Annotated in this window: 102 protein-coding genes, 2 tRNA genes and 1 riboswitch (1 of these 105 running past the window's edge); of the genes, 50 read left to right on the plus strand and 54 right to left on the minus strand. The window is 69.6% G+C overall.

Translation table 11 applies throughout. The annotated features are described in order from the left end of the window. Positions 1–201 precede the first annotated feature (201 nt). From ACQGNW_RS03115 to ttcA, 4 genes are all read right to left on the minus strand, one after another. Positions 202–972: a M48 family metallopeptidase gene (locus ACQGNW_RS03115; RefSeq protein WP_426661616.1), complete on the minus strand. Its 771-nt coding sequence runs from the start codon at positions 970–972 to the stop codon at positions 202–204. A 130-nt stretch (positions 973–1,102) separates the two neighbouring features. Further along, a complete protein-coding gene (locus ACQGNW_RS03120; protein ID WP_426661617.1) occupies positions 1,103–2,020 on the minus strand; it encodes a recombination-associated protein RdgC in 918 nt (305 codons plus the stop codon). 66 nt (positions 2,021–2,086) lie between these two features. Continuing rightward, on the minus strand, positions 2,087–3,289 hold the full coding sequence (locus tag ACQGNW_RS03125) for an amino acid aminotransferase (RefSeq protein WP_426661618.1): 1,203 nt from the start codon (positions 3,287–3,289) through the stop codon (positions 2,087–2,089). A 62-nt stretch (positions 3,290–3,351) separates the two neighbouring features. After that, positions 3,352–4,182 (minus strand): tRNA 2-thiocytidine(32) synthetase TtcA, encoded by an 831-nt coding sequence (gene ttcA, locus ACQGNW_RS03130; protein ID WP_426661619.1) that lies wholly within the window; start codon positions 4,180–4,182, stop codon positions 3,352–3,354. Between the two features lie 101 nt (positions 4,183–4,283). On the opposite strand from ttcA, the gene ACQGNW_RS03135 reads away from it, so the two are divergent. Further along, entirely contained in the window at positions 4,284–4,490 is a 207-nt protein-coding gene (locus tag ACQGNW_RS03135; RefSeq protein ID WP_426661620.1) for a YdcH family protein, read from the plus strand. Between the two features lie 98 nt (positions 4,491–4,588). Here ACQGNW_RS03135 and pssA read toward each other — a convergent pair whose 3' ends face one another. The 3 genes from pssA to ACQGNW_RS03150 form a co-directional block, all read right to left on the minus strand. Continuing rightward, on the minus strand, positions 4,589–5,983 hold the full coding sequence (gene pssA / locus ACQGNW_RS03140) for a CDP-diacylglycerol--serine O-phosphatidyltransferase (protein WP_426661621.1): 1,395 nt from the start codon (positions 5,981–5,983) through the stop codon (positions 4,589–4,591). Positions 5,984–6,207: 224 nt separating this feature from the next. After that, positions 6,208–6,612: a DUF4156 domain-containing protein gene (locus ACQGNW_RS03145; RefSeq protein ID WP_426661622.1), complete on the minus strand. Its 405-nt coding sequence runs from the start codon at positions 6,610–6,612 to the stop codon at positions 6,208–6,210. 370 nt (positions 6,613–6,982) lie between these two features. Then, on the minus strand, positions 6,983–9,853 hold the full coding sequence (locus ACQGNW_RS03150) for a M16 family metallopeptidase (RefSeq protein ID WP_426661623.1): 2,871 nt from the start codon (positions 9,851–9,853) through the stop codon (positions 6,983–6,985). Positions 9,854–10,114: 261 nt separating this feature from the next. On the opposite strand from ACQGNW_RS03150, the gene ACQGNW_RS03155 reads away from it, so the two are divergent. The 9 genes from ACQGNW_RS03155 (at position 10,115) to ACQGNW_RS03195 (ending at position 16,288) form a co-directional block, all read left to right on the plus strand. Then, on the plus strand, positions 10,115–10,318 hold the full coding sequence (locus tag ACQGNW_RS03155) for a hypothetical protein (RefSeq protein WP_426661624.1): 204 nt from the start codon (positions 10,115–10,117) through the stop codon (positions 10,316–10,318). A 30-nt stretch (positions 10,319–10,348) separates the two neighbouring features. Continuing rightward, a complete protein-coding gene (locus ACQGNW_RS03160; protein WP_426661625.1) occupies positions 10,349–10,537 on the plus strand; it encodes a hypothetical protein in 189 nt (62 codons plus the stop codon). 48 nt (positions 10,538–10,585) lie between these two features. Further along, entirely contained in the window at positions 10,586–11,053 is a 468-nt protein-coding gene (locus ACQGNW_RS03165; RefSeq protein WP_426661626.1) for a tRNA (cytidine(34)-2'-O)-methyltransferase, read from the plus strand. A 62-nt stretch (positions 11,054–11,115) separates the two neighbouring features. Continuing rightward, entirely contained in the window at positions 11,116–11,778 is a 663-nt protein-coding gene (locus tag ACQGNW_RS03170; RefSeq protein WP_426661627.1) for a ubiquinone biosynthesis accessory factor UbiJ, read from the plus strand. Further along, on the plus strand, positions 11,775–13,430 hold the full coding sequence (gene ubiB / locus ACQGNW_RS03175) for a ubiquinone biosynthesis regulatory protein kinase UbiB (protein WP_426661628.1): 1,656 nt from the start codon (positions 11,775–11,777) through the stop codon (positions 13,428–13,430). Before ACQGNW_RS03170 ends, ubiB begins: the two co-directional genes overlap by 4 nt. Positions 13,431–13,505: 75 nt before the next feature. Further along, positions 13,506–14,240, plus strand: coding sequence for a pseudouridine synthase (locus ACQGNW_RS03180; RefSeq protein WP_426661629.1), 735 nt, complete (start codon positions 13,506–13,508; stop codon positions 14,238–14,240). 137 nt (positions 14,241–14,377) lie between these two features. Then, on the plus strand, positions 14,378–14,800 hold the full coding sequence (arfB, locus tag ACQGNW_RS03185; RefSeq protein ID WP_426661630.1) for an alternative ribosome rescue aminoacyl-tRNA hydrolase ArfB: 423 nt from the start codon (positions 14,378–14,380) through the stop codon (positions 14,798–14,800). Continuing rightward, positions 14,797–15,390, plus strand: coding sequence for a 1-acyl-sn-glycerol-3-phosphate acyltransferase (locus ACQGNW_RS03190; RefSeq protein WP_426661632.1), 594 nt, complete (start codon positions 14,797–14,799; stop codon positions 15,388–15,390). The genes arfB and ACQGNW_RS03190 overlap by 4 nt, the downstream gene beginning before the upstream one ends. A gap of 268 nt (positions 15,391–15,658) precedes the next feature. Next, complete coding sequence (locus ACQGNW_RS03195; protein WP_426661633.1) at positions 15,659–16,288, plus strand: LysE family translocator; 630 nt, start codon at positions 15,659–15,661, stop codon at positions 16,286–16,288. Positions 16,289–16,292: 4 nt separating this feature from the next. Here the strand turns inward: ACQGNW_RS03195 and ACQGNW_RS03200 are convergent, their stop codons facing one another. Beyond that, positions 16,293–17,342 carry a LysR family transcriptional regulator gene (locus tag ACQGNW_RS03200; protein ID WP_426661634.1) on the minus strand — a complete coding sequence of 350 codons (1,050 nt, stop codon included), beginning with the start codon at positions 17,340–17,342 and terminating at the stop codon, positions 16,293–16,295. 114 nt (positions 17,343–17,456) lie between these two features. On the opposite strand from ACQGNW_RS03200, the gene aceB reads away from it, so the two are divergent. Both aceB and aceA read left to right on the plus strand, forming a co-directional pair. Then, entirely contained in the window at positions 17,457–19,055 is a 1,599-nt protein-coding gene (aceB, locus tag ACQGNW_RS03205) for a malate synthase A (RefSeq protein WP_426661635.1), read from the plus strand. Positions 19,056–19,077: 22 nt separating this feature from the next. Further along, complete coding sequence (aceA, locus tag ACQGNW_RS03210) at positions 19,078–20,373, plus strand: isocitrate lyase (RefSeq protein ID WP_426661636.1); 1,296 nt, start codon at positions 19,078–19,080, stop codon at positions 20,371–20,373. A 122-nt stretch (positions 20,374–20,495) separates the two neighbouring features. Here aceA and ACQGNW_RS03215 read toward each other — a convergent pair whose 3' ends face one another. Together ACQGNW_RS03215 and ACQGNW_RS03220 are read right to left on the minus strand one after the other, a co-directional pair. Continuing rightward, positions 20,496–21,995 carry a YifB family Mg chelatase-like AAA ATPase gene (locus ACQGNW_RS03215; RefSeq protein WP_426661637.1) on the minus strand — a complete coding sequence of 500 codons (1,500 nt, stop codon included), beginning with the start codon at positions 21,993–21,995 and terminating at the stop codon, positions 20,496–20,498. Between the two features lie 154 nt (positions 21,996–22,149). Next, the gene (locus tag ACQGNW_RS03220) at positions 22,150–22,407 is read right to left on the minus strand and encodes an accessory factor UbiK family protein (RefSeq protein WP_426662020.1); all 258 of its coding nucleotides are present in this window, start codon (positions 22,405–22,407) and stop codon (positions 22,150–22,152) included. Between the two features lie 180 nt (positions 22,408–22,587). Between ACQGNW_RS03220 and glnK the strand changes: the two genes are divergently transcribed. After that, positions 22,588–22,926, plus strand: coding sequence for a P-II family nitrogen regulator (glnK, locus tag ACQGNW_RS03225; RefSeq protein WP_367853909.1), 339 nt, complete (start codon positions 22,588–22,590; stop codon positions 22,924–22,926). A gap of 93 nt (positions 22,927–23,019) precedes the next feature. Here the strand turns inward: glnK and ACQGNW_RS03230 are convergent, their stop codons facing one another. Then, positions 23,020–23,940: a bifunctional helix-turn-helix transcriptional regulator/GNAT family N-acetyltransferase gene (locus tag ACQGNW_RS03230; protein ID WP_426661639.1), complete on the minus strand. Its 921-nt coding sequence runs from the start codon at positions 23,938–23,940 to the stop codon at positions 23,020–23,022. A gap of 265 nt (positions 23,941–24,205) precedes the next feature. After that, positions 24,206–24,420, plus strand: a riboswitch (cobalamin riboswitch). Positions 24,421–24,677: 257 nt separating this feature from the next. On the opposite strand from ACQGNW_RS03230, the gene ACQGNW_RS03235 reads away from it, so the two are divergent. The 7 genes from ACQGNW_RS03235 to ACQGNW_RS03265 all read left to right on the plus strand — a co-directional run bounded on the left by ACQGNW_RS03235 (position 24,678) and on the right by ACQGNW_RS03265 (position 35,493). Beyond that, on the plus strand, positions 24,678–27,095 hold the full coding sequence (locus ACQGNW_RS03235) for a ribonucleoside-diphosphate reductase subunit alpha (RefSeq protein WP_426661640.1): 2,418 nt from the start codon (positions 24,678–24,680) through the stop codon (positions 27,093–27,095). Between the two features lie 155 nt (positions 27,096–27,250). Then, the gene (locus ACQGNW_RS03240; protein ID WP_426661641.1) at positions 27,251–28,276 is read left to right on the plus strand and encodes a ribonucleotide-diphosphate reductase subunit beta; all 1,026 of its coding nucleotides are present in this window, start codon (positions 27,251–27,253) and stop codon (positions 28,274–28,276) included. A gap of 159 nt (positions 28,277–28,435) precedes the next feature. Continuing rightward, positions 28,436–31,681 carry a TonB-dependent receptor gene (locus tag ACQGNW_RS03245; RefSeq protein ID WP_426661642.1) on the plus strand — a complete coding sequence of 1,082 codons (3,246 nt, stop codon included), beginning with the start codon at positions 28,436–28,438 and terminating at the stop codon, positions 31,679–31,681. Between the two features lie 112 nt (positions 31,682–31,793). Continuing rightward, the gene (locus ACQGNW_RS03250; RefSeq protein ID WP_426661643.1) at positions 31,794–32,360 is read left to right on the plus strand and encodes a TetR family transcriptional regulator; all 567 of its coding nucleotides are present in this window, start codon (positions 31,794–31,796) and stop codon (positions 32,358–32,360) included. A gap of 38 nt (positions 32,361–32,398) precedes the next feature. Next, complete coding sequence (locus tag ACQGNW_RS03255) at positions 32,399–33,076, plus strand: CPBP family intramembrane glutamic endopeptidase (RefSeq protein WP_426661644.1); 678 nt, start codon at positions 32,399–32,401, stop codon at positions 33,074–33,076. A 76-nt stretch (positions 33,077–33,152) separates the two neighbouring features. Then, positions 33,153–33,539 (plus strand): BlaI/MecI/CopY family transcriptional regulator, encoded by a 387-nt coding sequence (locus ACQGNW_RS03260; protein ID WP_426661646.1) that lies wholly within the window; start codon positions 33,153–33,155, stop codon positions 33,537–33,539. A gap of 1 nt (position 33,540) precedes the next feature. Then, positions 33,541–35,493, plus strand: a complete 1,953-nt coding sequence (locus tag ACQGNW_RS03265) for a M56 family metallopeptidase (RefSeq protein ID WP_426661647.1) — start codon at positions 33,541–33,543, stop codon at positions 35,491–35,493. Positions 35,494–35,569: 76 nt separating this feature from the next. Here ACQGNW_RS03265 and ACQGNW_RS03270 read toward each other — a convergent pair whose 3' ends face one another. After that, positions 35,570–37,912 (minus strand): S9 family peptidase, encoded by a 2,343-nt coding sequence (locus ACQGNW_RS03270; RefSeq protein WP_426661648.1) that lies wholly within the window; start codon positions 37,910–37,912, stop codon positions 35,570–35,572. A 168-nt stretch (positions 37,913–38,080) separates the two neighbouring features. After that, on the minus strand, positions 38,081–39,040 hold the full coding sequence (locus tag ACQGNW_RS03275; RefSeq protein WP_426661649.1) for a FecR family protein: 960 nt from the start codon (positions 39,038–39,040) through the stop codon (positions 38,081–38,083). Between the two features lie 319 nt (positions 39,041–39,359). On the opposite strand from ACQGNW_RS03275, the gene ACQGNW_RS03280 reads away from it, so the two are divergent. Together ACQGNW_RS03280 and ACQGNW_RS03285 are read left to right on the plus strand one after the other, a co-directional pair. Beyond that, positions 39,360–40,112, plus strand: coding sequence for a glutathione S-transferase family protein (locus ACQGNW_RS03280; protein ID WP_426661650.1), 753 nt, complete (start codon positions 39,360–39,362; stop codon positions 40,110–40,112). 141 nt (positions 40,113–40,253) lie between these two features. Then, a complete protein-coding gene (locus ACQGNW_RS03285; RefSeq protein ID WP_426661651.1) occupies positions 40,254–40,760 on the plus strand; it encodes a hypothetical protein in 507 nt (168 codons plus the stop codon). A 15-nt stretch (positions 40,761–40,775) separates the two neighbouring features. Here the strand turns inward: ACQGNW_RS03285 and ACQGNW_RS03290 are convergent, their stop codons facing one another. Then, positions 40,776–41,678: a LysR family transcriptional regulator gene (locus tag ACQGNW_RS03290; RefSeq protein WP_426661652.1), complete on the minus strand. Its 903-nt coding sequence runs from the start codon at positions 41,676–41,678 to the stop codon at positions 40,776–40,778. Between the two features lie 105 nt (positions 41,679–41,783). Between ACQGNW_RS03290 and ACQGNW_RS03295 the strand changes: the two genes are divergently transcribed. Continuing rightward, positions 41,784–42,776 carry an aldo/keto reductase gene (locus ACQGNW_RS03295; protein WP_426661653.1) on the plus strand — a complete coding sequence of 331 codons (993 nt, stop codon included), beginning with the start codon at positions 41,784–41,786 and terminating at the stop codon, positions 42,774–42,776. A 47-nt stretch (positions 42,777–42,823) separates the two neighbouring features. Here the strand turns inward: ACQGNW_RS03295 and ACQGNW_RS03300 are convergent, their stop codons facing one another. Continuing rightward, positions 42,824–44,797 carry a M1 family metallopeptidase gene (locus tag ACQGNW_RS03300; RefSeq protein ID WP_426661654.1) on the minus strand — a complete coding sequence of 658 codons (1,974 nt, stop codon included), beginning with the start codon at positions 44,795–44,797 and terminating at the stop codon, positions 42,824–42,826. Positions 44,798–44,899: 102 nt separating this feature from the next. Between ACQGNW_RS03300 and queF the strand changes: the two genes are divergently transcribed. Then, positions 44,900–45,736, plus strand: coding sequence for an NADPH-dependent 7-cyano-7-deazaguanine reductase QueF (gene queF / locus ACQGNW_RS03305; protein WP_426661655.1), 837 nt, complete (start codon positions 44,900–44,902; stop codon positions 45,734–45,736). Between the two features lie 92 nt (positions 45,737–45,828). Continuing rightward, positions 45,829–46,416 (plus strand): hypothetical protein, encoded by a 588-nt coding sequence (locus ACQGNW_RS03310; protein WP_426661656.1) that lies wholly within the window; start codon positions 45,829–45,831, stop codon positions 46,414–46,416. A 260-nt stretch (positions 46,417–46,676) separates the two neighbouring features. On the opposite strand, the gene ACQGNW_RS03315 is transcribed toward ACQGNW_RS03310, so the two are convergent. The 3 genes from ACQGNW_RS03315 to ACQGNW_RS03325 form a co-directional block, all read right to left on the minus strand. Further along, positions 46,677–46,753: transfer RNA gene (locus ACQGNW_RS03315), tRNA-Arg, on the minus strand. A gap of 169 nt (positions 46,754–46,922) precedes the next feature. Next, a complete protein-coding gene (locus ACQGNW_RS03320; RefSeq protein WP_426661657.1) occupies positions 46,923–48,821 on the minus strand; it encodes a M61 family metallopeptidase in 1,899 nt (632 codons plus the stop codon). A 227-nt stretch (positions 48,822–49,048) separates the two neighbouring features. Then, positions 49,049–50,974 (minus strand): M61 family metallopeptidase, encoded by a 1,926-nt coding sequence (locus ACQGNW_RS03325; RefSeq protein ID WP_426661658.1) that lies wholly within the window; start codon positions 50,972–50,974, stop codon positions 49,049–49,051. A 232-nt stretch (positions 50,975–51,206) separates the two neighbouring features. Here ACQGNW_RS03325 and ACQGNW_RS03330 point away from each other — a divergent pair, with 232 nt between their 5' ends. Continuing rightward, positions 51,207–51,686 (plus strand): GNAT family N-acetyltransferase, encoded by a 480-nt coding sequence (locus ACQGNW_RS03330; RefSeq protein WP_426661659.1) that lies wholly within the window; start codon positions 51,207–51,209, stop codon positions 51,684–51,686. Here ACQGNW_RS03330 and ACQGNW_RS03335 read toward each other — a convergent pair. From ACQGNW_RS03335 to ACQGNW_RS03370, 8 genes are all read right to left on the minus strand, one after another. Beyond that, on the minus strand, positions 51,683–53,230 hold the full coding sequence (locus ACQGNW_RS03335) for an amino acid permease (protein WP_426661660.1): 1,548 nt from the start codon (positions 53,228–53,230) through the stop codon (positions 51,683–51,685). The genes ACQGNW_RS03330 and ACQGNW_RS03335 overlap by 4 nt on opposite strands. A gap of 65 nt (positions 53,231–53,295) precedes the next feature. Further along, positions 53,296–54,552 carry a sterol desaturase family protein gene (locus tag ACQGNW_RS03340; RefSeq protein WP_426661661.1) on the minus strand — a complete coding sequence of 419 codons (1,257 nt, stop codon included), beginning with the start codon at positions 54,550–54,552 and terminating at the stop codon, positions 53,296–53,298. Then, a complete protein-coding gene (locus ACQGNW_RS03345; RefSeq protein ID WP_426661662.1) occupies positions 54,549–55,253 on the minus strand; it encodes a lysoplasmalogenase in 705 nt (234 codons plus the stop codon). The genes ACQGNW_RS03340 and ACQGNW_RS03345 overlap by 4 nt, the downstream gene beginning before the upstream one ends. Before the next feature lie 9 nt (positions 55,254–55,262). After that, a complete protein-coding gene (locus ACQGNW_RS03350; protein ID WP_426661663.1) occupies positions 55,263–56,981 on the minus strand; it encodes a sulfatase-like hydrolase/transferase in 1,719 nt (572 codons plus the stop codon). Between the two features lie 390 nt (positions 56,982–57,371). Further along, the gene (locus ACQGNW_RS03355) at positions 57,372–57,680 is read right to left on the minus strand and encodes a hypothetical protein (protein ID WP_426661665.1); all 309 of its coding nucleotides are present in this window, start codon (positions 57,678–57,680) and stop codon (positions 57,372–57,374) included. Between the two features lie 354 nt (positions 57,681–58,034). Beyond that, positions 58,035–61,157 (minus strand): efflux RND transporter permease subunit, encoded by a 3,123-nt coding sequence (locus ACQGNW_RS03360; RefSeq protein WP_426661666.1) that lies wholly within the window; start codon positions 61,155–61,157, stop codon positions 58,035–58,037. 132 nt (positions 61,158–61,289) lie between these two features. Continuing rightward, complete coding sequence (locus ACQGNW_RS03365) at positions 61,290–64,532, minus strand: efflux RND transporter permease subunit (RefSeq protein ID WP_426661667.1); 3,243 nt, start codon at positions 64,530–64,532, stop codon at positions 61,290–61,292. Positions 64,533–64,629: 97 nt separating this feature from the next. Continuing rightward, the gene (locus ACQGNW_RS03370) at positions 64,630–65,838 is read right to left on the minus strand and encodes an efflux RND transporter periplasmic adaptor subunit (RefSeq protein ID WP_426661669.1); all 1,209 of its coding nucleotides are present in this window, start codon (positions 65,836–65,838) and stop codon (positions 64,630–64,632) included. A 403-nt stretch (positions 65,839–66,241) separates the two neighbouring features. Here ACQGNW_RS03370 and ACQGNW_RS03375 point away from each other — a divergent pair, with 403 nt between their 5' ends. The 5 genes from ACQGNW_RS03375 (at position 66,242) to ACQGNW_RS03395 (ending at position 71,144) form a co-directional block, all read left to right on the plus strand. After that, positions 66,242–66,763, plus strand: a complete 522-nt coding sequence (locus ACQGNW_RS03375) for a c-type cytochrome (RefSeq protein ID WP_426661671.1) — start codon at positions 66,242–66,244, stop codon at positions 66,761–66,763. A 108-nt stretch (positions 66,764–66,871) separates the two neighbouring features. After that, positions 66,872–67,555, plus strand: a complete 684-nt coding sequence (locus ACQGNW_RS03380; protein WP_426661672.1) for an alpha/beta hydrolase — start codon at positions 66,872–66,874, stop codon at positions 67,553–67,555. 7 nt (positions 67,556–67,562) lie between these two features. Then, on the plus strand, positions 67,563–68,681 hold the full coding sequence (zapE, locus tag ACQGNW_RS03385) for a cell division protein ZapE (protein ID WP_426661673.1): 1,119 nt from the start codon (positions 67,563–67,565) through the stop codon (positions 68,679–68,681). A gap of 213 nt (positions 68,682–68,894) precedes the next feature. Further along, a complete protein-coding gene (locus ACQGNW_RS03390) occupies positions 68,895–70,724 on the plus strand; it encodes an EAL domain-containing protein (RefSeq protein WP_426661675.1) in 1,830 nt (609 codons plus the stop codon). 33 nt (positions 70,725–70,757) lie between these two features. Further along, positions 70,758–71,144, plus strand: coding sequence for a peptidase C13 (locus tag ACQGNW_RS03395; RefSeq protein WP_426661676.1), 387 nt, complete (start codon positions 70,758–70,760; stop codon positions 71,142–71,144). A gap of 126 nt (positions 71,145–71,270) precedes the next feature. Here ACQGNW_RS03395 and ACQGNW_RS03400 read toward each other — a convergent pair whose 3' ends face one another. Then, positions 71,271–71,828 (minus strand): CcdC protein domain-containing protein, encoded by a 558-nt coding sequence (locus ACQGNW_RS03400; protein ID WP_426661677.1) that lies wholly within the window; start codon positions 71,826–71,828, stop codon positions 71,271–71,273. Between the two features lie 124 nt (positions 71,829–71,952). Next, the gene (gene gpmA, locus ACQGNW_RS03405; RefSeq protein WP_426661678.1) at positions 71,953–72,699 is read right to left on the minus strand and encodes a 2,3-diphosphoglycerate-dependent phosphoglycerate mutase; all 747 of its coding nucleotides are present in this window, start codon (positions 72,697–72,699) and stop codon (positions 71,953–71,955) included. Between the two features lie 127 nt (positions 72,700–72,826). Here gpmA and ACQGNW_RS03410 point away from each other — a divergent pair, with 127 nt between their 5' ends. After that, positions 72,827–73,477, plus strand: a complete 651-nt coding sequence (locus ACQGNW_RS03410) for a DUF4097 family beta strand repeat-containing protein (protein ID WP_426661679.1) — start codon at positions 72,827–72,829, stop codon at positions 73,475–73,477. Between the two features lie 85 nt (positions 73,478–73,562). After that, positions 73,563–73,784: a hypothetical protein gene (locus ACQGNW_RS03415; protein ID WP_426661681.1), complete on the plus strand. Its 222-nt coding sequence runs from the start codon at positions 73,563–73,565 to the stop codon at positions 73,782–73,784. 12 nt (positions 73,785–73,796) lie between these two features. On the opposite strand, the gene hemF is transcribed toward ACQGNW_RS03415, so the two are convergent. Further along, positions 73,797–74,699 carry an oxygen-dependent coproporphyrinogen oxidase gene (hemF, locus tag ACQGNW_RS03420; RefSeq protein WP_426661682.1) on the minus strand — a complete coding sequence of 301 codons (903 nt, stop codon included), beginning with the start codon at positions 74,697–74,699 and terminating at the stop codon, positions 73,797–73,799. A 163-nt stretch (positions 74,700–74,862) separates the two neighbouring features. On the opposite strand from hemF, the gene ACQGNW_RS03425 reads away from it, so the two are divergent. From ACQGNW_RS03425 to ACQGNW_RS03435, 3 genes are read left to right on the plus strand one after another with little or no spacing between them, the layout of a single operon-like run. Next, positions 74,863–76,059: a beta-ketoacyl-ACP synthase gene (locus tag ACQGNW_RS03425; RefSeq protein WP_426661683.1), complete on the plus strand. Its 1,197-nt coding sequence runs from the start codon at positions 74,863–74,865 to the stop codon at positions 76,057–76,059. Then, complete coding sequence (locus tag ACQGNW_RS03430) at positions 76,056–76,847, plus strand: beta-ketoacyl synthase chain length factor (protein WP_426661684.1); 792 nt, start codon at positions 76,056–76,058, stop codon at positions 76,845–76,847. Before ACQGNW_RS03425 ends, ACQGNW_RS03430 begins: the two co-directional genes overlap by 4 nt. Continuing rightward, entirely contained in the window at positions 76,844–77,635 is a 792-nt protein-coding gene (locus ACQGNW_RS03435; protein WP_426661685.1) for a glycosyltransferase family 2 protein, read from the plus strand. Before ACQGNW_RS03430 ends, ACQGNW_RS03435 begins: the two co-directional genes overlap by 4 nt. Before the next feature lie 12 nt (positions 77,636–77,647). Here the strand turns inward: ACQGNW_RS03435 and ACQGNW_RS03440 are convergent, their stop codons facing one another. Together ACQGNW_RS03440 and ACQGNW_RS03445 are read right to left on the minus strand one after the other, a co-directional pair. Then, on the minus strand, positions 77,648–78,571 hold the full coding sequence (locus ACQGNW_RS03440; RefSeq protein ID WP_426661686.1) for a lysophospholipid acyltransferase family protein: 924 nt from the start codon (positions 78,569–78,571) through the stop codon (positions 77,648–77,650). A gap of 14 nt (positions 78,572–78,585) precedes the next feature. Beyond that, the gene (locus ACQGNW_RS03445) at positions 78,586–78,858 is read right to left on the minus strand and encodes a phosphopantetheine-binding protein (RefSeq protein WP_426661687.1); all 273 of its coding nucleotides are present in this window, start codon (positions 78,856–78,858) and stop codon (positions 78,586–78,588) included. A gap of 358 nt (positions 78,859–79,216) precedes the next feature. On the opposite strand from ACQGNW_RS03445, the gene ACQGNW_RS03450 reads away from it, so the two are divergent. Both ACQGNW_RS03450 and ACQGNW_RS03455 read left to right on the plus strand, forming a co-directional pair. Continuing rightward, complete coding sequence (locus ACQGNW_RS03450) at positions 79,217–80,209, plus strand: chorismate transformation FkbO/Hyg5 family protein (RefSeq protein ID WP_426661688.1); 993 nt, start codon at positions 79,217–79,219, stop codon at positions 80,207–80,209. Positions 80,210–80,336: 127 nt separating this feature from the next. Then, positions 80,337–80,939, plus strand: coding sequence for a hypothetical protein (locus tag ACQGNW_RS03455; protein WP_426661689.1), 603 nt, complete (start codon positions 80,337–80,339; stop codon positions 80,937–80,939). A gap of 90 nt (positions 80,940–81,029) precedes the next feature. Here the strand turns inward: ACQGNW_RS03455 and glmU are convergent, their stop codons facing one another. From glmU to ACQGNW_RS03525, 14 genes are all read right to left on the minus strand, one after another. Then, complete coding sequence (gene glmU / locus ACQGNW_RS03460) at positions 81,030–82,397, minus strand: bifunctional UDP-N-acetylglucosamine diphosphorylase/glucosamine-1-phosphate N-acetyltransferase GlmU (protein ID WP_426661690.1); 1,368 nt, start codon at positions 82,395–82,397, stop codon at positions 81,030–81,032. Between the two features lie 100 nt (positions 82,398–82,497). Next, positions 82,498–83,037, minus strand: coding sequence for a hypothetical protein (locus ACQGNW_RS03465; RefSeq protein ID WP_426661691.1), 540 nt, complete (start codon positions 83,035–83,037; stop codon positions 82,498–82,500). A gap of 143 nt (positions 83,038–83,180) precedes the next feature. Then, positions 83,181–83,603 carry a F0F1 ATP synthase subunit epsilon gene (locus ACQGNW_RS03470; RefSeq protein WP_426661692.1) on the minus strand — a complete coding sequence of 141 codons (423 nt, stop codon included), beginning with the start codon at positions 83,601–83,603 and terminating at the stop codon, positions 83,181–83,183. Between the two features lie 101 nt (positions 83,604–83,704). Beyond that, the gene (gene atpD / locus ACQGNW_RS03475; protein WP_426661693.1) at positions 83,705–85,138 is read right to left on the minus strand and encodes a F0F1 ATP synthase subunit beta; all 1,434 of its coding nucleotides are present in this window, start codon (positions 85,136–85,138) and stop codon (positions 83,705–83,707) included. Between the two features lie 141 nt (positions 85,139–85,279). Continuing rightward, entirely contained in the window at positions 85,280–86,197 is a 918-nt protein-coding gene (gene atpG / locus ACQGNW_RS03480; protein ID WP_426661694.1) for a F0F1 ATP synthase subunit gamma, read from the minus strand. A gap of 62 nt (positions 86,198–86,259) precedes the next feature. Beyond that, the gene (gene atpA / locus ACQGNW_RS03485; RefSeq protein WP_426661695.1) at positions 86,260–87,810 is read right to left on the minus strand and encodes a F0F1 ATP synthase subunit alpha; all 1,551 of its coding nucleotides are present in this window, start codon (positions 87,808–87,810) and stop codon (positions 86,260–86,262) included. Positions 87,811–88,024: 214 nt separating this feature from the next. Beyond that, positions 88,025–88,558 carry a F0F1 ATP synthase subunit delta gene (locus ACQGNW_RS03490; RefSeq protein WP_426661696.1) on the minus strand — a complete coding sequence of 178 codons (534 nt, stop codon included), beginning with the start codon at positions 88,556–88,558 and terminating at the stop codon, positions 88,025–88,027. Between the two features lie 3 nt (positions 88,559–88,561). Beyond that, a complete protein-coding gene (locus ACQGNW_RS03495) occupies positions 88,562–89,032 on the minus strand; it encodes a F0F1 ATP synthase subunit B (protein ID WP_426661697.1) in 471 nt (156 codons plus the stop codon). Positions 89,033–89,125: 93 nt separating this feature from the next. Beyond that, a complete protein-coding gene (gene atpE / locus ACQGNW_RS03500; RefSeq protein ID WP_426662021.1) occupies positions 89,126–89,410 on the minus strand; it encodes a F0F1 ATP synthase subunit C in 285 nt (94 codons plus the stop codon). A 42-nt stretch (positions 89,411–89,452) separates the two neighbouring features. Continuing rightward, positions 89,453–90,271 (minus strand): F0F1 ATP synthase subunit A, encoded by an 819-nt coding sequence (atpB, locus tag ACQGNW_RS03505; protein WP_426661698.1) that lies wholly within the window; start codon positions 90,269–90,271, stop codon positions 89,453–89,455. A 3-nt stretch (positions 90,272–90,274) separates the two neighbouring features. Beyond that, positions 90,275–90,640: a hypothetical protein gene (locus tag ACQGNW_RS03510; RefSeq protein WP_426661699.1), complete on the minus strand. Its 366-nt coding sequence runs from the start codon at positions 90,638–90,640 to the stop codon at positions 90,275–90,277. Positions 90,641–90,912: 272 nt separating this feature from the next. Further along, on the minus strand, positions 90,913–91,293 hold the full coding sequence (locus ACQGNW_RS03515) for a phasin family protein (protein WP_426661700.1): 381 nt from the start codon (positions 91,291–91,293) through the stop codon (positions 90,913–90,915). Between the two features lie 153 nt (positions 91,294–91,446). After that, positions 91,447–91,809, minus strand: coding sequence for a 6-carboxytetrahydropterin synthase QueD (queD, locus tag ACQGNW_RS03520; RefSeq protein ID WP_426661701.1), 363 nt, complete (start codon positions 91,807–91,809; stop codon positions 91,447–91,449). 56 nt (positions 91,810–91,865) lie between these two features. Then, a tRNA-Met gene (locus ACQGNW_RS03525) sits at positions 91,866–91,942 on the minus strand. Between the two features lie 183 nt (positions 91,943–92,125). On the opposite strand from ACQGNW_RS03525, the gene ACQGNW_RS03530 reads away from it, so the two are divergent. The 6 genes from ACQGNW_RS03530 to ampE all read left to right on the plus strand — a co-directional run bounded on the left by ACQGNW_RS03530 (position 92,126) and on the right by ampE (position 95,907). Further along, positions 92,126–92,686 (plus strand): RNA pyrophosphohydrolase, encoded by a 561-nt coding sequence (locus ACQGNW_RS03530; RefSeq protein WP_426661703.1) that lies wholly within the window; start codon positions 92,126–92,128, stop codon positions 92,684–92,686. A gap of 56 nt (positions 92,687–92,742) precedes the next feature. Beyond that, entirely contained in the window at positions 92,743–92,961 is a 219-nt protein-coding gene (locus ACQGNW_RS03535; protein WP_426661704.1) for a (2Fe-2S)-binding protein, read from the plus strand. A gap of 101 nt (positions 92,962–93,062) precedes the next feature. Next, a complete protein-coding gene (gene bfr, locus ACQGNW_RS03540) occupies positions 93,063–93,533 on the plus strand; it encodes a bacterioferritin (RefSeq protein WP_426661706.1) in 471 nt (156 codons plus the stop codon). A 76-nt stretch (positions 93,534–93,609) separates the two neighbouring features. After that, on the plus strand, positions 93,610–93,987 hold the full coding sequence (gene erpA, locus ACQGNW_RS03545; protein WP_426661707.1) for an iron-sulfur cluster insertion protein ErpA: 378 nt from the start codon (positions 93,610–93,612) through the stop codon (positions 93,985–93,987). A 5-nt stretch (positions 93,988–93,992) separates the two neighbouring features. Continuing rightward, the gene (gene nudC, locus ACQGNW_RS03550; RefSeq protein WP_426661709.1) at positions 93,993–94,964 is read left to right on the plus strand and encodes an NAD(+) diphosphatase; all 972 of its coding nucleotides are present in this window, start codon (positions 93,993–93,995) and stop codon (positions 94,962–94,964) included. Between the two features lie 73 nt (positions 94,965–95,037). Further along, entirely contained in the window at positions 95,038–95,907 is an 870-nt protein-coding gene (gene ampE / locus ACQGNW_RS03555) for a regulatory signaling modulator protein AmpE (protein WP_426661710.1), read from the plus strand. Positions 95,908–95,932: 25 nt separating this feature from the next. On the opposite strand, the gene ACQGNW_RS03560 is transcribed toward ampE, so the two are convergent. Next, entirely contained in the window at positions 95,933–97,807 is a 1,875-nt protein-coding gene (locus tag ACQGNW_RS03560; protein ID WP_426661711.1) for an MFS transporter, read from the minus strand. A gap of 97 nt (positions 97,808–97,904) precedes the next feature. Continuing rightward, on the minus strand, positions 97,905–98,660 hold the full coding sequence (locus ACQGNW_RS03565) for a Bax inhibitor-1/YccA family protein (protein WP_426661713.1): 756 nt from the start codon (positions 98,658–98,660) through the stop codon (positions 97,905–97,907). Positions 98,661–98,784: 124 nt separating this feature from the next. Here ACQGNW_RS03565 and ACQGNW_RS03570 point away from each other — a divergent pair, with 124 nt between their 5' ends. Both ACQGNW_RS03570 and ACQGNW_RS03575 read left to right on the plus strand, forming a co-directional pair. Then, positions 98,785–98,997 (plus strand): hypervirulence associated TUDOR domain-containing protein, encoded by a 213-nt coding sequence (locus ACQGNW_RS03570; protein ID WP_426661714.1) that lies wholly within the window; start codon positions 98,785–98,787, stop codon positions 98,995–98,997. Then, positions 98,994–99,542 carry a DUF488 domain-containing protein gene (locus tag ACQGNW_RS03575; RefSeq protein WP_426661716.1) on the plus strand — a complete coding sequence of 183 codons (549 nt, stop codon included), beginning with the start codon at positions 98,994–98,996 and terminating at the stop codon, positions 99,540–99,542. Before ACQGNW_RS03570 ends, ACQGNW_RS03575 begins: the two co-directional genes overlap by 4 nt. Before the next feature lie 67 nt (positions 99,543–99,609). On the opposite strand, the gene ACQGNW_RS03580 is transcribed toward ACQGNW_RS03575, so the two are convergent. Further along, entirely contained in the window at positions 99,610–100,593 is a 984-nt protein-coding gene (locus ACQGNW_RS03580) for a helix-turn-helix transcriptional regulator (RefSeq protein WP_426661718.1), read from the minus strand. 154 nt (positions 100,594–100,747) lie between these two features. Between ACQGNW_RS03580 and ACQGNW_RS03585 the strand changes: the two genes are divergently transcribed. Then, positions 100,748–101,677, plus strand: coding sequence for a hypothetical protein (locus ACQGNW_RS03585; RefSeq protein ID WP_426661720.1), 930 nt, complete (start codon positions 100,748–100,750; stop codon positions 101,675–101,677). Between the two features lie 64 nt (positions 101,678–101,741). Further along, complete coding sequence (locus tag ACQGNW_RS03590; protein WP_426661722.1) at positions 101,742–102,548, plus strand: DUF481 domain-containing protein; 807 nt, start codon at positions 101,742–101,744, stop codon at positions 102,546–102,548. A gap of 150 nt (positions 102,549–102,698) precedes the next feature. On the opposite strand, the gene hemC is transcribed toward ACQGNW_RS03590, so the two are convergent. From hemC to ACQGNW_RS03615, 5 genes are all read right to left on the minus strand, one after another. After that, a complete protein-coding gene (hemC, locus tag ACQGNW_RS03595; protein WP_426661724.1) occupies positions 102,699–103,610 on the minus strand; it encodes a hydroxymethylbilane synthase in 912 nt (303 codons plus the stop codon). Positions 103,611–103,690: 80 nt separating this feature from the next. Beyond that, positions 103,691–104,395 carry a LytR/AlgR family response regulator transcription factor gene (locus ACQGNW_RS03600; protein ID WP_426661725.1) on the minus strand — a complete coding sequence of 235 codons (705 nt, stop codon included), beginning with the start codon at positions 104,393–104,395 and terminating at the stop codon, positions 103,691–103,693. Next, on the minus strand, positions 104,373–105,458 hold the full coding sequence (locus tag ACQGNW_RS03605) for a sensor histidine kinase (RefSeq protein ID WP_426661727.1): 1,086 nt from the start codon (positions 105,456–105,458) through the stop codon (positions 104,373–104,375). The genes ACQGNW_RS03600 and ACQGNW_RS03605 overlap by 23 nt, the downstream gene beginning before the upstream one ends. Positions 105,459–105,488: 30 nt before the next feature. Then, complete coding sequence (locus ACQGNW_RS03610) at positions 105,489–106,157, minus strand: alpha/beta hydrolase (RefSeq protein WP_426661728.1); 669 nt, start codon at positions 106,155–106,157, stop codon at positions 105,489–105,491. A gap of 73 nt (positions 106,158–106,230) precedes the next feature. Beyond that, positions 106,231–106,875 (minus strand): cysteine hydrolase family protein, encoded by a 645-nt coding sequence (locus ACQGNW_RS03615; protein WP_426661730.1) that lies wholly within the window; start codon positions 106,873–106,875, stop codon positions 106,231–106,233. A 131-nt stretch (positions 106,876–107,006) separates the two neighbouring features. Here ACQGNW_RS03615 and ACQGNW_RS03620 point away from each other — a divergent pair, with 131 nt between their 5' ends. After that, entirely contained in the window at positions 107,007–107,960 is a 954-nt protein-coding gene (locus ACQGNW_RS03620) for a GlxA family transcriptional regulator (RefSeq protein ID WP_426661732.1), read from the plus strand. A 58-nt stretch (positions 107,961–108,018) separates the two neighbouring features. Here the strand turns inward: ACQGNW_RS03620 and ACQGNW_RS03625 are convergent, their stop codons facing one another. Then, positions 108,019–110,163, minus strand: a complete 2,145-nt coding sequence (locus tag ACQGNW_RS03625) for a prolyl oligopeptidase family serine peptidase (protein ID WP_426661733.1) — start codon at positions 110,161–110,163, stop codon at positions 108,019–108,021. Between the two features lie 134 nt (positions 110,164–110,297). Between ACQGNW_RS03625 and ACQGNW_RS03630 the strand changes: the two genes are divergently transcribed. Continuing rightward, positions 110,298–111,566: the 5' portion of a S9 family peptidase gene (locus ACQGNW_RS03630; protein ID WP_426661734.1), read on the plus strand. It continues 1,152 nt past the right edge of the window; 1,269 of the gene's 2,421 nt are visible here — the first part of the coding sequence; it begins with the start codon at positions 110,298–110,300; the stop codon falls past the right edge of the window.

Below are 111,566 nucleotides of genomic sequence, written 5' to 3' on the forward strand. Positions count from 1 at the left end.
GGTGGCTAACACCACCCCCCTGGAACGCGCGGCCGGGGCCCCCGGGGGGGGGGGGTTGCCTAACGTTTTCATCTGGGTGTATGCGTGGGGGGGGTATGTGTGAAGGTGGGGGTTTGCGGGTGCTAGGCCCAAATTGGCTCATCGCACCTGAATACGCGGGGTGCGACAGCGACTAATTGCGCTGTCCCACCGGCGATCGCTTCAATCCGCCACGTCCGCCACCAGCCTATCCAGCTCCGCCTTCAGCGTGGCGCCGTTGACGCGCAGCCAATCGCGCTGCTCGCGCCAGTCGGGCAGCAGGCCCTCGACCTGTGCCCAGAAGCGCGGCGCGTGGCTGCGCACGCGGAGGTGGCAGAGCTCGTGCACCAGCACGTAGCGCAGCGCGGCGGGTGGCGCCAGCGCCAGCGCGAGGTCGAGGTTGATGCGGTCGCGGGTGTCGAGGCTGCCCCACAAGCTCTTCATCGGCCGCACCTTGAGCGCGGTGGGCGCTAGGCCCAGTTGCGGCACGTAGAACGCGAGCCAGCGCGACACGTCGCGGCGGATCAGCGATTCGAAGTGCGAGGCCAGCAGGCCGCGCGCCACCGGCAGGGCCCGGGTGTGCGGGCGCGGGATCACCAGGGTGAGGCCGTCGGCGTGCGCCTCGATCTTCGGATAGGCGCCCTCGGTCCAGTCCAGCGTTGCCGTCTCGCCGCGCAGCGGCAACGTCGTGGCATGGCCCACGCGCAGCGGCGGCAGCGGCTTCACGATCAGGTTCAGCTCGTCGAGCTTCTGTTCCAGCCAGTCGGCGTGGTGGCGCAGGAAGGCGCTGACCTGGGCCGGGTGGGTGCCGTCGGGATAGGTCACCCGCGCGCCCTTGGGCGTGACGGTGAGGCGCAGGCGCCGCGCACGCGGATGCGCGGCCTTGAGCACGCGGATGGTGTTGCCGCCTGCGGTCGCCAGTTCCAGCCAGTCGCCTTCGAGATGCTGCGCCATGATCCTGCTGCCTGCACATCCGGGGCGGCGCAAGGATCGGCGCGCCCGGACGGACAGTATGTGGGGAGAACCGCGTCCCGGCGCAAGGGCCGCGGGTCATGGGCCCGCCAGGCCACGCCTGGCGCCAATCTCAACCGTCGCTGGGACGTGGCAGGCCGAACCATTCCTCCAGTTTGGCCAGCAGGCGCTCCAGTTCCAGGGTGAGCAGGGCGAAGCCGGCGTCGGCCTCGGCCTGGGCGTCCTCGTGGCTGTCGCCCATCTCGTCCATCACCACGTCGAGGAACTTCAGCTTGCGCACGATCAGGTCCTCGCCCAGCACGAAGCTCATGCGGTCGTCGAACACCAGGCCGAGCTGGAACACCTGCTTGCCGTTGCGCAGGTGCTCCTTCACCTCTTCCGCATCGAGATCCTGACGGCGGCACTTGGCGATCGCGCCGGTGGCGGTGGCGGGGTCGCGCAGTTCCACCTCGTCGCCGAACGCGAGGCCGGCGGGCAGCGTGCCGTTGGCGAGCCAGTCGGTCATCAGCACGCGCGGACCCTCCTCCGGCGCCAGCGGCACGGCGGGGAAGCTGCCCAGCGCCTCGCGGATCTGGCTGAGCGCGTTCTCGGCCGACTTGCGGCTGGAGGTGTCCAGCACCAGCCAGCCGTGTTTCGTGTCCACGTAGGCGGACATCCGCGAGCTGCGCACGAACGCACGCGGCAGCAACTCGGTGAGCAGATCCTCCTTGAGGCGCTTGCGCTCGCGCCCGCCCACCTTGCGGCCTTCCTCCTCGGCGATCTTGCGCACCTTGCGCTGCAGCTCGTCGTTGACCACCGCTGCAGGCAGCAGCTTGTCCTCGCCGCCCACGGTGAGCCAGGTGCAGTGCTTCACCGCGTGGGTGAGCGGCGCCTCGTCACCGCGGCCCACCGGCGGCACGAAGCCCTTGGTGAACATCTCCAGCGGGCCGCAGGGGCGCAGCCGGTGTTCGCCGAGCGCTTCATCGAGGCGCTTGAGGTCGTCGGCGACGGCGGGGGAAAAGCGGAACAGGGTGAGGTTGCGGAAGAACATTGGATATCCATGCAGATGCGAAGGCCGCCCAGCGGCGGCCTTCGCGGGAACGACGAGGCGACGGGATCAGGCGCAGACGGCGGCGACGGCGCGCGTCACGTAGTCGATATTGCCGGTGTTGAGCGCAGCCACGCAAATGCGCCCGCTGGAGAGCGCATAGATCGCGAACTCCTCGCGCAGGCGATCCACCTGCGCCTTGCTCAGGCCCGAGTAGGAGAACATGCCGGCCTGCCTGTTGATGAAGCCGAAGTCCGGCGCGCCCAGCGCGGCGAGCTTGTCCACGAAGGCCGCACGCATCGCATGGATGCGGCCGCGCATCTCGCCCAGCTCCCGCTCCCACAGCGCGCGCAGCTTGGCGCTCTCCAGCACGCCGGCCACCAGCTTGCCGCCGTGCGTGGCGGGGCTGGAATAGTTGGCGCGGATGGTGGTCTTGATGTTCGACAGCAGGCGCGCGGCCTCGTCGCGGTCGGCGCCGACGAAGCTCAGCGCGCCCACGCGCTCGCCGTACAGCGAGAACGACTTGGAATACGAGTTCGCCACCACGAAGGCGGGGATGCCCGAGTTCGCCAGCAGACGCACCGCGAGGGCGTCGTCGACGGGATTCTTGTCGAAGCCCTGGTAGGCCATGTCCACGAAGGGCAGCAGGCCGCGGTCCTTCAGCAGCGTCACCACCTGCGCCCACTGCGCGGCGTCCAGGTCCACGCCGGTGGGGTTGTGGCAGCAGGCGTGCAGCAGCACCACGGTGCCCGGCTCCAGCCGGCCGAGGTCTTCCAGCATGCCGGCGAAGTCGAGGCCGTGGCTGGCGTCGTCGTAGTAGCGGTAGTCGACCAGCTGGAAGCCGGCGGTGCGGAACACCACGTGGTGGTTGCCCCAGCTGGGGTTGCTGATCGCCAGCTTCGCGTCCGCACCCAGCACCTTCCTGAGCAGGTCCGCGCCCACGCGCAGCGCGCCGCTGCCGCCGATGGTCTGCGCGGTGGCCACGCGGCCTGCTTCGAGGATGGCCGCGCCTTCGCCGAACAGCAGGTTCTGCGTGGCACGGTTGTACGCGGGCAGGCCGTCGATCGGCAGGTAGCTGCGCGGCTGGTCGTCGCGCGCAAGCGCCTGCTCCACCTGGCGCACCGCATGCAGCACCGGCACCTTGCCCTGCTCGTCCACGTAGATGCCCACGCCAAGGTTCACCTTCTCCTTGCGCGGATCGGCGAGGTAGGCCTCGGTGAGGCCGAGGATCGGGTCGCCCGGAGCCATTTCAACGGAAGCAAAGATGGACACGTAATTCCTCGCTCATCTACCTATGGAAGTATGGACGTCCAAACGGACGGACGCCCATGATCTCAGATTTCGCCGCCGGCCGCCCGCCCGGGCGCATCCAACCCTTCGAAATCGAACAGCCTGCGGTCGGCCAGCTGCGACGGCGCCACGTTGCCCAGCGCGCGGAACATCGTCTCGCTGCGGCCGGGGTGCTCGCGCTCCCACTCGTCCAGCATGCGGCGCACCTGCCTGCGCTGCAGGTTCTCCTGCGAGCCGCACAGGTTGCACGGAATGATCGGAAATTCCCTCAGAGCAGCGTATGCAGCGATCTCGCTCTCGCGGCAGTAGGCCAGCGGGCGGATCACCACATGGCGGCCGTCGTCCGAGCGCAGCTTGGGCGGCATCGCCTTCAGGCTGGCCTGGTGGAACAGGTTGAGGAAGAACGTGGCGAGGATGTCGTCGCGGTGGTGGCCCAGCGCGATCTTGGTGATGCCGTTCGACGCCGCCCAGGTGTACAGCGCGCCGCGGCGCAGTCGTGAACACAGGCTGCACATGGTCTTGCCCGCGGGGATCACCCGGGTGACCGTGCTGTAGGTGTCCTGCTCGATGATGTGGAACGGCACGCCGCGCGATTTCAGGTACTCCGGCAGCACATGCTCGGGGAAGCCCGGCTGCTTCTGGTCCAGGTTCACCGCGATCAGCTCGAAGCGTACCGGCGCCTTGGCCTGCAGTTGCAGCAGGACGTCCAGCAGCGTGTAGGAATCCTTGCCGCCGGACAGGCACACCATCACCTTGTCGCCCTCCTCGACCATGCGGAAATCCGTGATCGCCCTGCCGACCTGGTGGCGCAGGCGCGCTCCGAGGCGCTCGACCTCGGCGGCAGGCGTGGAAACGGCTTCGGGCAGCGCGGACATGGCGGAAGTCGGGACGGCGGGGCGGCCATTGTACCCGTCCGCTCCGCCCGCTTCCGGCAGCGCTACACTACGGGGCACCGTCCGCACCGCCGCGCACCGCCATGCAGGTTCAGGATCACGCCGAAACCGCCCAGCTGCTCGCCGAGCTGCGGCAGGAGCATCGCGACCTCGACGCCGCGATCAACCAGCTGGCCAGCGCGATCGGCCGCGACGAGCTGCAGCTCACCCGGCTGAAGAAGCGCAAGCTGCTGCTGAAGGACCACATCGCACGGTTGGAAAGCAAGCTGATCCCGGATCTCGACGCCTAGGATGCCCCGGGCGGCCCCGGCGCCAACGCACGCAGGCCACGGAACCGTCGTCGACGGTCGGGCCGGCTGCCTGTCGATGCGGCGGGCCGACGACGGGCCTACAGCAGCCGGTTGACCAGCCGGTCCAGCCGCACCCGGCTCAGCCTGCGCAGCAAGCGCCGCACTTCGGCCGGGTAGCGCCGGGGGCTTTCCAGCGCGTGGTAGTCGGCCAGCCGCGTGGCGTGCCGGCGCAGCGCCGCCCACTCCGCCTCGTGCATCGCGTGCAGGCAGTGCGCGGGATCGCGCAGCAGCAGTCCGTTCTCCAGATCCAGCGCCCACGCTCGCGGGTTGAGGTTGTGGCCGGTGAGCAAGGCTGCATCGTCGTCCACGAGCAGGCCCTTCAAGTGGTAGCTGTTGTCGCCGTCGCGCCACAGCCACAGGTTCAGCTGGCCGCTGGCAAGCTGGCGCGCGTGCGCGCGGGCGAAGCGGCGCAGGTTGTTCTCGTACAGGTAGGGCAGCAGGCCGATCGTGGTGAACGGCTGCTCCGGCGGGATATAGAAATCGTTGGCGGTCTTGTCGCCCACCATGATGTCGATGCGGCAACCGCGCCGCAGCGCCATGCCGACCGCCACGCGCACCGAACGCGGCAGGTTGAAGTACGGCGTGAGCAGGATCACCCGCTCGCGCGCCTGCTGCAGTAGCGCCAGTAGGGCGTCGTTGAGCGCGTTGTCGTTGCGGCCGAGGCCCAGCAGCGGCGTCACCGCCACTTCGCCGGCCTGCGGCGTCTCGTGCGGCACCGCGTAGGCGGCGGATTGCAGCGCCTGGCGCAGCTCGCGGATCGCCGGCAGCAGCGCGCGGGTGGCCGGCGCCCCGGGCGTGTCCAGCCTCGGCACGGCGGCGTTGTCGGCGAAATGCCGCTCGACGAAGCCGGCCAGCGCATCGGCGAGGCCGCGATGGCGCAGCAGATGGTAGCGGTCCAGCCGGTAGCGGCCATGCCGCGCGAGATAGACGTCATTGAGGCTGGCGCCGGTGTACAGCACCGTGTCGTCGATCACCCAGCCCTTCAGGTGCAGCACGCCCAGCAGTTCGCGGCCCTGCACCGGCACGCCGCGGATCTCCACGCCGTCGCCCAGCCGGCGCGCGAACTCGCGGTACATGGCCGCGTTGCCTTCGCTGTGCTGCCGGCCGATCAGGCCGCGGCGGGCACGGTGCCAGTCCACGTACACCGTGACGCGCAACGCCGGATGCCGCGCCTTCGCCGCGTACAAAGCGTCGAGCACCTCGCGACCGCTGTCATCGTCCTGCAGGTACAGCGCCACGATCACGATGCGCTGCCGGGCTTCGCCGACCAGTTGCAGCAGGGTCCGGCGGAATTCGTCCGGCCCGGAGAGCGCCGTGATCGCCCCGGCCGGCACGGCGAAGGCGGTTTGCCGATTCGCAGGTGCCACGGCGCCACGGTGCCGCGGCAGGAGGCGGCGGGCGAGGCGACCCGGGGCGTTCATCAGGCGATTCATGGCCGCGCATGATGGCAAACCCGGTGCGCGCTTGCCTACCGCCGTACGGCGGCGCGGCGCCTCACCCGGCGTGCGGCCGGCGGCAGCCGTGTGCACGGCCGGCCGGCACACGGCCCGGCCGGCCCCGATGGGCCGCGGGACATCCGCGAGCCCGCCGCCTTGCACACAGACGCGAAGGGCGCCGCGCGGCGCCCTTCGTGCCTCGTGCGACTGCGTGCCGAGACTCAGCCGCCCTTGATCGGGAAGGTCTGCGTGGCGCCGCTGGACGCGGGTGCGGCGGGATTGCCCCGCGTGACACCGGGCGTCGCCGGGCGCGAGCCGCACTGGTAGGCGCCCCAGGGCTGCGCGCCGTCCTTGGGTTCAGCCAGCGGCTTGATGGTGTCGGCGTGCATGGTGGCGGCCTCGTTGCGCGCCATCACCTGCAGTTCGTCGCGCACCTTGATGTCGTTGCGGTTCACCGGACCCACGTGGTCCATCACCGAGACGGTGATCTTGCCCAGGTCGCGGCAACCGGAGACGTCGCCGTTCCACGCCGTGCGCACGTTCTGCGACGCCGGGGTGGGATTGATGCCCCACGTGCAGGCGCCCAGCAGCAGGGTGGGGACGAGCAGCAGCACGGTCTTGCGCATGGACGACTCCGGATCGCGTGGGGAACGGCCGGGCGGCAGGGCGCCCTGCCGCCATGCTAACGCGCGGCGCGCGGTCGCGTCCCGCATGGCGCGGCGCCCGTTCATGATCCTGGCAGCGGCGCGCCGGGAACCGTTTGCAAGCCGGCCAGGGAGGCACCCGGAAACGGACGTCCATCCACGACCGGCTGATGGCGCGCGGATGCGGGCAGGCAAGCCCGCCCCCGGGAATCTGACGGCGCAGGGGTTGCCGTGCCGCAGCCGCCATGCGGCAACGCGCGGCCTGGCCGGCCAAGCAGGCCCTGTGCGGTGCGCCGCCTGCCGACGACCACCGCGAGGCGACGCGGGCCAGACGGAGAACGCGGGCCGGCTCCTACTTCGCCACCGGCTTGCCGTCGGCGTCGAGCACCTGCACCTCGCCGAGGTTCAGCGCGCGCACCGGCGCCTCGATCTGCTTGAGGTCGCCCACGATCACCCACGTCATCGCGGCGGGCCGCACGATCTGCCTGATCGCCGCCTCGGCCTCGGCCGGAGTGACCGCCTCCAGCCTCGGCTTCAGCGTCTGCACGTAGTCGTCGGGGCGGCCGTACTCGACGATGCCGTTCATCGCGCCCAGCACCGCGGAGGTGGTCTCGTAGCTGCCCGGCAGCGCGCGGATGCGCTGGTCCTTGATCTTGGCGATCTCGGCGGCGGTCAGCGGCCTGTCGCCGATCACCGCGCGTGCCTCCTTCAGCACTTCCGCGGCGGACGGTGCGGTCTTGTCGGTCTGCACCGGCGCGTAGAACAGCATCGGGCGCTGGCCCTGGGCATCCATCAGGAAGCTCTGCGCGCCGTAGGCCCAGCGCTTGTTCTCGCGCAGGTTCATGTTGAGGCGCGAGGTGAAGGTGCCGCCGAACGCGCCGTTCGCCACCTGGATGGCGAGGTTGTCCGGCGCGCGCGTGGACGGCGCGAGCAGGCCCGCCATGATCAGCGATTGCGGCGCGTCGGGCCGGTCGATCAGGAACACGCGCGGCCTGGCCTGCGCAGCCACCGTGGCGATGTTCTTGTGCGGGATCGCCCCGGCCGGCGCCCGCCAGTCGCCGAACACGGCGTTCAGCTCGGGGATGATCCGGTCCAGCGTGGTGTCGCCGGCCACGAGGATCTTCACGTTGTCCGGGCGCAGCCAATCGTGCTGGAACGCGCGCAGGTCGGCGGCGGTGAGCGCCTTGATGCTGGCCTCGGTACCGCTGCCGGTGAACGGAATGCCGTAGGCGTGATCCGCGCCGTACAGCAGTGGCGGCAGGGTGCGCAGCGCGAGGCCCACCGGCTGCGTCTTCTCCTGCGCGATGTCGGCCAGCCACTGGCCGCGCACGCGCTCGATGTCCGCTGGCTTGAACGCCGGATCGCGCACGATGTCGGCGAACAGCGCCAGCGAGGGCTGCAGGCGGTCGTTCAGCGCGTTGAGCGAGGCGCTGCAGCTGTCCAGCCCGCAGCCGACGCTGGTGATCGCCCCCAGCCGCTGGCGCGCCTCGGCCACGGCCACCGAATCCATCCGGGTGGTGCTCTCGTTCATCAGCCGTGCGGTGAAGTTCGCGGTGCCGAGCTTGCGGCCCTGGTCGGCGGCGTAGCCTGCATCGAACAGCAGCTGCACCTGGGTCACCGGAATGGTGTGGCGCCGGGCGAGGATCACCTCGATGCCGTTGCCGAGCCTGCCGCGCTCGAGCTTCGGGAAGCTCAGCGGCGGGAACGCGTCGACCTGCGGCACGCCCTGGTCGCGATCCACCGTGCTCCTGGTGACGGCGTATTGGTGTGCCGTCGGCAGCTTCGGCTGCGGGCGACCGGCGGCGGCGCCCAGCGGCTTCACCGCCTTGTCCTCGGCCGCGGGGTCGAAGCCCTTGCCGGCGGGCAGCACGGTGAGCAGGTAGTCGCCCCTGCTCAGCCAGTGGTCGGCCGCGGCCTTGACGCTGGCCGGCGTGGCCGCGTCGGCGCGCGCGAGGTCGAGCCTGTAGGCGCCGGGGTTGCCGCGATAGACCTGCCCCTCGGCGAGGATCACGGCCTTGCCGCCGAAGCCGCCCACCTTCTCCAGCCCGCGCACGAACTGGGCGCGGTTGCCGATCCTGGCGCGATCGAGCTCGTCGGCGGTGGGGCCGCCGGCGAGGAACTTCTTCAGCTCGTCGGCGATGGCCGCTTCCACCTTGGCCGGCTCCACGCCCTGCTTCACGTCGGCCTGGATCTGGAACTGGCTGGCCAGCGCGAACGGCGCGATGCTGGCGGAGACATCGTCCGCCAGCTTGTCCTGGTACACGAGGCGCTGGTACAGCCGCGAGGTCTTGCCGCCGCCCAGTACCGTCGAGGCGAGGTCGAGCTGGATCGCGGCGTCGCTGCCCAGCTGCGGCACCACCCAGGTGCGGTAGATGCGCGGCTGTGCCACGTGGTCATGCTGCACGCCGCGCGTGGACTTCGCCAGCGGAGTGATCCACGGCTGCTGGTGCGCCACCGGCTTGCCGGCGGGGATGTCGCCGAAGTACTTCCGCGCCTTCGCGCGCGCCTCGGCCACCGTGATGTCGCCGGCCAGCACCAGGGTGGTGTTGGCGGCGCCGTAGTTGGCGTGGAACCAGTGCTTCACGTCGTCCAGCGAGGCCGCGTTCAAGTCGGCCATCGAGCCGATGGTGTCGTGCTGGTAGGGGTGGTTGGCGGGGTAGGTGTTGGCGAGGATGTTCTCGTCCACACGGCCGTAGGGGCGGTTCTCGCCCTGGCGCTTCTCGTTCTGCACCACGCCGCGCTGGGTGTCGAGCTCCTTCTGGCCGATCGCGCCGAGCAGGTGGCCCATGCGGTCGGATTCCATCCACAGCGCCATGTCCAGCGCGGTGGTGGGTACCGTCTCGAAATAGTTGGTGCGGTCGAACCAGGTGGTGCCGTTCATGTCGGTGGCGCCGGCCAGTTCGAACGGCTGGAAGTAGGTGCCCTTGTGGTGCTCCGAGCCGGAGAACATCAGGTGCTCGAACAGGTGGGCGAAGCCGGTCTTGCCCTTCGGCTCGTCGGCCGAACCGATGTGGTACCAGATGCTCACCGCCACCACCGGCGCCTTGTGGTCCTCGTGCACGATCACGGTGAGGCCGTTCGGCAGGGTGAAGCGGGTGTAGGCGATCTCCGGCACGCCTTGCGCGGCCGGCGCACTCTTCGCGGCCATGGCCACGTCCGGCGCCGTGCCGCCGGCGACGCTCATCAGGCCCGCGATCAGCAGGGCGAGTGGCTTGCTTCCCATCGTGTTGCTCCTTTTCGGCTCGGGTGCCGCCCGAGGCTAGAGGAGATCGCAAGTTCTTGACAGTGACGAACGGCAGGACCCCGCCAGTCGTCCGGGCAGCTGTCCGATTGGCCTGTCCGGCTGTCCGCGGACAACCGGGCGGCCCGGGCGCCCTGCCAAAAAATTCTATATATGTCAGTGTCTTGAAACGATTCTGCGACTTGGCACACGGATTGCTCTGCAATACGTGCAGGAACTACCCACCCTTGTCGGAGACACCCCATGAAATACGAGAACCTGATGCTGAGCGGCCTGTTCGTCGTCTGCCTGCTGGTCTGCACCCTGGTACTGGGCGCGATGCTGAAGGCCGCCCCGTCCTCGGTGCAGCTGGCCGCCACCGGCAGCGTCGGCAATGCCCTGCTGGCCGCGCCCGTGCAGTGCGCCCTGCCGGCCGACGGCGTGATCTGCCCGCGCCTGCCGGGCTGATCCTCCCGACCCGCTCAACGGAGTATCGCCATGAAACACGAAACCCTGATGCTGAGCGGCCTGTTCGCCGCCTGCCTGCTGGTCTGCACCCTGGTGCTGGGCTCGATGCTGAGCACCAGCCCGGCCCCGTCGCAGACGGCCGCCTCCCGTACACTGGCGGTTTCGACCAGCCTGTGCGCGGTGCCGGGTGGCGTGCGCTGCCCGCTGCCGCGCGGCTGATCGCAGGCAAGTTGGCTCGTGCGCCATTGCGCACGCGATAATCGCCGGATGCTGCACGTCATCCTGTTCCGCCCCGAAATTCCGCCGAACACCGGCAACGTCATCCGCCTGTGCGCCAACACCGGCGCCGCGCTGCACCTGATCCGCCCGCTCGGCTTCGCGCTCGATGACGCGCGCCTGCGCCGTGCGGGCCTGGACTACCACGAGTACGCCAGCGTGCAGGTACACGACGACCTCGACGACTGTCTCGCAACCATCGGCCGGCCGCGCGTGTATGCGTTCACCACCCGCGGCCGCACGCGCCACGTCGATGCCCGCTACGCCCACGGCGACGCGCTGCTGTTCGGCTGCGAAACCGCCGGCCTGCCCGCCGAGGTCGTGAACGCCATTCCCGATGCGCAGCGCATGCGCCTGCCGATGCGGCCTGACAGCCGCAGCCTCAATCTTTCCAACGCCGTCGCGGTGGCCGTGTACGAAGCCTGGCGGCAACTCGGCTTCGACGGCGCGATCACCTGAGTCTTGCACGCCGCGCGCCGCCTTGCACGCGTCCGCACGCATCCGCCCGTTACAATCGCGGCATGACCGCCCCCACACCCAACGCCTGGCTGCCCACGCCACTGCGCAAGCTGGCCGGACGCGCGCTGGAAGCCGCGCTGAACCACACGCTGTCGCTCGATCCCGACACGCAGCACAAGCTCGCCGCCCTGAACGGCCGCCGCGTGCTGCTGCACCTGCGCGGACCGGAGCTGGCGCTGGCCGTACAGGTGGTCGACGCGCACCTCAAGGTCGGCCCACCCGATCCGGGCGAAGCCGGCAGCAGCTCGCTGCACGTGGCCGCCACGCCCGGCAGCCTGCTGGCGATGGCGCTGCGCCGCGGCGACGACGGCGTGGCGCCCGGCAAGGTGGAGATCGCCGGCGATGCCGAGCTCGCGCGGCGGCTGGAAAAGCTCGCCACGCAATTCGCGCCGGACTTCGAGGAGGCGTTCGCGCGCAGCTTCGGCGACGTGCTGGGCGTGCCGATCGCGCGCGCCGTGCGCAAGGCGCTCGCGCACGCGAAGGAAACCGCCGGCCATCTCGCCGAGGACGGTGCCGCCTGGCTGCGCGACGAGTCGCGGCTCGCACTGGCGCCCGGCGAGGCGGAAGCCTTCCTCGACGGCGTGGACGCGCTGCGCGAACGCGGCGAGCGGCTGGAAGCGCGCCTCGCGCGGCTGGAAGCACGCCTGAAAGGAAAGTCCGCGTGACCCCGCTTGCCGTCGTACCGCGCCTGCTGCGCGTGGCCGTGGTGCTGCTGCGTTACCGGCTCGACGAGCTGGTCGACGCTGCCCACCTGTTCCGCCCGCTGAAGCTGCTGCGCCCGCTGCTGGGCCGGCCCGTCGTCGACGTGCGCCCGCTGGCGCGCGGCGTGCGGCTGCGCCTCGCGCTCACCGAGCTGGGTCCCATCTTCGTCAAGGCCGGCCAGGTGCTCTCCACGCGCCGCGACCTGGTGCCCGCGGACATCGCCGACGAATTGGCGCTGCTGCAGGACCAGGTGCCGCCCTTTCCCGGCATCGAGGCCAAGGCCATCGTGGAGGCCGAGCTGAAGGCGCCGGTGAACCGGCTCTATGCCCATTTCGACGAGACGCCGCTGGCCTCCGCCTCGATCGCCCAAGTGCACGCTGCGGAACTCCCCGACGGCCGCGCCGTGGTGGTGAAGGTGCTGCGCCCCGGCATCGACGCCAAGATCGCGCGCGACGTCCGCCTGCTGCATTCGCTGGGCCTGCTCGCGCAGCGCTGGCATCCGAACGCCGACAAGATCCGCCCGCTCGACGTGGTCGCCGAGGTGGAGAAGATGCTAGAGCATGAGCTGGACCTGCAGCGCGAAGGCGCCAGCGCCAGCCTGCTGCGGCGCAATTTCGCCAGCGGCGTGGATCTCTACGTGCCCGAGGTGCACTGGGACCTGACTTCGCAACGCGTGTTGACGCTGGAACGCGTGCACGGCATCAGCAGCGACGACATCGCCGCGATCGACGCCGCCGGCATCGATCGCAAGGCGCTGGCCGCGAAGGGCGTGCGGGTGTTCTACGAGCAGGTGTTCCGCGACAACTTCTTCCACGCCGACGCCCACCCCGGCAACATCTGGGTCGACCCCACGCGCCCCACCGAACCGCGCTTCATCGCGCTGGACTTCGGCATCATGGGCTCGCTGCCCGAGGCCGACCAGTACTGGCTGGCGCAGAATTTCATCGCGCTGTTCGAGCGCGACTACGCGCGCATCGCCAGGCTGCACGTGGATGCGGGCTGGATGCCGTCAACCGTGCGGCTGGACGAGCTGGAGGCGGCCGTGCGCACGGTGTGCGAACCCTACTTCACCCGCCCGCTGTCGCAGATCTCGCTGGCCGAACTGGTGGTGAAGCTGTTCCAGACCGCACGCCGCTTCGAGCTGACCCTGCAGCCGCAGCTGATCCTGCTGCAGAAGACCCTGCTCAACATCGAAGGCGTGGGCCGGCTGCTCGATCCGGACATCGACATCTGGGCGGTGGCGCATCCGGTGCTGAAGCGCATCCTGCGCGAGCGCTACAGCCCGCTGCGCACGCTGCGCGAGGTGCGCAGGCGCCTTCCCGAATGGTTCCACCTCGCCCCGCGCCTGCCTGAACTGGTGCACGACTCGCTCGAGCGCATCGCCCACGGCGAGCACCGCCTGCTCGCCGACGTGGATACGCTCAGCCATCAGCGCCAGCTGCTGCGCCGGCTGCTGCGCATGATCGCGGGCAGCATGCTTGGCGCCACCCTGATGCTCTGCGCCACCCTGCTGTGGGCGCTGGCGCCCCAGCACGGACCATGGCTGCCGCTGGGCATGGCCGTGGCGGGGTTGCTCGGCTTCGCCTGGGGTTGGTCGCAAAGCAGCCGGTCGTAGGAGCACCCTGTGCGCGAGCGCTCTGCGCCCTGATCCCGGCACAAGACCACCTCGCACAGGCTGCGGTCCTACCCCATGCCCATCGACATCCTCTACCAGGACGACGCCCTGATCGCGGTGAACAAACCCGCGGGCCTGCCCGTGCACCGCTCGGCGATGGTGAACGACGCCGAACGCTATCTGGTGGACGTGCTGCGCGAGCAAGTGGGCGGCAATGTCCATCCCGCGCACCGGCTCGACCGCGCCACCAGCGGCGTGCTGCTGGTGGCGCGCAGCGGCGAGATCGCCGCCGCACTGGGCGAGCAGTTCATGGGGCGCGACGTGCACAAGCAGTATCTCGTGGTGGTGCGCGGCTGGCCGGAACCGGCCGGGGGCACGATCGACTACCCGCTGCCCGGTGCGCGCGAGACCGGCCCTCGCCGCGAGGCACGCACCCGCTACCGCCGTCTCGCCACGACGGAGGTGCCGATCGCGCTGGGCCGCTATCCACAGCAGCGCTATGCGCTGCTGCTGGCCGAACCGGAGAGCGGCCGCTTCCGCCAGATCCGCAAGCATCTCGCACACATCCACCACCCGGTGATCGGCGACTGCCAGCACGGTCGCGGCGACCACAACCGCCTCTACAAGCAGCATTTCGCCTGCCATCGCATGCTGCTGCACGCATGGCGGCTGGATTTCCGGCATCCTGCAACGGGCGAGGCGATGACGCTGCAGGCGCCGCTGGATGGCGAGTACACCGCGCTGCTGGAACGCTTCGGCTGGACGCTGCCGGGGGATGAGCCGGACGGCCCTCCGCGCTGTCAGCGCTGAACCCGGCTACGCGGCCGCAATGCAGGTAGCGGCCGGGACGGCCGCATGACGGGCCCCGGCTCCGCTCCGGCGGCGCTGCGTCCGGCCCGGACGCATACCTGCAGCCTCCCGCCCGTGCCATCCCCTAAACTTCCCGCATGCTGACCATCGGCCGCACCCTTGTCCTGCCCGAGACCGAACTGATCGAGCGCTTCCTGCGCGCCGACGGACCCGGCGGGCAGCACGTGAACCGCACCGAGAGCGCGGTGGAACTGCGCTTCGACGTGGCGCACTCGCCCACATTGCCGCAGGCCGTGCGCGAACGGCTGCTGGCGCGACGCGACCGCCGGCTCACCGACGAGGGCGTGCTGGTGATCCAGGCGCGTCGCTTCCGCGACCAGGGCCGCAACCGCGACGATGCGCGCGAGCGGCTGGCCGAGATCATCCGCGCCGCACAAGCGGCGCCGAAGGAGCGCGTGGCGACCAAGCCCACGCGCGCGTCGCGGGAGCGCCGCCTCGTCGGCAAGCAGCAGCGCGGCAAGCTGAAGCAGACGCGTTCGCGCGACTGGAGCCGCGAATGAGCGCGGCCATCCTTCCCCCTGTGCCGCCGCAGGCCCCGCGTCGGCGCAGCCGGTTCTGGTCGTGGCTGATGCGCCGCGTGCTGCGCCTGTCCGGCTGGCGACTGGTGGGCGAACTGCCCAACCTGCCCCGGCTGGTGGTGATCGGCGCCCCGCACTCCTCGTACTGGGATGGCGTGTGGGGGCTGATGATGAAGGTCGCGCTCAACCTCGACATCAACATCATGATCAAGCGCGAGGTGATGGACAGCCCGCTGGGCATCGTCCTGCGTCCGCTGGGCCTGATTCCGATCAACCGCAAGGCGGCGCTCAACGTGGTGGGCCAGATGGCACAGCGTTTCGCCACGCACGAGAAGATGTGGCTGGGCATCACCCCCGAGGGTACGCGCAAGGCGGTGAAGCAGTGGAAGAGCGGCTTCCTGCGTATCGCGCGCGAAGCGAACGTGCCGGTGCTGCCGGTGTTCATCGACTACCCCACGAAGACCTTCACGCTGGGTGCGCCGCAATACTCCACCGGCGACGACGACGCCGACATGGTGCGCATCCGCGCGCTGTTCCGCGGCTACCGGGGCAAGCATCGCGACACCGAGTAGCGCGCTCTTGGTCTCCAGGCACTCCGCGCTGTCGTCGAGCGGCCGTCGGCTGGCGGCCCGGGGCACAGCGCACGACCGGTCGCCAAGTCGCGCCGCGTGCTGCCGCAGGGCGACCGGCCGACGGCAGGCCGCAGGGCTGGACCGGGTTTGCCGGCATTCCGGCGCCGTCGCCCAGCCGCGGACGGCCGTCCACTCCTTTGCTTCTCCCTGGCCCGCGCGCAAACGGTTCCCGGCGCGGGACGCTTGAACACCACCAACGGACGCTGCCATGCCCGGTATCCAGCACTACGACGCATTCCTGCTCGCCTGCATCGCGCTGAACCTCACACCAGGTCTGGACACGTTCTACATCCTCGCGCGCAGCGGTCGCGAAGGCCATGCCGTGGGGCTGGGCGCTGCGCTGGGCATCAACGCCGGCTGCGTGGTGCACACACTGGCCGCGGTGCTCGGTCTGTCGGCGCTGCTGATGACCTCGGCGCTGGCCTTCGCGGTGCTGAAATACCTCGGCGCGGCCTACCTGGTGTGGATCGGCCTGCGCATGCTGCTCAGCCGGCAGCACGAACACAGGCCGACGCAGACGCGCGGTGCCGGTTTCGCCGCCGCGTTCCGCCAGGGCATGCTCACCAACGTGCTGAACCCCAAGGTGGCGCTGTTCTACCTCGCCTTCCTGCCCCAGTTCGTGACGTTGCATGCCGCCCATCCGCAATTCGGCCTGCTCGTGCTTGGCGCCAGCTTCATCGGCACCGGGCTCACCTGGTCGCTGGTGCTGGCCCTGGCGGGCGGTCACATCCATCGCCTGCTGCAGTGCAAGCCGCAGGTCGGCCGGTGGATGGACCGGATCTGCGGCACGGTGCTGCTTGGTTTCGGATTGAAACTGGCGTCGCAGCGGTACGGCTGACGCACTACCGCCCCGAGTGCCCCGGCTCGTCGTAGTCGCGGTACGTCAGCAAGCCCGGGCGGATCAGGTCGATGAAGGCGCGCGCTTCGGCGTTGAGGAACTTGCCCTTGCGCATCACCACGCCGTAGCTGCGCTGCGGGAACCAGCGCGACATGTTGCGCACGGCGAGTCGCTCGCGGTCGGCGTCGGTGATGCAGATGCCGGTGACGATGGAGATGCCGAGGCCCATCGCCACGTATTCCTTGATGACATCCCAGCCGCCCACTTCGATGGCCACCTGGTATGGCACCTGGTTCTGCTGGAACACCAGGTCCACCAGGCGGTAGGTGGACAGCCGCTGCGGCGGCAGGATCAGGCCGTAGGGCGAGAGATCCGCCAGCGCCACCTCGGTCCTGGCCGCCAGCGGATGGTCGGGCGGCAGGATCAGCATGGGGTCGTAATGGCGCACCGGCGCCCAGGCGATGTCATGCGGTACGTCGAGCATCGACCCCACGGCAAAATCGGCCTTGTCCTCGCGCAGCATCGCCAGGCCGTCCCTGCCGGTGACATTGGCGAGCTGCAGGTGCACGGCGGGGTAGCGCTCGCGGTAGCGACGCACCAGCTCCGGCAACAGATACTGAATGGTGGAAGTGCCGGCCGCGATGGTGAGCTTGCCGGCCTGCAGCCCCTGCACCTTGGCCTGGAAGTCGCGGTCGAGGTTGTCCCAGCCCTCCACCAGCGGCCGCGCCAGTTCGTACAGCGCCTCGCCCGCGTCGGTGAGGTTGATGCGACGGCGGCGGCGTTCCAGCAGCGCCATGCCCAGCTCGCGCTCCAGCGCCTGCAACTGCAGGCTCACCGACGGCTGGGAAAGATACAGCGCCTCGGCGGCACGGCTCAGCGTGCCCAGTTTCACCGTAGCCACGAAGGCACGCAGCTGCTTGTGGCGGTTGCCCTTGTAGTAGAAGCGGGCGGCTTCGCCGGCCGTACCATGCGCAGACGTACGTTTTTTTGCTGCGCTGCGGGTCGACTTTCCGGGCGGTTTCGACGTCTTCGATGGAACTTTGCGCTCTTTCATCTCAAAGGCTTGCATATGACATTGATGTAAGCAATATCAAAGATTGAAACATTTGCTTTGTCAAACTGTAAATCCATGACCTAGCTTCGAGTCGTCCAACGACCGGAGCCTCCCATGGCCTTGCCCCGCGAACGCCTGGCTGCCGAAACCGTGCAGCTGCACACCCAGCCCACCCACGCCCAGCAGGCGATCCTCAGCCCGCAGGCGCTGGCCTTCCTTGCCGGCCTGCATCGCCGTTTCGATGGCCGCCGCCGCGAGTTGCTGGCCGCGCGCCGCGCGCGGCAGGCGCGCTGGGACGCCGGCGAGCTGCCGGATTTCCGCGCCGACACCGCCGCGATGCGCGAGTCGGAATGGACGGTGGGCCCGATCCCGCCCGCGCTGCGCGACCGCCGCGTGGAGATCACCGGGCCGGTGGAGCGCAAGATGATCATCAACGCGCTGAACTCGGGCGCGAAGGTGTTCATGGCGGACTTCGAGGATTCCTCGGCGCCCAGCTTTGCGAACCAGCTCGACGGCCAGGTCAACCTGCGCGATGCGGTGGCCGGCACGCTCGACTACACCTCGCCCGAGGGCAAGCACTACCGGGTCAACGCGAACCCCGCCGTGCTGGTGGTGCGCCCGCGCGGCTGGCACCTGCCGGAACGCCATATCACGGTGGACGGCGAAACCATGGCCGGCGCGCTGGTGGACTTCGGCTTGTTCGCCTTCCACAACGCACGCGCCCTGCATCGCCGCGACCTCGGCCCGTACTTCTACCTGCCCAAGCTGGAATGCATGGAAGAGGCCGCGCTGTGGGACGACGTGATGGCATGCGCGGAAACCGAACTGGACCTCCCGCCCGGCAGCATGAAGGTCACCGTGCTGATCGAGACGCTGCCCGCTGCATTCCAGATGCACGAGATCCTGCACGCACTGCAGTCGCGCTGCGTCGGACTCAACTGTGGGCGCTGGGATTACATCTTCTCCTACCTGAAGACCCTGCGCGGCCACCGCGACCGCCTGCTGCCGGAGCGCGGCCAGGTGCAGATGACGGTGCCGTTCCTGAAGGCTTACTCGGAGCTGCTGATCCAGACCTGCCACAGGCGCGGCGCCTTTGCGATGGGCGGCATGGCCGCGCAGATCCCGATCAAGGGTGACGCGGCCGCCAACGAGGCCGCGCTGGCCAAGGTGCGTGCCGACAAGCTGCGCGAGGTGCAGGCCGGCCACGACGGCACCTGGGTGGCGCATCCCGCGCTGGTGCCGGTGGCGCAGGCGGTGTTCGACGCGTACATGCCCGAGCCGAACCAGCGCGACGTGGAGCGCGCCGACGTGCGCGTCAGCCGCGAGCAGTTGCTGGCCCCTTGTCCCGGGACGATCACCCGCGCCGGTTTCGACAACAACGTCGAGGTGTGCCTGCGCTACACCGCGGCCTGGCTGGAGGGGCTGGGTTGCGTGCCGATCCACCACCTGATGGAGGACGCCGCCACCGCCGAGATCGCGCGCGCGCAGCTGTGGCAATGGCTGCACCACGGTGGCCTTGCCTTCTCCGACGGCGCGCCGATCGATTTCGCGCTGTTCGACCACGCGCTGGCAATGCATGGCCACCGGCTGCGCGACAGCGCGCACCCCGGCGCCGCACGTGCCGATGACGCCGTCGCGTTGATCCGCACCCTGATCCACGCCGAGACGCTCGCCGACTTCCTCACCCTGCCCGCCTACGAGCAGCTCGCCTGACCGCCCGCCACGGAGCCATCCCATGAAGACCACGCTGCCCACCGCCGAACAGATCACCCTGGACTGGAACAATAGCCCGCGCTGGAGCGGCATCCGGCGCAACTACACGGCCGAGGACGTGGTGCGCCTGCGCGGCACCGTGGCCGTCGAGCACTCGCTGGCCAGGCGCGGCGCCGAACGGCTGTGGAAGAGCCTGCACGAGGAGGACTTCGTCAACGCGCTGGGCGCGCTCACCGGCAACCAGGCGATGCAGCAGGTGAAAGCGGGCCTCAAGGCCATCTATCTCAGCGGCTGGCAGGTCGCCGCCGACGCGAACCTCGCCGGCGAGATGTACCCCGACCAGTCGCTCTACCCCGCGAATTCGGTGCCGCAGGTGGTGAAGCGCATCAACAACACCCTGCTGCGCGCCGACCAGCTGCACCACGCCGAAGGCGACGACGGCATCGACTGGCTGGCGCCCATCGTGGCCGATGCCGAGGCCGGCTTCGGCGGCGTGCTCAACGCGTTCGAGCTGATGAAGGCGATGATCGAGGCCGGCGCCGCCGGCGTGCACTTCGAGGACCAGCTCGCCAGCGTGAAGAAGTGCGGCCACATGGGCGGCAAGGTGCTGGTGCCCACCCGCGAGGCCGTCGACAAGCTGAACGCCGCGCGCCTCGCCGCCGACGTGCTCGGCGTGCCCACCCTGATCGTGGCACGCACCGATGCCGATGCGGCCGACCTGCTCACCTCCGACATCGACGACAACGACAAGCCGTTCGTCACCGGCGAACGCACCGTGGAAGGCTTCTTCCGCGTGCGCCCCGGCCTGGAGCAGGCGATCAGCCGCGGCCTCGCCTACGCGCCTTACGCCGACCTGGTCTGGTGCGAAACCAGCAAGCCGAACCTGGAGGATGCGCGCCGCTTCGCCGACGCCATCCGCGCGAAGTTCCCAGGCAAGCTGCTCGCCTACAACTGCTCGCCGAGCTTCAACTGGAGGAAGAACCTGGACGACGCCACCATCGCGAAGTTCCAGCACGAGCTGGGCGCAATGGGCTACAAGTTCCAGTTCATCACCCTGGCCGGCTTCCACAGCCTCAACTACGGCATGTTCGACCTCGCCCATGGCTATGCGCGCCGCCAGATGAGCGCCTTCGTCGAACTGCAGGAAAGGGAATTCGCCGCCGCGGGGCGTGGCTTCACCGCGGTCAAGCACCAGCGCGAAGTGGGCACCGGCTATTTCGACGCGGTGACCCAGGCGATCCAGCAGGGCCAGTCGTCGACCACGGCGCTGAAGGGCTCGACGGAGGAGGCGCAGTTCGCCCGCCACGCCGTGGGGTAAAGCGGGGAACAGGGCAATAAATGCCGGGGTGACAGCGCGGCGTGGGCGCCCCGTCGTTCCTCTCGTGTTTCCTCGCGCCGCAACCCGGCGGCGCGGGCGCCAGCACTACCCCGCTTGGCCATTCAGAAGCGGCGGTACTGCAGCGCCTCGGCCAGATGCTCGCGTTCGAGCAGCGCGGCGCCACCGTCGAGATCGGCGATCGTACGCGCCACGCGCAGGACGCGATGGTAGGCACGGGCGGACAGGCCCAGCCGCTCCAGCGCCTGTTCGTACCAGCGACGCTCGGCCGGGCCCAGCGCGCAGTCGCGCTCCAGTTCGCGATGGCTGATCTCCGCGTTCGGCCGCCCTGCGCGCACCAGTGCGTGCCGCCGCGCGCGCAGCACGCGGGCACGCACCGTGGCGGAATCCTCGTCGCGCGCGCTGCGCGCCGCGTCCATTTCGTGCAGCGGCAACGGCGGCACCTCGACCGCGAGGTCGATGCGGTCCAGCAGCGGCCCGGAAATGCGCGCGCGATAGCGCTGGACCTGCTCGGGCGTGCAGCGGCACTGCCGCCGCGGGTCGCCGGCATGCCCGCAGGGACAGGGATTCATCGCCGCCACCAGCTGGAACTGGGCGGGAAAGGTGGATTGCCGCGCCGCGCGCGACACCACGATGCAACCCGACTCCAACGGCTCGCGCAGCACTTCGAGCACGTGCCGGCTGAATTCCGGCAGTTCGTCGAGGAACAGCACGCCGTTGTGCGCCAGCGAGATTTCGCCCGGCCGCGGCTGCGAGCCGCCTCCCACCAGCGCCACCGCCGAGGCGGTGTGGTGTGGTGCGCGGAACGGCCTGCGCCGCCAGCGCGCGGGATCGGTGGGCTGGCCGGCGACTGACAATACCGCGCAGGTCTCCAGCGCCTCGGACTCGGAGAGTGGCGGCAGGATGCCGGGCAGGCGCTCGGCCAACATGGTCTTGCCGGTGCCCGGCGGTCCCACCATCAGCAGATGGTGACCACCCACGGCAGCAATCTCCAGCGCACGCCGCGCCTGCAGCTGGCCGCGCACGTCGCGCAGGTCGGGTCCGTCGTGGATACCGCCGTCGACGTTGACGGCTGCCGGCGTCGCCAGCTCCTGCGCCCCGCGCAGCCAGCCGCAGACTTCGGCCAGGGTGTCGGCCACGCGGACATCCACTTCCGACACCAGCGCCGCCTCGGCGGCGTTCGCACGCGGTACCACCACCTTGCGTCCGCGCGCCCGCGCGCGCAGCAATGCGGGCAGCACGCCGGACACGCTGCGCAGCGAGCCGCTGAGCGCCAGCTCGCCGAGGAATTCGCAATCGTCCAGCTTCTCGCGCGGCACCTGGCCGCTGGCGGCGAGGATGCCCAGCGCGATCGGCAGGTCGAAGCGCCCGCCGTCCTTGGGCAGCTCGGCCGGCGCCAGGTTCACGGTGACCTTGCGGCCGGGGTATTCGAACGCGGTGTTCTGGATCGCCACCCGCACGCGATCGCGCGCCTCGCGCACGGCAGCTTCAGGCAGGCCTACGATGCTGGTGGCCGGCAGGCCTCCGGAGAGATGCACCTCGACCATCACCTGGGGTGCGGCAATGCCTTCCTGGGCGCGACTGAGGGTGACGGCGAGGCTCATGCGGCCGCCCGTCGCCGGCTCGCGCGGAAGCCGCTGTCACACACCCGCATCGAGCGACTCCATTGCGGCGTCAGGTCAGAAACAACCGCCCCCGACCAGTTAGCTCGGGGTGAGGGTGACAGATCGGGGGCGGCTCCCGGGAGGCTTGGTCGTGCTAGTCCCCGCGGGTGGCGACGGCGGCCTCGAGTTCGGCCACGCGGCGCTCCAACTCCTCGACCTTGACCCGTGTGCGCGCAAGCACCTGGCTCTGTACGTCGAATTCCTCGCGGGTGACCAGATCGAGGCGGCGCAATCCCTGCGCCAGGACATCGTGGAAATTGGCCCGCAAATCCTGCTGCGCCTGCGCCACTCCGGGCGGAACCAACGATGCAAGGCGCCGTGCTATCTGATCGACATCCAGCCTATCCGTCATGGATGGCGCCTCGAACTCGTCGGGAAAAAGTATCGGTGAACGAAAGGTGGACACACCATCGGCGGACTCCGTGACTTGGTGTAGGAATTGTCCTACACGCACGGGTCAGGCGACAGCGGAAGGCCGTGAAGGCAAAATGACCCTCCGCGTCGCCCCCGACGCCCCTGCCGAGGACATCCCATGAAGCTGGTCGTGGCGATCATCAAGCCGTTCAAGCTCGACGACGTGCGCGAGGCGCTGGCCGAGGTCGGCGTGCAGGGCATCACGGTGACCGAGGTAAAGGGCTTCGGTCGCCAGAAGGGCCACACCGAGCTTTACCGCGGCGCCGAGTACGTGGTCGACTTCCTGCCCAAGATCAAGCTGGAGGCGGCGGTGGCCGACGAACAGCTGGAACGCGTGCTGGAAGCCATCCAGAACTCCGCCCGTACCGGCAAGATCGGCGACGGCAAGATCTTCGTCAGCTCCCTGGAACAGGTGATCCGCATCCGCACCGGCGAGCTGGACCAGGACGCGCTGTAGCCCGCCGCCGTCGCGATCCCCGCTGCCGAGCGCTCAAGAGCCAGTGCCGCGCCGGAAGCCGGTACGCCGATGCCGGAAGTTGCGCTTGAGGCGTTACAGCATCAGCTCCCAGTACTGCCCCACCAGGTCCTTACCGAAGGACCGGTGCGGCTCCTCGCTGACCAAAGTGAAGCCGGCGGCCTGGTAAATGCGCCGCGCCGAGACCAGGCAGTCGTTGGTCCACAGCACCATCTTCCGGTAGCCCTTGGCCTTGGCGAAGCGGAGGCATTCATCGACCAGGCGGCGGCCGAGGCCGAGCCCGCGCGCCGAAGGCTCCACGTACAGCAGTCGCAGCTTCGCCGTGTCTTCGTCGCTCCGGACGACGAAGACGGAGCCCACGACCTCGCCTTCCGATTCGGCGACCCAGCAGCGCTCCTTCTCGCGATCGAAGTTCTTGACGAACTGTCCCACGATCTCCGCCACCAGCCCTTCATAGGTCCAGTCCCAGCCGTACTCGTCGGCGTACAGGCGGGCCTGCCGGGAGATGATGCAGCCGAGGTCGCCGGGTTCCGGATCGCGCAGTACGAAGGCCGCCTGATGCGGCAGGTCGCCCAGCATGCGGCGGATCCGCCGCATGCTGCCCGTCAGCATTCGCCGGTCAGCGGGGGCGAGCGGTTCGAGCAGCCCGGTGACTTCCCTGGACGACGCATCGTTCAACCGGGCGAAGGCTTTTCGGCCACGGGCCGTCAGGGAGAGCGTCAGCCGCTTGGCGTTCTCGGGCGAGGGTGCGCGCACGATCAGGCCCTCCGACTCCAGTCCGGCAACCAGGCGGCTTACGTAGCCGGCATCCAGGTGCAGCCGACTGGCCAGCTCGCTGGCGGAACAAGGTTTGTCGCGGGGCGCCTGCGCCACCTCGTAGAGCACACGCACCTGCGGCAGTGCGTAGTCGGACTCGAGCAGGTGCTCGCTCAGCGCGCCCACCAGGCGCGTGTGGAAGCGGTTGAATGCGCGAACCTCTTCGACGTCGCCGTTCATTTATTGCCTCAGGCATTCTTATATTGCTTTTAGCAATATATGCGCGGAGCGCAGGCGCCGCAAGCATCATGTGCCCCTCCGATTCGCGGCGCGCCAGCCGCTCCCCCGCTCCCGGAACAGGCCTCTGCGCCGGACTGTGCGTTCAATCAACTCGTGCCTGGAACGACGCGCCTGCTGTGGATGCGCAAGCCAGCCGCGATGCGGGCTGCACGCACTTATCCACGGCTTGTACACAATTTGTTGTGTTGACCCATCCATATCAACCCGATATGTTGTGTCCGTCGGTGCCCCGCCAGACGCGATCGTCGGCAGGGCTCAAAAGGGAATCCGGTGCGAATCCGGAACTGCCCCGCAGCGGTAAGCGGAAACGAACGTCTCATCAGCGCACTGATCCACAGCGATCGGGAAGCGGAGACCAATAGGCGGGTCGCAAGACCCACGTCCGCAAGTCCGAAGACCTGCCGACACGGCCTGGCCGGAGCGCCATGCCGAGTGGTGACGGCTTCCGCGGGGAGGCGCGTCGTCGCATCGGGCCCAGCCGCCCGATCGCGCGGCCGTCCGCGAGCAACCGCCACTTCAGCCCTGCGCGCGGGAGCAGGCGGTTGATCACACCGGTTGGAGTCACCGACATGCAGCCTCTCGATACCCCCACCCGTGAGCGTTCCGGCGCCCGCGTGGAGTCGTCCGCATTTGCCGCCGGGGCCGTCGCGGCCACGGCATCCATCAGCGAAGCCCCGATGTCCGCACTGCCAGAACAACTGCACACCGAACCCTTTGCCCTCACCCCGCCGCACAACCCCGGCCAGATGCGCGTGACCAAGCGCAACGGCGGCCAGGAAGCGGTGGACGTCAACAAGATCGTGCGCGCAGTGACGCGCAGCGCCGACGGCCTGCACTCAGTCGATCCACTGCGCGTGGCGCTGAAGACCATCGGCGGCCTGTACGACGGCGCCACCACGCAGGAGCTGGACCAGCTCTCGATCCGCACCGCCGCCGCGCTCACTGCGGAGGAACCCGAGTACGGCCAGCTCGCCGCACGCCTGCTCGGCGCCTACATCGACAAGGAAGTGAGCGGCCAGGAAATCCAGAGCTTCTCGCAGTCGATCGCGCGTGGCGCGGAGCTCGGCATCCTCAACCAGCGCCTGCGCGACTTCGTCGCCGCCAACGCGCGCAAGCTCAACGATGCGATCGACCCGCTGGCTACCCGCCGCTTCGAATACTTCGGCCTGCGCACCGTGTACGACCGCTACCTGCTGCGCCATCCGCAGCGGCGGCTGGTGATCGAGACGCCGCAATATTTCTTCATGCGCATCGCCTGCGCGCTGGGCGGCAGCGAGATCGGCGAGACGCTGGAGCTGTACCGCCTGCTCTCAGCGCTGGAATACATCGCCAGCTCGCCCACCCTGTTCAACGCCGGCACCGCGCACGAGCAGCTCAGCTCGTGCTTCCTGCTCGACTCGCCGATCGATTCGCTGGAGTCGATCTACGACAAGTACGCCGACGTGGCCAAGCTCAGCAAGTTCGCCGGCGGCATCGGCCTGGCCTGGTCGCGGGTGCGCTCGCGCGGCTCGCTGATCCGCGGCACCAACGGCCACTCCAACGGCCTGGTGCCGTGGCTGAAGACGCTGGACGCCTCCGTCGCGGCGGTGAATCAGGGCGGCAAGCGCAAGGGCGCCGCCTGCGTGTACCTGGAACCGTGGCACGCCGACGTCGAGGAGTTCCTGGAGCTGCGCGACAACACCGGCGACGAGGCGCGGCGCACGCACAACCTCAACCTCGCCAACTGGATCCCCGACGAATTCATGCGCCGCGTGGAGAGCGACGGTGACTGGTCGCTGTTCGATCCCAAGGTGGTGCCGCACCTGGTCGACAGCTGGGGCGAGACGTTCGAGAAGGCCTACCGCGAGGCGGAAGTCGCCGGCCTGGCCGTGAAGACGGTGAAGGCGCGCGAGCTGTACGCGCGCATGCTGCGCACGCTGGCGCAGACCGGCAACGGCTGGATGACCTTCAAGGACCGCTGCAACGCCACCAGCAACCAGACCGCCAGGGCCGGGAATGTCATCCACCTGTCGAACCTGTGCACCGAGATCCTGGAGGTCACCTCGGCCTCCGAAACGGCGGTCTGCAACCTGGGCTCGGTCAATCTGTCGCGCCATGTGGTCGACGACGCCTTCGATTTCGACAAGCTCGCCGCCACGGTGCGCACCGCCGTGCGCCAGCTCGACCGCGTGATCGACCTCAACTTCTACCCGATCGCCACCGCCAAGGTCGCCAACAGCAAGTGGCGCCCGGTCGGCCTGGGCGTGATGGGCCTGCAGGACGTGTTCTTCAAGCTGCGCCTGCCGTTCGACTCGGCCGAGGCGCTGGCGCTGTCCACGCGCATCGCCGAGGAGATCTATTTCCACGCGCTGTCGCAGTCGAACGAGTTGGCTGCCGAGCACGGTCCGCACCCGGGTTTTGCCGAGAGCCGCGCGGCCAGCGGCGAACTGCAGTTCGACCATTGGACCAGCGCCGCGCCGCACGACCAGGTGCGCTGGGATGCGCTGCGCGAATCGATCAGGGCCAAGGGCCTGCGCAACTCGCTGCTGATCGCGATCGCCCCCACGGCCACCATCGCCTCCATCGCCGGCTGCTACGAGTGCATCGAGCCGCAGGTAAGCAACCTGTTCAAGCGCGAGACGCTGTCGGGAGATTTCCTGGTGGTCAACCGCTACCTGGTGGAAGAGCTGAAGACGCTGGGCCTGTGGACCGGCGAAATCCGCGACGCGATCAAGCTGGCGGAGGGCTCCATCCAGGGCATCAACGCGATCCCGGAACGCCTGCGCACGATCTACCGCACGGTGTGGGAGCTGCCGCAGAAGGCGCTGATCGATCTGGCGGCGTCCCGTGGCGCCTACATCGACCAGAGCCAGTCGCTGAACCTGTTCATGGAGAACCCGAACATCGGCCAGCTCAGCTCCATGTACATGTACGCATGGAAGTCCGGCATCAAGACCACCTACTACCTGCGCTCGCGCCCGGCAACGAAGATCGCCAAGACCACGGTGTCAGCCACTCCAACGGCAAAACCGGTGGCAGTGACGGACCAGGAGCAGGCCACGGCCGCCGTGTTCTGCTCGCTGGAGAACCCGGAGTATTGCGAGGCTTGTCAGTAAATCTCGGGGCCACCCCCGCGTAGGCGGGGATCCAGAGCCTTTTACCGACACGTTTCGGCGAAGTAGCGGAAGTCACTGGATTCCCGCCTTCGCGGGAATGACGAGCCAAAAGACAAGCGCCCGCCTGACCGGCACGACACCGACGAGGAACCACCATGTCCGTCCAACCCGAACGCGCACAGCGCATTCTTGATCCCGGCTTCGAGCTCACCCTGCGCCCCATGCGCTACCCGGCCTTCTACGAGATGTACAAGAACGCCATCCGGAACACCTGGACGGTGGACGAGGTGGACTTCTCGCTGGACACCGCCGACCTCAACGCCAAGATGTCGGCGGCCGACCGCCACCTGATCCATCGCCTGATCGCGTTCTTCGCCACCGGCGACACCATCGTGTCGAACAACCTGGTGCTGAACCTGTACCAGCACGTCAACGCGCCCGAAGCACGCATGTACCTGTCGCGCCAGCTCTACGAGGAGGCGCTGCACGTGCAGTTCTACCTCACCCTGCTGGACACCTACATTCCCGACCCCGCCGAGCGCGCCAAGGCGTTCGCGGCGATCGAGAACATCCCCTCGATCCGCGCGAAGGGCGAATTCTGTTTCAGGTGGATCGACTCGATCCACGACCTGCAGCGCCTGGAGACGCGCGAGCAGCGCCGCCAGTTCCTGCTCAACCTGATCTGCTTCGCCGCCTGCATCGAGGGGCTGTTCTTCTTCGCCGCCTTCGCGTACGTGTACTACTTCCGTTCGCGCGGGCTGCTGCACGGCCTCGCCTCCGGCACCAACTGGGTGTTCCGCGACGAGAGCTGCCACATGGCGTTCGCCTTCGAGGTGGTGCGCGTCGTGCGTGCGGAGGAGCCGGACCTGTTCGACGAGGGCATGCGCGCGCAGGTCGAGGAGATGCTGGAAGACGCCATCGCCTGCGAGACGCAGTTCGCCGAGGACGTGCTCTCCGGCGGCGTGGTGGGCCTGTCGGTGAAGGACGTGCGCCAGTACCTGGAGTACTGCGCCGACCAGCGCCTGGCCCAGCTGGATCTTCCCAGGAAGTATGGCGCGACGAACCCGTTCGACTTCATGGACCTGCAGGACGTGCAGGAAGTCACCAATTTCTTCGAGCGCCGCGTGTCGGCCTACCAGGTGGGCGTGGAAGGCGAGGTGGCGTTCGACATGGCGTTCTGAACTCCGCGCAGGTGCGCGACGCCGCCACCGCGCGCACCTGTCACATTTTTTGCCCTAAGATGCGCCACGCCGCTGGCGGCAACCAGCGCATCGTCGTCGACCGCCTCCCCTCGGGGAGGCGTTGTCGTTCCGGGACACACCAAAAACCACGAGGAACCCATGGCTGCCACGATCCGCGCCCGTACGCTTCCGCTTGCCATCGCCGCACTGCTGGCGGCCGCTCCCGCCTTCGCCCAGAACATCACCACGTCCGGCGCCATCGGCCGCGTGCTGGACGCGCAGGGCCACCCGGTGGCCGGCGCCACCGTCACCATCCTGCACGTGCCCTCCGGCACCACCAAGTCGGTGACCACCGACGCCGACGGCCGCTACGCGGCGCAGGGCCTGCGCACGGGCGGTCCGTTCACCATCACCGCGGCGAAGTCCGGGCTGGCCGGCGCGGAGCAGGACAACGTCTACCTGCAGCTGGGCCAGCCTTCCGCGATCAACCTCACCCTGGGCGCGGGCGCCGAATCGGCGCGCACGCTGGGCGCGGTGACGGTGAGCGCGTCGTCGCTGGCGCAGACCTTCAGCTCCGAGAACAAGGGCCTGTCCACCACCATCTCGCAGCGTGAACTGCAGGCCACGCCGCAGGGCAACCGCTCGATCGACGACGTGGCGCGGCTGGACCCGCGCATCACCGTGACCGACCAGGGCACCGGCGCGATTTCCGCCGCGGGCATGAACAACCGCTACAACAACATCGCGGTGGACGGCGTGACGCAGGGCGATCCGTTCGGCCTCAACGCGAACGGCCTGCCCTACCAGAAGTCGCCGATCTCGCCGGAGACGATCGCCGAGTACAACATCTCCACCGCCAACTACGACGTCTCCTCCGACGTGGTCGGCGCCGACGTCAACGCGGTGACCAAGTCCGGCACCAACCGCTTCCACGGCGCGGTCTACTACAGCTACCGCAACGCCAACCACCTGGTGGGCGATGCCGGCTGGCTGCCCAGCAGCAACCCGGGCTACCACTACAAGGGCTACCAGAAGGACGCCACCTACGGCTTCAACGTCGGTGGCCCCATCGTCAAGGACAAGCTGTTCTTCTTCGTTTCGGCGGAACACGAGAAGACCACCGGCATCGGCGCCGACTCGGCCAACGGCCTGGACGCCTCGCTGGGCAACGGCCCCTCCACCAGCAACAAGGTGTCGCCGGGCGACCTGCAGAAGATCATCGACGCCGCCACCAAGCTGGGCCTCACTCCCGGCAACTTCGGCGGCCCCACCGGCCTGACCTACGACGACAAGCGCTATCTCGGCAAGATCGACTGGAACATTTCCAACAATCACCGCGCCAGCTTCACCTACCAGTACACCAAGGAGCTGCTGCCCGCGGTGGGCGGCAACAGCCCGAGCAGTGTGGGCCTGACCAGCTACACCTACACCAAGGCCATCACCACCAACAACTACGTGCTGCACCTGTACGACGACTGGAGCGACAGCTTCTCCTCCGAGGCGAAGGTCGGCTATCAGAAGTACGTGCAGGACACCACCGCGCCGTTCCAGCAGCCGTCGGTGAACGTGAATCTGTCGCCCACCGGCAAGGGGCCGTCGGTGAACCTGGGCGAGGAGCAGTATCGCCACTACAACCACATCGACACCAAGAAGCTCAGCGTCTTCCTGGCCGGCACCTGGTACCTCGGCGACCACGCGGTCAAGGGCGGCATCGACTACCAGCGCAACCAGATCAACAACCTGTTCGGCCAGTCCGAGTTCGGCGTCTACACGTTCTGGGGCATCGACAACTTCCTGGCCGGCAACTACAACAAGTACTCGCTGTACCACCCGGCGCCGGGCTACGCGCTGGCCGACATCGCCGGCCAGTGGACGTACAGCCAGTTCAGCCCGTTCCTGCAGGACACCTGGCAGGTCAACGACGCGCTGTCGGTGCAGTATGGCGTGCGCATGGACGTGCCGCATTCCAACCGGCAGCCGGTGTACAACGCGGCGTTCGCCCGGGCGTTCGGCTACGCGAACAACTACACCGTTGGTTCCGCGAACCGCATCGTGGAGCCGCGCCTGTCGTTCAACTACAGCTTCGACACCACCTACAAGACCCAGCTGCGCGGCGGCGCGGGCCTGTTCCAGACCAACCCGCCCACGGTGTGGATGACCAACCCGTTCCAGAACAACGGCGTCACCCTGCTCAACTACACCTCGTACGACCCGGCCAGCGCACCGTTCAGCCCGGATCCGTTCGCGCAGAACATCCCGGCCGGCGGCGGTGCAGGCTCGATCGACACCATCGCCCGCGACTTCCGCCTGCCCAGCGTGTGGAAGATGAGCCTGGCACTGGATCGCGAGCTGCCGTGGTGGGGAATGGTGGCCTCGGCCGAGTACCAGCACATCCAGGTGCGCGACGGCATCCTGTATGAGGCGGTGAACTTCGGCGCGCCCACCGGCACGCTGCCGGACGGCCGCGAGCAGTTCTGGAAGGTGCCGGGCGAGGCGCCGAAGACCGCCGACACGCTGGCCAACCACAACCCGGCCTTCAGCACCGCCTCCACCCTGCTCACCAACACCCACCGCGGCAAGTCGGACAGCCTCACGCTGGCACTGAGCAAGCCGTTCTCGGACAGCTGGTCCGGCAACGTCAGCCTCACCTTCAACCACGCCACCGACGTCGACCCCGGCACCGACACCATCGCCTATAACGGCTACCAGCGCGTGGCGCGGCTGAACCCCAACTCCGATGTGCTGGCCACTTCCAACTACAACGTGGCCAAGACACTCAAGGCCTCGCTGACCTGGCAGCACGCGTTCTTCGGCGACTACAACACGCAGGTGTCGCTGTTCTACAGCGGCCACACCGGCCTGCCCTACACCTGGGTGTTCGGCAACGATGCCAACGGCGACAGCGTCGGCGGCTGGGATCCGGTGTACATCCCGGCGGCGAACGATCCGAAGGTGGCCTACGCCGCCGGCACCAGCGCGCAGGTGATCCAGCAGTTCCAGGCCTTCCTCGCCAGCGACGGCTACCTGCGCGACCACCGTGGCCAGATCGCCAACCGCAACGGCGACCGCACCGCCTGGGTGAACGAGCTGGACATGAGCTTCTCGCAGGAAGTGCCCGGCCTGTTCAAGGGCAACAAGGGCGTGCTGCGGCTGGATGTCTACAACGTGCTGAACCTGCTGAACAGCGACTGGGGCCAGCAACGCAACACCGGCATCTACCCCACGCGCATCCTCGCCAACTACGCCGGCGTGAACGCGCAGGGCCAGTACGTGTACTCGCTGCCCACGGACAAGAACGGCAACTACCAGGCGCAGCCGCTGCAGACCTACGACGGCGGCTTCTACGATCCCAGCCGCGTGGTTTCGCGCTGGTCGGCCATGCTGACCCTGCGCTACACGTTCTGACCGGCCGTTCCGGCCATGCTGAAACACGGGCGCCTGCGGGCGCCCGTGTCGTTTCCGGCGCCGTCAGCGCCACGCTTGACGTGTAACGAACGTTACATGTAACGTTCGTTACATGCAAAGCCGGAAAGACGCGCTGATCGAACCCATCGTCGGCTACCTGCTGGAACACGGGCTGGCCGACCTGTCGCTGCGCCCGCTCGCCGCAGCCGTCGGCACCAGCGCGCGCCTGCTCGTCTACCACTTCGAATCGAAGGAGCGCCTGCTCGGCGAAGTGCTGGAAGCCATGCAGACACGGCTGCGCCAATCCATGGGGGAGCTGCTGGAACGGCAATCCACCAGGCGTCCGGAGCAACCGCTGAAGCTGCTCTGGCGCTGGGCCATCGCCGACGCCAACTACCCTTACCTCAAGCTGATCTACGAGCTGCAGATCCTCGCGGTGCAGAACCCGGGCACCTATGCGCAATACGTGCAGCGCAACGCCGCGCACTGGATGGACTTCATCCTCTCGATGTTCCCCGCCTCGCGGCGCGACCCCGCCTTCGCCACCCTCTGCGGCGCCGTGTTCGACGGCCTGTTCATCGAACTGATGTGCACCGGCGACCGCAAGCGTACGACCCGGGCCATCGACCGCTTCGTACAGATCGTTCTCGACGCGCGCAGGCACCAGGCCGACGCCTGACGCGTCCGCATTCCTTCGACATCCAGGAGACAACGTCCATGAGCAACGTGACCGCCCATCCGAGGGCCGTCGGCAAGCGCCGCTGGTTCACCATCGCCGCGGGCCTGCTGCTCGCGCTCGGCCCGGTGAGCCTGCCCTTCAGCACCTGGGATCACGAGTTCGCCGACGTCGGGCACCTGGTCGGCAACGAGGCGATCTGGTGGGTCTACATCGCCGCGATGCTGCTGTACGTGCGGCGGATCGAGCGGCTTCCGTTGTCGTCGATCGGCTTCCGCCGCCTGGGGGGCGCGAACGCCGTCATCGGCGTACTGGCTGGCGTGGCGGTGCTCGTGGTGCTGGGCACGATGTACTACCTCGTGCTCCCCGCGCTGCACCTGAGCGATTCGGTGGCCGCCACGGCGAATGGCAGCGCCCTGATGGCGACGCCGTTCTGGTGGCGCCTGATCTCGACGGTGCGCGCCGCCGTGTCCGAGGAGGTGCTGTTCCGCGGCTACGCGATGGAACGCATCGAGGAACTCACCGGCAGCCGGGCCATCGCGACCGTTTTCTCGCTTGCCGTGTTCACGCTCGACCACGTGACCTACTGGGGCTGGAGCCACGAGCTGATCGTCGCCGTCGGCGGCCTGGCGTTCTCGCTGCTGTACCTGTGGCGTCGCAACCTGTGGGTCAACATCATCGCGCACTTCATCGTGGATGCCGCCTCCGTCCTCGGATAGCTCCCGGGCGGCACTTGACTACACGTGTCGTCACACGTAACGTGGCGACACGTGTAGTCAACCAAGGTGTGCCCGCATGACCCGACCCTCCATCGGTGACCAGGAACTGGCCCTGCTGCATTACCTGGCCGAGCACGAACCCGCCTCGGTGGGCGAGGTGGCTGCCGGCTTCGGCGAGGCGCATGGCCTTGCCCGCTCCACCGTGCTGACGATGATGGAGCGGCTGCGCGCCAAGGGTTATCTCAAGCGCCGCCAGGCGCAGGGCGTGTACCGCTACAGCGCCGCCACCGGTCCCGGCGAGGCGATGCGCAGCGCGGTGGGCAGCTTCGTCGAGAACACGCTGCGCGGCTCGGTGTCGCCGTTCGTGGCGTGGATGGCGGAGCGCGGCGAAGTCAGCGACGACGAACTCGCCGAACTGCAGGCGCTGGTGAAGCGGCTGAAAGGCACGCGCAAGGAGAAGTGAGATGACGACGCTCGATCATCTGGCCTCCGTCCTGCTTGAACGCCTGGCCTGGACGTCGCTGCAGGCGGCGCTGCTGGTCGCGGCGGTGGCATTGCTCATACGCGTCCTGCCGCGCCTGTCCGCCGCCGCGCGCTGCGCATTGTGGTGGCTGGTCGGCCTGCAGGTGGTGCTGGGGCTCTGCTGGCAGGCGCCGATCCGCCTGCCGCTGCTGGCGCCGCCGCCGGCGGTTGCCGAGGCGCCCGTCGCTGCGGTGCGCATTCGCGCGGACGGCGGCGCCGCCGCCATCGATCAGGCTGCCGCCGTACGGCCTCCGGCTGGACAAGCCGCGGTGCCGGCGCTGGCCAGCACGCAGCGGGACGCCGCACCCGGCTGGCTGTCCACCCATGGGTGCGCGGTGCTGGCCGCCGCCTGGCTGCTCCTGCTGCTGGCGCAGTTGCCCGTGCTGATCCGCGAGTACCGGAACGGGCGCCGTCAGCGCCGGGATGCGCGGGCGACCACGGATGCGGCCCTGCTGATGCGTTGCGCGCGGCAGGCGCGCACGCTTGGGCTGCGTCGCGCGCCCGCCGTGCTTGCCTCGCCCGCAATCGCCTCCCCGCAGGTCAGCGGCGGCTGGCGCCCGGTGGTGCTGTGGCCGGCGCACGACGCGTTGAGCGCGGACGAGGCCGCACTGGCGCTGGCCCATGAACTCGCGCACCTGAGGCGCGGCGACCTGCTGCTCGGCTGGGTCCCTGCGCTGGCTGCACGCCTGTTCTTCTTCCACCCGCTGCTGCGCTGGGCGATGCGCGAATACGCGCTCAACCGCGAAGCCGCCTGCGATGCACTGGCCGTCGAACAGCAGTGCGTCGCGCCGCAGGACTACGGCCGGTTGCTGCTGCGCCTCGGCGTGGCCCCTCCGATGCACGCGGCGCTGGCCGGCGCATCCCCCACCTTCCACAACCTGAAAAGGCGACTGACCATGCTGCAACAGACCACCACCGCCATGCCGCGCGTGCGCGGCTGGCTGCTCGTCGCGCTCGTCGCGCTGATCGGCGTGCTGCCGTACCGCGTGGTGGCGTACGGCCACGCCGCCGCGGCGGCGGCCAGTTCCACCGCCCTGCCCCCGCCGCCGCCGGCACCTCCGGCACCGCCCGCGGTGATGTCCGCCGCGCCACCCGCGCCCCCGCCGCCCGGCATGGCGCCGCCTCCTCCGCCACCGCCCGCACCGCCATCTCCCCCGGCGCCGCCGCTCGATTACGGTCATGCGGCACACCACGTTTTCATCAGCACACGGGAGAACAGCGATCACGGCTTCGCCCTGATCGACGGCGACTCGGTCACCATCGACGGCAGCGACGGCGACGCCAGGGCCGTGCAACAGCTGCGCAAGCAGGGCCAGCCCTTGCTCTGGTTCCGTCGCGGCGACCGCTCCTGGGCCATACGCGACCGGGAATACATCAAGCGCGCCGAGGCCATCTATGCGCCGGTCAAGGCACTCGCCAGGCAGCAAGGCGAACTTGGCGGGCAACAGGGAGTCCTGGGAGCGCGACAAGGCGAATTGGGTGCGCGGCAAGGCGCGCTCGGTGGCCGGCAAGGCCAGTTCGATGCACGCGTGGCCGCACTGGCGGAACAGCAGGCGCGCATCGCCAGCCGCATCGCGATGATGGACGGCCAGTCCGCCGCGGGCGGCAGCAGCCAGGCCGGCGCCGAGGGACGCAAGGCGCTGGCCGCCGAATCCGCAAAGATCGACGCCGAACGCCAGTCCATGCGCGCCCAGCAAGCCGCCTTCGAGAAGCAGCAGGCCGAACTGGGCGAGCAGCAGGCGGCTTTGGGCAGGCAGCAGGAAGCCCTGGGCAGGCAACAGCAGGCCCTTGGCGAGCAACAGCGCGTGGCGTCGGCGAACGCGAACCGGCAGATGGACCAGCTGCTGACCGAAGCGCTCGCCAAAGGCATCGCGCAGCCGGTCGCCCATCGCTGAGACGGCACAGCCAGGAACGCAAAAGGCCGGGGCTTTCGCCCCGGCCTTTTCGTTGGCACCGGTCAGACAACCGCGATCAGAACCACGGCCACTTCTTCAGCTCGTACTCCTTCGGCGGTGTGTCGCCGGCGAGGTGCTGCACGAAGTAGTCCCAGCGACGGCGCGTGGCGTACGGCGTGGCGGCGGCGTAGCCGTGGTGCACGTTCGGGATGATGAGCATGTCGAAGTCCTTGTTGGCCTTGATCAGCGCATCGGCCACCAGGAAGGTCTCGCCCACCGGCACGTTGTCGTCGATCGTGCCGTGCACCAGCATCAGTCGGCCCTTGAGGTTCTTCGCCATGTCCTGGTTGGCCTGGTTGTCGTAGCTGGTGGTGCCGTCCTTGTTCGTCACCAGCAGGCCCTGGTACTTCTCGCCCCAGTCGTTCTCGTAGTTGCGGTTGTCGTGGTTGCCGCTCTCGGCCCAGCCGACCTTGAAGAAGTCGGGATAGCGGAACATCGCGTCGGCGGTGGTGTTGCCGCCACCGGAATGGCCCCAGATGCCGACGCGGTTGACGTCGATCCACGGGTAGCGCTGCGCCAGTTCCTGGATGCCCTTGACCTGGTCGGGCAGGGTGTTGTCGCCCATGTCGCCGTACCAGGTGTGGTGGAAGGTGGCGGAACGCCACGGCGTGCCCATGCCGTCGAGCGCGACCACGATGAAGCCCAGTTCGGCCAGCGCCTGGTTGTCGCCGCGCGACGGCAGGAAGCTGCGTCCGCGCACCGAGCCGGTCTGCGGCCCCGGGTAGACGTAGTCGATGACCGGGTACTTCTTGTGCGGGTCGAAATTGGTCGGCTTGAACATCAGGCCGTACAGATCCGTCTTGCCGTCGCGCGCCTTCACCGTGAACGGGACCGGCGGCACCCAGCCGGCGGCCTTGAGGCGCGTGATGTCGGCCTTCGCCACGTTGGCGATGACGTGGCCGTCGGCGGCCGAGCGCAGCACGGTCACCGGCGGCGTGGTGGGCGTGGACCAGCTGTCCACGAAGGTCTTGCCGTCGGGCGACATGCTGATGGTGTGGTCGGCGTCCTCCGGCGTGAGCAGCACCGGCTTGCCGCCGTCCAGGCCCACCTTCCAGAACTGCCTGTAGTAGGGGTTCACGCCCGGCACGCGGCCGGTGCCGGTGAACCACAACTCGCGCGCCCTGCGGTCGAGGTGCAGCACGTCGATGACGTTGCCGTCGCCGGTGGTGATCGGGTGCAGCTCCTTGCCGGTGTTCGTGTCGTACAGGTAGAGGTTCTGCCAGTCGTTGCGTTCGGACGGCCAGACGGCTTCATGCGACTCCGGCAGGTAGCGCCAGTTGGCGTGTTCCATGCCGCTTTCGTAGTAGGTCGCCACCTTCTCGTCGAACGCGGTGCGCACGGCGCCGGTGTCGGCGTCGGCCACGCGGTACCAGACCTGCTTGCGGTCGCGCGAGCTGTTGACCATGGCGAGGGTCTTGCCGTCGGGCGCCCACTTCAGGTCGTCCCAGTGGCCGTCGCTGCTGCAGCTGATGTCGTCGCACAGGCTGGACAGGCGCTGCTGCGGCGGCAGCTTGAGGCGCACCACCTTGCGCGAGGCCACGTCGATCACCACCGGCTCGATCATGAACACCTTCTTGTCGCCCGGCAGCGGGTACTTCCAGGCATCCAGCTTCGGGTGGCCGACCTGGGTGCTCACGGTGTACATCTCGCCCACGCCGCGCTGGTCCTGCTGATAGGTGGCGATCCGCTTCGAGTCGGGCGACCAGTTCAGCACGGCGCGCTTGGTGTGGATCCAGCCGGCGTTGTCGGTGGCGTAGCCGAAGTCCTTCACGCCATCGGTGGTGAGCCGGGTCTCCTTGCCGGTGGCGAGGTCGCGCACCCACAGGTTCCAGTCGCGGATGAACGCTTCCTTGGTCTTGTCGGGCGAGACGATGCCGGGCTCGTCGCCGGTCTTCGCCTTGGCCTTGGCGGTGCATTCGCCGGCGCCCTTGAGGTCGCACAGGTAATGCTTGCCCCTCAGGTCGATGTCGTAGCGGCCGTCCTTCTGCACGCTGAAGTCGAAGCCGCGCGCCGGCACCTTGTTCGCCGGCACCGGCTTGCCGGTGGCCTTGGCCAGCGCAGCGGCCAGCTTGGCCTGGTCGAAGGCCGGCGCGGCCTTGCCGGTGGCGGCGTCCATTTCCATCGCGTGGTCGCCGCTGGCGTCGTGGTCGACGTACCAGAAGTGGGTGCCGTCCAGCCACTTCACCCGCTGCACGTCGTGATCGACCAGCGGCGCGGTGTTGTAGATCATGAAACGCTCCGCGCGCGCATAGTCCTGCGCGGTGAGCGTGCGTCCCTGCGCCATCGCGCCGCTGGCACACACCAGCAGCCCTGCTGCCAGCGCGCCAGCTAGGCGCCTCTTGCCGATCGTCGAATGCATGTCGTGTTCCCCTCGGGATGCCGGATGTTCTGGTGGAGCGGGCTTCGCGCAGCCGCGCGAACGCCCGATGCTAGCGCGCCATGACCTTCGGCACCCCTGCCAAAGGTTGAGGGGAGGCAACCGCCATGCGTGATGCGCCCGGCATGCGGGCGGCGGGGCCGCTGCGGATCAGCGTGCCGCGGACTGCAGCACGATCTCGTCCGGCGCTGCGCGGACGGCCTGCAGGAGGCGGCTGCGCCGCAGCGCATTCACCAGCGCCAGCGGATCGCCCGCGTCGAACACGCCGCTGACCGGCAGGTTGCGCAGGGCGGCATCGCCGATGACCAGCCGGGTGTCCGAATAGCGGTTCATCGCCGCCACCAGCTCGGCCAGGCTGCGGTGGTGGAACACCAGCTCGCCACGGGGCCAGCCGCGCGCGGCGGCAAGGTCCGCCGGCCGCACGCCGCCCAGGCGGCCGTAGCCGTAATCGACCTGCTCGCCGGGCCGTAGCGTCAGCTGCTCGCTGCTGGCAGGAAGGCTCACCGACACCCTGCCGGCGAGCGCGACCACATGGACGAGCCCGGCCCAGCGGCTGACCTGGAAGCGGCCGCCGGCCGCGCTGACGACGCCATCGCCGGCATGCACCGCGAATCGCGGCACGGCGGATGTCGACGCGAACTGCGCGCGGCCTCGTTCCAGCGTGACCAGCGGCCGGGCATCGGCGCTCACGCTGGCCGCGGTATCCGTGTCCAGCAAAGCCGTGCCGTCCGGCAGGGACAGCACGCGTTGCCCGCCGGTGGCGGTGGCGTAGTGCTGCAGCGAGGCCTGCCGGACCACTGCTCGCCAGGTGCCAACGGCAACCGGCAGCACGCATGCCGCCGCCAGCACCAGCACCTGCAGCAGCGGGGCGCGCCGGGCCGGCACGCCGGTGTGCTGCCGGCTTCCGCTGCCGGTCGCCGGCCGGGGCGCCACGGTATGGCTGTAACCCGGCTGAGCATGCGCGTCGACCGTCGCGGCCGCGAAGCGGCGGGCCGCAGCGGTTTCATCGGGCGACGATGCACGCCGGTCCGGTGCGCGCTCGACGCGCCGCCGCGCCGCCTCGCCCGGGCGCATCAGAAACACGACGTTGTCGGCGTAGATGCGAGCCATGACGATGACGCCAGACCTCCGCTGCCGTTCCCCGACGGTACGGCCGGACGCCAGTTAACCCGTGCCTGCGACAATCTGTCATCTGGCGGCGCAGCATCGCGGCGGTCCCGGTCATGCAGCCTTCGGGCCGGTGGCTGACCCGGTCAGCGCGCGGAGCTTGCTGGAGTGCTGCCGCTGCGATCGCGGGCGATCCGCCGGAAGACGTGCTGGCGGGCGCCGGTGCGCCTCCGGGAATGCCCGGAAACCGCGGTACCGAAGGGGAAAAGCCGCTGCATTCGTGTAGGATTTTTCCCAGCGTGCCTGCCGTGAGAACCGCACCATGCCCACGCAACGCAGAGTGATCGGCAGCTACCTCTCGCCGTACGTGCGCAAGGTGCTCGCATTCCTCGAACTGAAGGGGCTGGATTACGAGATCGACCCGATGCCGCCGTTCATCGGCAACGACGCGTTCGCGCGGCTGAGCCCGCTCCGGCGCGTGCCGGTGCTGCTCGACGAGGGGCTGGTGCTGAACGACTCGTCGGTGATCTGCCAGTACCTGGAGGACCGCCACCCGGCGCCCGCGCTCTATCCGCGCGACATCGGCGACCGCGCCCGCGCACGCTGGCTCGAGGAATACGCCGACACGCGGCTGGCCGACGGCCTGGTCTGGCGGCTGTTCTACGAGCGCTCGATCCGCCGCCGCGTGTTCTGCGAGCCGCCGGACGAGGCGGTGGTGACGCGGGCGCTGGAGGTGGAGATACCCGCTGCGCTCGACTATCTGGAAACCCAGCTGCCGGACGACGGCTTCATCTTCGGCGCGCTGTCGATCGCCGACCTCGCCATCGCCAGCTTTTTCCGCACCGCCGCCTTCGTGCGCTACGCGGTCGACGCCGCACGCTGGCCGCGCACCGCCGCGCTGGTGGGGCAGGTGCTGGAATTGCCCGCGCTGCAGAAGCTGGCCCGCTACGAGGACTGCATGCTGCGCCTGCCGCTGGCCGAGCAGCGCGCCGCCCTGCTCGCCGCGGGCGCTCCGCTCACCAGCGAGACGATGGGCACCTGCCCGCCGCGCCCCGTGCTGCCGCGCATCTCCTGAGCAGGTTTTTCAGCCGTAGCTTTTCCGTCCACGCCCGGGATCCGGCCGCTCGTCACCGCGATCCCGTCGGCCATCACGGGGCCAAGGCAGCCTGGCGCACGGGCGATAGCCTGACGACAGCTCACCACCGGGACGATGCCCGTGAAACGTCATGCCGACCTGCGCCTGCATCTGCCGCACTGGCCCGCGCGGGCGCTGGCGGCCGGCATGGCAGCCCTGGCGTGCCTGCCTGCCCACGCGCAGGCCACGGCATGCGATCGCCCCGGACTGCATGGCCAGAAGCGGGACGCGGCCACCATCCGGCGGCTCGAACGGGCCTGGTCCGTCGCCTTCCTCACCGGCGACACGCAACTGGAGTCGTGCCTGCTGCTGCCGGCATTCACCGAGATCCTCGGCGACGGCCGCCTGCAGCACCTCGGCGACGAGCTCGCCCTAGCCCGGGCCAACCGCGGGAAGCGCCTGCCGATACCGGATTTTCCCGACGAGGGTGTCCTGCTGCGCGGCGACGCGGCTGTCGCCTACGGCGTCAGCACGTCGAAGGGAGCCGACGGGCAGATCCGGCGGCAATGGTTTGCCGACTTCTACGTCTGGGACCGCGGTGCATGGCGGGTGTACTTTGCGCAGCAGACGCCGATCGGGCCGCGCTGAACCACCGCCCGGTGGTCACTGCTGTCGCCCCATCAGTTCCACCAGCCAGTCCACGAACACGCGCAGGCGCGCCGGCAGCTGCCGCTGCGGCGCGTACAGCACGTGCACGGGCAATGATGGCGGCGGCAAGCCGGGCAGCAGCTCGCGCAGCGCGCCGGCCGCCAGCGCGGCGGCGACGCGGTAGCGGGGGAACTGCGCGATGCCCAGTCCCGCCTCGCAACAGGCGAGGTAGGCGTCCACGCCGCTGACGGTGACGCGCGCAGGCAGGCTCAGCGCGCGGCGGCGACGCTTCACCAGGAACTCCAGCGAGGGCTCGGGCCGGCGCGTGGTGGGCGAGGCCCAGTTCACCGCGAAGTGTCCCTGCTGCAGCTCGGCCAGCGTGGCGGGCCTGCCGTGGCGGCGCAGGTAGGCAGCGCTGGCCACGGTGACCTGGGACAGCGTGGCCACGCGCCGTCCCACCAGGCCCGAATCGGGCAGTTCGCCCACGCGCAGCACGCAGTCCACGCCTTCGCGCAGCAGGTCCACGAAACGGTCGCTGGTGCCGATGTCCAGCTCGATCTGCGGAAAGCGCGCGCAGAACTCCGGCAGTGCGGGTACCACCAGTTGCCGCGCCAGCGTGGCCGGCAGGTCGATGCGCAGGCGACCCTGCGGCTTCAGCGCGGCATCGCGGAAGCCGGCTTCCACCTCGTCCAGGTCGGCCAGCAGACGCACGCAATGCGCGTACCAGGCATGACCGTCGCGGGTGACGCGCTGGCAGCGCGTGGTCCGCTGCAGCAGTTGCGTGCCCAGCCGGGCCTCCAGCCGCTTGATGGCGTTCGTGACGGTGGCGCGCGGCAGGCCGAGGTCGTTGGCCGCGGCGGTGAAGCTGCCCAGCTCGACGATCCGCGCGTACAGCCGCATGGTGTCCAGGCGATCCATGAATTGTTTTTGCTTTTGGAATAGTCATGGCGATTATTGTGTATTTATTCCACAACCGCCACGGCGCAGCATGGCGCCACCTTCAACCAAGAGAGAGCATCCCGCATGCAAACCCGCACGCTCGGCAAGAACGGTCCCCAGGTTTCCGCCCTCGGCCTCGGCTGCATGGGCATGAGCGACTTCTACGGCCACCGCGACGACGCCGAATCGATCGCCACCATCCGCCACGCGCTGGACCGCGGCGTCAGCCTGCTCGACACCGCCGACATGTACGGGCCGCACGTCAACGAGGAACTGGTGGGCAGGGCGATCAGGGGACGTCGCGACGACGCCTTCGTCGCCACCAAGTTCGGCATCGTGCGCGACCCGGCCAACCCCGTCGCACGCGGCGTCAACGGCCGTCCGGAATACGTGCGCGCCGCCTGCGAAGGCAGCCTGAAGCGGCTCGGCATCGAGACCATCGACCTGTACTACCAGCACCGCGTGGACCCGAACGTGCCGATCGAGGAGACCGTGGGTGCGATGGCCGAACTGGTGCAGGCGGGCAAGGTGCGCCACCTCGGGCTATCCGAGGCCTCCGCCGCCACGCTGGAGCGCGCCGGCAAGGTGCATCCCATCGCCGCGCTGCAGAGCGAGTTCTCGCTGTGGACGCGCGACCCGCAGCAGAACGGCGTGCTCGACGCCTGCCGCCGGCTGGGCATCGCCTTCGTGGCCTATTCGCCGCTGGGGCGCGGCTTTCTCACCGGCGCGATCCGCTCGCCCGACGACTTCGAGGCCGACGACTACCGCCGCAGCAGCCCACGCTTCCAGGGCGGAAACTTCGCGCGCAACCTGGCGCTGGTGGACAAGGTGCATGGCATCGCCGCCGACAAGGGCTGTTCGCCCGCGCAACTGGCGCTGGCCTGGGTGCTGGCGCAGGGCGAGGACGTGCTGGCGATCCCCGGCACCAAAAAACGTTCGCGGCTGGACGAGAACCTGGGCGCGCTGGACGTGGCACTGTCGAAGGACGAACTGGCCGCCATCGACGCGGTGTTCCCGCCCGACGCGGTGGCCGGCGAGCGCTATGCCGCGGCGAGCATGGCGCACGTCAACCGCTGAGCCGGCGACCGCCCCTCTCCCGCACGCAGGAGAGGGGCTTCCAAGGATCAGTGCATCGCGTAGCTGTTGTTGGAGCGGTCCGCGTCGGGCAGCTTGTGCCCGGGATCGAGCTCCAGCCTGGCGATGGGCTTGGTGGTGTCCAGCGTCACCTTGGGCGTACCGCCGAAGCGCCAGGCCTCCACCGGCAGGCGGACGTCGCGATGCGTGCCGTCGGCGAAGTCCACGCGCAGCGTGGCGGGCATCACCAGCTTCTGCCGGCTGACGAGGTTCACCACCACGCCCTTGGCCGGGTCGTTGTCCACGTAGCTGGCGCCGCTGACGCCCATGTCGAGCTGCCAGTTGTGGAAGTACCAGCCGCGCCACCACCACGACAGATCCTCGCCCGCCGCGCTGTCCATGAAGCGGAAGAAGTCCGAGGGCGTGGGATGGTGGTAGGCCCAGGTCCGGATGTAGGCGCGGAACGCGGGGTCGAAGCGGTCGGGGCCGAGGATCTGCTCGCGCAGCAGCACCAGGCCCAGCGCGCCCTTGAAGTAGCTCACCGCGTGGCGGTACTTCTCGCTGACGGAATCGGCGTGGGCCATCAGCGTGGGCGCGTCCGGGTCGGCCAGCACGGGCAGGATCTCGTCCACCGGATTGCCGCCCTTGGGCGCGTACTCGCTGTCGCGCTTGGGCCCGTATTCGCCGTGGTTGAAGGCATCCGACGCGTAGACGTCGATGAAGGTGTTGAAGCCCTCGTCCATGAACGCGTGGCGGCGCTCGTTCGAGCCCACGACCATCGGGAACCAGTCATGGCCGATCTCGTGCGCGGAGATCCAGAACAGCGGCTTGCCGCCGTCGGTGTAGCCGTCGAACACGATGCCCGGATATTCCATGCCGGCGCCGTGGCCGCCGAGGTTCACCGCCACCGGCCACGGGTATGGATACCACTTCGAGGAGAAGTGCTCGATCGCGCCCTTCACGTATTCGGTGGAGCGGTTCCACTTGTCGGCGCCCACACCCTCCACCGGGTAGATCGACATCGCCAGCGCGTGCTTGCCGTCGGGCAGGTTGATGCGCGCGGCGTCCCACACGAAGGCGGGCGAGGCGGCGAAGGCCACGTCGCGGGTGTGCTCCATGTGGAAGCGCCAGGTGAGCGTGCCGCTGCGCGTGGGGCGGCTGGCGGGATCGTTCACCTCGTCCGGCTTGCGGATGTACACGGTGCGGTCGCTGTTCGCGGCCTCGGCCAGGCGCGCCCGCTCGGTGGCGGTGAGCACCTGCTCGGGATTCGTCAGCTGGCCGGAGCCCTCCACGATCCAGTTCCACGGCACGGTCACCGCGTAGTCGATGGTGCCGTATTCGAGATAGAACTCCTGACCGAGGTAGGGCAGCGTGTCCCAGCCGCGCAGATCGTCGTACACCGCCATGCGCGGGAACCACTGCGCGATCTCGTAGATGTCGCCGTTCTTCGTCGGGGTCACCGCAGTGCGGCCGCCCCACACGCCGGGCACGGTGTAGTGGTAGCGGATGTGCAGCTTGAGCTGGCCGCCCCTGGCCTTCAGCGGCGCGGGCAGGTCCACGCGCATGCGGGTGTCGTCCACCAGGTAATGAACTGGCCGGCCGTCCACTTCCACCGCGTCGAGCCGGTAGCCATCGGTGGACTCGCCGCGCTTGCTCGGCCACGGCGAGGTGAGCGCGCCGCGCGAATCGCGTTTGTAGATGTTCTGGTCGAGCTGCACCCACACCGCGTCCAGCGCGTCGGGGCTGTGGTTGGTGTAGGTGATGGTCTCGTCGCCAGACAGGCCGTGCGTGGCCGGGTCGATCGTGGCCTTGATGTCGTAGTCGGCGCGGTTCTGCCAGAACGCCGGGCCGGGCCTGCCGGCGCCGTCGCGGAACGCGTTGGCCGGCTGCGGCAGCGACAGCGGTGCGAACAGCGCCTGCGGATCGAAGGCAGCGCTCTTGTCCTGGGCAAAGGCCGGCGCGCACAAGGCGGCGGCCACGGCGAACAGGGCGGCGGCGCGGCGGGCCGTGGTCGGATGGTTCATCGGGGTCTTCGGCATGGGGAGGCCCGCCCACTATAGGAACGACGCCGTGCGGGCGGATAGGCCAGAAGTACTGGTTGGACCACCCCCCGCTAGAATGAGCGCATGAGCACGCCCGACCACTCCCCGCTCGGCAAGTCCACCGCCTACGCCGACCGCTACGACCCCAGGCTGCTGTTCCCGATTCCCCGTGCCGCGAAGCGCGCCGAGATCGGCGTGGGCACGCCGTTGCCGTTCCACGGCATGGACATCTGGAACGCCTACGAGCTGAGCTGGCTGGACCCGCGCGGCAAGCCGCAGGTCGCGGTGGCCGAGTTCCGCATCCCGGCCACGACGCCGAACATCATCGAATCGAAGTCGTTCAAGCTGTACCTCAACGGTTTCGCGCAGGAAGCGCTGGCGGACACGGCCGCGCTGCGCGCCCTGCTGCAACAGGACCTCACTGCCGCCGCCGGCGACGCGGTGGAGGTGATCCTGCATCCCGCGCGCTGCGCCGGGCATCCCTGTGCCGACCTGGCAGGCGAATCCATCGACGGGCTGCCGGTCGCCATCGACGACTACGGCCCGCCCAAGGCCGGCTACCTGCGCGCCGATGCGAATGCCGCGGCCGTCGAGGAGACCCTCGTCAGCGACCTGCTGCGCTCCAACTGCCCGGTCACCGGCCAGCCCGACTGGGCCAGCGTGCAGATCCGCTACCGCGGCGCGCCGATCGACCGCGAGGGCCTGTTGCGCTACCTCGTCTCCTTCCGCACCCACAGCGAATTCCACGAGCAGTGCGTGGAGCGCATCTACATGGACGTGATGGCGCACTGTGCGCCCGCGCGGCTCGACGTGTACGCGCGCTACACCCGCCGCGGCGGACTGGACATCAACCCGTTCCGCAGCAGCGTGCCGGCCGCGCCGGGCAACATCCCCGAGAACCGGCGCGGCGCCCGGCAGTAATCGGCGCTTCAGAGCACGGGCGCTAGCCTCGACGTCGCCTGCCCGCAACGTCATCGCTTCCGCTGCCGGACCGCGACCACGGGAACACCGCCATGCGCCGTCTCGCCCAACCGCTCGTCCTGTGCTGCGCCGTCGCCCTGCTCTGCGGCTGCCACCGGCACGAGGGCACGCCGGCCGAACCCGCGGCCGCCGTGTCCGGCGCGGCACCGGCGGCGACGCGTGGCGGCCAGCCGGCTTCCGCCAGCCATGCCGCACCGGCGACAGCCGCCACCACGCCGGCGCCCGCCGCCAGCGCAGCCAGGGACACCACCACGAATGGCAATGCCTTTCGCGTCGCCACCCTCACGCTGGGCAGCGCGATCGACGCCGGCTACGCGGTGACCGCGCCCGCCACCCGCTTCGCCCCCGACACGCCGGTGATCTACGCCAGCGTCTCCACCAGCGGCCGTACCGCCGGTGCCACGCTGGGCGTCCGCTGGCGCTACCTGGAAGGCCGCGGCGTACTGGTCAACGAGCTGAGCCAGGCCGTTGCCACGGACGGCCCCGCCGTCACCACGTTCAAGGTGCAGAACCCCAACCTCTGGCCCGCCGGCAGATACAGCGTGGAGATCTCGCTCGACGGCAAGCCGGTGGCGCAACGCGATTTCGAAGTGACCGACGGCGCCGCGAAGCGGGAGTGAGGCGGCGCGCGGTGGCCGGTCCGCCGCATGCGCGCCACGCGGCGCGCCCGCGGGTGGATGCACCCGCCTCCGGCGTGGCGGCGGAGCGCAGCATCGGTCACGACAGGCGGCTACATCCCCGGCGGCGCGATGGCCGGGCATGGGGATGAGACGAGAGCCCCGCCTCGCGCGGAACCGGAGGCGATCATGAACCTTACTCGATCCGCCAAGCGACCAGAAAAAACTTGGCGCAGCCAAGGCACAGATTTGTCACAGGGGATTGGCGCGCCCGGAGGGATTCGAACCCCCGACCAATGGCTTCGGAAGCCACTACTCTATCCGGCTGAGCTACGGGCGCGTGATGGTCGCGGCGCGCATGGATGCTTCGATCCGGGGCGCGGCGGAGGGGCAGTATAGCGGAGATGGCCGGGATCGCCCATGCGGGCGACCCGGGTCCGCGAGGGGGGCCGTCGCCAGCCCCCTCATCCTGGCCCTCTCCCCGGCGGGGAGAGGGCGGCAACGCGGGATCAGCGGGCCTTGAACAGCGTGGTCAGCGTGTCGGGCTTGCTGGTGTCGCGCACGATGTGCGGGTACTTCAGGCCGCCGTGGTAGTCGATGCGCAGCGTCTTGTACTCGTCGAAGTTCTTCACCAGCAGCTCGATCGGCTGGCTCTTGTCCTTCGCGGCGGCGGCGACGGCGTCCTTCAGCGCGTCGGGATCGTAGTCGCGGCCGTTGACGGCGACGATGGTCATGCCCGGCGAGAGGCCGGCCTTGAACGCGGGGCCGTCCCACAGCACGTCGGCGATCGCGCCGCCCTTGCCCACCGCCACGCCCAGCGAGAAGGTGAGGTCGGCGAAGTGGCGGCGCGCCTCGAACGCCTTCAACGCGGCGTTCGGCTTGTCGGTGTAGACGAGCTTCCAGCCGTGCGACTCGAAGCCGCCGGTGAGCGGGCCGTGGCCGTCGAGCCGGCTGCGCAGGTACGTCGCCCAGTCGTACGGGGCGATGCCGTTGAGCGTCTTCACCACGTCGTCGAAGGTGTAGGTGTTGGTGACGAAGCTGCCGTTGTCCATGCCGAAGAAGGACTTGGCGAAGTCGTCGATGCTCTTCTTGCCGTGGCTGAGCTCACGCAGCTTGCCGTCCACGTCCAGCCAGATCAGCTGGCCGGCCGAGTAGTAGTCCTCGCTGCTCTGGTAGTTGCGGTACGGCAGCGGCGCGCGCTGGGCGATGATCGGGTCGTTGGTGGTGTCCTGAACGTTGCGCCAGCTGGCAAGGCCGGGGCGGCCCTTGTCGTAGGTGGCAGCCACGAAGGCCCACATGTCGTGCGCCTGCTCGGTGTTCCACAGGCCCGAGCGCGAGGCCATCACCTGGCCCCAGAACTGGGTCTGGCCCTCGTACACCCACAGCAGCGAGTCCTGCATGGGCACGTTGAAGTTCGGCGTCCACAGGTCGGCCGGGCGGCGGTACTTGCCGTCCCAGGAGTGGTTGAACTCGTGCGAGAACAGGTCGCGGCCCAGCGCGTTCTTGTCCCACTCGGTGAAGAAGTCGGCGGAGGTGCCGTCCTCGCTGGACTGGTGGTGCTCCAGGCCGTTGCCGCTCATCTTGTCGCTGAGCGAGACGAGGAAGTCGTAGTGGCTGTAGTGGTGCGCGCCGTACAGCTTGTACATCTGCTGCACCAGCTCGCGGAACGGCTTGACCTGCTCGGGCTTGATCTCGAGGTATTTCGGCGCGTCGGCCACGATGTCCATGTGCACCGCGGTCTTGGCGCCTGGATCGAGATCCAACCGCTTGAAGTACTTGCCGGCGTAGATCGGCGAGTCCACCAGGGTGTTGAAGGTGGTGGGCTTGAAGTGCACGGTGTCGCCGTCGCGCGAGGCCACTTCCAGCGCGCTGCCGAACTGCCAGCCGGCGGGGAACGTCACGCTGGCCTCGGCCTTGATCTGGCGGGTGTAGTAGCCGGCCGGGTACAGCGTGTTGGCGTTCCACTGCAGGTTCAGCATTTCCGGCGTCATCACCACGCGGCCCTGGCGGGTGTTCTGCGGCGTCAGGTACTGGAAGTCCACCTCCACGTTGCCGGCGCCCTGCGGCACCTCGACGTGGAACGCGTAGACGTTGAGCGGATCGCGCGTCCACGGCAGCACCTTGCCGTTCGCCTTCACCACCAGGCCGGCGAACTTGTCGATCGGGCCGCTGGGCGAGTGGTTGCCCGGCAGCCACTGCGGGTACAGCAGGGTCAGCGGGCCGGGCTGCGCGGGCACCACCTCATGCACGCGGAACACGCGGTGCGCGATGTCGGTGGCGTCCACGCTGATCTGCAACGTGCCCGGGTACGCCACATCCTGCGGCGGCGGCACATCGGCAAGGGCGTTGAGGCTGACCAGGCCGAAGACGCTGGCGGCGATGGCGGAGGCGAGGCGGGTGGCTTTCATGGGTTCTCCCTGGGGCAACGACCCGCGCGGGACGGATGGCGCAGGCACGAGCTTTCGATGCTAGAGCGGCCGCGGGGCGGACTCCCCTGCCAGAGGTCATGCGTGCAGGCAATGCGGCGACGCATGGCGGAAGGGGCCCGCTCCGGTCCGGCGGACAGCCTCTCCCGCTCCCGGGGCCGAAGCCGTCCATGGCGTCTCCCCGCATGCCGGAGAGGCAGCAAGGCCGGCTACTTGCGCGGCGCGGCGATCGCGTCGAGCAGGTCCTTGCCGCCGGCGCGCACCAGGTGCGGGTAGCGCAGGCCGCCGTGGTAGTCGATCTTCACCGTGCTGTAGACGTCGACGTTCTTCACCAGCAGCTCGATCGGCGCATTGCCACCCTTCGCCGCGGTGATCGCGTCCTTCAGCGCATCGGGCGAATAATCCTTGCCGTCCACCGCGACGATGACGAGGCCCGGCACCAGGCCGGCCTTGAACGCAGGGCCGTTCCACTGCACATCGTAGATGTGCCCGCTCTTGGACGCCGACAGGCCGATCGAGGCGGCGAGGTCGACGCCGTGGCGGACGCCCTCCATCGCCTTGGTCTGCGCGTTGGGCTTGTCGGTGTAGACCAGCTTCCAGCCGCTGCGCGCGATGCCGTGCTCGGGAAGCGTAGTGCCGGTGTAGTCCAGTCGCGCGCGCAGGAACTTCGCCCAGTCGAACGGCTGCACCTGGTTCAGCGTGTTCACCACGTCGTCGAAGGTGTAGGTCTTGGTGACGTAGCTGCCGTTGTCCATGCCGTAGAAGGCGCGGGCGAAGTCGTCCAGCGAGTGCTTGCCGCCGGAGAGCTCGCGGATCTTGGTGTCCACGTCCAGCCACAGCATCTGGCCTTCCGGGTAGAAGTCGGTGCCGCGGCGCCAGTTGGCCCAACCGCCGCCGCCGTAGTAGGTGAGCGGCGCGGCGTCGGCAGTGTCCTGCAGCGAGCGCCAGGCACGGCCGGTGCGCTCGCTCATCGAGGCATCGATGTTGGCCATCGTGTCGCGGAACTGCTCGGGCGACCACAGGCCGGAACGCGCGGTGAGCACGCTGCACCAGTAGTCGGTGAGGCCCTCGTACACCCACAGCAGGTCGTCCTGCATCTTCACGTTGAAGTTCGGCGTCCACAGGTCGGCCGGGCGGCGGAACTTGCCGTTCCACGAATGCACGAACTCGTGCGGCATCAGGCTGGCCGCCAGCGCATGCATGTCGTCGTTGGTGAAGAAGTCGGCCGGCAGGCGGTCGTCGCTGGACTGGTGGTGCTCCAGCCCGAAGTGGCCGGTGTGGTCGGACAGCGTCAGCAGGAAGTCGTAATGGTCGTAATGGTGCGCGCCGAACAGCAGGTTGGTCTGCTTCACCACCGCGCGCTGCTGCTCCAGCTGCTTGGCGGTGAGCTTGACGTCCTTCGCGCCGTCGCCCACCACGTTGAGGTGCACCGGCACCTTGGCGCCCGGCGCCAGGTCCACGCGGTCGAAGTGCTCGCCGGCGATCAGCGGCGAATCCACGAAGTTGTTGAAGCTCACCGGCTTGAACTGCACGGTGTTGCCGCTCTGGCTGGCCACCTGCAGCGCGGTGCCGAACTTCCAGCCGGCGGGCAGCTGCACGGTGGGCTGGATCTGGATCTGCCGCGAGTAGTAGCCGGCCGGGTAGAACGCCACCTGGTTGAACTCCACGTCCACCAGGTTCGGCGTGGACGAGGCGCTGGCGCCGAACAGGCTGCCCTCGCCGTCGCCCGGCGAGAGGAACTGGAACGAGAGGTCGAGCTGGCTCGCGTCCGCCGGCACCTCGAGGTGGATCGCGTACATGTCGCGCAGGTCGCGGCGCCATGCCAGCTGCTTGCCGTTCGCGGTGACGACCAGCCCCGCCACGTTCTGGATCGGGCCGGACGGCGCGTGCTCGCCGGGGATCCATTCCGGATACAGCAGCGTCATCTCGCCCGGCTTCACCGGGATCGTCTCGTGCACGCGGAACATCCGCTTCGCCGCGTCGGTGAGATCCACGTTCGCGGTGAGCATGCCGGCATACGGCTGGTCGACCGGCGCGGCGCGGCGGGCATCCTGTGCGGTGGCGGCGACGGGCAGCGAAAGGGCTGCGACCACCGCGGCGGCGATCAGGCTGGAACGGAAGGCATGCTGTTTCACGGGTGGCTCCGGGCTGGCGCCGGCCCGCGCGGGAACCGCGCTGCCGGCAGGAACGCGTCGTCCGTCGTGGCGACGGGCGGCGGGTGACCGAGCGATGGTAGATCGCGCATTGCGCGACTCACCCTGCCAGAGGTCATGCGCGGATGCCTGAAAATTCTTGCGCTGCGATTGCGCAAGCAGACGGTCCCGCACGACACTGGCGAGGTACGTCGTCATCCCGGTGCACCGAAGCATGGACATCCGACCCGACCCGCTGGAAAGCCCGCAAGTCCTGGCGCTGCTCCGCGAGCACCTGGATTCCCTCGCCCCCACAGCCCCTGCAGAAAGCCGCCACGCGCTGGATCTCGGCGGGCTGCGCCGGGCCGACGTCACGTTCTGGTGCGTCTGGGACGGCACGGCGCTGGCCGGCTTCGGTGCGCTGCGGCAGCTCGACCCGCGGCATGGCGAGATCAAGTCCATGCGCACCGCATCCACCCATCTGCGCCGGGGCGTCGCGTCGCGGATGCTGCAGCACCTGATCGACGAAGCGACTGTCCGCGGCTATGCGCGATTGAGCCTGGAAACCGGCTCGATGGCGTTCTTCGAGCCGGCGCGACGGCTGTATGCCACGTTCGGCTTCGTTCCCTGCGCCCCGTTCGGCGACTACCGCACCGACCCCAACAGCGTGTTCATGACGAAGTGGCTCGGCGGGAATCCCCGCCGCCGCGGCTAGTCGCCGCCCCGTTCCAGCTTGCTGTGCCGCATGCCGTAGCCGAAGTAGATCAGGCAGCCCAGCGCCATCCAGGCCACGAAGCGCTCGAACGTGATCGCGGGCAAGCCGCCGATGCGCTGCCAGCCGTGCGCGTCCGGCCACGGCAGACCGAAGATCAACAGCAGCGAGAACGCCACGCCCAGCGGCGCCAGCAGCGCGATCCAGGGCATGCGGAAACTGCGCGGCAGCTGCGGCTTGCGGATGCGCAGCACCAGCACCGCCGAGCAGATGATGATGAAGGCACTCAGCGTGCCGATGTTGACCAGCTCGGCCACCTCGCCGATCGGCAGCAGGCCCGCCACGATGGCGGTGAACACGCCGAGGATCAGCGTCGGGCGCGCCGGCGTACCGAAGCGCGGGCTCACCCGGGCGAACCAGGCGGGCAGCAGGCCGTCGCGCGCCAGCGCGAACCAGATGCGCGCCGCGCCCAGCATGAAGGCGAACAGCACGCTGGTGACGCCCACCACCGCGGCCACCGCGATGGCGATGGACACCCAGTGCAGCCCGATCGCCTCGAAGGCCTGCGACACCGAGGCGTCGCCGCCGAGGTTGCTGTAGTGGGTGATGCCGGTAAGCACCAGCGACACCGCGATGTACAGCGCCATCGCCACCGCCAGCGACAGCAGCACCGCACGTGGCAGATCGCGCTGCGGATGCCGCGCCTCCTCCGCTGCCGTGGTCAGCGTGTCGTAGCCGAACACCGCGAAGAACACCACGCTGGCGCCGGTCAGCACGCCGGCCCAGCCGAAGTGGCCCGTGCCCTGCGCGTCGAACACGCGCGGCGGGATGAACGGGTGCCAGTTCGCGGCGTGGATGAAGAACGCGCCGACGCCGATCACCAGCAGCACGCCGAGCACCTTGATCGCCACGATCGCGGTGTTGAAGCGTGCGCCCCACTCCATGCGCACGGTGAGCAGCAGTGCCACCGCCAGCGACACGCCGGCGGCGATCACGTTGAAGCGGTGGCCGTCGCTGGGCGCCACAACGGCGTGGCCGCCGTGCACGCCGAAGGCCTGCTGCAGGTAGTAGTGCATGGTCTGCGCGCTCATGCTCTGCTGCGCCCACTCCGGCAAGTGCACGCCGGCCGAGGCCAGCAGCACCTGCACGTAGCCCGACCAGCCGATCGCCACCACGGCAACGACCAGCGCGTACTCCAGCAGCAGGTCCCAGCCGATGACCCACGCCACGAATTCGCCCAGCACCGCGTAGCCGTAGGTGTACGCGCTGCCGGTGACCGGGATCAGCCCGGCGAACTCGGCGTAGCACAGCGCGGCGCAGGCGCTGCCCGCACCGGCGATCAGGAAGGACAGCGCCACCGCGGGCCCGGCGTTCGCCGCCGCCTGCTGGCCGGCCAGCACGAAGATGCCCACGCCGATGATGCCGCCGATGCCGATGGCGGTGAGCTGCCACAGGCCCAGCACGCGGCGGAAGTCGCCGCGCTGCCCCGCCTCGCTCTGCAGCTGTTCGACGGACTTGTGGCGGAGCATTCGGCTCAGGAAACGCATGGGCTCATTCCGGCGGGCAACCGGCGGATCATAGCGAATCGCCGCCGATGGTCATGGGCCAACGGTCACGCGAGCCGCGCCCGTGCGGGCCTGGCGCTGCCGCGCAGCCACGCCAGCGCCAGCGCGCTGAGGCCGAACACCAGCGCGAACGCCAGCGCGATGCGGCCGTCCAGGTGGACGACGCCGAACCAGCGCCCGCTGGCCGGCGGCAGCACGGCGAGAACGACCACGCGCAGGCCCTCCGCCCACCACGCCCAGCGCCGGCCTTCCATCAGCGCGCCGAGCACGCTGATGCCGAGCACCAGCCAGATCGCGTAAAGCAGCAGGGTCGGCAGGCCCGCGCCCGCCGTGATGCCCAGGAAATGGGTGACCATGCCCAGCAGCAGCGCGAACTGCAGCAGCACGTAGAACTTCAGCGGCGCAGGCAGCGGCGGGTCGTAGCGTTCGCCGGGCATCGCGAAGGGCGGCCTGGGGAACCGCGCCGCCACGTCGGCGGGCCGCCATCCCGGCGGCTTGATCCACACCAGCAGCTTGTCGCGCCAGCGCCGTGCGTGCCACGCATCCTGCGCGGTGCGCCAGTACACCTCGGCGTTCGCCCACAGGGGATTCCAGCTGCGCAGCGGCGAGCGCGTGCCGTACACCGGCGGGTCGGCGTCGTCCTCCTCCACGAAGCTGCCGAACAGGCGGTCCCACAGGATCAGGATGCCGCCGTAGTTGCGGTCGAGGTAGCGGTCGTTCACCGCGTGGTGCGCGCGATGGTTGGACGGCGAGCAGAACACGCGGTCGAACCAGCCGAGCCGGCCGATCTGCTCGGTGTGTACCCAGAACTGGTACAGCAGGTCGATCAGCGCCACCGCCACGAACACCCCGACCGGCACGCCGAGGATCGCCAGCGGCAGGTAGAAGACCCAGCCGAGCAGCGCGCCGCTGCCGGTCTGGCGCAGCGCGGTGGACAGGTTGTAGCGCTCGCTCTGGTGGTGCACCACGTGGGCGGCCCACAGGATGTTCACCTCGTGGCCCATGCGGTGCAGCCAGTAGTAGCAGAAGTCGTAGCCAAGCAGGGCGCCCACCCACACCGCCACGCTGTCGGCCGGCAGGCGGAACAACGCGAGATGTTCGGCGCACCACGCGTAGATGCCGATGCTGAGCAGCTTGGTGAACACCGCCACCAGCTGCGAGATCGCGCCCAGCCCGATGCTGTTGATCGCGTCGTTGCTGGCGTAGGCGTCGCGCCCGCGCAGTTTCGCCACCACGAGCTCGATGCCGATCAACAGGAAGAACACCGGCGTGGCCCAGGTGATGATGAGTTCCTGCGTGTTCATGCCGCCTCGTCTTCGACAGGGACGCCCTGCACCGAGCGGGCGATCCACCACAGCGCCAGATAGTACGCCGCCAGCACCCACAGGCTCGCCAGCGGCAGCGGGCCGCGGAAGCGGTCCCAGGCCAGCACGCTGTCGCTCAGCATGAACATCAGGGCGCCGCGCGCCGCCAGCCGCGCCGACGCGTCGCCCCGCCGCGTCCACGCGCGCGCCACCGCCTGCCCGCCCATCGTGGCCAGCACCATCACGTAGACGATCACCGGCACGCGCAACGACGCGTCGATCGCCCCCCACAACAGCGCGAGATTCGCCGCGCCGTAGCCGAGGCAGGCCGCCAGCGGCCACGCCGGCCGCGCGAAGCGGCTGTCGCCGAGGAAGGCCGCGATGAAGCAGGCATGGGCGATCAGGAACGCCAGCAGCCCCGGCACGAACAGGTCGCCCGGCAGCATCAGCAGCACGTCGCCCGCCAGCGAACAGGCGATGCCGGCCAGCACCCGGCGCCGGTAGCGCGGCGACACCGCCGGCCGCGCGCGCCACGCCAGCGCGAGGATCAGCATGGTGGCGAGCGGCTTGGCCAGCCAGTGCAGCCAGAGCCAGCCGGGAGCCTGTCGCGCCAGCAGGGCGCCCGCGATCGCGGCGACCGCCGCCACAAGCGTCGCCGCGGCGAGTCCGCGTGACTGTGATGCGACGGCGTGGTCCGGCATGCGGGGCGCTTACTCGTACACGTGCAGCCGCCGGAAGATCCAGGCGTAGTAGGACGCCAGCAGCGCCTTGTCCGGGCAGTCGTCGTAGCGTCCCTGGCAGCGGTCGCGCAGCGCGGTGGCGGCGGAGAAGTAGGGATCGGCGGGCAAGCCCGCGGCCTGCAGCACCATGGTCGGCAGGAAGGCGATGTCGAGCGCAGGGTAGTTCGGCAGCGGTGGACCGGCGAAGTTGCTCTTGACCATGTAGTAGGTGAGGAAATCGCGCTCGGGCACCAGTGCGGGCGGCAGCGTGCGCGCCAGCGGACGGATCAGGCTGTCGAAGGACGGCTGGTGGTCGCCGAAGTGCACCAGCACGGTGGGCTGGTCGCGGTCGAGGAAGTCGCGCTCCAGGCCCTGCATCGCCACGTCGGAATCATGCAGGCGCCACAGGTAGGTGTCGAAATCCAGCGCGCTCTCGCCCCTGCCGGTCAGGCCCTGCACCAGGTTGCGCCAGGGCGGCGGCAGCTTCGCCATCGGGTTGTCGTCGTGCGGGCCGTGCTGGTTGATCGTGAGGATCATCACGAACACCGGCTGGCCCGGCTTCTTCACCTTGTCGTACACGCGCTTGGCCGCGGCGAACATCTGCGCATCCGTCTCCTCCCACTCGTCCAGGCCCAGTTCGCCCGCGCCGTAGAGATGGTCGAAGCCGTAGGCGCGGTACGCGTCGCGGCCGTTGAGGAAGGCGCCATTGGTGGGATAGATCGCGATGGTGAGGTAACCCAGCCGGCGCAGCAGGTCGGGCAGCGTGTCGTGCAGGTGCGGCGCCAGCACGAACGGGGCGTACATGCCGCCGGGGCCGAAGATGTCCTGCGGCATACCGGTATGCACGGCGAACTCGCTCACCCAGGTGCCGCCGCCGAAGGTGTGCGTGCGCAGCAGGCCGGTGCCGCGCGTGCGCGCGTCGGGCTGGAACATCGCGAACTTGCAGGCCGGCGCGTCGCAGGCGGTGAAGATCGAAGGGTCGAAGGTGCTCTCCTCCAGCACCTGCACGATGTCCGGGTACGGCGACGGCGGCGTGCCGGGCGCGACCTGCGCCGTGGCGCCCCAGTCGCGTTCGGCGCTGGCCTCGTCCGCCATCGCCGGCAGCGTCACGCCGGCATCGTTGAGGTTGACGAAGAAGTTGGTGAGCTGGGCGTCGTCGGAGAGCTTGTCCCACACGTTGCGGTTGTGCAGGCTGGCGAACGGCCCCGCCGGCAACAGGCATACGCGGAACGCCAGCGCACACAGCAGCACGCCGGCCATGCGCCACGCCGCCCTGCCCCGGCCGCGTCGCTGCGCCAGCAGCGGCCGGTCCAGCTTCCACGCCAACACCAGCAGCAGCGGCACCAGCAGCAGCACGCCCACCGTCAGCAGGTAGAGATGCGGGTAATGGCGCAGCGTGGCGATCAGGCTGGAACGCGCGTAATAGACGAAATCCGCCGGCATCAGCGCCGTTTCGAGGTAGCTCTCCTTGAGCCCGGAGATGAAGCGCAGTGCGAAGAACAGGCCGCCGCCCAGCAGCAGCGAAAGCGCGAGGCGCAAGGTGGCGCACAGCAGCGCACCGGCGACGCACAGCACCAGCACCAGCACGAACAGCTTCTGCAACGGCTCCGGCTCCGGCCACGCCGTCGCCCAGGCGCAGGCCGCGAAGGCCAGCACGGCACAAACCCGCACCACGTCGCTGCGCGTGAAACGCGACGGAAACCGAACCATGCCGCATGCCCCCTGATGGCAACCCGACGGACGCCGGACTGTCATCTTAAGGGGAGCAGCGCGCCTGCGCGCGGGGATGGCTGCCGCGTGTTCAGCCGGGCAGCGTGTCGGTGCTGCACGCCCGGGTTCTGGCAGCTGACGTTTGACTTCGCAACCGGCGAAGCGGTTTTGCATGTCTGCCGCGAGGAACAAGGAGGGTTCGGGCGTCTGCTGCGAGCGACAGGGCGCCTTTGTGCGCCTATCGCAAGGGACAGAGCGGTTTCGGTCGCCTGCCGGCGCCCGAGCTACCTCTCTTTGCTGGCCCAAAGAGAGGTAGCCCAGAGAAATGGCCTGGTTCGATCCGCCGACACTACAAGCAGGACGTGTCGAGGATTTTGGACCAATTCCCGCCTACACGATTGACGGGGCGGCCACCCCGCGACGTATCTGGGAACTGAGGGGACAAAGCCTCGCGGCGCGTAGCGCCGCTTTGGCTTTGGCTTTGGCTTTGGCTTTGGCTTTGGCTTTGGCTTTGGCTTTGGCTTTGGCTTTGGCTTTGGCTTTGGCTTTGGCTTTGGCTTTGGCTTTGGCTTTGGCTTTGGCTTTGGCTTTGGCGTTGCTCTGGTTGTTGCCTCTGCGCGCTGGGAGTGCGCTGCTTCTCCGGGGCCCCTGGGCGGCGGTGAGGCGGGGACGACAAGGCCGCGCAGCGGGCATCGCCATGGAAGGCGATGCCTTTTCGCGCGGGCAGGAGCCCGCTCGAAAAGCCCGGCCCCGCCTCACGGACTCGGAGGGCAGGATGCCCGCAGAGCGCCGCCCCGGGGTGGCCTTTCTCTTTGGTGACTTTCTCTTTGGCCACGCAAAGAGAAAGTCACTCGGCCACCGGCAGGTGGACGAAACCGCCTTGTTCCTGGCGGCAGGTGGACGAAACCGCCTTGTCACCGGCGAAGACGCACGAGCAAGTGCCCCTCTTCCCCCGCCAGCTCTCGCGCAAAAGGGAGAGGAAAAACCGAGGCGACCGCGAGCACCCACCCCTCGCCCCAACCCTCTCTCCAAAGGGGAGAGGGAGAAAGGCGTTCAGCCCGGCAACCGCATCGGCGCCACCTGCCGCCGCCCGGCGCGGCGCGCGCGCCATGCCTTCCAGCGCGCGCCGAGGCAGGAGAACACCACGTACAGCGCCGGCGTCGAGAGCAGCGTCAGGCTCTGCGAGATCAGCAGGCCGCCGATCAGCGCGATACCGAGCGGTCGGCGCAGCTCGCTGCCCTCGCCCAGGCCGATCGCGATCGGCAGCGCGGCGAGGATCGCCACCATCGTGGTCATCATGATCGGGCGGAAGCGCACCAGGCAGGCTTCGTGCACGGCCTCCAGCGGGCTCTTGCCGTGCTCGCGCTCGGCCACCAGGGCAAAGTCGATCATCATGATCGCGTTCTTCTTCACGATGCCGATCAAGAGCACCAGCGCGATCTGCGCCACCACCGAGAGTTCCGTGCCGGTGAGCCACAGCGCCAGCAGCGCGCCCACGCCGGCCGCCGGCAGCGTGGACAGGATCGTCACCGGGTGGATCAGGTTCTCGTACAGCATGCCGAGCACGATGTAGACGGTGAGCACCGCCGCCAGCACCAGCCACAGCATGCCGCTCTGCATGTCGCGGAAGCGCCGGAAATCGCCGCCGAGGTTGAGCCGGATGTCGCCCGGCATGCGCATGTTCTTCACCGTGGCCTGGATGATCGCCATCGCCTCGCCCATGCTGGTGCCCGGGGCGAGATTGAAGCTCAGGTCCATCGTGGTGTACTGGTTCTCGTGGGTGATCGACGAGGGCGCCAGTCCGGGCACCTGGTGCGCGAGCGCGGTGAGCGGCACCATCTTGCCCGCGCCGGAACGCACGTACACCTGGTTCAGCGCCTCCGGCGTGGCGGTCTGGTTCGGCAGCGCGTTCACCACCACCTTGTACTGGTTGATGTCCGAGTAGATGGTGGACACCTGGCGCTGGCCGAACGCGTCGTACAGCGCGCCGTCGATCGCGCCGATCGACACGCCGAGGCGCGCCGCGGTGGCGCGGTCGACCACGATGTTCTGGCGCAGGCCGCCCTCGTCGACGTCGCTGCCCACGTCCTGCAGCTTGGGGTTCTTCTTCAGCTCGGCCACCAGCCTCGGCAGCCAGGTTTCCAGCTCGGCCAGGTCATTGCCCTGCAGGCCGATCTGGTACTGCGCGCCCTGGCTGGTGCCGCCGCCGCTGGCGCTGGGCAGGTCCTGCAGCGGGCGCAGGCGCAGGTTGAGGTCGGGATACTTCGCCGCCTTGGCGCTGAGCCGCGCCAGCACCGCGAAGGTGTCGTCCCTGCGGCCCTGGGCACGGGTCTTCAGGTCGATGTTGAACGAACCGCTGGCGCCCTGCCGGCTGGTGCCGAGGCGGGTGCCCACGGTGGCCACGTCCGGGTCGGCCATCAGCATCCGGGTGAGCCGCTGCAGGCGCTGCTCGCTCTGCCCGAAGGAGACCGTGGCGCCGGAGCTGGCACGGCCCCAGATCAGGCCGGTGTCCTGCGGCGGGAACAGGCCGCTCTTCACCACCCCGAACAGGAAGAACGTGGCGACGATCAACACCAGCGGCGTCAGCGAGAACACCAGCGCGTGGCGCAGCGAGAAGTTCAGCGCGCGGCTGTACACGGCCAGCATGCCGGCGTGGAAGCGGTCCAGCGCGCGGCCCAGCCGCGACGGCGCGGCGCGGTCGTCGTGGCCGTTGAGGAAGCGCCCGCACAGCGCCGGGGTCAGCGTCAGCGACACCAGCGCCGACATCACGATCGCCGCCACCAGGGTCACCGCGAAGTCGTGCATGAACATGCCGGTGTAACCGCCTGCGAACAGCAGCGGGATGAACACCGCAATGAGGGAAGCGGTGATCGAGACGATCGTGAAGCCGATCTCCCTCGCGCCCGCCAGCGTCGCCTCCATGCGCGTCATGCCCGCATCGATGTGGCGGATGATGTTCTCGATCACCACGATCGCGTCGTCCACCACGAAACCGATCGCGATCACCAGCGCCAGCAGGGTGAGGTTGTTCAGCGTGTAGCCGAGGATGTACATCGCCACGAAGCCGCCGGCCAGCGACAGCGGCACCGTCAGCGCGGCGATCAGGGTGGGCGCGAGCCGGCGCAGGAACAGCGCCATCGTCAGCACCACCATCGCCAGCGAGATCAGCAGCGTGGCCTGCACTTCGTGCAGCGAGGCGCGGATCGTCGGCGTGTCGTCGAAGAACGGCGTCATCACCGTGCCGGGCTGCAGGTAGTTGCGCAGCGCCGGCAGCTGGGCGCGCACCTCGTCCACCGTGGCGATCACGTTGGCGTCGGACTTCTTGAACACGTACATCAGGATCGCCGGCCGGCCCTGGAACCAGGCCGCCTGGTAGGCGTCCTGGGTGCCGGCGTAGACCTGCGCCACGTCGGACAGGCGCACCGGCGTGCCGTTCTTCATCGCGATGACCAGCCTGGCGAAGTCGTCGGCGGTATGCAGCTGGGCGGTGGCGCTGATCGCCATGGTGGTCCTGCCGTTGGACAGGAAGCCTTCCGGCGAGGTGACGTTGGCGGCGGTGAGCGCATTGCGCAGTTCGTCCGGCGAGATGCCCATCGCGTTCAGCGCACGCAGGTTCACGTCGACGCGGATCGCCGGCGTGGCGGCGCCGGCGATGTCCACCGAGGAGACGCCCTTCAGCTGGCGCAGCCGCTGCGCCAGCAGGGTATCGGCCACGTTGTACAGCGCCGCCGGCGACTGCGTGGCCGAGGTCAGCGCGATCGCGATGATGGGGTCGTCGTTCGGGTTCGCCTTCTGGTAGCTCGGCGTCACCCCGGGGGGCAGGTCCGGTGTCGCGGCATTGATCGCGGCCTGCACGTCGCGCGCGGCGGCATCCAGGTTCACGCCGGTGTTGAACATCATGAAGACGAAGGTGCTGCCTTCGGAGCTGTGCGAATTCATGATCTGGATGCCGGGCACCTGGCCCAGGTGGCGCTCCAGTGGCGCGGCCACGGTGCTGGCCATGGTCGAGGCATCCGCGCCGGCCTGGCTGGCCTGCACGAAGATCGCCGGGAACTGCATGTTCGGCAACGCCGACACGCCCAAGAGGAGGTAGCAGATCACGCCTGCCACGAACACGCCCATCGCCAGCAGCGAGGTGCCGATCGGGCGACGGATGAAGGCGCCGGAGATGTTCATGCCGGGCGCCCAGGGCAAGACGCGGCGGCGCGGCGGGGGGAGATGTTGCAATTCATGTCCTGCTCAACGTGCACGCGGCGAAACGGTTGATCGTTTTGCCGCGCCGGATGCGACGCTGCCGCCCCGCCTTTCTCAATGCGCCGCGCCCCCTGCCTGCGCGTGCGCCAGCGCGCGCCGCTCGCGGCGTGCGCGCAGCCAGTCCTGGAAACGCTCCATGTACAGGTAGATCACCGGGGTGGTGTACAGCGTCACCAGCTGCGACAGCAGCAGACCGCCCACGATCGACACGCCCAGCGGCCGGCGCAGCTCCGCGCCGATGCCGTTGCCCAGCGCCAGCGGCAGCGCGCCCAGCATGGCCGCGGCGGTGGTCATCATGATCGGGCGGAAGCGCAGCAGGCAGGCGCGGCGGATCGCCTCGCGCGCGCCCATGCCCTTGCGCTGCGCCTCGATCGCGAAGTCGATCATCATGATCGCGTTCTTCTTCACGATGCCGATCAGGAGCACGATGCCGACGATGCCGTCCACCGACAGGTCCATGCCGAACAGGATCAGCGCCAGCAGCGCGCCCACGCCGGCCGGCGGCAGGGTGGAGATGATCGTCAGCGGGTGGATGTAGCTCTCGTAGAGCACGCCCAGCACGATGTAGATCACCACGATCGCGGCGAGCAGCAGCAGCACCTCGTCGCCGAGGCTGTTGGAGAACTCTGCCGCCTTGCCGATGAACTCGCCGCGCACCTGCGGCGGGAACTTCAGCTGCGCCTCGACCTGGTGGATCGCCGACACCGCGTCGGACAGCGAGTAGCCCGGCGCCACGTTGAACGACAGCGTCACCGCCGGCAGCTGCTGCTGGTGGCTGATCACCAGCGGCGCGCTGGCGACCTTGGCGCTGACCAGCGAGGACAGCGGGATGGTGCCGCCGGCGCCGATCGTGAAGCCCACGTTGCCGGTGTTGCCGATGCCGGACGGCGTGGCCGAGTTGCTGGACTTCAGCTGGCCGAAGCTGGTGGCGTTGCTGCCGGTGAGCGCACCGTTGCCGTTGCCGCGCACGGTGAGCTGGTCGAGCAGGGCCGTGGTGGTGCGGAACTGCGGCGCCACCTCCAGCACCACGCGGTACTGGTTGATCTGCGTGAAGATGGTGGAGATCTGGCGCTGGCCGAACGCGTCGTACAGCGTGTCGTCGATGGTCTGCACCGGCACGCCGAGGCGGCTGGCCTTCTCGCGGTCGATGGTGAGCTTGAGCGCGTTGCCCTGGTCGGCGAGGTTGTTGTCCACGTCGGACAGCTCGGGCCGCTGGCGCAGCGCGTGGGTCATCTGGGTGGCGTATTTCGCCAGCTCGCCGGCATTGGTGTCGGACAGCGCGTACTGGTACTCGGTGGCGGAGACGCGGCTGTCCAGCGTCACGTCCTGCACCGGCTTGAGGTACAGCGCCACCCCGGGGATGCCCGCCACCGCCTGCTGCAGCCGCGGCAGGATCGCGTCGAGGCCGTCGCGCTTGCCGCGGTCCTTCAGCACGATCGAGAGCTGGCCCTGGTTCAGCGTGGGATTGATCGTGCCCGCGCCGATGAACGCGGCCACGCCGGCCACCGCCGGATCCCTGCGCAGCGCCTCGGCCACCGCGCGGGTGCGCTGCTCCATCGCGGGGAACGCCACGTTCTGGTCGGCCTGCACCACGCCGGTGATCAGACCGGTGTCCTGCTCGGGCAGCAGGCCCTTGGGGATCGCGATGTAGAGGAACACGGTGACCGCCACCGTGGCCGCCGCCACCACGATCATCAGCCGCCGGTGGTCGAGCACCCAGTCCAGCGAACGCTCGTACAGGCCCACGGTGCGCGCCCACACGGTGCGCCTGCCGGCGGCGAGGTGGCGCTCGTGAGCGTCCTCGCCCTCGGGCAGCTGGTCGGGGCGCAACAGGTAGGCGCACATCATCGGCGTCAACGTCAGCGACACCAGCATCGAGATCGCCACCGCGATGGTCAGCACCCAGGCGAACTCGTGGAACAGCCGGCCGGTGACGCCGGGCATCAGCAGCAGCGGCAGGAACACCGCGATCAGCGACACCGTCAGCGACAGCACGGTGAAGCCGATCTCCTTCGCGCCCAGCTCGGCCGCCTCCTTGCCGTCCTTGCCCTGCTCGATGTAGCGCACGATGTTCTCGATCATCACGATCGCGTCGTCCACCACGAAGCCGGTGGCCACGGTGAGCGCCATCAGCGAGAGGTTGTCCAGCGACATGCTGGTGAAGCTCATCACGCCGAAGGTGCCGAGCAGCGACAGCGGCACCGCCACCGAGGGGATCACGGTGGCCCACAGCCGGCGCAGGAACACGAAGATCACCGCCACCACCAGGAAGATGGTCAGCAGCAGGGTGAACTCCACGTCGTGCACCGAGGCGCGGATGGTGATGGTGCGGTCGGCGAACACGTCCAGGTGCACGTCGGCCGGCAGCGCGGCACGCAGCTCGGGCAGGATCTGGCGGATCTGCTGCACGGTCTGCACGATGTTCGCGCCGGGCTGGCGGCGGATGTCCAGCAACACGGCGGGCTTGCCGTTCGCCCACGCGGCGAGCTGGTCGTTCTCCACGCCGTCGACCACCCGGGCCACGTCGGAGAGCATCACCGGCGCGCCGTTCTTGTAGCTGACGATGGTGTTCTTGTATTCGGCGGCGCTGGCGAGCTGGTCGTTGGTGCCGATCGAGTAGCTCTGCGTCTTGCCGTTCAGCGTGCCCTTGGGCGCGTTGACGTTGGCCTGGGTGAGCGCGCTGCGCACGTCCTCCAGCGTGAGGCCGAGGTTCGACAGCTGCGCCGGGTTTACCTGCACGCGCACCGCGGGACGCACGTTGCCGGCGATCGAGACCAGGCCCACGCCCGGCACCTGCGACAGCTTCTGCGCGAGGATCGAGTCGGCGAAGTCGTTGACGTCGCGCAGCGGCCGGCTGTCCGACTGCAGCGACAGCGTGAGGATCGGCGCGTCCGCCGGATTCACCCGGTTGTACACCGGCGGGTACGGCAGGTTGTTCGGCAGCACGCCGCGCGCCTGGTTGATCGCCGCCTGCACGTCCTGCGCGGCCACGTCGATGTCGCGGTTCATCGAGAACTGCAGGATGATCGTGGACAGGCCCGCCGAGGAATCCGAACTCATCATGGTGAGGCCGGAGATCTGGCCCAGCTGGCGCTCCAGCGGCGTGGTGACCAGCACCGCCATGGTGCTGGCGCTGGCGCCCGGGTACTGTGTGGTCACCACCAGGCTGGGCGCCTCGATCTCGGGCAGCGCCGACACCGGCAGCTGGCGGTAGCCCAGGATGCCGAGCAGCAGGATCGCCACCATCAGCAGCGAGGTGGCGATCGGGCGGCGGATGAAGAGCGTCGAGAATCCCATGGGTGTCCGTGCTGCCGTCTGGATGGCGTCCTGCTCGCGGCGCCGCGGCGCCGGGAGGTGTTGCGGGCCCGCCGCACGGAGCGGCGGGAGTCCGGGCTCAGTGGCGGCGGCCGCCCCTGCCCTGCTGCTTGGCCTTCTGCAGGTCCGCCGCGGTGGGTGCCGGCGGCACTTCGCCGGGCTTCAGCGGGTTGACCTTGCTGCCGGGCTTCAGGCGGAACTGGCCCTCGGTGACCACCTGCTCGCCCGCCTTGAGGCCGCTGCCGATCATCACGTGGCTGTCGCCCACCTCGCCGGCCACGACCACCGGCTGCATCTTCACCGTGTTGTCGCCCTGCACCTGGTAGACGTAGTCGCCGTCGGGGCCGCGCTGCACCGCCTCGGCGGGGATCACCAGCGCACCGCTGTCCGTGCGCACCTGCAGGCGCACGTTGACGAACTGGCCCGGCCACAGCTCGTTCTTCTCGTTCGGGAACTCCGACTTCAGGCGGAACGTGCCGGTAGTGGTGTCGATCTGGTTGTCGATCACCTTGAGCACGCCGCCGGTGGCCACCGGATGCGCGTCCACCCGGTCGAGCGCGGTGACCTGCAGCGGCGCCTCCTGCTGCGCCCTGCGCACCATGTCCAGGTTCTGCTCGGGCAGGGTGAACATCACGTTGATCGGGTGCAGCTGGGTCAGCGTGACGATGGTGCTGCCGGTGGTCACCACGTTGCCCGGGTCCACGCTGCGGATGCCGGCGAGGCCGTCGATCGGCGAACGGATCTGGGTGTAGTCGAGCTGCACCTTGGCGTCGCGGATCGCCGCGTCGTCGGCCGCCACCGCCGCCTCGTACTGCATCACGGTGTTGTGCTGGGTGACCAGGTCGCTCTTCGCCACGTACTGGCTGTACTTCGGATCCTTCGAGCGCTCGTAGTTGCTGCGCGCGGTGGCCAGCAGCGACTCGTCCTGGCTGCGCTTGCTCAGCTGCTGGTCGTAGCTGGCCTGGTAGGTGCGCGGATCGATCTGCGCGAGCACCTGGCCCTTCTTCACCGGCTGGCCCTCGGTGAAGTCGAGGCTGAGCAGCTGGCCGCCCACCTGCGGGTTCACCGCGATGGTGTTGAGCGCCTGCACAGTGCCCAGCGCGGTGAGGTAGACCGGCACGTTCTCCCTCGCCACCGGCACCACGGTGACCGGTACCGGGGCGTTGTCCTTGCCGTCCATCCCGCCTGGCCGCCCCGCGCCGCCGGGCTTGTGCAACAGGCGCACGGCGACGATGGCCAGCACGACCACCGCGACGACGATCAGCGCGATCTTCCAAAAACGCGACATTGCGGAAAACTCCCGATAGGAAAACTGCGTCAGCGTGGAATCCGTGCCGACGCGGTCCACGGTCGGCGGATTGGGGCCCAGCATAGGTGCAGTGCAACGAAATGGAACAATGCCAGTTGACAGGGGTGAGGCATGACCGATGGCAGGGATGCGCTGCCGCCGCACTGCGGCGCTTGGACAGGCGCCTGCCTGTCGCGGTTCCGCAGCGCGACAGATCGCCGCTGCCCCGGGCTGAAAACTTGTCGATGGCTTCGTCTATACTCCGGGCCTTGTGCCTGCCCGACCCGCCGCGTTGCGTCGCGGCCAGGACCGGCGCGGGCATTCGGCAGCCAGTCGGCCAGCCGCGTGCCGCAGGGGCCTTCCGGACGATCCACCGACCTGGAGTACATACGTGAGCGGTTCCATGAACGATTCCGACCGGGTTTTCGTGCACCAGTTCGCCAAGCTGATCGGCGGGCTGGGCGTGCTGACCGTGGTGCTGATCCTGGTCGCCCTGGCGATCTACCGCGGCGAACCCAAGGAAACCGACCCGAACGTGCAGGCGCAGGTCGCCGCGCGGCTCGCGCCCGCCGGTGCCGTGTATGCCGGCAACACCGGCCGCGCCGCCATGCAGGCCGCCGCCGCCGACGCCGCCAAGGCGGCCGCCGCGCAGGTTGCCTACGGCGGCACCACCGACGGCAAGACCATCTACGACAACCTGTGCACCAGCTGCCACACCGCCGGCGTCGCCGGCGCGCCGAAGCTGGGCAACAAGGCGATGTGGGCGCCGCGCATCGCGCAGGGCCTCGATACCCTGATCAAGCACGCCACCGAGGGCTACCACGGCCCCGACGGCAACTTCATGCCGCCCAAGGGCGGCAACCCCGCGCTCACCGACGCGCAGGTGAAGGCCGCGGTCACCTGGATCGTCAGCCAGGCCAAGTAACCCACCCGCTCAAGCAGGCCAACGCAGACGCCGCCTCCGGGCGGCGTTTCGTTTGCCCTCCCGCTGCGCAGGGGCAAGGCGCCGAGGCCTGTCGGCTATCATTGGCGCATGGATCTCCCCGAACTCCCCCCCGACCCCGCAGGCTTTCCCGCGGAAGCATCCGCCTTTGCCCTCACTGGCCCCGCCGGCGCGCTGGAGTGCATCGGCGACGTCGCCGAGCGCGCCGATGCGCGCCGCGGCGTGGCCGTGATCTGCCACCCCAACCCCGTGCAGGGCGGCACCATGCACAACAAGGTGGTGACGATGGTGGAGCGCGCGCTGCGCGAGTCGGGGCTGGACACCGTGCGCTTCAACTTCCGCGGCACCGGCGCCTCGGCGGGCAGCTACGACGACGGCGACGGCGAAAGCGAGGACCTCGCCGCAGTGGTCGCCTGGCTCCGCCGCGTGCGCCCCGGCGACGCGCTGTGGCTGGCCGGCTTCTCGTTCGGCAGCTACGTGACCATCCGCAATGCCGCGCGGCTCGAGGCCGACGCGCTGGTCAGCATCGCGCCGCCGGTGGGGCGCTGGACCATGGCCGACGTGCTGCCCGGCTGCCCCTGGCTGGTGGTGATGGGCGAGGCCGACGAGGTGGTGGAACCGCAGGCGGTGTTCGACTGGGTGGCCGGCATGGACCATCCGCCCGAACTGATCCGCATGCCCGACACCGGCCACTTCTTCCACCGCCGGCTGATGGACCTGCGCGGCGCAGTGAAGCACGCGATCGCCGACTGGCTGCCCGCGCGGCGCGATTGAACCCGCCATGAGCGAACCCCTCTCGCCCGCACCCAGCGTGCGTTACCAGGAAGGCGTGGCCGCGCACCGCTGGGAATCCGACCCCGCGCAGCTCGCGGTGATGCCCGAGTTCGACCGCCTGCACGCCGCGCTGTGCGCAACGGCGAACGGCAACGGCGGCCTGTTCGGACGGCTGAAGTCGCTGCTCGCCAGCGAGCCGGGCGCGCCGCCGCCGGGCCTGTACCTGTGGGGCACAGTGGGCCGCGGCAAGACCTTCCTGATGGACCTGTTCGCCGCCAGCCTGCCGCACGGCGTGGCGCTGCGCCGGCACTTTCACCGCTTCATGGGCGAGGTGCACGAACGGCTGCGCGAGCTGGGCGAACGGCAGGACCCGCTGGACGAGGTGGCCGCCGGCCTCGCCGCGCGTTGCCGCGTGCTGTGCCTGGACGAGTTCCTGGTCAACGACATCGGCGACGCGATGATCCTCGCGCGGCTGCTGGAAGGCCTGTTCGCGCGCGGCGTGGCGCTGGTCACCACCTCCAACACCGCGCCGGGAAACCTGTACAGGGACGGTCTGCAGCGCGCGCGCTTCCTGCCCGCCATCGCATTGCTGGAACGCCATTGCCGCGTGGTCGAGATGGCCTCCTCGCACGACTGGCGCCTGCGCGCGCTCTCCCAGGCCGCGGTGTACCACACCCCGCCCGGCGCCGAGGCGCACCGCGCGCTGGAGCGCCTCTTCCAAGACCATGCGCAGGGCACGGTCGGTGAGGGCGGCATGCTGCACGTGAACGGCCGCGACATCCCGTTGCGCAGGCGCGCCGACAACATCCTGTGGTTCGACTTCGCCGCGCTGTGCGAGGGCCCGCGCGCGGTGGCCGACTACATCGCGCTGGCCAAGGCCGGACCCGTGGTCATCGTGTCCAGCGTGCCGCAGTTCACCCTCTACAGCGAGGACGCCGCCAAGCGTTTCGTGCAGCTGGTGGACGAGTTCTACGACCGCCGCGTGAAGCTGGTGCTCTCCGCCGCCGCGCCGATCACCGAGCTGTACGACGGCGAGCGCCACCGCGCCGAATTCGGCCGCACCGAGTCGCGCCTGATCGAGATGCAGAGCGAGGACTACCTGGCGCTGCCGCACCGCGCCGACTGAGCGGCGGCGGATTCCCGCCTTCCGGCCCGGTCCACCGGCGGCCGGGCACGCCAGCGGCCGGTGCGCGGAGGCGCGCCGGGCGCGCGGATGGGGAAGCCCGCGGAACGCGGCATTTTCCGCCAGTGCCGGGCCGCGCCCCGCGATTGCCACCCCATCGCCGCCGCAGTAGCCTGCGACGGCTGGCACTGCGCTGCCGCACTGGGGGATGGCACGATGGACATCTGGCAGGGGCCGCTCCCTGGCGGGCGGCCCGGCACCGACCACACACCGGCAACCACCCAGGTGACCGAGCAGCACGCGCTGCCCGGCTTCGAGGCCGTGGCGCGGCTGGCATCCGGCGCACTGGACGTGTCGCTCGTCGCCTTGCTGCTCGCCGACGGCAGCGCCTTCTGGTACATCCCGCCCGGCCAGCCGGATGCCCCGCCGCTCGACGGCGCGCTGCTGGCCGCCTGCCGGGTGGCCGCGCGCCGCGGCCAGGCGGAGGTGGTGCCCGACGCACGAGCGGATGCCCGCTTCCTGCCCGCCGGCACCGACCCCGCGCAGGACGGGATCGGCTTCTTCGCCTGCGAACCGGTGTTCGGCCTCGGCGGGCAGTTGCTGGGCGCCCTGTTCGCCGTGGATCGCCAGCCGCACCCGGCGCTGCGCGCCGGCGCCCAGGCCGCCCTGCGCGACGCGGCCTCGCTGGCCGGTACCGGCGCGGCGCTGCGCAGCTACCTCGACCGCACCGATCCGGCCACCGGACTGCCGCATCGCAACGCCTTCTTCGCCGACCTGCACACGCACCTGCCGAGCGGCGCCGACACCGCCTGGATCGTCGCCATCGAGGCGGCGCCGGTGGCGCGCTTCAACGCCCTCGTGCGCGCCATGGGCCACGTCTACGCCGACGCGCTGATGCGGGCGATGGCGGCACGGACGCAGGCCTGGATGACGCCGGACATGCAGCTCTACCAGGTCGGCACCTCGCGCCTCGCGGTGCTGCTGGCCGGTCTGCACGACGCCCTGCCGCCCGCGCAGCTGGATGCCCTGGTGGCCACGCTGCGGGCGCCGATCGACTGCCTCGGCGTGCCGCTCACCCTGCAGCCCGGCGTGGGCCTGCTCAAGGTCGAGGCACGGGAGCTGCGCGGCGGCGATCCGCTCCGGCGCGTGATGAACGCCGCGCATGTCGCGCAGAACAGCGTGCGCGGCTGGGCCGTGTACGACCAGCGGCAGGACGAGCGCCAGCGGCAGGAGTTCTTCCTGGTCACCGAACTGGCCGCCGCGCTCTCCGAGCGCACCGAGCTGGAGCTGCATTACCAGCCGCGCGTGGACCTGGCCAGCGGCCGCTGCGTGGCGCTGGAGGCGCTGGCGCGCTGGCGCCACCCCACGCTGGGCGCGGTTTCGCCCGCCACTTTCGTGCCGCTGGCCGAGCAGGCGGGCCTGATGCGCTCGCTGACCGACTGGGTGCTCGACCACGGGCTGGCGCAGCTGGCGGAGTGGCTGCGCGGCGGGCTCGACGTGCGGCTGTCGCTGAACGTCTCCAGCATCGACCTGGACGCGACGCTGCAGCAACGCCTCGCGGCGGCAGCGGCGCGCCACGGCGTGCCGCTGGCCCGGCTGGAGCTGGAGTTCACCGAGAGCGTCGCGATCCACCACAACGAACTCACCCGCGACGTGCTCGACGCGCTGCGGCGGGCCGGCGTGGGCATCGCCATCGACGACTTCGGCATCGGCTACAGCAACCTCGACGCGTTGCGCCGGATGCCGGCCACCAGCCTGAAGATCGACCAGTCGCTGGTGCGCAACCTGGACGCCCGCCCGCACGACGCCGCGATCGTGCACGCGATGGCGGCGCTGGGCCACGACCTGGGCTTCCGCGTGGTGATGGAGGGCGTGGAGACGGCCAGCGTCCTCGCCGCCGTGCGCGATGCGGGTTGCGACGAGGTGCAGGGCCACCATATCGCCGTGCCGCTGCCGGCCGCCGCGGTGGCCGGCTGGCTGCGCGAGCATGCGGCACCCGCGGCTGCGGCCGGCGCGGGCCATGCGGAGCGCGCGCACAGGTTCTAGGATTCCGGCAGCGCACCACCGCCGGAGCCCGCCATGCCTGTCGTACTCGCCTTCGCCCTGTGGCTCGGCGCCGCACCCGCAAACCCGAACGGCGATTTCGATGCGCGCGTGCACCAGGCGAAGATGGCCGAGGCCGCAACCACCGGGCCGGCCTATCAGAAGGCGCTGTGGGACAGGATCGGCAACCCCACCACCGACGCCTACAAGGGCTGCCTCGCCGGCGACCGGCCGCCGGACAAGTCGCCGTTCACCCTGGTGCTGGACCTGGATGCGCAGGGCAAGCCGCAGCGCATCGCGGTGCGCCCGGCCACTCGCGTCGCCACCTGCATGGCAGGCCGCTTCGCCGGCTGGACGTTCCCCGTGCCGCCCGCCTCGCCGGTGCCGTATCCGCTGGAGATCGACTTCAGCGTGACACCCTGACCCGGATGGCGGGAAGGTGCCCTCCCGCAGCTCCCCGGCTCCACCGGTCACGCACCCGGGTGCCGGGCCGCTGCGCGGTCCATCCGCGGATCGGACTGGCGGGCTGTCCGGCGACCGGCCATCGCCTTATGTGGTGGCCGCGAGGCGCGACTGCTGGTAGCGCCGGTGATGCACCAGCAGGCCGGCGTAATACGCGATGTAGTAGCCCACCAGCAGGCCGATCACCAGCATGGTGAGCGGGCTGGACTGGTAGCCCATCGGTACGACCGTGGCGCCGGGCGGCGCGCTCGCCGCCAGCGCCTGGGCTTGCTGCATCTGCGGCCACAGCACCATGAAGCGCCAGGCCAGCCGCCCCAGCAGCAGCGCGGTGAGCAGGGCGCCGATCCACGGGTTCGGCAGGTAGCAGTCGCCCTTCACCGGGTCGGTCTCGAATCGGGTCAGGCGCAGGCCGAGCAGGCCCAGTGCCGCGCCGGCGACCGCGCCGCCCAGCACACCCTCGGCGAGCCGCACGTCGTGCAGGCCGCCCAGCAACAGCAGGGCGCCGACCGCGGCGAAGATCACGATGCGAGCGACCATCCGCCTGCGGCGGATCGGCTGGCGGCCGAACTGGCGACTGATCCGGCGCCAGATCATCAGCACCACCAGCGGGGCGGCGATGGCGTAGCTCATCAGATGGGCGGGCATGGCGGAAGCTCCGTGGCTTGGATGCCCGCAGGCTAACCGCCCGGCGCGGTTCGTTCGACTGACCGGTTGCAGGCATCGCGCATGACGGCTGTCATGCGCCTGCGCGGAACAGCCCGGCCGGCGCCTACTTCGCCTTGCCCTGGTTCGCCACCGCGGCCATCTTCGCCGCGATCGCGTCGGCGTCGCCGAGGTAGTAGCGCTTCAGCGGCCTGAGGGTTTCTTCGTCGAACTCGTACACCAGCGGCACGCCGTTCGGGATGTTCATCTCCACGATGTCGGCATCGGAGATGCCGTCCAGGTACTTCACCAGCGCGCGCAGCGAATTGCCGTGCGCGGCCACCACCACGCGCCGGCCGGCCTTGATCGCCGGCGCCAGCACCTCGTGCCAGTACGGCAGCACGCGGGCCACGGTGTCCTTGAGGCATTCGGTGTCCGGGATCTGCTCCGGCGCCAGCGCGGCGTAGCGCGGATCGTGCACCGCCGCGTTCTCGCCACGCACCAGCGGCGGCGGCGGGATGTCGTAGCTGCGCCGCCAGATCTTCACCTGCGCCTCGCCGTACTTCGCCGCGGTCTCGGCCTTGTTGAGGCCGGTGAGCGCGCCGTAGTGGCGCTCGTTGAGGCGCCAGTCGGTATGCACCGGCAGCCACATCAGGTCCATCGCGTCGAGCACGCCCCACAGCGTGCGCACCGCGCGCTTCAGCACCGAGGTGTGCGCCACGTCGAACGCGTAACCCTCGCGCTTCAGCAGCTCGCCGGCCTCGCGCGCCTCGTCCATGCCCTGCGTGGTGAGGTCCACGTCGGCCCAGCCGCTGAAGCGGTTGTCGAGGTTCCACTGCGACTGGCCGTGGCGGATCAGGACGAGCTTGTGCATGGCGGGAATTCTCGGCGGGGAAGGGCGGAATGGTAGCGGCAGCCGTCTCCCCTGCCAAAGGTCACGCCAACCGTTTTCCGCCGGCACGCATCCCAGAGCCATGTCCCCCACCGAACGGAGCCCAGCCATGCGCCGCATCCTGCTTTCCCTCGCGCTCTTCCTGCCGCTGGCGGCCGTCGCCGCGGACAACGACATCGAGAAGGTCAACGGCAGCGTGTGGGTGGACGCCGGCCAGCATGCCGGCGATGTCGGCTCGGTGAACGGCAGCGTGCACGTCGGCGAGCGCGCCGTGGTGCAGAAGGTCAGCACCGTCAACGGCTCGGTGGATCTCGGCGCGCAGGCCCATGCCGGCGAACTGGGCACGGTGAACGGCGCGATCCGGCTCGCCGCCGGCAGCCAGGTGGCCGGCAAGGTCGAGGCCGTCAACGGTGCGATCACGCTCGCGCAAGGCGCCCAGGTGGACGGCCACCTCTCCAACGTCAACGGCGCCATCACCCTCGATGCCGCGCACGTCGCCGGCGGCCTGGAGACCGTATCCGGCGACATCACCGTGGGCGCCGGCTCGCACGTCGAGGGCGGCATCCTGGTCGACAAGCCGAACAACGGCTGGTTCCGCTGGGGCAGCGAGCGCAAGCCGGTGGTCGTGATCGGCCCGCACACGGTGGTGCAGGGCACCCTCGAGTTCCGCCGCGACGTGGTGCTGAAGGTCAGCGACAGCGCGCAGATCGGGACAGTGAAGGGTGCCGCCGTGGAGCGCTTCCACGGGGACGCGCCGTAACCCGCAATTCCACCTCCGTCGCCACGACGGAACATCCGAACCACTGCAACGGGCCATCGTCCGGATGGCTCGCCAGGAGACTGCCATGAACACCCGAATCTTCGTCGCGGCCATCGTCGCCGCGGCGCTGGCCGGCTGCGCCCGCACACCCGTGAACCACGACGCGCTTCGCCAGCGTGCCGAACGCAGCTGCCGCGTCCAGGCCTCCGTATCGAAGGCCTATGCGGTCGATGGCACCGGCGTGGGCATGCGCAGCGTCGCCTATGTCCGCTGCCTGCGCACGGCAGGCTTCAGGGACGAGGCGTGAGGCGGGTGGGCACTACACCCAGTCGCGCGGCTTCAGGTATTCCGCCAGCCGCGCCTCGGCGGACCCGGCCTCCGGCTGGTACGCGTACTCGAAGCGTACCCGCGGCGGCAGGCTCATCAGGATCGATTCCGTGCGGCCGCCCGACTGCAGGCCGAACAGCGTGCCGCGGTCGTAGACCAGGTTGAACTCCACGTAGCGCCCGCGCCGGTACAGCTGGAACTCGCGTTCGCGCTCGCCGTACGGCGTGTCGCGCCGGCGCGCGGCGATCGGCAGGTAGGCGTCGAGGAAGCCCTGGCCCACGGCCCTGGTGAAATCGAGGCAGCGCTCGAAGCCACCTTCGTCGAGGTCGTCGTAGAACAGGCCACCCACGCCGCGCGTCTCGCCGCGATGCTTCAGGGTGAAGTACTCGTCGCACCACCGCTTGAAACGCGGGTAGGCGTCCGCGCCGAACGGCGCGCACAGGTCGCGCGCCACCGTGTGCCAGTGCACCACGTCCTCGTCGAACGGGTAGTACGGCGTGAGGTCGAAGCCGCCGCCGAACCACCACACCGGCTCCACGCCCGGCTTGCTGGCCTCGAAGTAGCGCACGTTGGCGTGCGTGGTCGGCACGTAGGGATTCTTCGGATGCAGCACCAGCGACACGCCAGTGGCGACGAAGCTGCCGCCGGCAAGCTCGGGCCGGTGCGCGGTGGCGCTGGGCGGCAGCTGGTGGCCGCTGACGCGCGAGAAGTTCACGCCCGCCTGCTCGAACAGCGCGCCGTCCTTGAGCACGCGGGTGCGTCCGCCACCGCCCGCGGCGCGCGTCCAGGCGTCCTCGACGAAACGCGCGCCGCCGTCGAGATGTTCCAGCGCGGCGCAGATGCGGTCCTGCAGTTCGCGCAGGAGGGTTTCGGCGCGGTCGGCTTGCTCGCTCATCGATCGGACTCCGTGGTCGTTGCCGCGAGCTTAGCAAGGGCAGCCGCCTGCGCCGCTGCGGCGCGGCGCCGCGAGAACCCGCGATGGAGCAGGGACCCGCCGCGGCTGAACAGGCTCCGCGCGCCAGCTAGGCAGGACGCAGGACGCTCGCTAGGCTGATGCGATGACGACACCGATGACCCCACTGGCGGTCAGCGCCTGCACCGTCACCTCCGCGCTCGGTTGCGGGCTGGCGGCGCAGCGCGACGCGCTGCTGCGCGGTCGCGGCGGGCTGCGCGCCAACGATTTCGGCAGCGAGCCGCGGCTGGGCTGGATCGGTCGCGTCGACGGCGTGGAAGACGCGGCGCTCCCCGCCGCGCTGGCCGCCTGGGATTGCCGCAACCACCGCCTCGCCTGGCTGGGCCTGCGGCAGGACGGCTTCCTCGACCGCGTGCGTGCGGCGCGCGAGCGCTACGGCGCGCGCCGCGTGGCCCTGCTGCTGGGCACCTCCACCGCCAGCATCGGCGCCACCGAGGAAGCGTACCGCCGGCTCGATGCCGACGGCCGCTTTCCCGCCGACCTGCGCCGTCCCGCGCTGCACGCGCCGGATTCGCTGAGCGCGTTCGCCGCCGCCGCACTGGCGCTGGACGGCCCCTGCCTCACCGTCTCCACCGCCTGCTCGTCCAGCGCCAAGGTGTTCGCCAGCGCCGCGCGCCTGCTGGCGCTCGGCCTCGCCGACGCGGCCGTGGTGGGCGGCGTGGACAGCCTGTGCGACAACGTGCTGTTCGGCTTCAACGCGCTGGAGCTGATCTCGCCTGCCGCCTGCCGCCCGTTTGACGCGGCGCGCGACGGCATCTCGATCGGCGAGGCGGCCGGTTTCGCCCTGCTGGAGCGCGCGGAGGCCGCGCCGCGGGCGCCGCGCCTGCTCGGCTACGGCGAGGCCAGCGATGCCTGGCACATGTCCTCGCCACATCCCGACGGCCACGGCGCGGAACTGGCGCTGGACGCGGCGCTGGCCCGCGCCGGCCTCGACGCGACGCAGATCGGCTACGTGAACCTGCACGGCACCGCCAGCCGGCAGAACGACGCGATGGAAGCCGCGCTGCTGGCGCGGCGCTTCCCCGCGACGACGCGCGCCAGCTCGACCAAGGGCTTTACCGGCCATACCCTGGGCGCGGCCGGCATCGTGGAGGCCACGATCGCGCTGCAGGCGATCGAGCACGGCTTCGTGCCGGGCAACCTCGGCGCCGCCACACCCGATCCCGCCTGCGGCCCGCAGTTCGCGTGGCGTGGCGAATCGCGGCACGTGGACGTGGCGCTAAGCAATTCCTTCGGCTTCGGCGGCAACAATGCCTGCCTCGTGTTCGGGCGCGCGCCATGAGCGGCATGCAGCTGCACATCGAAGGCATCGGCCTGTGGTCGCCGCAGCTGGCGGATTTCGCCGCGCTGCGCGCGCGGCTCGCCGGTGCCGCGGGGGCCGCGGCCCCGGCGCCGGCCGCCGCGCTGCTGCCGGCGAACGAACGCCGGCGCGCGCCGGAGAGCGTACGCCTCGCGGTGGAAGTGGCCGGCCAGGCGCTGGCAATGAGCGGGCGCGAGCCGACCACGCTGGCCTGCGTGTTCGCCTCGGCCCACGGTGACCAGGCGATCACCGACGCGATCTGCGCCACGCTGGCGCGCGCGCCGGCGGAGCTGTCGCCCACCCGCTTCCACCATTCCGTGCATAACGCGCCGGCCGGCTACTGGACCATCGCCACGGGCTGCCGCGCGCCATCCAGCGCGGTCTGCGCGGGCGCCGGCACGTTCGCCGCGGCGCTGCTGGAAGCGGCGGGCCAGGTGCTGGCCGAGCAGCGTCCGGTGCTGCTGGTGTGCAGCGACATCGCCGGGCGCGAGCCGCTGCTGGAGATGACCGGCTGCGCACGTGCCTTCGGCTGCGCGCTGCTGCTGGCGCCCGAGGCCGGCACGACCACGCTGGCGCGGCTGCGGCTGGAGCCGACGGCGGATCACGCCTCGTCCACGCCGCCGCCCGCTACGCTCGCCGGCGAGGCGGAGGGCAATCCCGCCGGCGCCGCGCTGCCCCTGCTCGCCCTGCTGGCCGGGCATGGCGGCCGTTGCCGGCTCGCGCACGCCGCTGCGCCCGACCTGCTGCTCGACATGGAGTGCGTCGCTTGAACCCCAATCTGCCCCGCTGGTGCGTGCTGATCCCCTGCCTCAACGAGCAGGTGGCGATCCGCGGCGTCGTCGAATCGGTGCTGGCGCTGGGTGCGCCGGTCATCGTGGTCGACGACGGTTCGGACGATCGCACGCCGGAGATCCTCGCCACGCTGCCGGTGACGGTGCTGCGCCACGGACAGCGCCGCGGCAAGGGCCAGGCGCTGCGCGACGGCTTCCGCGAGGCGCTGCGCCAGGGCTACGAGGCCGTGCTGACGATGGACGGCGACGGCCAGCACCTGGCCGCCGACATCCCGCGCATCGTCGCCGCCGCCGTCGCGTATCCCGGCCAGCTGGTGATCGGCGCGCGCCTGCTCGACAAGGCGCAGCAGCCGAAGGCGCGCCGGCGCGCCAACGCGTTCGCCGACTGGGGCATTTCCTGGGGTTGTGGCCAGCCGGTGGCGGACACCCAGAGCGGCCAGCGCTGGTACCCGCGCGCCGCGCTGGACCTGGTCGACCTGCCGGCGCAGAACTTCGTGTTCGAGGCGGCGATCCTGATCGCCGCCTCGCGCGAGCTGGGCATGGGCATCGTGTCCGTGCCGATCGCCTCGCGCTACCCGCCCGGCGCACGCCCCAGCCACCTCCGGCCGGTGCGCGACACCCTGCGCATCACCCTCTACACGATCGCCCGCGTGCTGCACTATGGCCGCGTGCTGGACAGCTACCGGCGCTCGCATACCGCGCCGCGGGTGATCGACGGCACGCCGGAGAACAGCCGGCCGCTGGCGCCACTGCCCGGCACCCGCTGAACACGCGGCGATTCAATCCGCGGCGGGCCGATCGGGCCGCCGCCAGAAATCGTGGAAGTTGAACCAGTTGTACGGCGCCACCCGCACGTAATGCTCCAGCCGCGCCGCGTAGCGCGCCAGCAGCGCGTCCAGCGCGGAGCCGCGCCCTTCGCGCGGGATCGCCACGCGCTCGGCGAACGGCTCGAACACCAGCCGGTAGCGGTTGCCGCCCAGGTACAGGCCGAAGCACAGCAGCACCGGCACCTGCAGCGCGTTCGCCAGCAGCCACGGCCCCACCGGCAGCGGCGCGGGGGTACCGAGGAAATCCACCTCGCGTTGCGCTTCGTGCTCTCCCGCGCGATCGGCCAGCAACGCCACCATCGCCCCCTGCCGGCAGGCCTCGGCCGCGGCCAGCACCACACCAGCGCCGCCCTGCGCGGCATCGATCACCGCCGCACCCACCTCCGGCGCCAGCGCCTCCAGCAGCTCGGTCATCGCCGGCGTCTTGCCCTTGTCCAGTACCACGCGCAGGGGCACGTCGGGGCGCCGTGCGCTGAGCGCGCGCAAGGCCTCGAAACTGCCCTGATGCGAGCCGACCAGCAACACGCCACGGCCTTCGCCGATACGCCGTTCCAGTTCCGCCAGCCCCTCGATCGCGATGTCGAAGCCGCGCTCGCCGTGGGCGAGCAGGAAGATCCGGTCCAGCGTGGTGGCGGCGTAGGCGTGGAACTGGCGCAGCATCGCCCACGGGCCGGGCGCATGCCCGAACACACGCGTGAGGTATTGCCGCGAGGCACGCCGCTCGGCGCCGCGGCGCAGGAAGAAATACAGCGTCACCGGATACAGCAGCAGCCGGCCGAAGCGGCGGCCGCCGCGGAGCGCCAGCGTGCGGATCAGCCACAGCGCGAAGCGGCCACCGCCTTCGCGGTGCGCTCGCCAGTGCGTGGCATCGCCCATGCCGCGCGACGCCCTCAGCCGTTGACGCGATGCGCTTCGACGTGCGCCGACAACTCGCGCAGGCTGGCGAAGATGCGCCGGTTGTCGGGATGATCCGAACGCAGCTGGAAGCCGTAGCGCTTGGACACCGCCAGCGCGATCTCCAATGCGTCGATCGAGTCCAGCCCCAGCTCGCCGCCGAACAGCGGCACCTCCGGGTCGATCTTCGCGGGATCGAGCGCTTCGAGATTCAGGCTTTCCACGATCAGGGTGGCCAGTTCGTGCTGGGCGGCGGTCAGTTCGGCCATGTGCGCGGAAGCTCGGGAAACGTCTTCGAAACGGTGGAAAGCAGCGGCGAAGTGTAACATGGAGCCCTTGCCTTTCCCGGGTGCAGGAGCCTGCATATGATCCCCACATGGCCCGTGTTGCCCAGCCGTGGCCGTCAGGCGGCGATGCCCGGCGCGGCAACCGCCCGGCCGGCCGGCCGGGCAGGCCGTGCCGCCGCATGGCGGCCATCGCAAGACACCGCGCAGAGCCGGGCCGGGTTGCCCGCATCCCTGCGTCATCATTCCGTCGTGGACGGACGTCCGCTTTCCCGTTCTTCCCTGGCCTGCGCGCAAGCGGCTCCCCGCGCGGGCCAAGCGGGGACCACAAACAGGCTCTGACATGCTCGAGGGTTGTGAAAGCAGGTGGGTCGAGACCGGCGCGGCGCGCGCGCCGCGCATTTCCTACCGCACGGACCACGCCGCCACGCTGCTGGCCGAACCCGGCATGCTGGCGGTGTTCGGCTTCGGCTGCCCTGGCGCAGGCGGCGACGATCCACGCTGGGTGCGCGTGCCGCTGGAACCTTTCGACACGCCTGCGCCGCTGGAAGCCTGGCAGGTGGACGGCCCGGTGCGGCACGGTCGCCACGGCGCATTGCGCTGGGCGTCCGGCGGCGGCTGGCTGTTCGCCGCGCTGGAACTGGACGAACGCGAACACGGCGGTCCCGCGGGTGCGGCCCGGGTCGCGTACGCGCGGCTGCGCGACTTCATCCGCGACCGCGACGAACAGCGCGTGCTGCGCATCTGGAACTACCAGGGCGCGATCAACCAGGGTGAAGGCGACGCCGAGCGCTACAAGCTGTTCTGCGATGGCCGTGCCGAAGGCTGCGGCGACTGGTTCGCCGCCGGCTACCCCGCCGCCACCGCGATCGGCCACCACGCTCACCCGCACCTGTTGCAGGTCTACCTGCTCGCCGGCATGCACGCCGGCACGGCGGTGGAAAACCCGCGTCAGGTCAGCGCGTGGCGCTACCCGCGCCAGTACGGCCGCACCTCGCCCGGCTTCGCCCGCGCGATGATGCTGCCCGCACAGGACGCGCTGGCGATCTCCGGCACCGCCGCCGTGGTGGGCCATGCCTCCGCCCATGAAGGCGACACCGCGGCGCAGCTCGGCGAAATCCTGCTCAACCTCGAAGCGCTGCTGGCCAGCGCCGGCATGCCCGCGGGTTTCGACACCCAGGCGCCGCTGAAGGCCTACGTGCGCCACCCCGCCGATGCGCCGCGCGTGCGCGAGCTGCTGCAGCGGCGCCTGCCCGGCGTACCGGTGCTGCTGCTGCACGGCGACGTCTGTCGCAGCGAACTGCTGGTGGAACTGGACGGCTGGCGTTACGCCTGAAGGTGAGCGCGGTTGCGCCGCTCCACGTTCAATGACAACCGATCACGAGCAAGCGGATCGGATACTGCCACTCAATTTACGACTGTACCGAATCTGGCGCCTTCACCTTCTGGCACAGGAGATCTTTATGAAAGGACACAACTTCTGGAAGCTGCTCGTCCTGTTCTCGACGTTGAACCTGGTTGGCTGCATTACGACCCAGATGTATCGCCCCCACTACGCCTACGAACAGCTGTCCAGTGTGCTGATTTCGGTGGATGGCGAGCACCTGGTTGCGATCACCGACAAACACGACTACGTGTTCGACCACGCCTCACGCCTGATCGCCATCATCAAGAGCGACTTGCGCAGTTATGTTTCCGCCAGCTTCGACGACTTTGAAGTCGCCACTGACGGTGCAACATCCGGCACTGTCGTATTGACGCTACGCGGTTTTCCGCCAGAGCGTGTCCAAGAGGCAGCCAGCAACGGGTTCGCACCGGATCGATGGAACCGACTCAGCCTGCGCATTCCGCTGAGGGGAACAATGTACAAAGGCAGCAAGACACCGCTCGGCGCGAGATATGCGCTGAATCAGGCTTATACAGTAAGAATCAAACAGGACCCGTCTGCCATTGCCACCACGGGAAAGATACTCGCAACGCCAGTGACGGCTGCTGCCGATGGCGTGTTGGTGCTTTCGGGTGCGGCACTGATTCTTGTTGCATCACCTTTCGTGAAACAGATGTAATCACGGGCAAAATGCTAGCTTGGAACCGCTTGCCGGATCACCAGCGAGCCATATGCCTGAACAGCGAATTGCTGCATGCATGCGCTGTCGTCAGACTTTTTCCGGCCGCTTCCAGCCGGCCAGCGTGAGCTGGCGTCCGCGCGCCACGGTGAGCTCGCCCGCCGGGGCGTCGCGGGTGATCACGGAGCCGGCGCCGATGGTGGCCTGCGCGCCGATCGTCACCGGCGCCACCAGCGCGCTGTTGGAGCCGATGAAGGCGCCGTCCTCGATGCGGGTGGCGAACTTGTTCACGCCGTCGTAGTTGCAGGTGATGGTGCCGGCGCCCACGTTGACGCCGCGGCCGATCACGCTGTCGCCGAGGTAGCTGAGGTGGTTGGCCTTGCTGCCCTCGCCGATGCGGGTCTTCTTGGTCTCGACGAAGTTGCCCACGTGCACGCCGGCGTCGAGCTCGGTGCCGGGGCGCAACCGCGCGAACGGGCCGACGGTGCAGGGGCCGTGGGTGACCACTCCCTCCAGGTCGCAATGCGCCTGCACCACGGTGCCGGCGGCGAGGCGCACGTCCTTGAGCCGGTTGAACGGGCCCACGCGCACGTCGTCGCCCAGGTGCACCTCGCCCTCGAGGATCACGTCGATGTCGAGTTCCACGTCGCGGCCCGCCACGACCGTTCCGCGCACATCGAGGCGCGCGGGATCGGCGAGGCGGACGCCGTGCTGCTGCAGCGCGCGCGCGGCGCGGCGGCGATGCTCCGCCTCCAGCTCGGAGAGCTGCAGCGCGTCGTTCGCGCCGGAGGCCTCGACCGGGTCCGCGCATTCCACGCTGAGCGCGGGGCGCCGTTCCTCGTTTGCCAGGCGGAATACGTCGGTGAGGTAGTACTCGCCCTGCGCGTTGTTGCGGTCGAGCCTGCCGATCCAGCCGCGCAGCGCGGCGGCAGGCGCGACCAGGATGCCGGTGTTGACCAGGTCGATGGCGCGCTGCTCGTCGGTGGCGTCCTTCTCTTCGATCACGCAGCGCACGTGGCCGTTGCCGTCGCGCAGCACGCGGCCGTAGCCGTGCGGATCGGCCGCGCGGATCGCCAGCAGGCCGAAGCCGCCGTCGACCTGCACCAGCGTGCGCAGCGTCTCGGCGCGGGTCAGCGGCACGTCGCCGTACAGCACCAGCACCAGTGCCTCGTCGGGCACGCCGGGCAGCGCCTGTTCCACCGCGTGGCCGGTGCCGAGTCGTTCCGCCTGCAGTACCCAGCGCAGGTCGTCCTGCCCCGCGAAGGCGGCCGGCACCTGGTCGCCGCCGTGGCCGTAGACCACGTGGATCGCGGCCGGCTGCAATGCACGCGCGGTGGCCAGCACGTGCGCCAGCAGCGGCCGCCCGGCCAGTGGCATCAGCACCTTGGGCCGCGCGGATTTCATGCGCGTGCCGGTGCCGGCGGCGAGGACGATGACGTGGAGCGGTGCCTGGTTCATGCGCGTCTGCCTTGACCTGAGCTGGCCGGAAAGTCTATCAGTCTGCCCGTGGCGAACTCCGGACGCCCGCGAGGCCGCAGGCGGGCGGCGCGGTGCCCGTTCAATGTCGGGCCGGCGCGGAGGACACCGTCGCCTTGCCGGCGCGGCATTCGAAGCGGAAGGCGTACAACAGGCTGAACGGCTTGGTCTGGCTGTCCACTTCGTGGGCGTTGCCATCCGCATCGGCGGCCCAATGGCTGATGCGCAGCGGGTCGAACCGCCACTGCAGCATCGCCGTGCGCACGGCATCGTAGTACGGCTGCCAGCGCGGCGAGGCGGGCGTTTCAGGTGTCGACAGGGCGCGCACGTCGCCAACCTTGCCCGTCGCGTCCACGATCACCTGCACCCGCACTTCGCGCAGGGGCGGGCAGGCCGCCAGCTGTTCCGGCGGATAGGCGGGCAGTACACGCCGGAACGGCGTGGCGCCGGTGGCGGTATCGCCCAGCGCCAGCTGGTAATGTGCCGTGTGGCCGTCGTCGAGCATCCGGTAGCTGGCGCGGCCCTCGTTCGGCGCCCCGGCGGGCGGCGCGGCGACGGTGGCGCAGGCTGTCAGCCCCAGCGCGAGCAGGCCCGGAAGCAGCGACTTCACGCGTTTCGTCATCGAACTGCCTCCGCTGGCGGAGCGGACGACGCTATCAGATTACATATGTAATTTGAAGTGCGGCCCCGCGCCCGCGGCCACGGCGGCCAGACATGAAAACGCCGGCGCGAGGCCGGCGTCTGGTGGGTGCATCAGGGGATGCGTCAGTGCTTGAGGTTGCGCCGCATGCGTTCCAGTGCCTGCAGCTGGGCCAGCGCCTGGGCCAGCTTGGCCTGGGCCTCGGCCACTTCCAGCGCCTCGGTGCGGTTGGCCAGCGCGTCCTCGGCTTCCTTCTTGGCGCGCTGCGCGGCGGTCTCGTCGAGGTCGGCCGCGCGGATCGCGGTGTCGGTCAGCACGGTGACTACCTGCGGCTGCACTTCGAGGATGCCGCCGGAGACGTAGAACTGCTGGCGCTCGCCTGCGGCCAGCACCACCTCGACGTGGCCCGGCTTCAGGCGGGTGATCAGCGGTGCGTGGCGCGGCGTGATGCCAAGCTCGCCCAGCTCGCCGGTGGCGACGAGCATCGTGGCCTCGCCGGAGAAGATCTCGGCTTCGGCGCTGACGATGTCGACTCGGAGGGTGGTCATGGTTGGTTACTCGTCACGTTCGCGGGAAACGACGGGGTGAAGGGAAGCAGGCTCAAGTCGCGGCATTGTCGCCAGCTTGCCCGTGCCTTTGCGAAAGCCGCTTAGGCGGCTTTCTTGGCGCCCATCTCCTCACCCTTCTTGATCGCCTCGTCGATGCCGCCGACCATGTAGAACGCCTGCTCCGGCAGATAGTCGACATCGCCTTCCACGATCATCTTGAAGCCGCGGATGGTTTCCTTCAGCGACACGTACTTGCCGGGCGCGCCGGTGAACACCTCGGCCACGTGGAACGGCTGGCTGAAGAAGCGCTCGCACTTGCGGGCGCGCGCCACCACCTGCTTGTCTTCCTCGCTCAGCTCGTCCATGCCGAGGATCGCGATGATGTCCTTCAGCTCCTTGTAGCGCTGCAGCATGCCCTGCACGCGGCGGGCCACGTCGTAGTGCTCGGCGCCCACCACCTGCGGATCGAGCTGGCGGCTGGTGGAGTCCAGCGGGTCCACCGCCGGGTAGATGCCCAGCGAGGCGATCTGGCGCGACAGCGTCACGGTGGAGTCGAGGTGCGCGAACGTGGTGGCCGGCGACGGATCGGTCAGGTCGTCCGCGGGCACGTACACCGCCTGGATCGAGGTGATCGAGCCGGTCTTGGTGGAGGTGATGCGCTCCTGCAGCACGCCCATTTCGTCGGCCAGCGTCGGCTGGTAGCCCACCGCCGACGGCATGCGGCCGAGCAGCGCGGACACCTCGGTGCCGGCCAGCGTGTAGCGGTAGATGTTGTCCACGAAGAACAGCACGTCCTTGCCCTTGCCGGACGCGTCCTTCTGGTCGCGGAAGTACTCGGCCATGGTCAGGCCGGTCAGTGCCACGCGCAGGCGGTTGCCCGGCGGCTCGTTCATCTGGCCGTAGACCATCGCCACCTTGGACTCGGGCAGGTTGTCCAGCTTCACGACGCCGGCGTCCTGCATCTCGTGGTAGAAGTCGTTGCCCTCGCGGGTGCGCTCGCCCACGCCGGCGAACACCGACAGGCCCGAGTGCTGGGTCGCGATGTTGTTGATCAGCTCCAGCATGTTCACGGTCTTGCCCACGCCGGCGCCGCCGAACAGGCCGACCTTGCCGCCCTTGGCGAACGGGCAGACCAGGTCGATCACCTTGATGCCGGTTTCCAGCAGCTCGTTGGCCAGCGCCTGCTCGTCGTAGGCGGGGGCCTCGCGGTGAATCACCCAGCGGTCTTCGGCGTTGATCGGGCCGACTTCGTCGATCGGGTTGCCGAGCACGTCCATGATGCGGCCCAGGGTGGCGTTGCCCACCGGCACCTTGATGCCTTCGCCGGTGTTGCGGGCGAGCAGGCCGCGCTTCAGGCCCTCGGTGGAGCCCAGCGCGATGGTGCGGACCACGCCGTCGCCGAGCACCTGCTGCACTTCCAGCGTGATCTCGGTGCCGTCGATCTTCAGCGCGTCGTACACCTGCGGCACCTGATCGCGCGCGAACTCGACGTCGATGACCGCGCCGATGATCTGAACAACTTTGCCCTGGCTCATGGATGTGCTCCGGATGGATCTTTGTGATTTCGTATCAGCGCCGACGAAGCGTCGCTCTTGTTAGGAGTGCGGCCATGGAAGGCCGCTTTTTGATCTGCTCTTGCAGGCATGGATGCCTGCACTCATACAGCCCAACCGCGGTCAGACCGCAGCGGCGCCACCAACAATCTCCGAGATTTCCTGCGTGATCGCCGCCTGGCGGGTCTTGTTGTAGACCAGCGTCAGCGTGTCGATCACCTTGTTCGCGTTGTCCGAGGCGCTCTTCATCGCGACCATGCGCGCGGCATGCTCGCTGGCGAGGTTCTCCAGCACGCCCTGGTACACCACCGACTCGATGTAGCGGCCCAGCACGTGCTCCAGCACGGTCTGCGCGTCGGGCTCGTAGATGTAGTCCCAGTCGTGGGCCTGCTCCAGCTTGATGCCGGCATAGGCCGACTCGCCGGCCGCCTCGTGCGCCTCCATCTCGGCCGCCACCAGCGGCAGCGGCAGCAGCGCGTCGATGGTGGGCTTCTGCGTCATGGTGTTGACGAAGTCGTTGTAGGCGAGGAACACGCGATCCAGCGCATTCGCCGCGTAGGCGTCCAGCACCACCTTGATCACGCCGATCAGCTGCTCCAGCTTCGGCCGCTCGCCGAGGTGCGTGGTGCTGCCGATCAGGTTCACACCCTTGATGCGGCGGAAGAACTGCAGCGCCTTCTGTCCGATCGCCACCACGTCGACCTGCACGCCCTTGCCCTGCCACTCCTGGATCGCGGGCAGCAGGCGGCGGAACATGTTGGAGTTCAGGCCGCCGCACAGGCCGCGGTCGGTGGACACCACGATGTAGGCCACGCGCGCCACGTTTTCGCGCTCGACCAGGAACGGATGTCTGAAGTCGGTGCTGGCCTGGGCGATGTGCGCGATCACCTTGCGCATGGAGCGCGCATAGGGGCGCGAGGCCTTCATCAGATCCTGCGCCTTGCGGATCTTCGAGGCCGAGACCATCTCGAGCGCGCGCGTAACCTTGCGCATGTTCTGCGTGCTCTTGATCTTGGTTTTGATTTCGCGTCCGCTAGCCACGTCTGCCTCGATCTGTCGGGTCTGCGCAATGCCGGTTCACGAACCGGCGTGCCGTTCCGGGATTACCAGCTGCCCGTCTTCTTGTATTCGTCCAGCGAGGCCTTGAAGGTGGCTTCGATGTCGTTGTTCCAGTCGCCGGTGGCGACGATCTTCTTCATCAGCTCGCCGTGGTTCTGGTGCATGAAGGCGTGCAGGCCCTTTTCGAACGCCAGTACCTTGTTCACCGGCAGGTCGTCCAGGTAGCCCTTCTCGGCGGCGTACACCGACAGCGCCAGCTCGGCGATCGACAGCGGCGCGTACTGCGCCTGTTTCATCAGCTCGGTGACGCGCTGGCCACGGTCGAGCTGGGCGCGGGTGGCCGGGTCGAGGTCGGAGGCGAACTGCGCGAACGCGGCCAGTTCGCGGTACTGCGCCAGCGCGAGCTTCACGCCGCCGGAGAGCTTCTTGACGATCTTGGTCTGCGCCGAACCGCCCACGCGCGACACCGAGATGCCGGCGTTCACGGCCGGGCGGATGCCGGCGTTGAACAGGTCGGTCTCGAGGAAGATCTGGCCGTCGGTGATCGAGATCACGTTGGTCGGCACGAACGCGGAGACGTCGCCGGCCTGCGTCTCGATGATCGGCAGCGCGGTCAGCGAGCCGGTCTTGCCCTTCACTTCGCCGTTGGTGAACTTCTCGACGTACTCCTCGCTGACGCGCGAGGCGCGCTCGAGCAGGCGCGAATGCAGGTAGAACACGTCGCCCGGATAGGCCTCGCGACCCGGCGGACGCTTCAGCAGCAGCGAGATCTGGCGGTAGGCCACGGCCTGCTTGCTGAGGTCGTCGTAGACGATCAGCGCGTCCTGGCCGCGGTCGCGGAAGTACTCGCCCATGGCGCAGCCGGCGTACGGCGCGATGTACTGCAGCGCGGCCGACTCGGAGGCGGAGGCGACGACGACGATGGTGTTGGCCAGCGCGCCGTTCTCTTCCAGCTTGCGCACCACATTCGCGATCGAGGAGCGCTTCTGGCCGATCGCCACGTAGATCGAGAAGATGCCCGAGTCCTTCTGGTTGATGATCGCGTCGATCGCCAGCGCGGTCTTGCCGGTCTGGCGGTCACCGATGATCAGCTCGCGCTGACCGCGGCCGATCGGGATCATCGAGTCGACCGACTTGTAGCCGGTCTGCACCGGCTGGTCGACCGACTTGCGCCACACCACGCCCGGCGCGACCTTCTCGATCGGCGCGTTGAGCTTCGCGTTGATCGGGCCCTTGCCGTCGATCGGGTTGCCCAGCGCGTCGACCACGCGGCCGAGCAGCTCGGGGCCGACCGGCACTTCGAGGATGCGGCCGGTGGTCTTGGCCACGTCGCCCTCGCGCAGGTGCTGGTATTCGCCCAGCACCACCGCACCGACCGAGTCGCGCTCCAAGTTCAGCGCCAGCGCGAACGCGTTGCCGGGCAGCTCGATCATTTCGCCCTGCATCACGTCGGCCAGGCCGTGGATGCGCACGATGCCGTCGGACACGCTGATGATCGTGCCCTCGTTGCGCGCTTCCGCTCCGAGCTTGAACTGCTCGATGCGGTTCTTGATCAGTTCGCTGATCTCGGACGGATTCAGGGTGGTGCTGGACATGGGTCGATATCCTGAAATTTGGAAGCTTTTTTAAGAGTCCGGCCATGGATGGCCGGCTTTTGCTCTTCGCGAAACGGACTTCGCGTGAAACTTTTGATCGTCCTGCCGTGGATGGCCGGTTTTTGCTCTTTTGCGAAAGGACTTCGCATGAAACTTTTGTGGTCCGGCCAGGGCTGACCGGCGGTGCACTTCGCGAAGAAGACTTCGCGTGAAACTAACCTGCGAGGGCGTTGCCCAGGCGTTCCAGTCGCCCGCGCGCGGAGCCGTCGATCACTTCGCTGCCGGTGTCGATCACCGCGCCGGCCAGCAGCGAAGCATCGACGCTGGTTTCCAGCTCGATCTCGCGCTTGAAGCGGCGCTTCAGCGACGCCTTGAGCCGCTCGGCCTGGGCCCCGTCCAGCGCCATCGCGCTGGTGACCTTCACCAGGAGCTGCGACTCGGACTCGCGACGGTAGTGCTCGTACAGTGCAGCCACCTCCGGCAGCAGCGCCATGCGGCGGTGCTCGGCCAACTCGCCCAGGAACTGCGCGAACGGCGCATCGGCCGCGATGCCCTCGGGCAGGTGCAGCGCCACCAGCTGTGCCGGCTGCACGCGCGGATCGTTGCCGAGCGCGGCGACGCGCGGGTCCGCCGCCACCTGGGCGGCGAACGCCAGCGCCTGCGACCACGCGGCCAGCGCGCCGGCGGCATGGGCCAGCTCGAACGCGGCGCGGGCGTAGGGACGGGCGAGGGTGATTGCCTGGGCCATCGATCAGACCTCGGCGGCGAGCTGGTCGAGCAGCGCCTTGTGCGTGGAGGCATCCACCTCGCGCTGCACGATCTTCGATGCACCCTGCACGGCCAGCGCACCGACTCGCTCGCGCAGTTGCTCGCGCGCCTGTTGCGCCATCGCGGCGATGTCGTCCTGCGCGGCAGCCTTCAGCCGGTTGATCTCGACGATCGCGTCCGCGCGGGCCTTGTCGAGGATGCCGTTGGCCTGCTGCTGCGCCTTGTCGATGATCTCCGACGCCTGCTGGCGCGCCTTGCGGATCTCGTCCGCCACCTTGGTGTCGGCGTCCTTCAGCTCGGCGTGCGCGCGCTCGGCAGCGCTGAGGCCCTCGGCGATCTTGATCTGCCGCTCCTCGATGGCCTTGTTGATGTGCGGCCAGATGAACTGGACGCAGAACCAGATGAGGATGGCGAAAGCAATCATTTCGCCGATCAGGGTCGCGTTGAAATCCATCGCTGCCTTACCTGCAAATACGGAATGGAGCCGGCGCGGGCGTCAGGCGATCCGCGCCGAGAGAATGGCGGCGCCAGGCGCCGCCTCGGGGCATCAACCCGCAGCCAGCTTGGACAGCAGCGGGTTCGCCACGGCGAAGTACATGGCCAGCGCCACGCCGATCAGGAACGCCGCGTCGATCAGGCCGGCCAGCAGGAACATGCGGCCCTGCAGCAGCGGCACCAGCTCCGGCTGGCGGGCGGCGGCTTCCAGGAACTTCGAACCCATCACACCGATGCCGATACAGGCACCCAGCGCACCGAGGCCGATGATCAGGCCGAGCGCGATGGCGGTGAAGCCTTGGACTTGAGCAATGTGAGCGACTAGTTCCACGGTGATCTCCTCGAAAAAACGGTTTTGCGTTGAAGGGTTGAAGCGGAATCAGTGATGGTCGTGCGCCATCGCGATGTACACGATCGTCAGCACCATGAAGATGAAGGCCTGGATCGAGATGATCAGGATGTGGAAGATGCCCCACACCGTGTAGCCGATGATGCCTGCCCCGTACAGCGCCCAGCCGGCCAGGCCGGCACCCGCGCTGAACAGGCCGGCGATCAGCATGAACACCAGCTCGCCCGCATACATGTTGCCGAACAGTCGCATCGCCAAGCTCACCGGCTTGGACAGCAGCTCGACCACGTTCAGCGCGAAATTGGGGATCCACAGCGCCGGATGCTTGCCGAACGGCGCGGTGAACAGCTCATGCATGTAGCCACCGAAGCCCTTCGCCTTGAAGCTATAGACGATGATCAGCAGGAACACCGTGATCGACATCGCGAACGTCATGTTGATGTCGGCGGTGGGCACCGCGCGGAAATGGCCGATGCCGAACTTCTCGGTGATCCATGGCAGCAGGTCGACCGGCAGCAGGTCCATCGCGTTCATCAGGAATACCCAGACGAACACGGTCAGCGCCAGCGGGCCGAGGAAGCGGCGGTCGCCATGGAAGACATCCTTGACCTGGCCGTCGACGAACTCGAGGATGATCTCGACGAAGGCTTGGCCCTTGCCGGGCACGCCGGAAGTGGCCTTGCGCGCCTTCGACCAGAACCACAGGCAAAACAGCACGCCCAGCGCCAGCGAGACCGTGATCGAGTCAAGGTGCACCGCCCAGAAGCCGCCCTTGCTCGCATGCGGAACGAGATGCGTCAGGTGATGCTGGATGTATTCGGTAAGACCGCCCTGCGGCTCGCTTGCCATGTATCAACCCTTGAATCTGAATGCCGCCAGATAAACCGCGTAGGCAGCCACCAGCCCCGTCACGGCGGCCAGCGGCGGCAACTTGTACTGAAACAGGATCAACCCCAGCCCGCCGACGACCACGGCCCACTTCAGCAACATGCCGAGCAGCAGGCGGACGAAAGCCGCCGCACCGCCGACCAGCCGGCCAAAGGCCTGCACGGACATCAGCGCGGTACCCAGCGCTACCGTGAAACCTCCCGCCGCAGCCGAAACCGCCTCCCGATGCCCCTTCAGCAGGAACATCACGCCGACCAACGCCGCCACCGCGAGTTGCAGCAGCACCGTGCGCAGTGCGAGGCGCCGACCGGCGTCGAGACTGTTGAGCACGTAACCTCTCCGCACCGGTTTCCACCAGGTGGCACCGATACAGCCACGAACCACGATTCAATCCGTAAAAGTATATCAGTGCCCCGCCTGCAGCGACAAGCCGCGGGCGCTGCGGCAACTTGTCCGGCAAGCCCTCGCTGCGCCGCTTGGCGCCTGGTCATTGTCGTTTGATTCACCAAAGAAAAGGGCCGGACTGGGGAAGTCCGGCCCAGGCTGCCGCGCGGAAGGGAGGGAGCCGCCGGCAGGGTGTCACTCGGGTTGTGGAAAACTTCTTACTTCGCAGCCTTCTTCGCGGCCGGGGCGGCCACTGCCTCGTTGGCGGCCTGGCGCTGCTCCTGCACCAGAGCCTGCAGCGATTCCGCAGCCTTCTGCGTCACGGCGATGATTTCCTGCGAAACCGCCACCGCACGCTCGGCTTGTTCGCGGCTCAGGCTGGCGCCCTTTTCCCAAAGGCCGCGCAGGGCGTCGACGTCACGCGTCTCCAGCACCTCGGCCACGAACGCGGCCGAATCGCGGGTCTGCTGCTCCAGCGCCTTGAGCTGCAGCCCGGCGACCGTTTCCAGGCTCTTCAGTGCCAGCGACTGCGCCTTGAACGCGCCCTCGGTGACCTGCTTGGTGTAGGCGAAAAACTGGTTGTTGAACTGCTGAGTCATGAGCTTGCCCTCGCTGGGGTTTGCGGGTAGTGGCAAGCACTCTAGCAAGCTTTTTTGTGCAATGCAATATATTTTTCGGGAATCGACCAGACCACTCGACAAATATGCCGTAGGCACAGGGTATTGCAATCTCATCGATCTCGTCGCGATGCGTCAATAACTGGCCCGGCTGCAGCCGGCGCCGGACGTGCAGGTCTCGTGCACCACCACTTCCTCCAGGCCCGGCAGGCGCGGCTCCAGCCGCTGGAAGATCCAGCGTGCCAGCACTTCGCTGGTGGGATTCTCCAGGCCCTCGATTTCGTTGAGGTAGCGGTGATCCAACTGCTCGAACAGCGGCGCGAAGGCCGACTTGACGTCAGCGAAGTCCATCACCCAGCCGCTGTGCGCATCGGGCTCGCCCGCCACGTGCACTTCCACGCGGAACGAATGCCCGTGCAGCCGCGCGCACTTGTGCCCCGGCGGCACGTTGGGCAGACGGTGGGCCGCCTCGATCTGGAAAACCTTGAAGATGCGCATGCTCGGGCTCCGGCGATCCGTCGACCGCGAATCGCACGGGCGCGGGATGGAGCGCATGGTGGCTATGGGTGGACTCGAACCACCGACCCCAGCATTATGAGTGCTGTGCTCTAACCGGCTGAGCTACATAGCCATGGGGAAAACCGCCGCACCGGATCGCCTGCGATGCCGGATGCGGGGCGCGGCAGTTTAATGGCGCGCACGCCCCGGTTCAAGCTCCTCGGCTTGCCGCGCCCCGGCGTGCATGGTTGAATCGGGTCATCGCCTTGCGCGCGCCAGCCGCTGCCGGCGCGCGACCGGGCCCGAGGATGACGAGATGATCGACGTCGATGGCTACCGTCCGAATGTGGGCATCGTGCTGCTGAACGCGGACGGCCGCCTGTTCTGGGCGCGCCGCATCAACCGCGACGGCTGGCAGTTCCCGCAGGGCGGCATGCGCAGCGACGAGACGCCGCTGGAGGCGATGTACCGCGAACTGGAAGAGGAAACCGGCCTGGCGCCCGAGCACGTCGAAGTGGTGGCCTCCACCCGCGGCTGGCTGCGCTACAAGCTCCCGCAGCGCTACGTGCGCCATCACCAGCATCCCACCTGCATCGGCCAGAAGCAGGTGTGGTTCCTGCTCAAGCTGGTCAGCGACGAAGCCTCGCTGCGACTGGATGCATGCGAAAAGCCCGAGTTCGACATCTGGCGCTGGGTGGATTTCTGGTACCCGGCCGCCCACGTGGTGAACTTCAAGCGGCAGGTGTACGAGCGCGCGCTGCGCCATTTCGCGCCACTGGTGGAAGGCATGTGCCGGATCGAACTGGGCCACGCCCCGCCGCGTGAAGCCGCCGACGCCCCGCCGGACGAGGCGCGGCATGGCTGGCGCGCCGCCTGAACCGAGGCAGGCCGGCGCCAACCGCATAGTTGACAATCATTCGCATTTGCGTTCTGATGCGCGGCATGTACATCTGCCTGTGCAACGCCGTCACCGACCACGACATCCGCCGCGAAGTCGCGGCCGGCGCGCGCACGTTCGCCGAACTGCAGGCCCGCACCGGCTGCTCGGACTGCTGCGGCTGCTGCGAGCCCGAGGCCCGCGCCTGCCTGCAGCAGGCCATCGAGCAGGCCGCGGCCACAACCGCGCTGCCTGCCTTCGTCGCGGCCGCCTGAGCCGCCTGCGCGTTTCGCGCGCGAACCGTTGCCGCTCCTGTTTCGCCCACGGGGCGGCGAACTTCGTATAGTCGTCGCATTCCCAGGCAGCGGAGACGGCCATGAAGGGCGATGCCAAGGTCATCGAATTCCTCAACAAGGTGCTCTACAACGAGCTGACCGCGGTCAACCAGTATTTCCTGCACTACCGCATGTTCAAGGACTGGGGCTATCCGGAACTCGCCGAGCACGAGTACAAGGAATCGATCGAGGAGATGAAACACGCCGACCGCCTGATCGAGCGCATCCTGTTCCTCGACGGCCTGCCCAACCTGCAGCACCTGGGCAAGCTGCGCATCGGCGAGAACGCGCTGGAGTGCATCCAGGGCGATCTCGACCTGGAGCTGGCCGCGACCACGGATCTGCGCGCCGCCATCGCGCACAGCGAGGGCATCGCCGACTACGTCAGCCGCGACCTGTTCAAGGGCATCCTGCACGACGAGGAAGAGCACATCGACTGGCTGGAAACCCAGCAGAGCCTGGTCAAGGACATCGGCGCGGAGCGCTACCTGCAGAGCAAGATGCAAGGCTGAGCCGGGCGCTGGTCATGCCATCGCAAGGCGGGCGAAGTATGCTTGTGCTGCCCGCCTGCATCCCCATCTGAGAGCCATGGATACTGTCGTCCCGCTTCCCGCCGTTCCCGACTACCGCAGCAGCGGCGCGCCGCTGCTGTTCACCGAGGCCGCCGCGCGCAAGGTGCACGAGCTGATCGCCGAGGAGGGCAATCCCGCGCTGAAGCTGCGCGTGTACATCTCCGGTGGCGGCTGTTCGGGCTTCCAGTACGGCTTCACGTTCGACGAAGCCCAGGCCGAGGACGATTTCGCGCTGGAACGCGAGGGCGTGACGCTGCTGTGCGATCCGCTGTCGCTGCAATACCTCACCGGCGCCGAGATCGACTACAGCGAGAACCTCGGCGGCTCGCAGTTCGTGATACGCAACCCGAACGCGAAGACCACCTGCGGCTGCGGCTCGTCGTTCTCGACCTGATGCGCATGGGCACGCCAGCGCCGCCCAATACCTTCGCCGGACTCAGCCTGATCCTCGACCGCATGGCCGAGCGTCGCGACGACGCGGCCTGGGTGGCCGTGCAGGCGGCCGCACCCGGCGCACGCTTCCTGCTGCTCGATGCCGAGGGCCGCGCGTTCCTGGAAAGGGGTCGCGATGCCTTGCGCTGGCTCGACGCCGGCGAGCGCCGGCAGCTGTGCGCCGATGTACCGGTCTGGCTGCTCGGCATCGTCGACGGCCACCCGCACTTCCTGTTGGCGCTGGAGGACGACGCGCCGACGTCGGCGCTGGAATCGACGCTGTCCGCGCGCCGCGCCGGCCTGCGCGACGCCGGCCTGCTGCTGCCCGCCGATGAAGCCGGCCTGTTCGCCTACGCCAAGGGCCTGGCGCACTGGCAGCGCGAGACGCGGCATTGCGCGCACTGCGGCGCGCCGCTCGTCATTGTTTCCGCCGGTCATCGCATGCACTGCACGAACGCTGCCTGCGGACGCATGCATTTCCCGCGCACCGACGCCGCGATCATCGTGATCGTGGAGCACGACGGCGCCTGCCTGCTTGGCCGCCAGGCCGCATGGCCCCCCGGGCGCTACTCCACGCTGGCCGGCTTCCTGGAACCGGGCGAGGCGCTGGAGGATGCGGTGCGCCGCGAGGTGATGGAGGAATCCGGCGTGCTGGTTGGCGAGGTGCGCTACCACTCCTCGCAACCCTGGCCGATGCCCGCCTCGCTGATGGTGGGCTTCACCGCGGTGGCGCGCGACCCCACGATCCGCCTGCGCGACCGCGAGCTGGAGGATGCACGCTGGTTCACCCCGCGACAGATCGCCGACGGCATCGCCGACGGCAGCTTCCTGCCGTCCACGCCACTGTCGGTGTCCTACCGCTTGCTGCAGCACTGGTTGCGCGAGCGTGCGGGCATGGAACTCGACGCCCTGCTCGCCGCACGCGCCGAGCACGCCTGAGTCGCGCGTTCGCGCATCATGTGACGGCGCAGCGCCTCGCATACAATGCGGCCAGTCCCCAGAGTCCCTGCGCATGGCCATCCGTCTGCTCGTCGCCCTGATCGCCCTCGGTCTGCTGCACTGGCAGCCGCGCCTTGCGCACTGGCGCAACGACGCCGGCTTCCGCCGCTGGGTGATGCAGCTGGGCGACACCAGCGGCACCGGCCGGGTAGTGCTGGCGCTGCTGCTGCCCCTGCTGCTGTGTGCATTGGCAATCTGGCTGCTGGGCCTGCCGCCGCTGGCCGACTTGCTGCACTTGGTGTTCGCGCTCGCGGTGCTGCTGTTCTGCTTCGGCCCGCATGCGTTCGAGGCCGACCTCGAGGCGATCCTCAAGGCACCGGACGGCGCCAGCCGCGAAGCCGCCGCGCAGGCGCTGGGCGAGGGCGGCGAGCACGTGCCGTGGCGCGCACCGGAACTGGGCGAGGCCACTGCCTACGCCGCGCTGCGCCGGCGCTTCGGCGTACTGTTCTGGTTCTTCCTGCTGGGCCCGGTGGGGGCGCTGCTGTACCGGCTGACGCGCGCGCTGGGCCACGACGACACGCTGCGGCTGGACGAGGAGGCGCGCAGCACCGCCCGCCATCTCGCCAATGCGCTGGACTGGATTCCGGCGCAGCTGCTGGTGTTCACCCTCGCTCTGGTCGGCCACTGGGATGCGGTGATCGGCGCGTGGCGGCGCTGGCATCAGCAGGTGCTGCCGAACGGCTGGTACCGCGAGGGCCCCGGCTTCCTCGGCGCCGCCGCGCGTGCCGACATCCAGGTCGACATCGAGGGCGGCGAGGGCTACGCCGAGGAGCGCAGCGACCCGTTGCTGGAACTGCGTCGCCTGCGCAGCGCATTGCTGCGCGCCCTGCTGGCGTGGCTCAGCGTGGTGGCGCTGATCGTGATCGGCGGCTGGCTGCGCTGATTGCGCCGGGACCGGGGACCCGGACTCAGGCCAGCTCGCCGCGCAATTCGCGCACGCGCGCTTCCAGTGTGGCGGCGCTGACCCGCTCCGGCGGCAGCGGCGCATCGACCACCAGCTCCACGCGGGCGCGGAAGCGTCGCGGCAGGCGTGCCCGGCCCAGCGCGGAGTCGCGCCGGCTCCACATGCTGCCCCACAGCCCGCGCAGCGCCATCGGCAGTACCGGTACCGGCCGGCGCGCGAGGATCTTCTCCACGCCGGGGCGGAATGGCGCGACCGCGCCGTCGCGCGTCAGCGCGCCTTCGGGAAAGATGCACACCAGCTCGCCATCGGCCAGCGCGGCATCGATGGCGTCGTACGCCTGCTGCAGCACCGCGGGGTCTTCCTTCTGCCCCGCGATCGGGATGGCTTTCGCCATCCTGAACAGGGATTTCAGCAACGGGACGTTGAAGATCCTGTAATACATCACGAAGCGCGCCGGCCGGCGCAGGTTCGCCATCAAGAGCAACGGATCGACGTAGCTCACGTGGTTGCACACCAGCAGCGCCGCGCCTTCCTCCGGCACCCGCTGCAGGCCGTCCGCGCGCACGCGGTACAGCGTGCGGGTGAGCAGCCAGGTGATGAAGCGCAGGATGAACTCCGGCACCAGGGTGAAGATGTAGGCCGCCACCAGCACGTTGAGCAGGGCGGCGGCGAGGAAGATCTGCACCGCATCCAGCCCCAGCGCGCCCAGGCCGAGGCCGAAACCCGCCGCGGCCACGATCAGCACCGCGTTCATGATGTTGTTGCCGGCGATGATGCGCGAGAGCTTCTCGCGTGGCGCGCGCGCCTGCACGAAGGCGAACAGCGGCACCACGTAGAGGCCGGCAAAGGCGCCGATCAGGGTGAGGTCGAGCACGATGCGCCAGCTGCCCGCGCCGCGCAGGAAGTCCAGCCAGTCCAGCCCGCGCACCGGCGCGGCACTATGGCGGGCGAAATAGAGATCCACGCCGAACGCGGTGAGCCCGAACGCGCCCAGCGGCACCAGGCCGATCTCCACGCGGCGGCCGGAAAGCTTCTCGCAGGCCAACGCGCCCACGCCGCTGCCGATGGTGAACAGGGTAAGCACCAGGGTATAGACCGTGTTGTCGCCCCCCAGCGTCTCGCGCGTGTAGATCGGCAGCTGCGCGATCAGCACGGTACCGAAGAACCAGAACCAGGAGATGCCCAGCACCGCGTTCCACACCGCGCGGTTGGCGTGGGTGATGCGCAGCACCCGCGCAGTCTCGCCGAACGGATTCCAGTTGATCTTGAGTTCCGGCGCGGTCGCCGGTGCCGGCGGGATCGCACGGCAGCTGAGGTAGCCGATCACCGCCACGGCCAGGGTGATGCCCGCCGCCAGCCACGGCCCCGCTCGCGCCACGCCCATCGAGGTGGTGCCGGCGATCATGCCCAGCAGGATCGCCAGCTGCGTGCCCATCTCCACCAGCCCGTTGCCGCCCACCAGCTCGGCCGGCTTCAGCGCCTGCGGCAGGATCGCGTACTTGATCGGCCCGAACACGGTGGAGTGCAGCCCCATCATGAAAAGCACCACGAGCAGCAGCATCGCGTGGTGGGTGATGAAGCCCGCGGCGGCCACCGCCATCGCCAGGATCTCGAACAGCTTCACCCAGCGGATGATGCGCGTCTTCTCGAACCGCTCCGCCAGCTGCCCCGCGCTGGCCGAGAACAGGAAGAACGGCAGGATGAACAGCGCCGGCGCGAAGTTCGTGTAGAGCGAGGCTGCGTGGTCGTCCAGCCCCAGCTGGAACGCCACCAGCACCAGCAGCGCATTGCGGAACGCATTGTCGTTGAACGCCGCCAGCGCCTGCGTCCAGAAGAACGGCGCGAAGCGGCGCTGGCCGAACAGGGCGAACTGGCTCATGCGGGTCCTTGCGGCGGAGTCGGCGATCAGCTTAGCCGATGCCCCTGACCCCGCCCCAGCCCTCCCCCGCACGCAGGGGAGGGTCTGCGCCGCCCGGTCAGTTCCGCGATTGCAGCTTCGAGAGGAGGCGCAGCATCTCCAGGTACAGCCACACCAGGGTGACCACCAGAGCGAACGCGCCGTACCACTCCATGTACTTCGGCGCGCCGGCATGGACTCCCTGCTCGATCATGTCGAAATCCAGCACCAGGTTCAGCGCCGCGATCGCCACCACGGCGAGGCTGAACAGGATGCCGATGCCGCTGCTGGCGCCGATGAAGCCGAAGGAGTGGCCGAAGAAGCCCATCACGAAGCTGGCCAGGTACACCAGCAGCACGCCGCCGGTGGCGGCGACCACGCCCGCGCGGAACTTGTCGGTGACGCGGATCAGCCCACTGCGATAGCCCAGCAGCAGCACCGCCATGGTGCCGAAGGTGAGCGCCACCGCCTGCATCACGATGCCCGGATAGCGCATCTCGAAGATGGCCGACAGCGCGCCCACGAACACGCCCTCGGCCAGCGCGTAGAGCGGCGCCGTGACCGGTGCCCAGGTCTGCTTGAACGCGGTAAGCATGGCCAGCACGAAACCCGCCAGCGCGCCGGCGAGCACCAGCGGCCCCAGCGCGGGCAGGCTGGCCGGACCGGCGAAACGGCTCCAGCTGAACATCGCACCGACCACCACCAGCACCAGTAGCAGGCCGGTCTTGTTGACGGTCCCGTTCAGGCTCATCGCACCGTCGTCGCGGCTGAATACCGCGCCGCTGGCCGCATCGAGGAAGGTGTTCTTGTTGAGTGCGGGATTGCCGCTTTGCATGTCGTACTCCTGTCGGGTTGTCGCCATCCTGACCTGCCGCCGCGAGACCGGCAAGCGGTGACCTCGCCTGCACGCCGTCGCTGCGAGGATGGCGGACATCTTCAAACAGGCAGAGACCGCCGCCATGCACCAGCAGTTCCACGTCGGCGACCACGTGCGCTGGAATTCCGAAGCCGGCTACGTCACCGGCCGCATCGTGAAAGTGCACACGGCCGATACGCTGTACAAGGGCCATCCGCGCCACTGCAGCCCGGCTGACCCACAGTACGAGATCAAGAGCGACAGGACCGACCACGTCGCCATGCACAAGGGCACGGCGCTGCAGAAGATCGCGTGAACGCCCCTGCTCCCGCCACGATCTGGACGATCGGCCACTCCACCCGCACGCTGGAGGAATTCCTCGCCCTGCTCGCGGCGTTCCGCATCGAGGCGATCGCCGACGTGCGCCGCTTCCCCGGCTCGCGGCGCTGCCCGCAGTTCGCGCGCGACACGCTGGCCGCCGGCCTGCCCGTGCGCGGCGTCGGCTATGCGTGGTTTCCCCAGCTGGGCGGACGCCGCCGCACGCGCCCGGATTCGCCGAACACCGCCTGGCGCAACGCCGCGTTCCGCGGCTACGCCGACCACCTCGCCAGCACGGAATTCGCCGAGGGACTGGCAGCGCTGCTGGCGTTCGCGGCGCGCCAGCGCACGGCAGTGATGTGCGCCGAGGCGGTGTGGTGGCGCTGCCACCGCTCGATCATCGCCGACGTGCTGAAGCAGCGCGGCATCGAGGTGATCCATATCCTCGACCTGCAGCACGGCGTGGTGCATCCGTGGACCTCGGCTGCGCACATCGAGAATGGCGAGCTGAGCTACGCGGCGCCGCCATCGACACCGCGGTAGCAGCGCGCCCGTGCGCCGACGCCTCTGGCCCGATCGGCCTGCCAGGGCGTCCGCACGCAAGGCGCTCCTACCGTGGCGGGCTCTGATAAGCACCCTGGGCCAGCTGCAGCAGGATCTTCATCTCCTCGCGCAGCGGCAGCGGCGCGATCACCTCGGCGTCCGGGCCGTACTTGAGCACGTCCATCAGCAGCTCCTTGGAATTGGAATAGGGCAGCTGCAGCTCGTAGCGGCCGTCGGCCAGCCATTCGCCCTTCTGCTGCGAATGCCAGTGCTCGTCGGCCACCCAGCGCGCGGCGTGCGAGGAGAAGCGGATCGTGGCCCAGGCCTTGGGCTGGCCGGCGAAGATGCCGTAGCTGGAGGCGAGCGTCTGGTCGAGTTCGGCCTCGGGCACGTCGCGTGCGGGGGCGTCCAGCGCCTGCGCCTCGGCGATGCGGTCCACCGCGAAGCTGCGCAGTGCCTCGCGGTCGTGGTCCCACACGTCGAGGTACCAGTTGTCGCGGTAATGGGTGAGGCGCTGGGGCGACACCGTGCGGCGGCTGTCCGCGCCGGTGGTGCGCGCGCGGTAGCGGAAGCGCAGCTGCTTCCGCTCCAGCACCGCGCCCGCCACGATGCGGAACGCCTGCTGGTCGAGCTTGCGCGCGCCCCACGGGATCACCCGGATGCGCTCCACCGGCAACGCCTTGCCGCTGCCGCGGTCGGACAGCAGGTGCTCGATGCGCGACTTGAACGGTGCCAGCGCACCGGCCAGCACGCCGGGGCCGCTGCGCCCGATCAGCTCGTTGAGCGCCAGAAGTGCCGCCAGCTCGTCGGAAGTGAGCCACAGACCCGGCAATTCGAAGCGCTCGCCTTCGGCCTGTTCGTAGCGGAACGCGGCATGCTCGCCGCCACCGCTCTCGATAGGCGCGCCCAGCGCGTCGCGCAGGAAGCCGATGTCGCGGTACAGCGTGGCGCGCGAGCACTCCAGCTCGTCCATCAACTTGGGCAGCGGCACCGGGTAATGCGCCGACTTCAGCAGGCGATGCAGGGTGAGGATGCGTTCGTAGCGGTCCATGGCGGGCTCGGCGGTCGCGGCGGTAGTGCAGGGCGGAGTTGCTAGCATGGGTACGCCTGCCGGCGCCCGCAAGCCTGCCGAACGTTTGCCTAACCCGCACTCCCGACGGCTGGCTTAAGCTTGGAACTCCGCCTTCGACGGACGGTACCCGCCCATGCAACCCACCCGCGAGCGGCCCGGCGCGACCGCCACCGGCGTCGCGATGCCAGCGCCGTCGAACGCCCGGCCGACCCGCGCGGCCGCGCTGATGCAGGTGCTCGCCACCGGCGGGTACGGCGTGTGGCTGTGGCTGGGCCTGTCGTTGCTGCTGGGGGTGAGCCCGCCGGGCCGCAACGGCACCCTGGTTCCGCTGGGTTTGGGCGCCGTGCTGACCGGCAGCGGCCTGCTGCTGGCCAGCCTGCGGATACCGGGATTGGCCAGCTGGCACGGCTGGCAGCCGCGGCCCGGCCATCGCCCCACGCGTTCGGCACTGATGGCGCTGGCGACCTGGTTGCCGGTGCTGGCGGTGGCAGGACTGGCGCGTGGCGACAATGGCTTCTGGGTGACCCGGCTGGCCGGCGCGGCGCTGATGCTCTGCAGCCTCGTCAGCCTGCTGCTGGCCACCCACGACGACCGCGCCTGCCTGCCGCTCCCGCTGCAGCGCGCGACCGCCCTGCTGCCGGCCTGCCGCATCACCATCGCGGCCTACATCGGCGGCCTCTGGCTGTGGTTGTGCGTGCTGGCGCAGGGCGAGTTCGAAGGCGGCCGCGGCGCCTACCTGTGGGTACTGCTGCTGCTGGCGCTGTCGCTGGGCCAGGGACTGCTCGAAAGCGGGCTGTGGCAATCCCTGCGCGAACCCGAGACGCCCTCCGGCGAGGCGGTGGCGAAACACGGCAGCTTCCCCGCGCGCCTCGTCGCCGCGCTGCTGAGCTACGCGCTGCCATGTACGGCGCTGCTGCTGGGCGGCGTCGCGGGCAGCCTGCCGGCGGCCGCGCTCGCCGCGCCCGGCAGCCTGCTGGGCCAGCTGCTGGAGCGTTATCTGTACGAGGGCGCGCTGGCCGTGGCGGCGGGCGCGAGGCCGCCCGCACCCGGCCGTGTTCATTGAAAATTCAAGCCGTTCCGTTAAGGTGTGCCACTTACAATTGTTTAACGAAACGGAATCCCCACCGATGAACAAGACCCTGATCGCCGCCTTGCTGCTGGCGGCGTGCACCAGCTTCGCCGCGCAGGCGCAAGACGCCGACAACGGCGCGAACAACGGCGGCTGGAGTGGTTCGGGCGAGTTCGGCTTCGCCTCCGCCACCGGCAACACCCGCTCGCAGAACGTCAACGCGAAGCTCGGCCTGAACCAGGAAAACGAGCAGTGGAAGAACAGCTTCTTCCTCGACGTGCTGCGCACCAAGGTGCAGCAGAAGGTGATCGACCAGGCCGGCAACACCATCGAGCAGTTCAACACCACCGCCAACCGCTACGACGGCGGCGCCTCCGTGGGCTACAAGCTCGATCCGCGCAGCTACATCGTGGGCGCGGCCCGCTACGACCACGACCAGTTCGGTGCCAACCTGTGGCAGGGCGTGGTCTCGCTGGGCTACGGCTACATCGCACTGAAGGACGCCCGCAACGAGCTGTCGTTCGAAATCGGCCCCGGCTACAAGAAGTACCGCCCGGCGGATCTCACCGTGATCGTCAATGGCGCCTCCAGCAGGGAACGGCAGCCCGTGCAGCACGAGGTGGTGGCGCGCGGCCTGGTCAACTACAAGTTCCGCCTCACCGCCAACACCTCGTTCGAGGACACGTTCCTCACCGAAGCGGGCTCCAAGAACACCTATCTGCAGAACGACGCCGGGCTCGCCGTCAGCATGACCAAGAAGCTGGCGCTGAAGGTCGGCTTCCAGGTGCGCCGCAACAGCGATGTGCTGCCGGGCATCAAGAAGACCGACACGCTGACCACCACCAACCTGGTCTACAACTTCTGACCGGCAGACCAGCGATCGGCCTATCGCTGGTCTGCGCGACCCCCGGATGGGTCGCTCGCCGATCAAGCACGCGGGCTTGATCGGCGTCGAACAGGGGACACGAGACATATGACGGCCCCAGCCTCCGGCGGGGCCGTTTTCGTGCCGGAGTCAGGCCCCCAGGAACTCTGCCGCACCTTGGCCCAGCAGCGCCTGCGCCACCGTGCGCCCCAGCGCCTCGGCATCCTCGCCGTCCGCCTGTGCGTGCAGCAGGCGCCCCCCGGCGGCATCGCCCACCAGGCCGCGCAGGTGCAGGCCGCGCTCGGTGAGCGTGCACCACGCGCCCACCGGCACCGTGCAGCTGCCGCCGAGCGCCTGGTTCATCGCGCGCTCGGCCCCGACCTCCAGCCGCGTACCGGCGTCGTCCAGCACACCGAGCAGGGCCAGCACGGCAGGCTGGTCGGCGCGTGCCTCGATCGCGATCGCCGCCTGTCCCGGCGCCGGCAGCCAGTCGGGCGCGGCCAGCCGGCTGCGGATGCGCCCGGCCAGGCCCAGCCGCTCCAGCCCGGCGCAGGCCAGCACGATCGCGTCGTAGTGACCGGCATCCAGCTTCGCCAGGCGCGTACCCACGTTGCCGCGCAGGTCCAGCAGCTCCAGGTCGGGCCGCAGCGCGCGCAGCTGCGCCTGCCGGCGCAGCGAGGACGTGCCCACCCTCGCGCCCGGCGGCAGCGCGGCGAGATCGGCATGGTGGATGCTGACGAAGGCGTCCGCCGCGTCCGCGCGGGGCAGGATCGCCGGCAGCACGAAGCTCGGCTCCAGTTCCGCCGGCACGTCCTTCAGCGAGTGCACGGCGAGGTCGGCGCGGCCTTCCAGCATCGCCACCTCCAGCTCCTTGAGGAACAGCCCCTTGCCGCCGATCGTCGCCAGCGGCTTGTCGAGGATCTCGTCGCCGCGCGTGGACAGCGGCACCAGTTCCACCGCCAGCCCCGGGTGCGCCGCGCGCAGCAGCGCCGCCACGTGCTCGGCCTGCCACAGCGCGAGCGCGCTCTTGCGGGTGGCGATGCGCAGGGTGTTCGGGGTCATGCGGGCTCCACGGTCTGGCTCGTGCGCCATTGTCGCCGATGCCATGGCCGCTGCGCAGGCAGCGACGAATCGACGCGGCCTCACCCCATGCGCAGCAGCTTGCGCAGTGCGGGCAGGTTGCGCCGGCTCACCTCGGGGCTGAAGTCGGTGCCGGCCAGGCGGGCCAGCACGCGGCCGTCGGGCAGGCTCTTCAGGCCGAGCAGACGGGCGGGCGGCACCAGGCAGTTGCGGTGCAGGCGGATCAGCTGGTCGGGATAGGCCTCCTCCAGCTGGCGCAGCGACTCGTCGATCAGCAGCTCGCCGCCGGCGTGCCGCACGCACACGTATTTCTCCTCCGCGAGCAGGCAGATCACCTCGTCCAGCGCCACGCGCACCTGCTCGTCGCGCACGCGCGCGTGCAGCCACGCGGTGGCGGTGCGCGGCGCTTCGGCCAGCCGCTTGCGCGCGCGCTGCAGCGCCTCGCGCAGGCGCTCCAGCCGCACCGGCTTCAGCAGGTAGTCCACGGCCTCCAGCTCGAAGGCGTGCAGCGCATGGTTCTCGTAGGCTGTGCAGAACACCACCTGCGGCCGCGCGCGCCCGGCCAGCCGCGCGGCCAGGGCCAGGCCGTCCAGGCCCGGCATGTTGATGTCCAGCAGCAGCAGGTCGGGCTGCAGGTCGGCCAGCGCGGCCAGCGCGGCCTCGCCGTCGCCGACGCTACCGGCCAGTTCCGCGCCCTCGCATTCGCCCAGCAGCGCGGCGAGCCGCAGGCGCGCCAGCGGCTCGTCATCGACGATCAGCACGCGCATCGCCGTCCTCCCTGCTCGTCGACGGGCCGTGTTCCAGCGGCAGCCGCAGGCTCACCACGTAGCGCTCGCCCTCCGGTCCGGCCCGCACCGCAGCGCGCGGACCGTAGCGGAACGCCACGCGCCGGCGCACGCTGTCCAGGCCATGGCCGCTGCCGCCGCGCGTGGGCGACGCCGGCAGCGGGTTGGCGATCTCGATCTCGATCGCCCCGCTCCCGCATGCGCCGCACAGCGTCACCACGCCGCCTTCGCGCAGCGGCTGGATGCCGTGGCGCACCGCATTCTCCACCAGCGGCTGCAGCAGCAGGCGCGGCAGCGGAAAGCCGGGCGGCAGGTCGTCCAGCTCGCGCTGCACGCGCAGGCGGCCGCCGAGGCGCAGCTGCTCGATCGCAAGATAGCGGTCGATCAGGCCCAGCTCCTCGCCCAGCGTGCCGTCGCCTTGCTCATGCTGGCCCAGCGCGGCGCGGAACAGCTCGGCCAGGTCCTCCACCGTGCGCTCGGCCGCCACCGGATCGACCGGGATCAGTGCCGCCACGGTGTTCATGCTGTTGAACAGGAAATGCGGGCGGATGCGCGCCTGCAGTGCTTCCACCTGGGCGCGCGTCACCGCGGCGAGGCGCAGGCGCCACTGCGCGGCGACGTAGAAGTAGCGCAGGATCGCCGCGCCGAGCAGCGCGGCGATCAGCACGTTGTCGCGCACGAAAGCCGCCGGGCCGTTGCGCAGCAGGCCCATCTGCAGCGCCTCGTCCAGCCCGTGCGCCACCCAGCTCGCCGCGCCCACGATCGGCATGATCAGCAGCCACGCGGCGAGGTAGGGCAGGTGCCCGGGCAGGCGCTGCAGCCACGTCCGCAGCAGGCACAGCGCCACCCCGATCACCAGCGCCAGCCAGGTCACGAACAGGATGCCGACGCTGTAGCCGGAGAGGTCGCGATGGTCGCCCGCGGCAAGCCACACCACAGTCGCCGCAAGCGCACCGGTCACCAGCAGGGTGAACAGCACCGGCAGGCTGCAGAAGTCCGGCAGCGGACTCGGTTCGTCGGGGTGGCGAAAGAGAGGCTCGCGCATGCGCGCAGTATGCCGCAGCACCGGGCCGGTTCAGCCCAGGCGCGCGCCGAGCCACGCACGCAGATCGGCGATTTCCTCGGCGCAGACCGCATGCGCCATCGGGTAGCTGTGCCAGTCCACGCGATAGCCCAGGCTTTGCAGCTGGTCACGGCTGGCGCTGCCGCGCGGCGGGATCACCACCGGATCGAACGTGCCATGCGCCTGGAAGATCGGCACATCCGCGTTCGCCGCACTGCGCTCGGCAGCGAGCGTGCCGGCGATCGGCAGGTAGGTGGACAGCGCCACGATGCCGGCCAGCCGCGAGGCATGGCGCAGGCCCGCCGCCAATGCGATCGCGCCGCCCTGCGAGAAGCCGGCGAGGAAGACGCGCCCGTCCGGCACCCCGCGCCCGCGCTCGCGGTCGATCAGCGCCTCGGTGGCGGCGATGGAAGCGCGGATGCCGGCCTCGTCCTGCTGCGCCACCAGGTCGAAGCCGTAGATGTCGTACCACGCGCGCATCGCCATGCCGCCGTTGACCGTCACCGGCCGCACCGGCGCGTGCGGGAACACGAAGCGCAGCGCCGGCCAGTCCGCCGCCACCAGTTCCGGCACGATCGGCGCGAAGTCGTGGCCGTCCGCGCCGAGGCCATGCAACCAGATCACGCTGCAGCGGGGACTGGCGGCGGTTTCGATTTCGACGGCGGGGAGCGGTGCGGGCATGGCGGGGATCGCGGCGGCAAGGCGCACAGCTTAGCGCCTGCCGCGATCCCGGACCGCAACCCCGGCGCGGGCCTCAGGCCGCCGCGGCCAGCCGCTCCAGCGCCCGCTGGTGCGAAGCGTGGATGGTGTCGCGCTCGGGCACGGTGCCGCGCTCGAGGTGGGTGATCCATTCGTCGGTCGTCATCACCGCGGCGTAGCGCGACTGCTCCACCACCGCGAACACGCGGTGGATCTCCTCGGCCGTGGCCGTGCCGGCGCGGTTCGCGTACGGCACGCTGCCGGAGGCGTCCATCAGGAATTCCACCTGAAGGCCCGCGTCGAAGGCGTGCTTGATCGTGGTGTCGTTGCAGTTGTGCGTCATGTAGCCGACCACCGCGAGCGTGTCGACGGCATGCGCCACGAGCCACTCGCCGAGGTCGGTGCCGGCGAAGGCGCTGGGCAGGGTCTTGCGCAGGTAGTGCTCGCGCGGGCGGCCGGCGACGACGGGGTGCAGTTCCCAGCCGCGCGAGCCGGTGGCGAACAGCGGCGCGTCGGCCGGCGAGGACTGCTGCGCCACGATCACCGGGATGCCGGCGGCATGCGCGGCATCCATCGCCCTGCCGATGTTGCGCAGCGAATCGGCCACCGGCGGATACTGGATGCGCAGGCCGCCGGTCTCGTATTCGTTCTGCACATCGATCACGACGAGCGCGCGGCGCGGGTTGCGGACTTCGTTCATGGCGGCGTTCCTCACAGGCATGGGACGGCTTGTCCCGGTGCCGCCATGATCCGCGCCCGCGGGTTGCGGCAGCAGTGGCCTGATTGCCAGTTTTGGTTAGAATCGGGCCAATCCGGTACGAGGGCATCGGCATGGCCAGGACACGCGTGGCAGTGGTGGCGTTCGACCGGATCCGGCCGTTCCACCTGTCGGTGCCGTGCGCGGTGTTCGGCGAGACCTCCGGCAGCGAGACGCCGTCGTTCGAGCTGCGCGTGTGCACGGCCGAGGCCGGCGAGCTGCACACCCAGGCCGGCTTCGGCATCGTTGCGCGGCATGGCCTGCGCGCGCTGGCCTGGGCCGACATCGTGGTGGTGCCGTCGTGGCGCGATCCGCGCGAGACGCCGCCGGAGGCGCTGCTGGCCGCGCTGAGGCGGGCGCACGCGCGCGGCGCACTGGTGGTCGGGCTGTGCGTGGGCGCCTTCGTGCTGGCCGAGGCCGGCCTGCTCGACGGCCGTCGCGCCACCACGCACTGGCGCTGGGCCGCACGCTTCGCGCAGCGCTATCCGCGCGTGCGGGTCGATCCCGGCGTGCTGTACGTGGACGAGGGCGACGTGCTCACCTCGGCCGGCACCGCCGCCGGCATCGACTGCTGCCTGCACGTGCTGCGCCGCCGCCTCGGCGCGGAAGCGGCGAACCGCGTGGCGCGCGGCCTGGTGGTGCCACCGCACCGACAGGGCAGCCAGGCGCAATACATCGAGCAGCCGGTACTGGCGGCCGCGCGCGACACGCCGCTGACGAAGACGCTGGACTGGGCCATGCGCCACCTCGACGCAGCGCACAGCCTCGACTCGCTGGCCGCGCGCGCCGCGATGAGCCGGCGCAGCTTCACCCGGCACTTCCGCCGTCACACCGGCACCACCGTGGGCAAGTGGCTGCTGGCGCAGCGGCTGGCGCTGGCGCAGCGGTTGCTGGAAACCACCGCGCAACCGGTCGAGCGCATCGCGGAACGCGCCGGCTTCGGCACCGCGCTGTCGATGCGCCAGCATTTCGGCGCGGCGCTGCACACCACACCGTCGCTGTACCGGCGCGAGTTCCGCGGCGGCTAAGCGCGCGCCGATCGGCCCACCGCCGGCGCCAGCGGAGTTGCTCAGGCCGGGACATCGTTCACTTCGAAGGCAGCCCCAGCTCCTGCGCGAAGAACGTCAGCATCAGTGCGGTGTTGCCCACGCGCTGGGAAAACGGCGCGCCGATGCCGTGGCCGGCGTCCATGCGGGTGAGCAGCAGGATCGGCCGGCCCGACGTGGTGGCGTTCTGCAGCGCCGCGGCGAACTTGCGCGACTGCCACGGCGCCACGCGCGGATCGTTCGCGCCGGTGGTCATCAGCACCGCGGGATAGGCGGTGTGCGGCTTGACGTTCTGCAGCGGCGAGTACGCCAGCGTGGCCTTGAACTGTGCGGGGTTGGCCACCGTGCCGTACTCGGGCACGTTGTAGGCACCGTTGGCGAACTCGGTCTCGTGCCGGATCACGTCGTAGATGCCCACCATGCTCACCACGGCGCGGTAGTCGCCGGGGTGTTGCACCACCTGCGCGCCCATCAGCAGGCCGCCGTTGCTGCCGCCGAGGATGCCGAGGTGCCTGCGGTCGGTCCAGTGTGTATCGACCAGCGCCAGCGCGGCGGCGTGGAAGTCGTCGAACACGTTCTGCTTGTCGAGCCGCTGGCCCTGCTCGTGCCACAGCTCGCCGTTCTCGTTGCCGCCGCGGATGTTGGCGAACGCCAGCACGCCGCCGCGCTCCAGCCAGGCCAGCTCGGGGCCCACGAAGTGCGGCGCCACGGGAATGTCGAAGCCGCCGTAACCGTAGAGGATGACGGGCCGCGCGCCGTCCGGCGTGACGCCACGCATGGCCAGCACGGTGACCGGGATCCGGGTGCCGTCCTTCGAGGTACCGTCGATGCGGTACGCCTCCACCTTCGAGTAATCGGCGGCGGGCTGCACTTCGAACAGGGTCTTCAGCGTGCCGGCCGTCGCGTCGTATTCGGCCCAGCGCGACGGCAGCGTCCAGCCGCCGTAGTCGATCAGCGCGCGACCCTGACCCTGCTCGGCGGCGATGCCGCCGATGCCGATGCCATGCGCGGGCAGCGGCAGGCGGCGCACGAACTTAGCGGCCCGGTCGTACTGCTCCACCCACCAGTCCGGGCCCCAGCTGCGCACCACCAGGAAGCCGCCGGCGACCGGCGCCACCTGTTGCAGCGCGCCTTCGCGCTGGCCCAGCAACTCATGCGCCTTGCCGCCCGCACCCACCGCCAGCAGCTTGCCGCGCGGCGCGCCGGCGAAGCTGGCCGCGACCAGACGCTGCCCCAACCAGTCCGCGAAGCGCACGTCGGCGGCAGCACCCAGCACCTTCTTCCAGGCATCGCCTTCGCGCAGCCACACTTCGGCGGGGCCGCCGTCGCCCACGTTGGCCAGCACGGCAAGCTGCTTCGCGCCGGGCGACGAGAGCAGGCGGTATTCGGCCACCCTGGAGTAATCCTTGCCGAACACCGCGACGTCCTGCGCGGCCGCCTCGCCCAGCACGTGGTGCACCAGCGCCGCATGGAACTGCACCACCTCGTGCCCCGCCGGCGGCCGCGGGAAGCGCACGTAGGTGAAGCCCTTTTCGCCCGCGTCCCAGGCCAGGCCCTGCGGCGTGGTGCCGCCGCCGGCCCAGGGTAGGGCGTCGGGCAGGATCTTGCCGCTGGCCACGTCGAGCACACGGATGGTGGTCAGCTCGCTGCCGCCCTCGGCGGTGCCGTAGGCGAGGTAGCGGCCACTGGGCGAGGGCCAGTAGCCGGTGATCGCGGTATTGCCGCCATTCGCATCGAGATCCACCAGCACGCGCGGCTTGCCGTCCGGCCACGGTTGCGCGATCAGCTGCGGTTGCGGCTCGGGCGGCGTCTCCTGCAGGTAGAACAGCGTGCCGCCGGCCAGCAACGGGCCGGAGCGGGTGGTGGAGGTGATGGCGAGCTGCCGCACGCGCTCGTTCATCGCGCTGCCGTCCGCCATCGCCGCGACCATGTAGTCGGTGTAATGGTTCTGTGCGGCAATCCAGCGCTGCACGGCCGGCGCGCCGGCGTTTTCCAGCCAGCGGTACGGGTCGGCCACGCGCACGCCATGCAGCACGGTGGCGTCGTCGTCACGCGGCGAAGCGGGCGGCTGCGGCATGTGGCTGCCGATCAGCGATACGTCCTTGCGGGCGCGCGGCGGTGTCTGCTGTCCGGCGGAGGCCGCGGCGGCAAACAGCACGAGTGAGAAGGCCAGCACGATGCGCATGCGGATTCTCCGGACGGCGGCGAGGCGCTCGAGCGTAGCGCCAGCCGGCTGCAGGTGCACCTGACTTTCGGCACAGGAGGAATCGGCTGGCCGGCGCGCTCGGCTATGCTCGGCCTTTTGTCGCAGGAACCGCCATGCGCCGTACCGCCTTTGTCGCCGCGCTCCTGTTTGCCGCCATGCCGGTCCTCGCCGGCGACCTGACGCTGGAGCAGGTCATGGCCAGTCCCGACTGGATCGGCCACGCGGTGGAGAACCCGTACTGGAGCGTGGACGGCCGCAACCTTTACTACTCGCTGAAGCGCGACGGCGACACGGTGCGCGACCTCTACCGGGTGAACGCCGCCGGTGGCGCCGGCACCAGGCTCGCCCCCGCCGCGATGGCGCAGGCCGACGGCTCCGCCGTGTACGACCGCAGCCACCGTCGGGCCGCCTTCGTCCTGCACGGAGACGTGTTCCTGGTCGACCTCGCGTCGAACCGCCGCGTGCAGGTGACGCGCACGCCGCAGGCCGAGTCCGCACCGCAGTTCTCCGCCGGCGGCCGCGCGCTGCAGTTCCGCGACGGCAACGACTGGTACCGCTACGACCTCGCCAGCGGCGTCACCTCGCCCGCCGCCATCCTGAAGTTCGCCGACGACCCGCAGGCGAAACGGCCCGACGAGCTGGAACGCCGCCAGCTCGCCCTGTTCGGCACGCTGCGCGAGCTGAAGGCCGACCGCGACGCGCACCGCGCGCAGCAGGATGCGCTGGATGCCGCCGACCCCGGCCGCGCGCCGCAGCCGTTCTGGCTGGGCGACAAGGTCAAGGCGGTGGACACCGAGCTGTCGCCCGACGGCCGCTGGATGCTGGTGGTCACCCTGCCAGCGCACCACGAAGGCGGCAAGGCGCCTGACGTGATCCATTACGTCACCGACTCGGGCTACACCGAGGTGCAGAAGGCGCGCACCTACGCCGGCCGCAACGATCCCGCGCCGCAGTCGCTGCTGCTGCTCGACCTCGCCGCACACAAGGTCTGGCCGCTTGCCACCGGCAACCTGCCCGGCATCAAGGACGACCCGCTCAAGGCCATCCGCGCGCGGACGATCGCCGCGCTGGAGAAGGCCGGGCACGCCGACGAGGCCAAGGCGCTGCAGGCGCCGGCGGTGCGCCCGGTCACCATCGCCCCGGTCGACAGCGACAGCAACGGCGGCGGCATCGCGTGGAGCGCCGACGGCAGCCAGGCCGCCGTGCAGCTGCGCGCGATCGACAACAAGGATCGCTGGCTCGCCACCGTCGACTTCGCCCGCCACACGCTGGTGCCGCAGGACCGCCTGCACGACGACGCCTGGATCAACTGGAGCTTCAACGACTTCGGCTGGGAGAAGGACAACCGCACGCTGTGGTACCTCTCCGAGGCCAGCGGCTGG

The sequence above is a fragment of the Rhodanobacter aciditrophus genome (assembly GCF_050026795.1).
Classification (GTDB): Bacteria; Pseudomonadota; Gammaproteobacteria; order Xanthomonadales; family Rhodanobacteraceae; genus Rhodanobacter_A.

What these genes read in the sequence shown, in the direction of transcription:
- atpB (WP_426661698.1), bottom strand. Translation starts at nt 90,271, where the DNA reads ATGGCAAGCGAGCCGCAGGGCGGTCTTACCGAATACATCCAGCATCAC.
- ACQGNW_RS03425 (WP_426661683.1), top strand. Translation starts at nt 74,863, where the DNA reads ATGACGACACCGATGACCCCACTGGCGGTCAGCGCCTGCACCGTCACC.
- ACQGNW_RS03240 (WP_426661641.1), top strand. Translation starts at nt 27,251, where the DNA reads ATGTCCGTCCAACCCGAACGCGCACAGCGCATTCTTGATCCCGGCTTC.
- hemF (WP_426661682.1), bottom strand. Translation starts at nt 74,699, where the DNA reads ATGAGCGAGCAAGCCGACCGCGCCGAAACCCTCCTGCGCGAACTGCAG.
- ACQGNW_RS03610 (WP_426661728.1), bottom strand. Translation starts at nt 106,157, where the DNA reads ATGCCCGCACCGCTCCCCGCCGTCGAAATCGAAACCGCCGCCAGTCCC.
- ACQGNW_RS03355 (WP_426661665.1), bottom strand. Translation starts at nt 57,680, where the DNA reads ATGGCGATGCCCGCTGCGCGGCCTTGTCGTCCCCGCCTCACCGCCGCC.
- ACQGNW_RS03450 (WP_426661688.1), top strand. Translation starts at nt 79,217, where the DNA reads ATGCTCGAGGGTTGTGAAAGCAGGTGGGTCGAGACCGGCGCGGCGCGC.
- ACQGNW_RS03340 (WP_426661661.1), bottom strand. Translation starts at nt 54,552, where the DNA reads ATGAACACGCAGGAACTCATCATCACCTGGGCCACGCCGGTGTTCTTC.
- ACQGNW_RS03275 (WP_426661649.1), bottom strand. Translation starts at nt 39,040, where the DNA reads ATGGCTCGCATCTACGCCGACAACGTCGTGTTTCTGATGCGCCCGGGC.
- ACQGNW_RS03445 (WP_426661687.1), bottom strand. Translation starts at nt 78,858, where the DNA reads ATGGCCGAACTGACCGCCGCCCAGCACGAACTGGCCACCCTGATCGTG.
- ACQGNW_RS03495 (WP_426661697.1), bottom strand. Translation starts at nt 89,032, where the DNA reads ATGGATTTCAACGCGACCCTGATCGGCGAAATGATTGCTTTCGCCATC.
- nudC (WP_426661709.1), top strand. Translation starts at nt 93,993, where the DNA reads ATGGGCACGCCAGCGCCGCCCAATACCTTCGCCGGACTCAGCCTGATC.
- ampE (WP_426661710.1), top strand. Translation starts at nt 95,038, where the DNA reads ATGGCCATCCGTCTGCTCGTCGCCCTGATCGCCCTCGGTCTGCTGCAC.
- ACQGNW_RS03430 (WP_426661684.1), top strand. Translation starts at nt 76,056, where the DNA reads ATGAGCGGCATGCAGCTGCACATCGAAGGCATCGGCCTGTGGTCGCCG.
- ACQGNW_RS03380 (WP_426661672.1), top strand. Translation starts at nt 66,872, where the DNA reads ATGGATCTCCCCGAACTCCCCCCCGACCCCGCAGGCTTTCCCGCGGAA.
- ACQGNW_RS03365 (WP_426661667.1), bottom strand. Translation starts at nt 64,532, where the DNA reads ATGGGATTCTCGACGCTCTTCATCCGCCGCCCGATCGCCACCTCGCTG.
- ACQGNW_RS03455 (WP_426661689.1), top strand. Translation starts at nt 80,337, where the DNA reads ATGAAAGGACACAACTTCTGGAAGCTGCTCGTCCTGTTCTCGACGTTG.
- ACQGNW_RS03200 (WP_426661634.1), bottom strand. Translation starts at nt 17,342, where the DNA reads ATGAAAGAGCGCAAAGTTCCATCGAAGACGTCGAAACCGCCCGGAAAG.
- ACQGNW_RS03295 (WP_426661653.1), top strand. Translation starts at nt 41,784, where the DNA reads ATGCAAACCCGCACGCTCGGCAAGAACGGTCCCCAGGTTTCCGCCCTC.
- ACQGNW_RS03400 (WP_426661677.1), bottom strand. Translation starts at nt 71,828, where the DNA reads ATGCCCGCCCATCTGATGAGCTACGCCATCGCCGCCCCGCTGGTGGTG.
- ACQGNW_RS03390 (WP_426661675.1), top strand. Translation starts at nt 68,895, where the DNA reads ATGGACATCTGGCAGGGGCCGCTCCCTGGCGGGCGGCCCGGCACCGAC.
- ACQGNW_RS03370 (WP_426661669.1), bottom strand. Translation starts at nt 65,838, where the DNA reads ATGTCGCGTTTTTGGAAGATCGCGCTGATCGTCGTCGCGGTGGTCGTG.
- ACQGNW_RS03235 (WP_426661640.1), top strand. Translation starts at nt 24,678, where the DNA reads ATGTCCGCACTGCCAGAACAACTGCACACCGAACCCTTTGCCCTCACC.
- ACQGNW_RS03195 (WP_426661633.1), top strand. Translation starts at nt 15,659, where the DNA reads ATGCCCGGTATCCAGCACTACGACGCATTCCTGCTCGCCTGCATCGCG.
- ACQGNW_RS03375 (WP_426661671.1), top strand. Translation starts at nt 66,242, where the DNA reads ATGAACGATTCCGACCGGGTTTTCGTGCACCAGTTCGCCAAGCTGATC.
- ACQGNW_RS03255 (WP_426661644.1), top strand. Translation starts at nt 32,399, where the DNA reads ATGAGCAACGTGACCGCCCATCCGAGGGCCGTCGGCAAGCGCCGCTGG.
- ACQGNW_RS03410 (WP_426661679.1), top strand. Translation starts at nt 72,827, where the DNA reads ATGCGCCGCATCCTGCTTTCCCTCGCGCTCTTCCTGCCGCTGGCGGCC.
- queF (WP_426661655.1), top strand. Translation starts at nt 44,900, where the DNA reads ATGAGCACGCCCGACCACTCCCCGCTCGGCAAGTCCACCGCCTACGCC.
- ACQGNW_RS03330 (WP_426661659.1), top strand. Translation starts at nt 51,207, where the DNA reads ATGGACATCCGACCCGACCCGCTGGAAAGCCCGCAAGTCCTGGCGCTG.
- erpA (WP_426661707.1), top strand. Translation starts at nt 93,610, where the DNA reads ATGGATACTGTCGTCCCGCTTCCCGCCGTTCCCGACTACCGCAGCAGC.
- ACQGNW_RS03625 (WP_426661733.1), bottom strand. Translation starts at nt 110,163, where the DNA reads ATGCGCATCGTGCTGGCCTTCTCACTCGTGCTGTTTGCCGCCGCGGCC.
- ACQGNW_RS03220 (WP_426662020.1), bottom strand. Translation starts at nt 22,407, where the DNA reads ATGACGGATAGGCTGGATGTCGATCAGATAGCACGGCGCCTTGCATCG.
- ACQGNW_RS03150 (WP_426661623.1), bottom strand. Translation starts at nt 9,853, where the DNA reads ATGGGAAGCAAGCCACTCGCCCTGCTGATCGCGGGCCTGATGAGCGTC.
- ACQGNW_RS03360 (WP_426661666.1), bottom strand. Translation starts at nt 61,157, where the DNA reads ATGAACATCTCCGGCGCCTTCATCCGTCGCCCGATCGGCACCTCGCTG.
- ACQGNW_RS03180 (WP_426661629.1), top strand. Translation starts at nt 13,506, where the DNA reads ATGCCCATCGACATCCTCTACCAGGACGACGCCCTGATCGCGGTGAAC.
- aceB (WP_426661635.1), top strand. Translation starts at nt 17,457, where the DNA reads ATGGCCTTGCCCCGCGAACGCCTGGCTGCCGAAACCGTGCAGCTGCAC.
- ACQGNW_RS03605 (WP_426661727.1), bottom strand. Translation starts at nt 105,458, where the DNA reads ATGCGCGAGCCTCTCTTTCGCCACCCCGACGAACCGAGTCCGCTGCCG.
- aceA (WP_426661636.1), top strand. Translation starts at nt 19,078, where the DNA reads ATGAAGACCACGCTGCCCACCGCCGAACAGATCACCCTGGACTGGAAC.
- pssA (WP_426661621.1), bottom strand. Translation starts at nt 5,983, where the DNA reads ATGAATCGCCTGATGAACGCCCCGGGTCGCCTCGCCCGCCGCCTCCTG.
- arfB (WP_426661630.1), top strand. Translation starts at nt 14,378, where the DNA reads ATGCTGACCATCGGCCGCACCCTTGTCCTGCCCGAGACCGAACTGATC.
- ACQGNW_RS03135 (WP_426661620.1), top strand. Translation starts at nt 4,284, where the DNA reads ATGCAGGTTCAGGATCACGCCGAAACCGCCCAGCTGCTCGCCGAGCTG.
- ACQGNW_RS03250 (WP_426661643.1), top strand. Translation starts at nt 31,794, where the DNA reads ATGCAAAGCCGGAAAGACGCGCTGATCGAACCCATCGTCGGCTACCTG.
- ACQGNW_RS03350 (WP_426661663.1), bottom strand. Translation starts at nt 56,981, where the DNA reads ATGGTTCGGTTTCCGTCGCGTTTCACGCGCAGCGACGTGGTGCGGGTT.
- ACQGNW_RS03600 (WP_426661725.1), bottom strand. Translation starts at nt 104,395, where the DNA reads ATGCGCGTGCTGATCGTCGATGACGAGCCGCTGGCGCGCCTGCGGCTC.
- ACQGNW_RS03145 (WP_426661622.1), bottom strand. Translation starts at nt 6,612, where the DNA reads ATGCGCAAGACCGTGCTGCTGCTCGTCCCCACCCTGCTGCTGGGCGCC.
- ACQGNW_RS03215 (WP_426661637.1), bottom strand. Translation starts at nt 21,995, where the DNA reads ATGAGCCTCGCCGTCACCCTCAGTCGCGCCCAGGAAGGCATTGCCGCA.
- ACQGNW_RS03515 (WP_426661700.1), bottom strand. Translation starts at nt 91,293, where the DNA reads ATGACTCAGCAGTTCAACAACCAGTTTTTCGCCTACACCAAGCAGGTC.
- ACQGNW_RS03465 (WP_426661691.1), bottom strand. Translation starts at nt 83,037, where the DNA reads ATGACGAAACGCGTGAAGTCGCTGCTTCCGGGCCTGCTCGCGCTGGGG.
- ACQGNW_RS03115 (WP_426661616.1), bottom strand. Translation starts at nt 972, where the DNA reads ATGGCGCAGCATCTCGAAGGCGACTGGCTGGAACTGGCGACCGCAGGC.
- atpD (WP_426661693.1), bottom strand. Translation starts at nt 85,138, where the DNA reads ATGAGCCAGGGCAAAGTTGTTCAGATCATCGGCGCGGTCATCGACGTC.
- ACQGNW_RS03395 (WP_426661676.1), top strand. Translation starts at nt 70,758, where the DNA reads ATGCCTGTCGTACTCGCCTTCGCCCTGTGGCTCGGCGCCGCACCCGCA.
- ACQGNW_RS03585 (WP_426661720.1), top strand. Translation starts at nt 100,748, where the DNA reads ATGCAACCCACCCGCGAGCGGCCCGGCGCGACCGCCACCGGCGTCGCG.
- ACQGNW_RS03560 (WP_426661711.1), bottom strand. Translation starts at nt 97,807, where the DNA reads ATGAGCCAGTTCGCCCTGTTCGGCCAGCGCCGCTTCGCGCCGTTCTTC.
- ACQGNW_RS03280 (WP_426661650.1), top strand. Translation starts at nt 39,360, where the DNA reads ATGCCCACGCAACGCAGAGTGATCGGCAGCTACCTCTCGCCGTACGTG.
- ACQGNW_RS03320 (WP_426661657.1), bottom strand. Translation starts at nt 48,821, where the DNA reads ATGAAAGCCACCCGCCTCGCCTCCGCCATCGCCGCCAGCGTCTTCGGC.
- ACQGNW_RS03170 (WP_426661627.1), top strand. Translation starts at nt 11,116, where the DNA reads ATGACCGCCCCCACACCCAACGCCTGGCTGCCCACGCCACTGCGCAAG.
- glmU (WP_426661690.1), bottom strand. Translation starts at nt 82,397, where the DNA reads ATGAACCAGGCACCGCTCCACGTCATCGTCCTCGCCGCCGGCACCGGC.
- ACQGNW_RS03160 (WP_426661625.1), top strand. Translation starts at nt 10,349, where the DNA reads ATGAAACACGAAACCCTGATGCTGAGCGGCCTGTTCGCCGCCTGCCTG.
- ttcA (WP_426661619.1), bottom strand. Translation starts at nt 4,182, where the DNA reads ATGTCCGCGCTGCCCGAAGCCGTTTCCACGCCTGCCGCCGAGGTCGAG.
- ACQGNW_RS03490 (WP_426661696.1), bottom strand. Translation starts at nt 88,558, where the DNA reads ATGGCCCAGGCAATCACCCTCGCCCGTCCCTACGCCCGCGCCGCGTTC.
- ACQGNW_RS03590 (WP_426661722.1), top strand. Translation starts at nt 101,742, where the DNA reads ATGAACAAGACCCTGATCGCCGCCTTGCTGCTGGCGGCGTGCACCAGC.
- ACQGNW_RS03570 (WP_426661714.1), top strand. Translation starts at nt 98,785, where the DNA reads ATGCACCAGCAGTTCCACGTCGGCGACCACGTGCGCTGGAATTCCGAA.
- ACQGNW_RS03155 (WP_426661624.1), top strand. Translation starts at nt 10,115, where the DNA reads ATGAAATACGAGAACCTGATGCTGAGCGGCCTGTTCGTCGTCTGCCTG.
- ACQGNW_RS03335 (WP_426661660.1), bottom strand. Translation starts at nt 53,230, where the DNA reads ATGCGTTTCCTGAGCCGAATGCTCCGCCACAAGTCCGTCGAACAGCTG.
- bfr (WP_426661706.1), top strand. Translation starts at nt 93,063, where the DNA reads ATGAAGGGCGATGCCAAGGTCATCGAATTCCTCAACAAGGTGCTCTAC.
- ACQGNW_RS03565 (WP_426661713.1), bottom strand. Translation starts at nt 98,660, where the DNA reads ATGCAAAGCGGCAATCCCGCACTCAACAAGAACACCTTCCTCGATGCG.
- ACQGNW_RS03345 (WP_426661662.1), bottom strand. Translation starts at nt 55,253, where the DNA reads ATGCCGGACCACGCCGTCGCATCACAGTCACGCGGACTCGCCGCGGCG.
- atpA (WP_426661695.1), bottom strand. Translation starts at nt 87,810, where the DNA reads ATGTCCAGCACCACCCTGAATCCGTCCGAGATCAGCGAACTGATCAAG.
- ACQGNW_RS03620 (WP_426661732.1), top strand. Translation starts at nt 107,007, where the DNA reads ATGGCCAGGACACGCGTGGCAGTGGTGGCGTTCGACCGGATCCGGCCG.
- ACQGNW_RS03165 (WP_426661626.1), top strand. Translation starts at nt 10,586, where the DNA reads ATGCTGCACGTCATCCTGTTCCGCCCCGAAATTCCGCCGAACACCGGC.
- ACQGNW_RS03580 (WP_426661718.1), bottom strand. Translation starts at nt 100,593, where the DNA reads ATGGACCGCTACGAACGCATCCTCACCCTGCATCGCCTGCTGAAGTCG.
- ACQGNW_RS03310 (WP_426661656.1), top strand. Translation starts at nt 45,829, where the DNA reads ATGCGCCGTCTCGCCCAACCGCTCGTCCTGTGCTGCGCCGTCGCCCTG.
- ACQGNW_RS03120 (WP_426661617.1), bottom strand. Translation starts at nt 2,020, where the DNA reads ATGTTCTTCCGCAACCTCACCCTGTTCCGCTTTTCCCCCGCCGTCGCC.
- ACQGNW_RS03270 (WP_426661648.1), bottom strand. Translation starts at nt 37,912, where the DNA reads ATGCATTCGACGATCGGCAAGAGGCGCCTAGCTGGCGCGCTGGCAGCA.
- ACQGNW_RS03615 (WP_426661730.1), bottom strand. Translation starts at nt 106,875, where the DNA reads ATGAACGAAGTCCGCAACCCGCGCCGCGCGCTCGTCGTGATCGATGTG.
- gpmA (WP_426661678.1), bottom strand. Translation starts at nt 72,699, where the DNA reads ATGCACAAGCTCGTCCTGATCCGCCACGGCCAGTCGCAGTGGAACCTC.
- queD (WP_426661701.1), bottom strand. Translation starts at nt 91,809, where the DNA reads ATGCGCATCTTCAAGGTTTTCCAGATCGAGGCGGCCCACCGTCTGCCC.
- ACQGNW_RS03260 (WP_426661646.1), top strand. Translation starts at nt 33,153, where the DNA reads ATGACCCGACCCTCCATCGGTGACCAGGAACTGGCCCTGCTGCATTAC.
- ACQGNW_RS03530 (WP_426661703.1), top strand. Translation starts at nt 92,126, where the DNA reads ATGATCGACGTCGATGGCTACCGTCCGAATGTGGGCATCGTGCTGCTG.
- ACQGNW_RS03415 (WP_426661681.1), top strand. Translation starts at nt 73,563, where the DNA reads ATGAACACCCGAATCTTCGTCGCGGCCATCGTCGCCGCGGCGCTGGCC.
- ACQGNW_RS03535 (WP_426661704.1), top strand. Translation starts at nt 92,743, where the DNA reads ATGCGCGGCATGTACATCTGCCTGTGCAACGCCGTCACCGACCACGAC.
- ACQGNW_RS03290 (WP_426661652.1), bottom strand. Translation starts at nt 41,678, where the DNA reads ATGGATCGCCTGGACACCATGCGGCTGTACGCGCGGATCGTCGAGCTG.
- glnK (WP_367853909.1), top strand. Translation starts at nt 22,588, where the DNA reads ATGAAGCTGGTCGTGGCGATCATCAAGCCGTTCAAGCTCGACGACGTG.
- ACQGNW_RS03470 (WP_426661692.1), bottom strand. Translation starts at nt 83,603, where the DNA reads ATGACCACCCTCCGAGTCGACATCGTCAGCGCCGAAGCCGAGATCTTC.
- zapE (WP_426661673.1), top strand. Translation starts at nt 67,563, where the DNA reads ATGAGCGAACCCCTCTCGCCCGCACCCAGCGTGCGTTACCAGGAAGGC.
- ACQGNW_RS03300 (WP_426661654.1), bottom strand. Translation starts at nt 44,797, where the DNA reads ATGAACCATCCGACCACGGCCCGCCGCGCCGCCGCCCTGTTCGCCGTG.
- ACQGNW_RS03265 (WP_426661647.1), top strand. Translation starts at nt 33,541, where the DNA reads ATGACGACGCTCGATCATCTGGCCTCCGTCCTGCTTGAACGCCTGGCC.
- hemC (WP_426661724.1), bottom strand. Translation starts at nt 103,610, where the DNA reads ATGACCCCGAACACCCTGCGCATCGCCACCCGCAAGAGCGCGCTCGCG.
- ACQGNW_RS03440 (WP_426661686.1), bottom strand. Translation starts at nt 78,571, where the DNA reads ATGGGCGATGCCACGCACTGGCGAGCGCACCGCGAAGGCGGTGGCCGC.
- ACQGNW_RS03230 (WP_426661639.1), bottom strand. Translation starts at nt 23,940, where the DNA reads ATGAACGGCGACGTCGAAGAGGTTCGCGCATTCAACCGCTTCCACACG.
- ACQGNW_RS03190 (WP_426661632.1), top strand. Translation starts at nt 14,797, where the DNA reads ATGAGCGCGGCCATCCTTCCCCCTGTGCCGCCGCAGGCCCCGCGTCGG.
- ACQGNW_RS03245 (WP_426661642.1), top strand. Translation starts at nt 28,436, where the DNA reads ATGGCTGCCACGATCCGCGCCCGTACGCTTCCGCTTGCCATCGCCGCA.